Here is a 115,343-nt window from a genome sequence, read left to right as displayed (position 1 = left end):
CAAGAGAATAATTAACAGAAGTAATGCTAAGCCTCGCCGCCAAAACATATAGATAGCCAATTTGCTTTCCAATCGCTGCATTGTCAGCTTATCGCATTTGGCTATTAGCTTGAAGGCATCGTTTTAAATTACTACTAGCAGCCTTTCCCCGAAATCTGGGTAATCTATATTTTCTACTGCTTAATATTTTGTAATGTCATGCATCGCACTCAAAATACAGAAAGTTATTACCTATTACAGATGTAAATGATTTTTAAATGGTTAAGTATTGGTAATACGCCTCTATTAATAATGAGATAAGCTCAGCCTAAAAATTTATGATTTTAAAAGGATTGAATAAAAAATAGAAAGCGATCATATTTACACTTCTTAACTTTGAAGGTAGATGACATAGCTATATATCAGCGAGTCCTAACGTAGGTCTTTACATCTCTTGATGTTCTCTTTTTCAGGTAAAGTTTATTGTCTTTTGATTTAAACAGGTGCGATCGCCTGTTAGTCTTTTAATTAAGGAAAGCAATGTTTGAGCGGAATTTAAAATGCGTCTCAAAGGCTGAACCAAAGCGTAAAAATTGCATGACTTAACGTTAATTTTATAAGGTTCAGTTGGCTTGTCAGGAATCTCCAAAATATTTATATTCAATAACTACACAAATTCAACCAACGTAATTCACAATACCCATGATGAATCATTACTCACTTCAATGGATCGAGACATGGTGTCATGAAAATGGCTGGACAGATTTATTTGTTGAGCGCCGTAATAACTTCTGGGCTTTCCCTCCCGGATGCGTAATGCCTGAACCAATTCCGGTTGAAGTTCTCAGAACGATTAAAGCCCAAAAAGGATTAACTGTTGAAGAAAGGATGTGGTCAACCTCAGCAATAATTGGAACAATCCTAGCTGTAGCTTCTACATTTTTGCTTCAGTCTCCAATGCCGTTAGTTTTGGCTTTCGCCTTTAACGCTGTTACTGTTGCTCAACTTGAACTTGAGGATGCCTAAATTTTTGCTCTGGGCATTTCTATTAAAAACTGCTCTTGTCTGTTATTCTCAGCAAGAGCAGTTTTTAGTTTTAAATATACAAAACAAGTTATTAGTTACTGGTTATCAATTTATTCAGGCGTTTCAGTTAAAGGTTACTTAGAGGTTATTTAAAAAGTCGCAAAGTATACTATAAACCCCTCTCCAAACCTCTCCCCTAAACGGAGATAGGCTTTGAAACCCCCATTCCCTCGTAGGGAAGGGGGGCTAGGGGGGTTAGGTTTAGGAGATTTTGATGTTACCAAAAATACTTTTCAAACATCCTCTTAACTCGACTTTATCCAAAATTAAAAACTCGGTTTTATTATCCGGCAAAAACCCTGGCTTTTTGGCAAATACTTTTTATATGTCACAGTTCATCGATGAAGTCAAAAAAGTAAAAAGACTGTCCCACAGTGGTTTCAGCGATAGCGATCGCGTTGTCAAAAAAATGGATAAAGTCGAGCTTAAGGCTTATCATCAAGCTGCGCGTGGATATCCATAGGAAATAGCACTCTATTTTTACTCTGCCATAACCTTTAGAATTTTTTGCAGATAACCATTCCCAGCAGTCATCAGAATCTTCTGTTATGCTTACTTTCTGCCAAAAACTTTTGATAAACTCTGGCTTAATAACATCTGCTGATCAGACTTTATACACTACCCTAATTTTTGTTCGCTGAGACAATTATTAATGGGCGATACTGGATTTGAACCAGTGACCCCATCCGTGTGAAGGATGTGCGCTACCACTGTGCTAATCGCCCAAGGCTCTTTATACTATCATGGCTAATACAGAATAACAATCAATAATAGAGGAGATAGGGCAAGGGGAATATTTGTTAATCCCCACCTGAAATTGTATTAATCACCTTGGGGATACTCATCCCATAATGTTGTTATTTCTCGCAAACTTTGGTGATTACCATTGCCCAAAATCAGATGATCTAGCAGCGGGACATCTAAAAATTGCGCTCCTGCTAATAACTGGCGTGTTAATTCGATATCTTGCTGGCTCGGTTCTAGATTACTGGAGGGATGATTGTGAGCAACTATTACTCGCGTTGCTCCTTGTCGAATAACTTCTCGAAAAATTTCACGGGGAGAGGCTAGGGTTTCGGTTGCTGTGCCAATGGTAATTATTTGTGTACCCAGTAAGCGATTCTTGACATCTAACATTAGAACTGCAAAACGTTCTTGTGTTTGCCACATTAAATCTTGACTCAGTGCAGCCGCAGCAACAACTGGACTATCAATTACTGTACGGTCTAAAGGACGGGATTGAAAGGCGCGTTTACCTAATTCAATTGCTGCCATGATGGTCGTCGCTTTGGCTGGGCCTACACCAGGAATTTGCATCAATTCAGCGGGGGTAACTTCTCGAAGAACTGCCAGGGGATCTCGCTGATGCTTACTCAATTCAGTCAAGATATATTGTCCTAAACCAACTGCTGAGAGTTTTCCTGGCCCTTGACCAGTGCCTAAGAGAATTGCAATTAACTCGGCTGTAGCTAAAATTTTGGGGCCATGCGTCATTAAACGCTCACGTGGACGCTCATTTGTGGGTATATCGGCAATTCTGAGGCAATAGGTCATAGAAGCACTAAATAGTTACCTGAAATGGAACTATCTTTAGTTATCCCTTGTTTGCGATCGCAATCATCCTAATTGACAGAATCTTTAATTTAAGCAAGTTTTATCTTGTCTACACATCTTGCGCTCATATACGGCTATTTAGCAAGAGTTGCTAAATCCTAACTATAATTGTTATTCTGTATAAACATTGTATCTACACTGTTGGCAGATACGATGTTTGGAAAGTTATTTCTTTGAATTAATTAATGCCTTATGGTTGCAACTGTTGCTAAGTGGGGAAATAGTCTTGCTGTACGCATCCCACAAAATTTAGCGAAAGAGATCAATTTAGCTGAAGGCTCCGAAGTGGATATTAGCGTTGTAGATGGAAATCTGGTAGTGAAACCTAGAGAGAGGCGCAAGCGATATTCACTTGATGAGCTTGTAAAGGGAATAACCTCTGAAAATCTCCATGCTGAAGTTGATAGTGGGCTGGCTGTGGGGAAAGAGGTTTGGTGACACAGGCAAATTCTTATATTCCTAGTCGGGGAGATATTGTTTTTTTAGATTTTGATCCTATTAAAGGGTATGAACAGAAGGGACATCGACCTGCTTTTGTGATTTCGCCCTATGCATATAACGAGAAAAGCTCCCTGGCTTTATTTATGCCGATTACAAAGCATCAGAAGGGATATCCTTTTGAAGTAGTTTTACCTTCTGGGCTAAAAACCTACGGAGTTATTCTCACAGATCAGATTAAGTGTTTAGGCTGGAAAGCTCGTATTCTTCAGTTTGTTGAGTCTGTACCAGTAGAGGTAACTGAAGAAGTACAGGCAAAGATTGAGGCATTACTTTTATAAACTGCGATCGCATTTATTTCTGAAAGTAGAGATAACCTATTCGTAAGATATGTCTTATTCAGAGAAAAGTGTGAACAAATCATCACTTCGAGGTGAACTGCGAGTGAGCAACTACGCCAACAAGTTAAATCCCTTCATTTTGATTGAAGGGATAATGTGTAATTTGCAATTGTTATTGATATGTTTGCGTCGCCTTGAGCATATGGTAAGTAATAATTAGCTGAGTGAGAGCCAGCGGGTAACTTTGGAGTGTTTCTCCTGTTGTACCAGCAATTTTGCCTAGTTCTGGGTTACTTTCGCGATCGCATATATTCTTTAAATGAGGCATATCGGAACATATAATATGCTCTAGGTTATTCACCTGTTCTAAAGTGGCATGACCATCAACTTCTAAAACATCTACTGGCTTAGTCATATCTCTATCTAATCCCAAGCGGATAGCTGATTCAGAATCATCATTGCTTAAGTTGAGAATCTGCGTAAAATCAGGATGTGGAATTGTCGGCCGGAGTACTAGGCGCACATTCAGGTGGCCATTGCTTTCATCAGCTTCCTTACTGGGTGGATAGAAACTTACAACGATATCTGACCATTGTCGCTGCGGACGAATATATTGCTCTGAGTCTGGTTCACGTTTCTCTAGTTCCGCTAACACCTGTTCAGGCGTGTAGCCCCGCTTTTGGGTATCCCGCTTAATTTTCCAATTGGCACGTAATTGTTCGGGAGGCGCAAGGTAAACTTTAACGTCGTATGCATCGCGGGCTGCACGGGTAGAATAACCGAGTAATCCTTCAATAATTACGAATTTACTGGGCTTGATATATTGGGGTGGCTCGAATGTCCCAGTTTTATGGCTATAAACTGGCTTGAGAATTGGCTGTCCTGTGCGTAGTAGCGAAAGGTGCTGCTGCATCACATCTAAATAATTGCAGTCAGGGTGAAGAGCAGTGATTCCGATTTCCGCACGTTGTTTGCGATCGTAACGGTGGTAATCATCTGTGCAGATAATCGTCACATTCTCTGGGCCGAGTACCTGAGCGATACCCCGTGTTAGTGTTGTTTTTCCGGCGGCGCTGTCGCCGACAATACCAAGAATTATTGGACGGCTCATCATTTTCCCCCCTGACCTGAGCAAGTCTAGTAATAAATTTTTCACAAAATCAATTTATGTTTAATTCTAGAAGGGATTAGGCGAGTAACTCAAGCAAAGTCTTTATACGCAATATCTCTACACATAGCTAATATCTTTACACTCACGTTTTTCAGAATTAGCAGCTTTTAGAACTATTTGTTACGTATGAGAATACATAAATGAGATATGCATATTTTTGCTTGCTCGTGCTTCCCCGTTTACTATTAATAACGTCTAAAATAGCGTTATTTTTTTGATGATATTCTTTACAAGGAAGTAATCAGTCCCTGACTCAGTTGTTATGCATGAGTCGTATTTTTCTTAATATTCTTGAATCAGCGCGAATGAACTGAGTATGGTTTCAAATTAAAGCATTAGAAGTCTGGCAGAGTAAATCATCCTCAAGATATATTAGAAATTGATACATCTATGATTAACTGGGTGAACTTGCTTAAATAGCAATACTAAAGCATTCGTAATAAATAAAATATCTGTCTTTTTAGAGGAAATAAGTGGCTTGTAATTCGGTTCAGTATGATTAATTGTATTTAAATCACCCTCAACCGCTGATATTCTATTTTGATACAAGCATCCATCACTACATTCAATCTTGCATCTAAAGCTTTTTGTGCTGCTGCTTCATCCCAGATACCTAATTGCGCCCAAACAGTTTTGGCTTTGATAGAAATTGCTTCGTCTACAATTTCTGACAAATACTCAGAACGGCGAAACACATTAACAATATCTACGGGTTCTGGTAATTCTTTGAGTGAAAGATAACTAGGCTGACCATCGATTTCTTTAACTAGGGGATTGACGGGATAGACGGTGTAACCAACGTGTCGCAAGAATTGAGCAATTTGATAACTGGTACGTTTGCGTTTATCAGAGTGACCAACTACGGCGATTGTTTTAGCTTGAGACAACACCTCTCGCAGAGCGTTATCATCTTCTTTGAGGTTTGGCATTATCTAAATATCCTTAGCGATCGCTTTGATCATCATACCGAGTTGAAGTTAAAGATAGTACTTGCCTTAGGGAGAAAGCAGACAAATCAATTCAAAATTCCAAACCCAAAAGTATTTTTTGACTTACAAAGACTCATCCACGAGTATCAAAGACTCATTTCCCAGTTCCCAATCCCCAGCCCTCAATCTCATGACAACCCAAACATTAGGACTCGAACAAAACTTGTACAACTACTTACTGTCAGTCTCGCTGCGGGAACCGGAAATCTTAACTCAACTGAGACAAGAAACAGCTCAGTATCCGATAGGCAGGATGCAGATTGCTCCTGAACAAGGGCAATTGCTGGCGTTGCTGGTGCAGTTATTAGGAGCTAAGAAAACTCTGGATATTGGTGTATTTACAGGTTACAGTTCTCTGGTAGTGGCATTAGCGTTACCCAGCGATGGTAAAGTGATAGCCTGTGACATTAGTGAAGAGTTTACAGCGATCGCATGTCGCTATTGGCAGCAAGCAGGGGTGGCGGATAAAATTCAGTTGCAGATTGCCCCAGCAATCGAGACTTTAGATCAGTTGCTAGTGGCAGGAGAGGCGGAAAGTTTTGATTTTGCTTTTATTGATGCCGATAAGAGCAATTATGAGGGTTATTATGAGCGATCGCTGCAACTAGTGCGATCGGGTGGATTGATTGCGATCGATAATGTTCTATGGTCGGGAAGAGTTGCAGATCCCCAAGTACAAGACAACAGAACTAAAAAAATTCGCGCCTTTAATCAAAAGCTGCATCAAGATCAGCGAGTGAGTCTCAGCTTAATACCGATTGGTGATGGTTTAACCCTAGCGCTGAAGAATTAATCAAAGGGACTGGGTACTGGGTACTAGGGACTGGGAAATATTATTTTTTCCTTCTCCCTACTCTTCCACTCTCCCAATGCCCAATGCCCTACTCCCTACTCCCCTTTAACTGAATCTGTCGCCATTTCTCTTGCTGACGCACTCTTTTCTCCTCAGTCAAGCTATCAAAACAATACTCACAAGAAATGCCTTCCTCATACTTAGGAGACGCCTTATCTTCTTCCGAAATTGGATGCCCGCAACAGAGGCATAACTCATAACTCCCTTCCTCTAAGCCATGACTGACAGCTACTCGTTCATCAAAGACAAAACATTCCCCTTGCCACAAACTTTCCGCTGCTGGCACTTCTTCTAAATATTTGAGAATGCCGCCTTTGAGGTGATAAACTTCTGCAAATCCTTGAGCAAGCATATAGGATGAAGCTTTTTCACAGCGAATGCCACCAGTACAAAACAGTGCTACCTTTTTGTGTTTATTGGCGTCGAGGTTGTGACGAACATAATCTGGGAATTCTCTAAATGAGTCAGTTTGCGGATTTTCCGCCCCTTTGAAAGTGCCGATATTCACTTCATAATCATTGCGAGTATCAATCACAGTTACTTCTGGATCATTAATCAAATCATTCCATTCCTGTGGACTGACATAAGTGCCAACTTGCTCATTTGGGTCAATTTCCGGTAACCCCAGAGTGACAATTTCTTGCTTCAACCGCACCTTCATGCGTTCAAACGGGGGTGTGTCAGCATATGACTCTTTGTGTTCTAAGTCTGCTAACCGGGGATCAGAACGTAAAAAAGAGAGAACAGAGTCAACCGCTTGACGTGAACCTGCGATCGTTCCATTAATACCTTCTGCTGCTAGCAGAATTGTCCCCTTAACACCTTGCATTTGGCAGTAAGACAGCAGAGAATCTCGTTTTTCGGCAAAATCCGGCAGCTTGACAAATTTATATAGTGCTGCGACAACTTGAATATTTTCTGAATTCATCCCTTTAGCAATGGAATAATATGAGTTACAATAACGAGAGCAAACAAAATTACCTACATTTCTAATTTTACGGGGGTTTAGCTCAGTTGGTAGAGCGCCTGCTTTGCAAGCAGGATGTCAGCGGTTCGAGTCCGCTAACCTCCATCGATGTAATTTACCGTATTATGTGGTGTAAATTCGTGCAGAATACCTATTCTGTAGAGACGTTGTAATGCAACGTCTCTATTTGGTGTTTCAATGCCAAAATATTCTCACATCTCATTTAGCATTGCCATATAAAACTAAACATTAGAGCCAAGTTTCTTCTACTTTACTAAGCTGCTGAACACTTAATTTGCATATTTTTTTAAATAAAACTCTTGTAGGATAGGCATCTTGCCCACCCCAATTATACAAATTAAAAATACGTTGGCTTAATTTCAATTTGCTACAAGATAGACATATCAATGAAATACTACTGACAAATAGAGAGCTTAGATTAACAGAGTATCTCTCTAAGAGGATTACAACAATGTCTATCAAATTTATTGGTGAAACTTTTGAATATCTTGCTGAAGCTATAGCAGAAGTATTCAGCCCTGATCATGATAATTATCCGTCAATTGGCATTCAACCTTTTGAAGATGAACCATACCGAGAAAAGTCTCGTTATTAAGGAATTAAGGAGAAATGAATCAATAAATGATGATGTCAGATAACCCATATTCTGAAGAACAAAACTGATAAAAATGAGTACATCTACACTGAATTATTGAGCTTAAACTCGTTCACGACTCATAACCTCAACGTTCCCTTTACTTATAAAAAGTGAAACCCAATGCGCTAATTTAGTTAGTTTTATTGGGTTTCCTTCCTTAACTCTTAACAGCAGCCACGTGTAAGTCTACAAAACCTGACAAATTCATAAATTGCCAAATATAGAGGGATGTGCTAAGGGTTACAATCTGAGAATTTACTGATAAATAAAAATTACTAGCGAACAATTGTTACAATACAAGAATATTACTTCAGCAATGCATTCAGGTAAAATAACTCACTTTCTGGTTTACCGTTGTATCTCCCATAACGAAGTAAAAAAAGTATCGAAAAACCCTGGAAATCTTCTCGATAAAAAACCAACAGATGCGTGTTAAGGTTTTAGTCTCATCTTCTGCCCTTAGCATCTCACCCTATGCATCTGCACTATTTACACCCACAGCACCTTGAAGAATTAGTCAAGAACAGTGGCATAAATTTACACCTAGTGCAACTAAATTTCAGGTCTCTCCAAGGTGTAAGCGCCTATGAGTACCTCTTAATTTCTGAGCTACTCCCTCGCACCAATACTGGAATGGTAAAAAATGCGTGGTTACAGCGTTATACTCATATCGCTGAAGGTGGTTGGTGGTGTTCTGGACTAGACCCCTTGAATAATTGGCAAATCATGGAGTGGGGATGTTTTAAGCCAGATAAACCACGACAGAACACCAATGGCAAATCTATTAAATACGAGCATCCGCCTAGTACACCAACGCGGGTATTTTGTTTGCGTACACCGTTACAAGTATGGCAGCAAGTCGCTCAACGTTACAATCTAGCCATACCTAACGATATCAGCATTACCCCGGATGGTGAAGCTGAAGGCTTTTGGCAATGGGTGATAGAACAAAATATTCCCCTTATTATCTGTGAGGGAGTGAAAAAAGCAGCCACGCTGCTGACACAAGGATATGCAGCTCTTGCCATTCCTGGAATTACTAGTGGTTATCGGGTTGTCAAAGATGAATTTGGTAAAGTTACCCGTCGTCAGTTAATTCCTGACTTAGCAGTATTTACTCATACGAAACGTAGCTTTTATATTTGCTTTGATTTTGAAACTCAACCTAAAAAAATTGGTGCTATAAATAATGCCATTTCTCAACTTGGTTGTTTATTCCAGCAAAAAAATTGCCCCGTAAAAGTCATAGAACTTCCAGGGGTTGAAAAAGGCGTTGATGAATTTATTGTTGCCAAAGGTACAAATGTTTTTGAAAAAGTTTATCGGCAAAGCATTAACTTAGAAGTTTACCTTGCTCAAACGAAGCCTCACACCGAGCTAACCATTCCTCCTGCACTTATAGTCAACCGTCCTTATTTAGGTGAAATACCTTTCCCTGCATCTGGAATAGTAGGAGTCAAATCAGCCAAGGGAACGGGTAAAACTACAGGGCTGCAAACTATTGTTAATCAAGCAAAAAGTAGAAATCAACCTGTTTTACTAATTACTCATCGAATTTTACTAGGACGGTTTCTGTGTGAAAAAATTGGTATTCAATGGGGAATAGATAATAATTCCAAATTACTCTCCCACTCCACGCAACCCCAGAGAAGACCCCTTGCCCCTACTCTCCCACTTCTTCGCTCTCCCACTCCCAATTCTGTGGGATTGTGCATTGATTCCATTTGGAAACTTCAGCCAGAAGATTGGCATGGGGCAATAGTAATTTTGGATGAAGTAGAGCAATCTTTATGGCATTTGCTCAACAGCAATACTTGTAAACATAAGCGCGTCAAAATTTTAAAATTATTTCAACAATTAATTTCTACTATTTTGGCAAGTGGGGGGTTAGTAATTGCCCAAGATGCCGATTTGTCAGATGTTTCTCTGGAATATTTACAAGCATTATCAGGAATTAAATCAATGCCTTGGGTAGTGGTGAATCAATGGAAACCTCAACAAGGTTGGGACGTTACTTTTTATGATTCTCCTAATCCAACTCCGTTAATTCATCAACTGGAATTAGATTTATTAGCAGGGCGTAAATGTTATGTTACTACTGATAGTCGTTCTGGTCGCTACAGCTGTGAAACTATTGAACGTTACTTAAAAGAGCGTTTACAAAGATTGCGGCAACAATTTCCGAAGACATTGCTAGTTAGTAGCCACACGACAAATACACCTGGTCATGCTGCGGTTGATTTTATAGCAGCTATTAATGAAAAAATTCCTGAGTATGACAGTGTTTTTGTAACTCCTAGCCTGGGTACAGGGATTAGTATTGATGTCCAACATTTCGACCGAGTTTATGGGATTTTTCAAGGCGTAATTCCTGATTCAGAGGCACGGCAAGCTTTAGCCAGAGTAAGGGATAATGTACCACGTATTGTCTGGTGTGCGAAGCGAGGTATTGGTTTAATTGGTAGTGGTAGTACAAATTATCGCTCGCTATCAGATTGGTATCAGGAAAATCAAAAAGAAAATTTAGCTTTGCTCAGTCCACTACATAAAATAGATGTGGATCTACCTTTAGTTTATGACCCTATTCATTTGCGAACTTGGGCAAAGTTTTCTGCGAGAGTCAATGCTTCGATTTGCCTCTACCGTCAGTCAATGCAAGATGGTTTAATTGCAGATGGTCATCAAGTTCAAATACGGAGTAATGCTGTTCATAATAATATTATTCGAGATTTACGCCTTGCCTTTTTAGCTACTGACTCTAATGATTTAGCTACTCGTAGAAGGTTAGTTTTAGAAATTGTTAAAGTTCAAAAGGATTGGGCGCAAAGCCGCCAAAAAGCTAAAGAAATTAAACGCAAAATTAAAGAGATTAAACAGCAAAATCAATTAGCGGCAGCGAATGCTGTAGCCAAGGCAACAGATATTGATTACGTAGAATATGAGCAGCTATTGATTAAATATTCCCTGACTGAAGAAGAACGTAACCAAATCAATAAATATATTCTCAGGCAAAGATATGGGGTAGAAGTTACTCCCATCCTGAAACTGCAAGATGACCAAGGATATTATAGTCAACTGTTGATTCACTATTATCTAACTCACCAAAGTGAATATTTTCAAATTAAAGATGAGCAAGAATGGTATCAGCAGTTGTCTTGGGGAGAGGGTAAAGTTTTTCTCCCAGATTTGAAGACTTACACTTTAAAAGTTGAGGCTCTAAGAGCTTTGGGAATGCAACAGTTTCTTGAGCCAAAACGTGAATTTGCCGAGAATGACCCAGATTTAATATTACTGAAGAATGTTGCTATTCAGCACAGTAAGCATATCAAAAGGACACTTTGTATTAATTTAGTTAGAGAGCAAGAGCAGGTTTCGGCGATAAAAATACTCAACCGACTGTTAAATTTGTTGGGTTTGAAGTTGAAGCGGGTAAATGAAGCTTATCAAATCGATGAAGAGACGTTGGGCGATGGTAGAGAAAAAGTATTTGCAGTTTGGTATCAACGGGATGAGTTGATGTTAGCTAATAGAAAGAGTGTTGGCTATAATATGGCTGATTTTTCTTTAGATTGGGAAGCTGAAAATATACAACAAGCAAAGTCTGTAGTTGCAAGTTCTGTATAAATTTAGATAAATTGCGGTTAGCTTTTGCCTGCACGACTTATACTAATTCAATTAATGGTTGCAACCCATCCTTGGATAAAGACGCGATGAATCGCGTCTCTACAGATGGACTATTTTTCGCATTCTTTTTTCTAATTGGTATTACCAAAAAGCACAGTCCTAGCCTGCATACTTCACCTTTTATCCCAAATAAAAAGACGCGATTAATCGCGTCTTTACGTATAAAATGTGAGTACTTCTAGGCAACACAAACTTTGTTTGAGTATGAGGATAGGTGAGATGATCATCCTAAATCAGGATAGGCGATCGCTCCTCAACAATTTTTTGCTGTGAACTCTAACCCTGGTTTCATAACCAGTTTGACAATTAGCAATTGCTTATGCCTTAACTACCCCTAATTTCTCTTGAATCCGAGTCTTAGCAGCTTTGAATTCTGTAGCAAGTTGTTCGCTTTGCTCAGTACTTAAGTTGTTACGAATAGAAGCAAACATTGTGCTTTCTTCTTGACGAATATGGTCGCCAACATCTTGCATCAGCTTTCTGACTTTATCCTTGAATTGGTCTGAAGATGGGCTGATACCCTTGATTTCCTCTAACACCCGCTTCATTTGAGCTTGTTCGTCATAGAGTTCTTGAGTGTCGCTCTCACCGTAGAAAGGACGTACTCTGGGGTAAACAACTTCTTCTTCAGCTTCGGCGTGGACAGTTAGATCCTTGTAAATCTGACCGAAGTACTCTTGGATCTTCTGAGAATTGTTGCTTTGTAGTAGTTCGGTGAACAGCGTATTTACCTTGTTGTGATCTAAACGGATAACATCCTGGATATTTAAATCCTTTTTGTCGCTGGTTTGGGTAACAGCACTACCTACCACACCACTAATTGCTGCTACAGCATCTTGAACTCGCGCCCAAATACCTTGATCTGCATCTTGTCCAGTCAGTTCACGAACACCCAAAACTTCCAGAATTCCTTTTAATTGCTCTTGATGAGCGCGGTTCTCAAAGTTAACAGTATTGAGAGGCCCAATCGCTAACAAAACGTCAGCGCCGACTTTTTGAGCAGCTTTATGAACTATTAAGCCACCCATTACTATTTTGTGCTTCAGCAATTCATGTTGAGCAACTTTTTCGTACAAGCTTAACTCTGAACCTTGGAACAATTTTTGAGCTGTTTCAATAAATTGTTTCACTGTTTGTTTCGGTTCAGCTTGAATACCATATTGACCGATTACAGTTTCGAGAACGCCAAGATTTTTTTCGTCATCTTTGAGGAAATCCCGGATGCGATCAGCGATTTCGGCATCCAGTCCTTCTCTCAAAACCAGTCGCTCATTTTCAATAGCCAACTGTTGGAGTGCTTTCAAATCTGCCAATTTCACAGCAATAGCATTGCGTTTTGCATCATCTAAAGTAGCTACCATCCGTAGTTCTCCTCGGTAATAATGTTTTTAATTATTTACTACTCTCAGACTGACACATTGATTAGGAATATTCCATCTTACTTTTGAGTGATCGCTTGGGTGACTCTGGATAGAAAAACAAGTAGTTTTATTACTTAGATATATGGTTCTGCTTTAAGGTATACAACTGTTTAATCTGGAGTCACTCCTCAGATAGATAAAATTTTAGTTTTAGTTTTATAAATTGACTCAAGGATATTTAAATATTTAGGAGATTAACTAATAATGCCAGATAGTCCTGGACTAGGAGAACAGGCGCTGAATAAAGCGGCAGAAATAGGATTATCTAATCAATTAGATGAAGTAGAAAATTTAGATGTAAATGTTAAAACTGATCCACTTAAATTGGTTCAGGGTGAGGTGGATACAGTCACTATAGAAGGTGAAGGTTTGGTTATGCAGAAAGACCTCCGCATGGAGGAATTGAAAATGCAGATGGATAGCGTTGCCATCAATCCTCTAAGTGTGGCTTTCGGCAAAATTGAACTTACCAAACCTACCCAAGCTAGTACGCGGGTTGTGCTAACTGAAGCTGATATCAATCGTGCCTTCAACTCAGAATATGTGCGATCGCAACTGCAAAGTCAGAAAATGCAAATCAATGGCCAACCAAGTACGATCGCACCTCAAAACGTAAACTTTCGCCTACTTGGTGAAGGCAAAGTTGCGCTCAATGCAACCATATTGCTCAAAGAAATAGGAGAAACTCAACAAGTTGCTTTTTATGCAGTGCCTCGTGTGAGTGCTAACGGACAAACAGTTTCTTTAGAAAATGTTGAGTATGGCGAAAGTGAAGAAATATCGCCAGAACTGACAAAAGCCCTGATAGATCAAACAAGTGAACTTTTGAATTTGAGTAACTTTGATCTAGAAGGAATGAGCTTACGAGTTAAGCAGATAGGGGTAGAAGCAGGCAAACTAACGCTGCAAGCCGAAGCTTACGTTGAACAAATTCCTTCCACTTAAAATTAGGATACTGAAACAATGGAAACCACAGAAACAACTTCTACACCTTTCCCAAATATTCCACCAGTTATTGAAAGTAACGACAGCGAGTATCTTGATACTGGCGTACCCAGCACAGTGGCGATCGCTGGGCATCCTCTACACCCTCTGAGTGTCATCTTTCCTATCGCTTTTTTAGCCGCCGCCTTGGGAAGCGACTTTGGATACTGGTTAACTCGTGATTACTTCTGGGCAAGGGCTTCGCTGTGGTTAATCGGACTCGGATTAGCTGGAGGTCTTTTAGCAGCTGCGATCGGCTTGAGCGACTTTTTGAAAATTGAACGAGTCCGCAAGCGTACTGCTGGTTGGGTGCACTTAATTCTAAATGTTTCTATCCTAGTTTTAACACTCGTAAACTTCTTACTACGTATAGGCGATCCTGAATCACGAATAATACCTTGGGGATTGTTGATCTCACTCATTGTCGGTACACTGACTAGTGCTTCCGGCTGGTTTGGTGCAGAACTTTCTTATCGGCATAAAATCGGTGTAGTAGGTGCTGGTAGCAGAAGATATCCATAATGGGGACTGGGGATTGGGGATTGGGAACTAGGGACTGGGGCTATAGACTTTAGAGAAGAGTTTTTCCAATAACAATACTCAGTCCCTCAAGTGCTAAGTAAAAAACACTATTTCCCAATCCCTAATTCCCAATTCCTAGTTTCCATAAACGGTGGTGCAAAGGCTAAAATTTTCCTTAGTCTTTGGCTTTCAAAAAATGCACCACAACCGTAAGCAAACAATATTCATCATCCTCTCCTTGCTCATCGTTGTCCCGATGGGCTTTTTATTTAAGTACTACACTGGGCCTGCTCATCAGTGGTTAAATAACTATGGTGCAGCGGTATTTTACGAAATATTTTGGTGTTTGTTCGCGTTCTTATTTGCCAGAAGTCGGGCAGCAATAATCCAAATTCCTTTATGGGTTTTTATCATCACCTGCATACTAGAATTTTTGCAACTTTGGCATCCACCATTATTAGAAGAGATTCGCGTTACGTTAATAGGTAAATGGTTACTTGGTACTACCTTTGCTTGGTGGGATTTTCCTCATTACATATTGGGTTCAGTTCTAGGTTGGTTTTGGATACAACAATTACAAAAAATCGGATATGCAAAAAAAAGTTAAAGTTAAGCCTAATTCAAAACAGCAAAAAATTGAGGAACAACCCGATGGCAGTTTAACCGTCTATTTAAAATCGCCCCCAGTCGATGGAAAGGCGAATGAAGAGTTAATTAAACTATTAGCAGAAAAATTTGATGTCTCTAAATCCGATATCAGAATTAAGGCTGGTTTATCTTCTCGACAAAAAATGATTGAAATTGACACGGATATTTAATATTGATCATTTTTTTGCTAGTACACAACAGCAGCAATAAATCTCCTAATGAAAATCACAGAAAAGGTTAAGTGATAAGCTTTTTAAACTTTAAATTGCTTATGTTGCTCTTTGTCTGCTTAAAAAATGTAATGTTTAGGCTCATCTGATGGATTTACTAGTACTATGAAGAAATAAATAACAAGGATATGTGAAGCACAAAAATTTTACTCTTGTGTAATACCAACATATCCTGAATGTTGTGTAATTCTGATGTATCTAGACTGATTTTTGACTCGTTCTATCCAAGCTTCAATCGCCGGAAATTGAGTCAAATTAAATCCACCTTCATCAGCTACATGAGTATAAGCAAACAGAGCAATATCAGCAATCGTGTAGCGATCGCCTACAAAAAAAGTGTGAGAAGTTAAATGATTCTCCATCAAGTTAAGTGCTGCATAACCCGATTTACGTTTTTGTTCTAACGCTTCCTTATATTCTTCGGCTTTATCTAAAATAGAAATCCAATATCTTGATGTAGCGATAAACGGTTCATGACTGTATTGTTCAAAAAATAACCATTGCAGCACTTGTGCGCGTAAAAAGCGGTCATATGGTAAAAATTCTGTACATTCGCTCAGATATACTAATATGGCATTTGATTCTGTCAAGTATTTACCAGGCTCAATTTCCAAAACTGGTATCTTACCGTGAGGATTTTTACTCAAAAAATCTGGTGTTTGAGTCTCACCTTTTAAGATGTTAACCTCTACCCTCTCAAAGGGCATACCTAGTTGTGTCAATAAAAGGCGTATCTTATAACCATTACCAGAAGGTAAAAAATCGTACAAACGTAAAGCTTCCATGTCAAAAACTATAGTAAGGAATAATTTGAGAAATTAGAGTTCAAAATACAATATCTTACCAAACCATTTTCCAAAAAACCGGATATTTTTTTATATTAAACTTTTGAGCGCTTTAAACAATTATCTGAACAAATAAAAAAATGTATGATTTATTTCTAGTATTTAGTAGCATTTAAATATTTAATTTTAGTAAGTGGTCGAGAATAAAAGTATGTGTGGGAGATTTACTTTAAACCAGTCATCAGAAGCATTAGCCGAGCTTTTTCATGTTCAGGAAGTGACGGATTTAGCAGCCGGATATAATATTGCACCTACGCAAATGGTGGCAACAGTGTTACATAATTCCGAAAGTGACAAGCGGAAATTTCAGCAGTTACGTTGGGGATTAATTCCTTCATGGGCGAAAGATCCGGGGATGGGAGCGAAACTCATTAATGCTAGGTCAGAAACCGTTGCTGAAAAACCTGCTTTCCGGTCAGCTTTTAAGCATCGACGCTGCTTAGTGCTAGCTGATGGCTTTTATGAATGGCAACGGCAACAAGGCAAAAAGCAGCCGTTTTATTTTCGTCTGCAAGATGGTAAACCCTTTGGCTTTGCAGGTTTGTGGGAAAGATGGCGTTCGCCTGCCAACGAGGAAATAGTCTCTTGTACAATATTGACAACAGCAGCTAACGAATTACTGCAATCTATTCATGATCGGATGCCAGTAATTTTAGAACCAGAAGATTACGATTTATGGCTAAATCCCGAAATACAAACGACTGAAACACTACAGCCGCTATTGCGTCCTTATCCAGCCTCAGTAATGACTGCTTACCCAGTCAGTACCTTGGTGAACAACTCCCGGCATAATAGTCCAGAATGCATCATACCCATCAATGGGGGCTAGGGACACTTCCCTGCGGGACGCTTTGCGTAGCTTGCTTCCCCAGAGGGGTACGACAAGCGGTAGTTGAGCGTAGTCGAAACTCAGTGCATCGCTGCGGACTGGGGACTGGAAGCTAGGACTATATACTATGGATTAGAGAAGGTTTTTCTAATACCCAATCCCCATTACCACTTATCCCCAATCCTTAAAACAGAACCAAATATGCCAAGAACACAAAAAAACGATAATTTTATTGACAAATCCTTTACAGTGATGGCAGATATTATCCTGAAGATATTGCCAGCCAATAAAAAAGCCAAAGAAGCGTTTGTTTATTACCGAGATGGTATGTCAGCGCAGGCAGAAGGAGAATATGCTGAAGCATTAGACTACTATGAAGAAGCTCTAACACTAGAGGAAGATACTAACGATCGCAGCTATATTCTCTACAACATGGGGCTGATTTATGCGAGTAACGGCGACCATAACAAGGCTTTAGAGTTCTATCACGATGCGATCGAGTTAAACCCACGCTTACCTCAAGCCTTGAATAACATTGCCGTAATTTATCATCACCAAGGCGAAAAGGCAAAAGAAGCAGGGGATAACGATGCTGGGGAAGCGCTGTTTGACCAAGCCGCAGACTATTGGATTAGAGCGATTCGCATGGCTCCCAATAACTACATTGAAGCCCAAAACTGGCTAAAAACCACTGGGCGATCGCAAATTGACGTATTCTTCTAAAAGTGAGGAGTTAAGAGTGAAAAGTTATAAATTGTAACTTCTCACTTCTAACTCCTGTACAGACACGATTAATAGCGTCTCTACTCCTAACTCCTAAAAAAATATGATTGATCGTGAACAAGTTCGCAAAGTAGCTAATCTCGCTCGTTTAGAATTGACACCAGAAGAAGAGGAGCAATTCACCACTCAACTAGGAAGTATTTTGGATTATGTCCAACAGCTGAACGAACTTGATGTCAGTAATGTAGTTCCGACAACAAGGGCAATTGATGTCAGTAACGTAACGCGAGAGGATGAGTTACAACCCTATGCTGACAGGGAAGCCATTCTTGGCAGTGCGCCTGAACAAGAAGGCGAATTTTTTAAAGTACCAAAAATCCTGAATGCTGAATAGGTCAACAGTCCAAAGTCCAAATATTAACCCTTAACTCTTGACTTTTGACATAGGAGATAATTATGGGTTTAGGAATCCTTCAAGATGGTCAGTGGATATCTGAAAGGGAACAAGAAGACTCTAAAGGTAGATTTGTTCGGCCATCAACAACTTTTCGCAATCAGATTACAGCCGATGGTTCAAGTGGCTTTAAAGCTGAAGCTGGGCGCTATCATTTGTATATTTCCTGGGCTTGTCCTTGGGCGTGTCGCACTGTGATTCTTCGCCAGTTAAAAGGTTTAGAAGATGTTATTGGCTTATCTGTAGTTGCTGCGGAAATTGATCAAAACGGTTGGGAATTTACCGAGGAACCAGGGTGTATTCCTGATACAGTCAATGGTACTGAATATCTCTGGCAAATTTATCTGAAGGCTGATCCTAGCTATACTGGTCGGGTAACAGTTCCAGTTTTATGGGATAAGGAAAAAGGGACAATTGTCAATAATGAATCCCGTGAAATCATCCGGATGTTTGATACAGAATTCAATGCTTTTGCAAAACAAAATATCAATTTTTATCCAGAAGATTTGCAAAAAATAGTTGATGAGACAATTGACGCAATTTACCAACCCATTAATAACGGTGTGTACCGCGCAGGATTTGCTACTACTCAGTCAGCTTATGATGAAGCAGTTACAGAATTGTTTGCGGCTCTTGATTACTGGGAAAAAGTATTAGAAAACCAACGTTATCTCTGCGGGAATCAAATTACTGAAGCGGACTGGTGTTTATTCACTACTCTATTTCGCTTTGATGCAGTTTATTATGTGCATTTCAAATGCAACTTACGTCGTATTGTAGATTATCCCAATTTATGGAATTATCTTAAAGAACTTTACCAACTGCCAAATGTTAAGGAAACTTGTAACCTTGATCACATCAAACGGCATTATTATAGGAGCCATCCTCAAGTTAATCCAACCCGCATTGTGCCAAAAGGGCCACTAATTGATTTTGACGCACCCCATAATCGCAACAGAATGTTCTAATACAATATTTTTGCTGGTCTTTTTAAGCGTTTTGATAAGCAATATATAACAATCCTTAATTATTTGTGAATAATAAAATTACTGACTTCTATGAAAAGTCGGTAATCTAAGCCTTAAACTAAAAGATTTTTATTATAAATTCACTAACATTCAAATAAGTTTGTTGCATAGCTAACGCATAACTAGCATCAAAATGTTTGTTGGTTTTCATTTCAGAAGTTAAATCAAATCCGCTAACTATCTTAAGAGTCTTACACCAGATTTGACGTGCGTAATAAGCTGTGTAGTTATACAAGTTGTTAGATTCATATCAAGTCTAATACCAATTCTTTGTAAAGATGCACTAAATTTCCCATAGGCAGAAGGCTAGGCTATATAAACAAAGCGTCCTCACCCTGCGAGAACGACAAAGCCGAACGCAGGCTGAATTATGCTCATCTTTATACAAAAATGGTATTATTGCCAAAACTTACACAATAATCACTAAGCCGCATCCCGAATGATTGCCGTCCCTTGTTGCAAAGGTTTAACAATACGAGATATGGGAAGCGATCGCAAAGAACCATCACCCGTTACAGTTAGGGCTTACACATAAAGTATTTTTACTATATTGAGGCTGTATCCAGATAAAATTCACAAAAATATTTACAAGCTTTAGTTTCGATTAGCTTTCCCTATAAAAAGCTTTGTTTTTGCTTTTTAAACTTAAATAGCACCTGTTTACACGCTGATTTGGCAAGCTTAAAAAATGAGCAGATTCAGTTAATATGAAGCATGTTTTACTATTTAGTTATTTGCCCTGACTTGCTAGACCTTTAGTGTTCATTTCATTGTGTTCAATAGCTTTTAGCCCTTATCGCTCCCATGCTGACCCATCACCGCAAGCCCGTGTGCTTATCACTTATTTCCACTGACCTACCAGTTTGGTCTATTGTTGAAACTGCTGGCACATTGTATCAGAAAGATACTAATCGGTTCCATTTATTACTGACTGCACCGCCCTTAATTAGCTGCGAAGTAGCGAGTTATCCAAGTCCAGAGGAGACACTTCCTCAAAAGAAAAGCAACGCCTATGCCCCTAGTAGTCCCAGGATTTTGTGGCTAGAGATTTCCCCTTATCGGGTAATTATGACCATGCAAGGTAACGCTCAAGTGAGTTATCGTCACTTCTGGGAACAGGGCGTTCACGGTATTAGCCGTTATTGGTTGCCAGCAGAGTCACTGCAACCTAATTATCCCATTCGCTTACGTAATTTTACTAGTAGCCTAACTCTTACAGGACACCCCTTACCAGAGCATTTGCGAGTAGAATACGAATTGTGGGCAGAAAAAGTCCAACTCGGACATTACATCCTTAATCTGGAAATTAAACATTAATATCTCGGAATTAAGGATTGGGGACTGGGGAATAACTTTTGCAATACCCAGTACCCAATACCTAATATCCAATCCTCAATTTCTGATGCCTATTAACCAAAATAATTAGGTTGATTACCTGGTTTCCATTTAATATTGCAACCGACACTCGGCTTTTGGTCAGTTGTAACAGGTTTATCCGCTAACACGGCTTCAATGGCTGCACGTAAATCTGCACCCGTTACAGGTTTACCATTACTAGGGCGACTATCATCTAATTGTCCCCGATAAACAAGTTTGCGTTCTTGATCAAATACAAAAAAATCAGGTGTACAAGCTGCTGTATATGCCTTTGCTGTCTCCTGAGTTTCGTCGTAGCACAAAGGAAACGTCAACCCAAGTTCTGCGACCATTGCCTGTAACGATTCTGGTGCATCATCTGGGTAGTTTTTGGCATCATTCGCGCTAATGGCAACAATGCCCAAATCACCTGTAAAGTAATCTTTTCCTAACTGCGCCAATTCTTTTTGGACGTGCTTTACAAACGGGCAATGTCGACAAATAAACATTACCAATAACGCTTTTTTATCTGCAAATCTAGAAAGTGAAGTTGCCTTTCCTGATACAACTTCCGGTAGCTCAAAATCTGGTGCTTTAGTGCCAAGCGGCAACATTGTTGAAGCAGTTAAAGCCATAGTTTATCCAATACTTTTACCTAAGAACGGCTTTTGCTATCAGTATATTTTCAACATACCACTAAATTTTCCATAAATTAAAAGACGGGAACTTTCCCGTCTCTAAGTTTTGCTAAGAGTTTCACTATATAAACTCAAATCAGTTGTTACAGACTTGCCAAAAGACCAATAATGCCGTGTCCTGTCAAAACTTCTAATGCTATTAGAGAAACAAAACCAATCATTGCTAGACGACCGTTGAGTAGTTCTGCGTAGGGCGTGAACCCAGTGCGATCGCCTTGCTCATCTACATAAATCTTTGGCTCGATCGCAAAGTTGTTCAGTTTGCCCTGATCGTCAACAATAGCAGTACTTGTACGCATATCATTATCCCCCTGTTGTTTCTTATGTAAACAACTGTAACAAAATTATTAAATTTTGTAAAGTATCTTAATCTATCTAAACCGAAGTGCAAGGCAGAGATATGATGGTGGATCGAGTTTATAGCTGTGTCTAACAAATAGGCTTTGCTCCTTACTGGTAAGCACTTTCAGTTAAAAATAGAGTTTCTAGGAAGTAATGGATCGATTTAGAGTAGAGGTTATTGCCAAAACACCAAACCCGCAGCAAGTGATATATGCTGCGATGCACCAGGACTATACTGATGGGTTCGTGTTTGATGAGCGCGACTCATGGCCCTCAGAGTCACAAAGCGGCGAAATTATTGTTAAACGACTTTTAGCCGGTGAGAGGGGACATTACGGCCCTTTAGAGCATCCCCAGATTGTTTTTAACTGTGGCTACTTTCCCCATAGTGTGATGCAGCAGGCTCGTACTCATCGGGTAGGTGTATCATTTGATGTTCAGTCATTTAGATATACTGGTAACCAATTCAATGATGTAATCGCGGGTAAAAAAGATATAGAAGAAGTTTTTTACCTGCGTCCCGTTGGTTATTACACTGATAGACAAGGCAAAAAGTATCACTATTCACCAGAACAACGAGCAGCAGATTTGCAGTGGTGTTTAGAAGCAGCTAAACGCTACAAAGCTGATTTTGAAGCGGGAATGTCTGAAGAACACGCCAGAGGTAAAGTTCCCTTTGATTATCGTCAGCATTTTGTAGTTAGTTTTAATTTAAGGTCTTTTTTACATTTTTGCGACTTGAGAAATAAGAAAGATGCTCAACTAGAAATTCAAAAGTTGTGTGAAATGATGTGGCCGCATTTTGAAGATTGGGCCCCAGCAATCGCACAATGGTATGAAAAACAGCGTTTAGGTAGAGCAAGATTAGCGCCTTAACTTCTAACTCAGCAGGATACTGGCTTATCGGCCTCCTAAAGGGCGATCGCTGTTGGATGTATTAATTATTTGATTACGATTTTTCACCCAATCAGTCATATCAATTAATTCATCATCAGCATCTTCTAAAGGTGAACCAAACTCGGCCTCAAGTTTGCTTTGCTCATCATCGCTTATGTAAGGTATAAGAATTTGGCAGAGGCGGAGTCTTTCTTCTTGTAAGACTTCACGCATAGTTTCTTTAATCAATTGCTTTTAATTATTGAATTTCCATACTCGTGCCTCTTATTCAGAGTTAAATAAATATATTTTACCTAGCTAGATTGCCCGACAACGACAAACAATCATTGAAAACTCATCGAGCTTGAACCTGCGATCGCCATGCCAAGTTAATTATCTAAACTGGATATTGTAGGCGTTGGGAGCGATACCTACACTAAATTACTCTAACGCATTCTTATTGTTGGGTTTGATTTTAGGCGATCGCACAATAGTATGAAAAGTACCATTTAGTAAAGCAAGATTAGCTCCCTAGCTTATTCGAAGTTTTTATCTTGAATTACTTAGATTTTAGCTAAAGTTACAATCTCTAGCTGGTCTTGATATTTACCCTGACGAGCTGCATAACTGATAGCGCAAGGTTCCCCTTCTAGAAATAGCAATTGCACCACGCCTTCGTTAGCGTAGATGCGACAATCAGCGCTGGAAGAATTGGAAAATTCTAAAGTTAAATGACCCCGCCATGCAGCTTCAGCAGGCGTTAGATTGGCTATTATTCCACAACGTGCATACGTAGATTTACCTATGCAAATCACTGTGATATTCTCTGGAACCTGCAATTTCTCTAGGGCAACTCCTAAACCATAAGAGTGAGCAGGTAATATAAAGTAACTGCCACTGTCATCAGTATGCAGTGATGTCGGCTCTAGATTATGGGGATTAAAGTTTTTGGGGTCTACAACGGTTCCGGGAATGTGGCGAAAAATGCGGAACTCAGCCGAGGAAAGGCGTATATCGTAGCCATAAGAAGACAAACCGTAGCTGATTACAGGTTGAACTGCTACAGATTCATTTTTTTGCACTTTGCGGATTAGGCTTGGCTCAAAAGGCGAAATCATACCTTTTTGAGCCATTTCAGTAATCCAGATATCGTTCTTAATCACAAGTTCACAGCTAATTCAAACAGAACTACTAGGATATCGTGAACTGAGCATTTTGTTTAGGGTTGATGACTGCGACGGATTTCTGTAATTTGGTCAGCCACATCTAAAAGAGACTTGGGCATCTCTGGCCCTGTGAGAATGATATCGACGTGGGGAGGGCGTTTTGCCAGAAACGCTAAAACTTCTGTTTCGGGAATTAAACCAAAGTTAATCGCTAAACTTAACTCATCTAAAACAACTAGAGAATACTTACCTTCGTACACTACCTGCTGTGTATACTGCCATAGCTTTTGTAAAGCTTGATGCTCCGTATCATCTAAGTGCGGCGTATCAATGCATCGAGGTAAATCACAGCGAATCCAATCTAAATTTTGTCCCAGCTGCATGGGCCGTTCTTGTCCTTGACGAATACCCCCTTTGAGGAACTGCACTATTAACACTGGCGTGCCTTGACCAGCAATTCTCAATCCTTGAGCCATAACACTGGTAAAAAAGTTCCGATGAGAGCTAGTGAAAACTTGCACTAGACCTTCAACTGGATATGGTAAGGTAAGAGCCGAATTTACACTTTGAGTTTCTAACTGGGCAACCATAGGACGAAGTTCAAAAAATCACAACGAATTAAAAGCTTTTGCTGAAAGTAGCCATTGCTGATCTGCCTCTATAATCAATCTGTTTTTTACAGGCGTATTGTATTTGGCAAATTGCACTTTTAGTCAAACACTACGTTTGTTATAAAGTCAAGAGTTATTTAGGGCAGTAGCTAGATTAAGCAATTTATCTACAAGTACCCGAAGCTGTCATAGTTAGCTGTTTCTTGAGGCTTTCTTTACCAGATGACCAATCTGAAATCGTGCAGCACCGTAGAGAAATATTCTACGATCGCACTATCCCTATCCTGGAATATTATAAGACTCTGCTCTCGATTCCTTAGCTAAATGCTAACTCTCCGACACAACACTCAGATGATTTGCAACACTGAGGTAACCTTAAGGCAGTATTCTATTTGAGGCAACTCCAATGGCTTGGCAGCGTCCAGACGGTCGTCTTCCCTACGAACTACGTCCGCTCAGTTTTTACCCTAGTTTCACCCGTTTTGCTCCCGGTTCCGTTCTGATCAAATGTGGAGAAACTCAGGTACTCTGTACTGTCAGCATTACTCAAGGCGTTCCCAGGTTTCTTGAAGGAACTGGTAAAGGCTGGTTAACAGCAGAGTATCGAATGCTACCATCTGCTACACACAGACGCCAAGAAAGAGAATTATTAAAATTATCTGGTCGGACGCAAGAAATTCAACGTTTAATTGGGCGTAGTTTAAGGGCAGCATTAGATTTTGAGGCACTAGGAGAACTAACGCTGACTGTGGATACCGATGTATTGCAAGCAGATGCAGGAACGAGGACAGCAGCGATAACAGGCTCATTCGTGGCCTTGGCTCATGCAATTTCTCAATTATTGCAGCAGGGAGTATTAAAGCGATCGCCTCTATCTGGACAGGTAGCAGCAGTTTCCGTAGGGTTATTGCAGGGCGAGTCATTTTTGGATCTGAATTATCTCGAAGACGTAGCTGCAACAGTAGATTTCAATGTAGTGATGAATCAGCACTTGGGAATCATTGAAGTCCAAGGCACAGCAGAAGAAGGCAGCTTTAGCCGCACTCAGTTGAATCAGCTACTAGATTTTGCAGAGAAAGGAATTCAGCAATTATTAATCGCCCAACGGGAAGCCATCCCTAACTGGGAAGCGCTGTTTGTAGGGGACTGAGGGGATGAGGTGAAGGGCAGGGAGCAGGGAGCAGGGGGAGAAATAACTTACTCAGCACTCAGCACTCAGCACTCCTAATCCTTGATGTTAAAAGTTTCAAAAGTTAAAAAGGAGGATTGTGATAAGTTCGGTATTGTATTGCTGGAAGCAGGCAATAAGAATGATAAAGTCATGAACAAAACGGTTGAAGTTCTACCGGATCAGCCAGCACTGGTTGCGCGATCGCTGGAATTAATCCTGTCTGAGTTGGAAACTGCCATTGGGCAACGGGGACAATTTACGATTGCCTTATCTGGCGGCAGTACACCTAAGCCGTTGTACGAAGCGATCGCTAATCAAAAACTGCCTTGGGATAAAATTCATGTGTTTTGGGGGGATGAACGTTTTGTCCCGCCAGATCATCCCGATAGCAATGAACTGATGGCGCGTCGGGCATGGTTAGATCGAGTTGATATCCCAGCAGCTAACATTCACGCTGTACCGACTTTGGAATCTGAGCCAGCTTTAGCTGCTGCTAAGTATGAAAAGCATCTCCAAGAATTTTTTAATTCTTCACCCGGAGAGTTTCCTGCAATAGATGTAATATTACTAGGAATGGGTGATGATGCACATACCGCATCTTTGTTTCCCCACACAGAGGCTCTCAAAGTCAGCGATCGCCTGATTACTGTGGGTAATAAAGACGGAAACCCCCGCATAACCTTCACTTACCCCTTTATTAACTCTGGCCGCAGCGTGATTTTTCTGGTTGCTGGTGCTAATAAAAGACCAGCTTTAGCTGAAGTCTTCGCACCCGTAGCTGATGATTTCACTTACCCATCCCGGTTGATTCAGCCCCAAGGAAAACTTTGGTGGCTACTGGATGCAGCAGCAGGTTTGGAACTCAAATCTTGACTTTCCCATCAAGAGTAATTGTTAGAATTTATAGCTAGGGTCGCCCTCTGCCAAACTTCTAATGTTTTACGCCAAGCCGTATGAGGTCGGACACTGCGTTGCTGGGTCTCTCCCCCAAAAAACGAGTGTCCGTGGCGTCTAGATTGGAAGTTGCTGCTGGAAGTTCTCTCTGCTTGCCAGTACTATTTTACGATGAGCTTGAACAAAGGCCAAAATCGATGATCGTCTGCCCTAATTGCAATCATCCCAACCCTGACGGCGCTGTCCAGTGTGAAGCTTGCTATACACCGTTACCAGCGACTACAAACTGTCCCAGTTGTGGGGCAACTGTGCAAGCAGATGCCGCTTTTTGTGGTCAGTGTGGACATAACCTGCACTCGACAGCAGCACACGCACACGTTGCACCATCAGTAGCACCAACAATTGCTCCCGACACCCCCGTGGAAGTGCCACAGTTAATTGTCCCTGATCCACTGTTAGAACTTTTGCAACCAGATGCTTTAGGAATTGGCGGTGAAAGCTCTCATCCCGCTGAAACTTCACCTTTACCAGCAACAGCAGTAGCAAATCCACCACAAGCAAATACTCCAGATAGCGGCATCTCAGGAACGCCAACCATTGCTGCTCCACCAATGGTTTCTGGGCAAGGAAATCCGACTTCACCCCCTGAACCCGCACCAATGGAAACAGTTCAAGCAACACCAGCCCCTGAACCGACACCACCGCCAGCGCCAGTAGCAACAACACCAATTGTCAGTCCTGCGAGAACGCAGTTGCAGCAGGTGAGTGCGCGGCTTGTCCATGTACAAAGCGATCGCTTGATTGAATTGCCGCAAAGTCTCTCTGTAATTCATATTGGCAAGTCCAATGACCGGATTCCGCCAGATGTCGATGTCTCAGGATTTGCTAATTCTGAGATTGTCTCGCGAATTCATGCAGATATTCGTGTTGAGGGAGACGCTCACTATATAGAAGATGTGGGCAGTTCTAATGGCACTTATATTAATAATTTGCCTTTACTACCAGGGAATCGTCACCGCTTGCGACCAGGCGATCGCATCAGTCTGGGTAAAGGAGATTTGATGACGTTCCTCTTTCAACTGTCTTAGCCGATTGCGTGATAATTCGTAATTCATAATGAAAAATAGGTAATTATAAATTACGAATTACGAATTACGAATTAATTATTATGACGAAACCAGGCAAAGATTTTGAAACCTTGTTGACAAGAGAAGCCCCGCCAGTTGTAGAACGCATGGGGCTAACTTGGCTAATTGCCGCAGCAGTTGCTACCGCTTTGCTGTGGCAAGTGCCAGGAGGGGATTATATTTTATACCCGTTTACTATCCTGGCGACTTGGTTTCATGAAATGGGTCACGGTTTAATGGCACTGCTATTAGGGGGACAGTTTCAGAAATTAGAGATTTTTGAAACTGGTTCTGGTGTAGCAACTTATGGCATCCAGTCGTCATTAGGGCCAATTGGCCCGGCTTTGGTTGCCGCCGCCGGGCCGATGGGGCCACCAGTTGCTGGCGCGGCTTTGATTCTGGCTTCCCGCAGTTTTAAAGTAGCTTCCCTAAGTTTGAAAATTTTAGGGGGTTTTTTGCTACTTTCTACATTAATTTGGGTACGCTCTTGGTTCGGATTGGTGGCAATTCCCCTACTAGGTTTAATTATCTTGGGTATCGCCCTGAAAGCTCCACGTTGGGCGCAGGGGTTTGCAATTCAATTTCTGGGTGTACAAGCTTGTGTGAGTACCTATCACCAACTTGATTATCTTTTTAGCAGTTCAGCTGGCTATTTGGGACTTTCTGATACAGCCCAAATGCAGCGGTATTTACTCTTACCTTACTGGTTTTGGGGTGGATTGATGGCGATCGCATCTTTGGTGATTTTAGTCCAAAGTCTCCGTATTGCTTATCGTTCTGAGTAAGGGGTAAAAAGCAATACAGCAAGCGCGTAAAAGATTGGGACAATGAATATGCAGATTAGCGATCGCCCTCTTTCGATTACTAACTCAACTCTCAGTAACTTGATTACGGAATAAAGAGTTGAAACCATTGCAGCCTATACTTGTGTGTACACGGTAGGCTTATTCTTATGCTGCAATCATCTCCATTTGCTGAACAGTTTTCTTCAACATCTGAGTAATTGTATCAGCGGGAGCAGGGCGACTGAAGTAGAACCCCTGACCTTCATCACATCCCCGCCTTTGTAGATAGTCAAGCTGCTCTTGGGTTTCCACACCCTCCGCCGTAATTTCCAACTTTAGGCTCTTTGCTAGAGCAATAATGGCATCGGTCACAGCTGCACTATCAGGATTGGATATTATATCTTGTATGAATGACCGATCAATCTTGAGCATATTGACGGGAAAACGATTTAAGTAGTTTAGAGAAGAATAGCCAGTGCCGAAGTCATCCAGAGCTAGCAATATCCCCAATTCTCTTAATTGCTGTAGCGTTTTAACAGATTGTTGAATATCAGCCATTAAGAAGCTTTCAGTTACTTCTAGTTCCAGATAAGACGCTTTGAGTCCGGTTTCGTTAAGAATTTGGCTGACAAGTTCTACTAAATTGCGTTGTTCAAACTGTCGATCTGACAGATTTACCGACATCCGAATTGGGGCAAGTCCGGCTACCTGCCAGGCTAGGTTTTGGGCGCAAGCAGTTCGCAAAACCCATTCACCAATTTCTACAATCAAACCATTAGCTTCGGCAATCGGAATAAACTGTGCTGGAGAAACCATACCCCTAGTGGGATGTTGCCAGCGCACCAACGCTTCAACTGCTTTTATTTCTCTACTCTCTAAATCAATCAAAGGTTGATAATAAACCAGCATTTCGTTACGCTCTAGCGCTCCATGTAACTCATTTTCTAACGCCAATCGCTCTTGTAACTGAGTATTAATTTCCGGCGAATAGAACTGGTATTTGCTACGGCCTTGCTGTTTTGCTTGATACAGGCCGATATTTGCCTGCTGTAGAAGTTGGTCTAGACTATTAATATCATCTAGAACATTAATTGTGATACCAATGCTGGCTGTTAGATGAATCAAATTACCTTGTATAGAGAAGGGTTTTGCCAATGTACTCATCAACAACTGGCATAGCTTGACCACACTCTCAAATGAGGGAATTTCTAAGCGGGCGATCGCAAATTCATCTGCACTCAAATGAGCCAAGATATCTGATTGAGCTAAACAGGTTTGTAACCGCAAGGCAACTGCTCTTAAGAGCAAATTTAGTGTTTCATGCTCTAATGCATGACTCATGGCTGTGAAATCATCAATACCTAATAACAAAACAGCTACAACCCGCTGGTTATTTTGAGGTTGGGATAGTGTCTGATTAACTCGCTCTCGCAACAAATCCCGATTAGGCAATCCAGTCACATTGTCGTAGTTGCTAATGTAGTGAATTAATTCATCTAACTTGTGGAGAGTTTGTGAGGTATCTGCCATCAATGAGCCGGCTTCATCTAAAAATTGCGTGGGCAGTTCTGGTAATGTTTTAGTGCTGACATAGTTTTGCAACGCACCAGATGTCAAAATCACTGGGGCAAGAAGATGGTTTAGTGCATAGAGGGTAGCTGCTGTACCTGCTAAGGTCGCTAATAAAGCAATGAATAGAACTCTTAGTGTCATCTCTAATGAATAAGAGTTGGATACAAGAAAACTCAAGAGCAAGCTCAGAAGTGGTACATGAGTACCTAAAAATGCCACCAACATGATTTTGGCGGTGTAACTTTTCTTGAGCAATCTAAAATGAGCTAGAAGTGAATACAGGTAAAGTTTATTATTGATTTGCATAAAGTCAAAGTCTCAGTAAGATTTTAGGACTGGTGAATAGTTGAGCTAAAGCGTAGCGATGATTCACAATTTTTCGACAAAAATTCTCTTTTAAGAGGGAAACAGAAAACAAGAATTCAGAACTATGAAAAAATTTTTGACGAATAATGTCCTTATTATTTATTAATAAATAGCCCAATACAAGGTTATATTTATGCTTCCCAAACTGTCTATCTATTTGATATAAATTTCATTATTTTTTCAATAAAGCTAAGAATGCAAGCAGTTTTAGGTGAAAAATCCTCTATCGTATAATTGCTGATTTTTTATATAAATTTTATAAAAACTTAGGCTGAACCAATGTTTGTACTTATGTAAAATCATCAGACTTGACAAGAAGAAATTCCCCTGCCAGATTGCCTAGCAGAGGAAAAAGATTAACAAAATTAATGAATATGGAGTTTAGCGATCGCCCCAAACAAAAAGCAATGTAAGCTTACGTAATTACGGAAGTTTAAACTAGTTTTGCCACTTCAAGTTTTGTTAGCTAATCAATGCCTTAGCTTCAACTTCCGGTTGAGCGCGGATTTCATTCTTACAAGAACGACCCTGTTCAATATCCGTAATATTAGCAAAAGTTGTTTCTGCAATATTGTGAAGAGCTTCTTCTGTAAAAAAAGCTTGGTGTCCAGTAATGAGTACGTTCGGGAACGTTGTCAGGCGCTGGAAAATGTCATCCTGAATGATTTCACCTGACAAATCTTCAAAGAACAATTCTGATTCCTGTTCGTAGACATCCACACCGAGAGAGCCTATTTTACCCGACTTCAATCCTTCGATTACGGCTTGGGTATCTATTAACGCTCCTCGGCTAGTATTAATTAGCATTACCCTTGGCTTTATCTGTTCTATAGCTTCGGCATTAATCAAATGATGAGTTTCGGGAGTTAGAGGACAATGTAGAGAGATGATATCGCAGTTGGTAAATAACTCAGGTAGTTCTACATACTTCCCGCCTAGCATCTCTAATTCTGGATTGCGATACACATCATAGGCGAGTAGGTGACAGCCAAACCCTTTCATAATCTGTCCCAAAATCAGACCGATTTTACCAGTACCGATAATTCCTACTGTGCGATCATTCAAATTAAATCCCAACAGTCCTTCTAGAGAAAAATTACCTTCTCTGACGCGGTTATAAGCACGATGAATTTTACGGTTTAGGCTTAAAATCAATCCAACAGCGTGTTCTGCCACCCCATAAGGTGAATAGGCAGGAACACGCACAATAGTAATCTCCAAGTCTGCTGCGGCTTGTAAGTCTACATTATTAAACCCTGCACAACGCAGAGCTACCAAGCGAGTTCCCTGTGAAGCGAGAATTTCTAAAGTTGGGGCATCAACTTGGTCATGCACAAATACGCAAACCGCAGGAAATCCGGCGGCTAAGATAGCGGTATCCCGATTTAGCCGGGGTTCAAAAAAAGCTAACTCGTGTTCTTTGGGAGAATTTGCAGCTGACAAAAACTGCCGATCATAGGCTTTTGTACTGAAGACTGCGATTTTCATGCAAAATCTTGGGCTGTATGCTGCATATTTTTCCCATACATAATAGCTCGGTGCTTGGAGATGCGATCGCACCTCCAATAACCTCCAGCCATAGGCGTTGGCGTTTCTCTGAATAGTCCCGCTAAAGCAAAACTTTAGAATTCAAAGTGGGATGTAGACCTTAAAGAACATAGATGATTGCAAATAACAGATGGTCGAGAAACAAGAACCTCTCTTAAGGTCACTGATTCCTAGCTGGCGTTTCAGTATCAAAATATTCACGCCATCGGCTAATACGACCATCTTTGAAATCAATAATAATCACATCGTCTGCTTGATTGCGACGACCTGTTGCTTTCTCTATGTCTTCATAATACCACTCGACAGAGGCTTGATTATTTTCAATAATAATCCGCCGAATGTCAATTTTTACATTTGAATATTGGTGACTAAAATTAGTTAGTTCTTCTCTAATTCTTGCCTGCCCTTGCCACTTTTGCCCTGGCACAATAAATTCACCATCTGGTGTAAACATCTCTATCAGAGCATCGACATCTTGAGTAATCCAAGCAGTTCTGGCTTGTTCAATTAATGATACTATATTTTCTTTATTCATATTATACTGATTGGCAAATGTACTTCTACTAAAAAAAGCTACGTTACAGAATATCAATACTAATAATAGTAAATATTTTAAGAGGTTTTGATTCCAATTATTCATAATAATTATATTTATTTTATAAGATAACCGACTTTTTGAATAAGTCTGAATCTGGGGCTTTCACTTCTTACAAATCAATAGTATTGCTATGTTATTTCCCCAGTATGACTGCAATTACTCCCTAAGATGGAATGGTTCACAGGGTTGAGATTGTTATGGTTATGGTGTGGCAGTCAGTTTAGTACTGGATGGGTGTTATGCCGCTGTGACCCATTGTCGTGTGTCGAAGGAGAGCGATATCAGATACACGAACAGTAACAAGACCTACCAATAAAAAAGGTGTGGAGTTTTTGTCGCTTCCTCCACTTTGTTAGCACCAAGGGAAGGTTAAACCCTTCATCAGAGCGGTCTGAGGTGGTAGACTTACGGTGTGTATTCTATCAAGTTTCGATAATTTTTTATCATTGAAAATTTATTGATAGCGGAGTGACGCAATCTTAAAACCTTGGATTGCATCACTTCATTTTGCTTATGCTATTTCCAAAAATCTTGCTAACAAATGAATAGGCTACAAAAGCAGGAAGTATACATCTGTATATACAGAGCTTTTCATTTGCATAAATTACAAAGTAAATAGTAAGGACACAGCATTGTTGTGTCCCTAAAGCTAACCCATGTTATATTCAATTGAAAACAGTTGTAATATTTATAACAGATGGTATTTAATTTACCAAACAAAGGAACTGTCAAGCGAAATATTTATTGCTGAATTTGTGTGATTAGCTCCATTATTTGGTAATAATACTGTGCATTTCCTGCTTGTAAATAGAGGTCAGCTGACTTCTGAAAATCAGCAATTGCGCCTTGATAATCTCTCAGATTCTGGTAGACATCTGCTCGAACTATGTAGACTTCAGCCCAGTTAGGCTGATGCTGCAAAGCTTGGTTTAAATCAGTAAGCGCTCCCTGCCAGTCTCCCAATAGAGAACGGCTACGACCCCGGTTAAACCAGTCTTCAGCAAAGCTAGAGTCAATGGCAATTGCCTGATTGTAATCCTCTATTGCTCCTTGATAATCTTCCAAGGCATAACGAGCATTAGCACGATCGCTATAAAATGCAGCAGATTGGGGATTTATCTGCAAAGCTTGGGTGTAATCCTCTATTGCCCCTTCATAGTCTTCTAGAGCATAGCGGGTAGAAGCTCGGTTGTAATAAGCTTCAATCAGATCCGGGTTCAATTCTAATGCTTGATTGTAATCTGCAAGTGCTGCTTGTTCGTCTCCAAGAAGACGACGCGCATTACCCCGATTACAGTACGCTTGGGAAAAATCAGGAGCAATCTGTATTGCTTGGGTGTTATCTTCAATTGCTCCTTTTAAGTCTTGCAAGGCTTCGCGGGCAATACCTCGACCGTAGTAGGCTGCGGCTAAATTATCATTTAACTGCAATGCCTGATCGTAATCGTCAATTGCTCCTTTATGGTCTCCCAGAGAACGACGAGCAGCCGCGCGATCGCAATATCCTTCAGCTAAATTGGGGTTAAGTTGTAATAGTCGATTGCTATCTGCAATTGCTCCTTCATAGTCTCCCAAGCGACGACGCGCATTCGCCCGAAAGCCGTAAACTAAAGCCAAAGTCGGATTTTCTTGCAATGCTTGGTTATAATCCGCGATCGCTCCTTGAAAATCCCCAATAGTGCTACGAACAAGACCCCGCTCATAATAAGCTTGAACATCATCAGGATTCAGTTTCAGGGCTTGGTTAAAGTCTTCTATTGCTTGGTGATAGTCTTTGAGACGAGAAAGCACCAGACCCCGATTGTAGTAAGCGCCCGCAAAACTGGGATTGATTTCCAAAGCTTGATTATAATCGGCGATCGCCTCTTCATAATCTGCTAAAGCGTAACGGGCATTACCTCGGTTATGGTAAGCTTCCGCTAAGTTTGGATCTAACTTTAATGCCAAATCGTGATCAGCGATCGCATCTTGGTAATTTCCTAAAATATGGTGAATATTACCGCGATTGCTGTAAGCTGCGGCAAAATTGGGATACCATTGCAAAGCTTCGTGGAAATCTGCTATCGCACCTTGATGATCACCCTGATCAAAACGGGTTACACCCCTGTTATGGAAAGCTTTGGCAATATCAAAATTTATATAACTAGTTAACTGAGTACTATTCTCTATCGCTTGCTGATAATCTGCGATCGCTTTGTCATAGTCCTCCAAAGCAAAATAGGCATTTCCGCGGCTGTGATAAGATTCAGCCAAATTGGGATTGATTTGCAAGGCTTGATGATGATCGGCTAATGCTCCCTCATAATCTGTGAGACAATAACGAACATTCGCGCGGTTGCAGTAGGCTAAGGCAAAATAAGGATTAATTTGTACCGCCTGATCAAAGTCTGCGATCGCTTGCCGATAGTCTTTGAGTTGATTGCTAAAAATAATGCCTCGATTATAGTAAGCTTCTGCATAATCGGGGTTTAATTCGATTGCTTGAGTATAAGCGGCGATCGCTGCTTCATAGTCCCCTTGCAAATTGTAGTTTAACCCCTGGTTTAAAAAATCTTCTGCATTCATATAAAAACCTGTTCTTCCCATCCCCAATGTTCAGGATAAACGCTTATACCAATTTTGCAATTTGGATTTTAGATTTTAGATTAAAAACCTTTACCAAAAGGCTGTTCCAGGAATCTCAAATCATCCAACCCATCTCAAGTTGGGATCACAGGCGATCGCCCAAAACGAAAGCATGAAACCTCTTTCTTTCCTGATGCTCCATGACGCCAGTTCTCTCAAGTCGGACATTGCCCGCCCACGAAACTGGCTCCCCCATGCCCAACCTCACTGCCAATATTTATAAGCTGCGTATGCCATTGTCACTACCCCGGTGATAATAGCAGATTCATCGGCTTCAAATTGGGGATGGTGTAATGGGTGATTAATAATTCTATCTTTGTAACCTACACCCAAACGAAACATAGAACCGGGGGCGTGTTCTAAGTAAATAGAAAAATCTTCAGCGCCAAGGGAAGGTTCGGGTAAGACTTGAACGCGATCGCTACTCCAAGCTTCTTCGGCACATGATTGTAACAATTGTGTCAGAGCATAATCATTTTGGACGCTGGGTACACCTTGGCGATAATTAACTTGATAAGTTGCTCCGTGGGCATGGCAGACAGTAGCGACGATGTTTTCAATCCAGTTGGGAAGGTGGGCACGAGTTTCAGGATGTAGCGATCGTACAGTTCCTAACAACTGTACTTTATCGGCAATTACATTTGGCGCTCTGCCGCCACTGATCTTGCCGATACTCAACACCACAGGACGTAGGGGATTCTGTGTCCTGCTAATGGCTTGTTGCAGCATGGTAATTACTTGCGAAGCAATCCAAATTGCATCAATTGCTTCATGGGGACGCGCCCCATGTCCAGATTCTCCGATAATAATAATCTCTAAATCATCAGCTGCGGCTGTCAATGCTCCGTAACGCACACCAATAGATCCTGCGGGTATAGAAGGAAAAACGTGAATCCCCAGAATAGCCGAGACATCTGCCATCGCCCCATCTTTCACCATCCAGCTAGCCCCTTGGGCAATTTCCTCTGCTGGCTGAAATAAAAACCGCACCTTACCACCCAACTCCTCTGCCATTTGGGACAGTACCATAGCTGTTCCCAATCCGACTGTCGTGTGCATATCATGACCACAAGCGTGCATCACGCCTTCTGCACGAGAAGCGTATTCTAACCCTGTGCGTTCTTGAATTGGCAACGCATCCATATCAGTACGAATTGCCAATAAGCGGTTATCTTGGTTAGGGCTTTGTATTTCTCCAATCACGCCCGTTTTGCCAACTCCCTCTTGCACATGGACACCACTGGAAGACAACACACCAGCAACAAAAGCCGCTGTTTGGTACTCCTGACCACTGAGTTCTGGGTGGGAGTGGATGTGGCGGCGAATTTCAATTAGGCGGGGCGCAAGTTTTACTGCTAAGTCTTTAATATGGGTAAGCATGGATCAATTTATCTACAGGCTTGTTCCCATGATAAAGAACTGTTTAATAAATAAAATGCTCTTACCATACAGGAATAGGGGTTTAGGGGAACCTTATCAATAAATTGAAGTGGGTTAAAACAAGGAAATAATCAATGTTGTACTACAGATCAGAGTTTATATATTTAATTATTTTTCCTTGATAAATTAAGTTGTTCTGTACTTTCGTCGGGGCTTATTCTCCTATTCCCCTACACCCCTACACCCTTTATCTTGTGTAGCAGGTTGTGCCTGGAGTATTTTCAGCTTTAAACTTGTTACATACTCTAGAAGTTACACGCTCTAACGACCAGCCATAGTCCTTTTCAGAGGTGACGACACCGTTATCTAGCGTTGTCAGTCGAAAGTTTGCCGCCCGAAAATTAGTGAGTTGCAACTTCGCACCCTTGAGGTTAGCTGCTTCCAAATTGGCGCTGATAAAGCCAGCATAAGATAGATCCGCATTTTCTAAGGATGCTGATTTCAAATTAGCACCTGTTAAGGATGCACCGGTAAGATTGGCCGAATTCAAAACCGCAGTTTCCAAATTTGCACCAGTCAGATCGGCATTAGTAAGATTAACTTTAGATAATGTAGCACCGCTCAAATTAGTCCCGCGCAGATTTGCTCCAGTCAAATTCAGATTCAGTTGAGTTAGGTCAGCACCGCTCAAATCGCATCGGGGACAGCTTCCTGCTGTTTTCAACTGCTCCAAGTCTTGCTGATTGAATGCCAAACCTTGCTCTGCAAATCCAAAACAAGCCAACAAAGTAAGGACAGTAACAATTTTGAGTTTCATGTTTTTCCAGATATTTACAGGGATGCCAGTTACGCATATTGCCTATTGTCATCCTTACATATACCAGTTCCCTAGAAAACAACCGGAATAAAGCATTGATTAAGAAGCTATAAATATAGTGTAAATTCTGGGGATAAGCCTATTCAAAATTAGATCCAGGATTTAAAATCGAATAGTAATCAGATATACTGAACCCTTTATAGTATACCACATATGTGATCCCCCTAGTTCGAAAATAAAACGACTAGGGGGATCTTGTTTTTGGGTATTCGTTTAACGCCAGCCCAAAAGGCGTAATCCAGGAACAATTAGGTAGTAGCTGACTCCCAACCAGAAGCTAAGGAAGATGCCGACAAAACCGAAAAAAGCTAGAGGTAACCATAACTCTGCCCAGCTTGGTTGACTAGAAAATTGCCAGATAGCCGGGGTAAAACCCAAAAGAATGAAAACGGCAAAGGCGATCGCACTGCCAAATGAAGCAATCACAGCATAAACTATGTGATGGCTGCGAAGACCTAAACTCAAGGTGAGCAAGCAAACGGACACTAAAATAACTGCTACTAAGCCCTCACCGCTGTCTTTTGGTGTGATTAATTGCAAAACCAGCCAGCCGAAGGCATAACTAATCATCCCCATCAGCGACGCTACCAAAAACCGCCGCCGTTGCCCAAAACAGCCTGATACAGTCAGTCCCCAAGCAGTACCCCAACCCGCAGCCACGAAAACCAAAATATCTGCTCCCAAGACAGGTTGAGCATATGGTACTAATACAGTAAGCTGCTGTACCATAAATTCCACAACGCGATCGCCTAAACTTGTGCGATAGGCCAAAATAAAACCCAAAAGCGTACCTGAACAAGCGCCAAGGCTAGTTAGGATCATTGCCCAAAGCGTTGCAAAACAGGCTTTTATAACTTTGAAAATTACTTGAACGATGAAACGAGCCGTTTGACCTAAAGCTTGGCTAAAGTCATTTAAACCTTTATCAACAGCTTGTACTGCTAGTGCAAATTTTTGGGAGGTTTGCGTCGAAGTTTGCTTAACAGTGTGTCCCAGTTGGTAAAACAAACTTAGTTGTGGCGGCGATATTCTGGAAATCTTTGCTAAACGTTTTTGAATAATTGCGGCATTTGCCGGACGCGATCGCACATCTTCCTGTACCATCTCATCAAGTAAATCTGCCAGTTGCGGTTTCACCTTCACCCCAGTACGCCACTGCAATTTCCCAGTTTGCGGATCTTCCAACTCCGGCGGATACTTGCCCGTTAGTAATTCAATCATCGTGCGACCGAGGGCATAAAAATCAACACTAGGCCCCACATTACCCCCAGTCACTTGTTCTGGTGGACTGTATCCAGAAGAAAATAACCGAGTAGAACTAGACTCTCGACCAAGCATAGCCGCAGTAAATTGTTTTGCGCCACCAAAATCAATCAGCACCAGCCGATCCCCCATTCCCCCTGGAAGTAGCGGTATATTTTGCGATGGGGAATCTAACATTAAATTAGAAGGTTTAATATCTCGGTGAATAATTTGGCGTTTGTGCAACTCTTGTAAAATTTTTACAGCCTGGGTAAACCAGTTTAATACCAAATCTTCTGGACACCCTTGCGGATAGTTTTTGAGTATCTCCTCTAGAGTCTGTCCATTGATTTTTTCCATTACCAGACAAGCCAGTTGGCGAGGTTTTGGATTGAACAAATTGATTTGAAAAGACCCATCAGCATCAACTTGGGGAACACCAGGATGTTGCAAACTGCTTAAAACCGCTGCCTCTTGGGTAAATAATTCTAGTGCCTTTGGTGACTCTTCCACCAGCACCTTCAGGACTTTCTCTGTTTGAGTTTTTTCATCCCAAACCGTGTAAATTTGAGCAAATCCCCCCGAACCCAAGGGTTGAATAGGGATATAGCGGTCTAACAGATGTAGCGGTGCGCCACAACTGTTGCAAAATTTGTTTCCCCAAGGCTGAGGATAAGGACGTTGACAATCGGGATTTATGCAGTGAACCGCCCTCTGAGTGATGTGGGACACAACCGCTACAATACAAAGGCTGACTTGATTTTAGCGTTTCTTGAGGTTTCTGAAATTAAAAGGTTCAGAGCTACCAACTCTTTGAGGGCTAGTAACGCCGATTAAAGCGTACACGCGCAGCATCTCACTTTGGCAGAAGCAAGTGGCATCTAAACGAAATGAAACCCAACAAACCCCGAACAATGTTGAGTTTTGTTCCTCAATACAACTTATAAGGAATTGCGATCGCACCATTCAACACAAAATTATCTCATTTTTTACCATAAGAGGATAAGCGATCGCCTTTCACTCACGATCATTCACCCTTGAATCTCGGATGTTGCAGTTCAAAGCATGAAGTTTCGAGTTCAAAAGGGTTTGTCGTTAGGCATCGCTCTTCACTTACCATAATTTAATACGCACGCTCCCTACTTACTTGCATAAGTTTGTAGATAAACTAAAGTAAAGTTATCGTGAGCTAAAAAAGCATGATGTCTTCACTTCCCGTCAACGACGCTCAAAATAATTTACAAGAACTGATAGACAAAGTTGCAGAGCAGGGTAAACCTGTGATCATTCAGGGTGAACGTGGTAATGCGATTCTGCTTGCGGAAAAAGACTGGTCTGCAATTCAGGAGACTCTTCACTTGTTATCTATACCTGGAATGGGAGAATCTATAAAAGAAGGGCTAGTAACTCCGATCCAAGAATGCGATGAGGAGTTGGATTGGTGAGTCAGGGCGATAATGAAGAGCCAATTCCGAATTCTGAAGAAGTGATTTGGAAATTAGTTTACACAAAACAAGCACAGAAAGATGCCAAGAAGTTAGCTTCTAGTAATTTAAAGGAAAAAGCTGAGGAGTTGCTTGCAGTTCTTAAACAAAATCCCTTTCAAAATCCTCCACCTTATGAAAAGCTGGTTGGTGATTTATCAGGTGCGTATTCTCGCAGGATAAACATACAGCATCGGTTGGTATATGAAGTCATCGAATCCGAACAAGTAGTCAAGATAATTCGGATGTGGACGCATTACGAGTAAGTTTTAGGTAGTTTATGACAAAATTTAATTTTAGGGTTGACCCGAAGTTGATATTAATTGTGGTTGACTCTTAAATAATCGCCTTTCACTCACCATTATTGAGCCTTGGATCTCGGATATTACTGTTTCAAGAACGAAGTTCCAAGTTAAAAGGTCGAAATTCTAAGTTAAAAGGTCGAAATTCCAAGTTCAAAGGTCAAAGTTTCCAGTTCAAAGGTCGAAATTCCGAGTTCAGAGGTCGATGTTCCGAGTTCAGAGGTCGAAGTTCCGAGTTCTACAGGTGAAAAGTCGAATTCTGAGCCTCAACTTTGGAGATTAGAGTTTTTTTCTCCTGTTTTCCTCTTATCAATCTCCAGTTTTACATTCTTCTTTGCTCCAAACATATTTGCGACAGACTTCGCAGGCGGCTTTTGCTTCTTCGGTTTGCGGATTTGTGAAGACAGGGTGGTAACGCAACCTGTTGCAACAGACTTGTAACCATGCACGCCAACCACCGCGCCACAAACGCACTGTACCGTCATTGCCGCCACTAACAATTGTCTGCCCATCGGCACTGATGGCGACAGAATTGACAACTCCCTCATGACCACGCAATGGTTCAGCTAAGGGAAGACCTTGGCGATTCCATAACCTCACTGTGCCACCATCACCGTCACTGACAATCGTCTGCCCATCGGCGCTGATAGCGACAGAATTGACAACTCTCTCATGACCACGCAATGGTTCAGCTAAAGGAAGACCTTGGTGGTTCCATAACCTCACCGTGCCGTCTTCACCGCCACTGACAATTGTCTGCCCATCAGCGCTAATGGCGACAGAAGAAACAATACGCTCATGTCCACGCAATGGTTCAGCTAAGGGAAGACCTTGGTGATTCCATAACCTCACCGTACCACCATCATCACCACTAACAATTGTCTGCCCATCGGCACTGATGGCGACAGACCAAACAATACTCTCATGACCATGTAATGGTTCAGTTAAGGGAAGACCTTGGTGATTCCATAACCTCACTGTGCCGTCACGACCGCCACTAACAATCGTATGCCCATCAGCGCTAATGGCGACAGAATCGACAAGATCCTTATGATCACGCAATGGTTCAGCTAAAGGAAGACCTTGGTGGTTCCATAACCTCACCGTACCGTCTTCACCGCCACTAACAATCGTCTGCCCATCGGCACTGATGGCGACAGAATCGACAACACCCTCATGTCCACACAACGGTTCAGCTAAAGGAAGACCTTGGTGGTTCCATAACCTCACCGTGCCACCATCATCACCACTAACAATTGTCTGCCCATCGGCACTGATGGCAACACATGAAACAATACTTTCATGACCACACAATAGTTCAGCTAAAGAAAGACCTTGCTGATTCCATAACCTCACCATGCCACCATCGTCACCGCTAACAATTGTCTGCCCATCGGCGCTAATGGCAACAGACCAAACAATATTCTTATGATCACGTAATGGTTCAGCTAAGGGAAGGCCTTGGTGATTCCATAACCTCACCGTGCCGTCACGACCGCCATTAACAATCGTCTGCCCATCAGCGCTAATGGCGATAGAAGAAACAATACGCTCATATCCACGCAATGGTTCAGCTGAAGGAAGACCTTGGTGGTTCCATAACCTCACCGTGCCGTCTTCACCGCCACTAACAATCGTCTGCCCATCGGCGCTGATGGCGACAGAATCGACAACACCCTTATGACCACGCAATGGTTCAGCTAAAGGAAGACCTTGGTGGTTCCATAACCTCACCGTGCCGTCTTCACCGCCACTGACAATTGTCTGCCCATCAGCGCTAATGGCGACAGACCAAACAATATTCTTATGATCACGTAATGGTTCAGCTAAGGGAAGGCCTTGGCGATTCCATAACCTCACTGTGCCACCATCATCACCACTAACAATTGTCTGCCCATCGGCGCTAATAGCGACAGACCAAACAACATTTTCATGATCACGTAATAGTTCAGCTAAGGGAAGACCTTGGTTGTTCCACAACCTCACTGTGCCATCATGACCGCCACTGACAATCATTTGCCCATCGGCACTGATAGCGACACAATAAACATCACCTTTATGGCCACGTAATGGTTCAGCTAAGGGAAGACTCTGGCTGTTCCACAATCGCACCGTGCCGTCAATACCACCACTAACAATCGTCTGTCCATCGGCGCTGACGGCGACAGAATTGACACCACTTTCATGACCAAAGAAAGGAATGGAGACTCTTGCTTTATTAACCACCTGATTCAAACTGCTCTGAACTGGTGCAAGAATGTGCTGAGGTAATTTCTCCAGATTCTCACCCATAGCTTGAATTGCTAAAACTAGACTATCTAGGGGTTGGAAGGGCAATAAATTTTCTACCCTAGCGGCTTTCTCTCGCAATTGTGATTCAGTGAGTGCCTTTTCTAATGTGGCAATCTGTTGCTGTTCATAAGCATCACTGCGTTGATAAAAATTTTTGGCTTGAGGTGATGATAAAAACTCTAGCTGTTCCCAATTTTCCCGCACCTCTGCCAGCAATCCCCCCTGCATTAAATATTTTTCATTCTCCCCTTTGTTCAACCACTCGCGTAAAGCATCGGCTAATTTATCATTTAACCGCCGCAAATCTCGGTCTTGTTGTCGCCATTGGGCAAACCTCTGCCAACCCTCAATTAAGGCTTCATGGGCTAAATCAATCCACGCTTTTCCTTGTTCATCTTTCCCAGCTACCAGCAAACGTCCTTTCACCAATCCTTCATCTAGCAATTCACTTAATGCTTGCTGCTGTTCTTGGTCATTTCCTGCAATGGCTAACAGTTCAGCTTTTGGTTGGCGCTGTCGCGTATCCTTTTCTCCCTCTCCCGTCCGCACTAATCGCAGGAAAATTTGCTTAATCCAGTCTTTCTCTTGTTCATTTCGTTCTTGAGTTGGGGAATCCTGCTGATAATCTTCGTAAAAATAAACATTTTCTGCATGAAGATTTAGCGCCCCTGTCAATCCTTGGAAGTTTTCATACTGTTCTAGGGTGAGTTGATGCTTTTGTTGGTCGCGTTTTTCCCAGAGTCTAGTTAAAGCAAACTCCATCAACGGTAAGTATCCCGGTTCTTCACCAACATCTTCTAAAATTTTCAGTACTAGTCTTTCTTCAATACTATGACCTTGAAGTTTAGCTGGTTCGGTTATTGTCTCTTTTAAATCAAATCCAGTGATACGCGGCATCAAAACAAGCTGATTTTCAATCAATTTATTTAAAGACGGATAGTCTAAACATGGTTCGAGAAAATCCGATCGCATGGTAATCACAACTTTCAACCGCGAATCGGTCATCTCTACTACCTGAGTCAGCAATTCAATAAATCTCTGCTTGTCTTCAGCAACAGAGACAGTAAATAGTTCCTCAAACTGATCTACTACCAATAAAAATTTCTCTGCACCTGTAAGATGCTCCAGAATTACAGGTAAAGGATTCGCTTCTTTAGTAATCAACTCCCAAAGCAATTTTTCTTTTCTCGCTCCCTGAAAAAATGCTTTCAGAACTCCTCGCAATTCCTGCAAAGGTTGAAATCCTGGCTTGATTGGCGGTAAAATTTGCCAGACATTACCATCTAATTCTGGAATCAAACCTGCCTGAACTACAGAAGATTTACCACTCCCGGAAGCACCAATAATTGCCACAAAGGGCTTTTGTGCCAGTTTTCCCAAAATGTTCCTCACAACCTGCTGGCGTCCAAAGAAAAACTGTTTTTGTTCCGCTTCAAACGCTTTTAACCCTTGGTAAGGACATTCATCTTTGACTTCAAAGGTTTCAGCTTGTGTTTGATGATTGTAAGTAACTAAAGTAATCGAACCTCCCCAACTACTTTGAATCGCTTGTTGACCACTACCTTTAAGTTCGGCGCTAATACTACCGAAGAGATCAGCACTTGTTACCTGCCCATGTTGATTAGCCTTCTCTGCTGACAACCCAGCTAGTAAAGCAGTTGTAAAAATGCTGTGTTGTGCGCTTTTTTTGGCATAAGCTTTCTGAAAACCTCTGCAAGCAGCAATAAAGTAGTAATCGCGCTGTGAACTAAAAGCGGTAAGACTTTTTTCGATGAGATTGCGTTCTAAAAATTCACCGCTATGACAGCAATCTAACAGCACGACTAAACTACTCAAGTCGGATTCTTTAATTAGTTCGTTCAGTTCAGCAAGACTAATCCCGCCTTTTTGCCCAACAATTTTTGTGTCTTCTGAAAAAATTGTCAAATCAGAAGTTGCCAGATATGCTTGTGGTCTTCCCAAGGAGCTAGATACGGTGATGCCATGACCTGTAAAGTAAATTAGGGCTTCGTTTTTAACTGCTTGTTGTTGCAAAAGTGTTTTTAAAGCTTCAGCCAACTTAGTTGTACTCACTTTCCCTTTGAGAACAGCGATATCCTCAAAATCACCATGCGCTTTTAGTACCTGCGCGATTGCTTCTGCATCCGTAGCTGGTTTTGTGAGGTTATTAATCGGACTTTTATAATCTGTAATGCCAACAACCAGCGCGTAACGAGCCATCTATACATATTTAAGTTGTCTGTTACAGAATAAGATAACGTAAATACACCTAAAATCTGAGAGCTTGATGTCGAACATAGAACGTTTAGTCTTTGAAGAAGACGGGGAAAAATATACAATTCTGTTCGAGTCAAAGGAAACGCCAAGTATTCCAGAAATAGTCACACCGGAGGTTGATGAAGATAAAGAATCCTACGGTTGGCGGGAAGAAGCATTTGTCAAGATTGAGGAAGTTCACCATCAAATTCGAGCTTATACCAAATATGCTATTGGCGCTTTTAAAAATTTAGGTGCAGCCGAAGTCGAAGAGGTGACTTTAAAGTTTGGCTTGAAGATAGGCGGGAAAACTGGTATCCCTTTTGTAACTGAAGGTTCGGCTGAGAGTAATTTTGAAATTGAGGTGAAGTGTAAGTTTCCTGAAAATAAGCAAAATTCCAGTAGTTAAGGTTTTGCTTTGGCAGAGATAAACTTTATACTTTCAGCTATGCTAAACATTACGGAAGCGATATCTCCGACGGGCTTTGCCTACGCCTTCCAATCACCATCATTGACCTTTGGATCTCGGATGTTGCAGTTCTGAGCATGAAAGTTTGAGTTCCAATCTCGGAGTTCCAAGTTCTGATCTCGGAGTTTCAAGTTCTGATCTCGGAGTTTTAAGTTTTGATCTCGGAGTTTCAAGTTTTGATCTCGGAGTATCAAGTTCTGATCTCGGAGTATCAAGTTCTGATCTCGGAGTATCAAGTTCTGATCTCGGAGTATCAAGTTCTGATCTCGGAGTTCTCAGTTTTCAGGGTGGGCGATCGCCACGCTTTGAACAATCAACATTCTTCTTCCTCGTCTACTTCCTCGCCTCTGAGCGGAGCTTGGGAACTATGACGTACATGAAGCACAAAAACAGTATCTTCTCGAATAGCGAACAAAATTCAGTACTTATTTCTTGACTTACCGTAAACAAGTTGACGAATTTCTTCAGCAAGTGCATCATTTTCTGGAGCTAAAGCGCAACGTAGAGGCTTTTCTTGCAGAGTAGCAATAGTATCCATCAACTCCCGAAACCATTTATCTGCATAAACTGGTTTGTGCTGTCTCAACCAAGAGTAAGCAGCATCAATTTCAGCTTTTGCAGTCTGAGTCACCCTAACTTGAAATGCCATACTTTTGCTGCATTTCTTGCTCAAATTCGTTAAGGGTACTTATTCTACCAGCCTCTACATCTTCAAGCCCCTGCTTAATTGAGGCGTAGGCGTAGCCCGTCGAAGACATCGCTTCCAATCTTTCCAAAGCATCCAGCAGTTTTTGGTAAGACTCTGCATCCTGAACTACAAGTTCGGCTTTGCCATTAACTGTCAGCACTACAGGCTTTCCTGTTTGCTTCATCTGCTGTAGGAATTCCAAAGTATTGCGTTTAAAGCTAGAGAGTGAATGAATGTCTCGATTAATGTTTAGCATAGAGTTGATTATGCATTAAACTTGCACTTAATTTAATGCTATCTGAAAGCTTCTGTCTAGTACAAATTTGTATTGGAAGCTAAAAACATTGTTTTACTTGAGAAAAATCGCACATCGCGCTAGTCTTCATTGACGTAACTGCACGCTGTGACATCAGGTGATGACAAATCAACCCTCTCCGAAAATCCCCGCTTACACTTGGAATCGTCCCATTGGTTTAGGTTGGGAAAAACCCTATACTGTCCGCTACGCTAGCAATATTGATGATGGGCCTTGGCATGGTATGCCTTTAGGTGGCTTTGGTGCAGGTTGCATCGGTCGTTCTTCGCGGGGAGACTTTAACCTCTGGCACATCGACGGCGGTGAACATATCTTCAAAAATATTCCGGCTTGTCAATTCAGTGTGTTTGAATCTAATGGCACATCTTCCCAGGCATATGCTTTGTCTACTCAATCAGCGGAAGATGATACTTTGCAAGCATGGAAATGGTATCCAAGGAGTAGAGGAGGGGGAGAGGGGGAGAGTGGGGGAGAACTTTCTTCTATCCATCAACAGAGGCTAACGGGAATTTATCACGCTTTGTATCCCCGTAGCTGGTTTGTGTATGAAAATGTATTTGAAGCAGAGTTAACTTGTGAGCAGTTTTCTCCGGTTTGGGCAGATAATTATCAAGAAACTAGCTACCCTGTAGCAGTGTTTCTCTGGAATGCTCATAACCCAACTGATGCACCTATTACTCTCAGCATCATGCTGACTTGGCAAAATACTGCGGGTTGGTTTACTAACGCCCTGAAATCTCCCCAAGTGCGGGTGCGTGATGATGGAAGTCCGGTTTACGAATATCAACCGCGCTGGGGTGAAAGTCAAGGCAACTATAACCAGATAGTTGAAGATACACAACATTTTGGTTGTGTTTTAGGACGGGTTGGTAGTGATGAACCTTTACAAGAAGGGGACGGACAGTGGTGTATTGCGACGCCGAAACATCCGCAAGTGGAGGTGTTTCACCACAGCTGCTGGAATCCTGAAGGTACGGGTGATGATGTGTGGCAAAGCTTTGCCGAAGATGGTTCTTTGCCTAATTATATAGATGCAAATCCAGCAGCAGCAGGCGAACAGTTAGGGGCTGCGATTGCAATTCGTTTCACTCTCCAACCAGGGGAGACTCTAGAAGTCCCCTTTGTTCTCGCTTGGGATTTCCCCATCACCGAATTTGCCGCCGGGGTTAATTATTACCGCAGATATACAGACTTTTTTGGTAAAGATGGTAACAATGCTTGGGCGATCGCGTCCACTGCACTACAAGAGTATCAAAGTTGGCGATCGCAGATTCAAAGTTGGCAAAAACCAATTCTCGACCGGGAAGATTTACCGTCTTGGTTCAAAATGGCTCTATTCAATGAGCTTTATGATTTGACTAGCGGCGGTACTCTCTGGAGTGCGGCATCAGAATTAGATCCCATCGGTCAGTTTGCGGTGTTAGAGTGCTTAGATTACCGCTGGTACGAAAGTTTAGATGTGCGGTTATACGGTTCTTTTGGGCTGCTGATGCTGTTTCCTGAATTGGAAAAGTCGGTGATGCGGGCATTTGCACGGGCAATTCCCCAAAGTGACGATACTCGCCGGGTAATTGGTTATTATTTAACAATTAAAGCCGAAAGTCCCCTTGCTGTTCGTAAAGTTGCAGGTGCAACACCCCACGATTTAGGCGCACCCAATGAACACGTCTGGCAGAAAACCAACTACACCAGTTATCAAGACTGCAATTTATGGAAGGATCTCGGTAGTGATTTTGTCTTGCAAGTATACCGAGATTTTCTGCTCACGGGTGCTGATGATGTAGAATTCCTCGCAGACTGCTGGGGTGCAATTGTCCAAACCCTAGATTATCTTAAAACCTTTGACAAAGATGGCGATGGTATTCCCGAAAACTCTGGTGCGCCTGATCAAACTTTTGATGATTGGCGGTTACAAGGTGTCAGTGCCTATTGTGGTGGTTTGTGGTTAGCAGCACTGGAGGCTGCGATCGCAATTAGCGAAGTTTTATTAATGAACCGCAGAGGCGCAGAGAATACAGAGGAGTTAAGAGTTCAAAAATCCACCTATGAAGCTTGGTTAAAACAATCTCGCCCAATCTATGACGAGAAACTCTGGAATGGACAATATTACAAACTTGATAGCGAGAGTGGTTCTGATGTGGTGATGGCAGATCAATTGTGTGGACAATTCTACGCCCGGCTACTGGACTTACCGGATATTGTACCAAGCGATCGCGCCCTCTCTGCTCTGAAAACTGTTTATGATGCTTGCTTCCTGAAATTCTGCAATGGTGAATTTGGTGCGGCTAATGGTGTTCGTCCTGACGGTTCACCCGAAAACCCCAAAGCTACCCATCCCTTAGAAGTCTGGACTGGGATTAACTTTGGACTGGCGGCTTTTCTTGTACAAATGGAAATGAAAGATGAAGCATTTAGATTGACACAATCTGTGGTAGAGCAAATTTACAACAATGGGTTGCAATTTCGCACACCTGAAGCTATCACCGCAGCTGGTACATTCCGTGCTAGCACTTACCTCCGGGCAATGGCAATTTGGGCAATTTACTTAGTCATTAATTGATTGATTGCCAATCTAAATAATCATAATCATCGTCAGTGGTTAGTTGCATTCGCTACTAACCACTATTAATAAATCTTTTGCACAGAAAGCAATATTAGCCTTAATAGTAATAGGTTTCAGCCATTTTTCAACAACAGATGTAAGAGAAAATGCTATGTGATTGGTGTGCTTAGTTATCAAATAGCTTGATATTAAATGTGCAACTTTAGCTACATACAGATATACATAGATAGTTTATGATACAAGTTTTTAAATATACTTCTTTTTGATAAGAAAGAGCAGAGTCTACATCTGTGATTTTATTTTCCGGGTGTTTCCGGAAACGGCAGAAAATTTAAGTAATCGTAAGAGTTGAAAGATTTAAAACTCAAAACTAATGTTTGAAAAAATGCAAATATTGGCAGGTTTAGCGATAAAGTTTCCTAATATACCCAAGAATATGTTCATATTTGACAAGTTCCAAGCCAAAAGAATCGATTCGTCGACTGTATTGATGTAAAAGTACAGTTATAAGTCGCCTCTTGCTAAAAACAGGTGTGACAAAAATAACTGCATTTAGCGATGTTTGCAGTTAGTAATTTGTAGTTTTGAGTACTAACTTAGGCTAAGTAAAAAGATGGATACTGGATAAACAGTAAATAAAAGTTTCATAAAGTATGAGATATTTATTGACGACGCGAATCAAAATTCTATCAGGACACAATAAATATTCCAGTGTAAACTGAGGCTGAGATTTCCTGGTAAAATGCTGTTTACCAAACTTTTACTCAAGAAAAGCCACTGGAAAATGATACCTAAGCAATGGGTGAGTCAAAACACAATTAATTGCGTTTTGCAGAGGCTGTTGGAATGATACAAAACCCAAACAGTGAAACAATTATCAACTTTTTCACGCTGTAACCGCCTAAACGGCAAAAGTTAATAAGCTAACTCAAAAAACCGGAATTTAACCAGGACTTACGTAAAATACCTCTCAAACTCTCATTCCTCTGTGGTCTCTGTGCCTCTGCGGTTCGATTCTTCCGTCACTTGTGCGTAAGTCTTATTAACTTTGAACTCCTTTTAGTCAATAAGAGTTAAAGGAACTGCATTTGATGCAGAACTTATCAATGAGATAAAACTGAGACACTTTAAATGTCACACTCTTAGAAGTGAAGCGATCGCACACTGATTATAAACCGCCAAATTCTGATTTTGGTTAAAACAACTAGCGCCCTAGATGTCAAACGAGAATGCCAGTTTCAGTAATAACCTAATTTAGATTAATCCGGGCTGCACAACTTTAATCATATTTCATCATATTTGTGGGGTTCATCACCTAGAATGTATCCTCGTTTTACACCGAGTATCTTTATTTGAGCAAGTCATTAATATCCTGGCTAATTGTTACTGAATCTACTTAGCAGCATTTAAATAAATTAGTTTTTATTATTTAATAACTCATCTAAAGCTATAAGCATAGCTTGCTATATTCTTATTGTTTAAAAAATCACATTATAGCTGTTTTGTGATATTTTAGTGTGCTTATAAAAATGTTTATTCAACATATCATAAATCTGTATTTTTAACAAGTTGTTGCATAGATTTATTAAACAATAATCATGAAAAATTTACGATAAACTTACATAAACTTATCAGAAAATTTTAGCTTTAACCTATAGCTGGTAAGCTTTTTTGTTCTAATAGATAACATTTTTAATCTATAAGAAATATGGAAATCATTTTCAACCACTACGGCTGAGAACACTTTTTTGTCACTATATATATTGTTTAATTTGTGGGGTCTAACACCCCATAGTTGATCATAAACATTTCGAGTATATTGAGAATAATCAAAGTTCCAAATTAATAGTCTGTGAGGGGTAACACCCCTCTCTAATTATTAAACAGGGACAAAATTCAAAGTTGCACATTACATAAGCAAAGCTTGAAATATGTTCAGTAAATTTAAGTTATTACCCTGTGAAATTAGCAAATGACGTTATAGCAGCAATATAGTATAAATACGAATATTGTTCTTAATGTTCAAAGATGAGATTTTTCCAAAAATAGCCTAATGAATATGCAAATTTACAGGACATCTCCTAATTATTTATCCAGCTTTTATATAATTAAATAGCTAGGAAAGAACAATTGAATTAGGAGTTATAAGACTTTAACTATGGGTAAAGTTATATCTACCAAGAGCTACACTTTAGCTTTTTCGAGTTTTTCCTTCTTAAGCATCTGCTAACGCCTCATTCCTAGCGTTTTTATAGAAGCAGTTAAGCATCTGTATAAAGGCTGAGCAGTTTGTAAATATCAACTGAAATACCAACAATCGCAGAAACTAGACTGGTTTACTTTATTCAAGAGAACTAAACACTATGAATCAAGACATTGCTAGCATTAGTAGTACCTTAGATCAAACAATGAAGTCTCAGCAATTTGACAAAGTAGTTGAAGCTATTCTTGCCGGAAAGTATTCTTGGGCTTGTGTTTTAATGCTGCGATTTGCTGGCTACAATCCTCTACATTACATTCCATACCGCACTTATAATCGATTACTCAAAGAAAACTCTAAGTCTAACCGAGTTAACCAACAGCAAAATGAAAATCTAAAAATAGTTAAACAGTCTAATGATACAAGGTCTGATAGCAATCTTTCAGCGACTTGTTTAACTAAAATAAAAGACATAGCTTATCTGGAAGTAGTTGGAAAACAAAAAACAGAAATTCGTAGTAACAATCTGGGTCAGAGGTTGGCAAAGCAAGCAAATTAATAAATACCAACCAAATGCCATTAAAGCCAGAAACTACTCAATATAGCAATCCTAAATAAATTGTAAAAAAATTCACCCCCCGGCTAACGCCGTCCCCCCTTACCAAGGGGGGACTACAGGGGGGTCGTAACAACCTCAAATTTTCACGAATGATTTAGGACTGCTATAAATTTCCTGAACATTCTGTCAATTTGATAAATAAATAGATTAAATCCATAGAATTTAGTCTCAAGTTGATAGATTGCTTGATAACCTACCATGCTAATTACAAATTTGTAGCATGGCAGGTTCTTTATATTAGAATGTTACTTTGCTGATTTTTAATTTATTATTTTGGATAAATAATAAATAGTACCCCGGAATGATTCAGGTATGGGTATCATCTATATTTGGTATTTATGCAAATCTTGTAGTTAATAATACTAAAGAATAGATGCTTACTTAATATCCAACAGCGGAATACATCTAGATATAGGCATTAATTAAGCTCCTGGCAAAAATATGCCAAAATGGCAAATATACAACGGTAAAATAGTATAAATTACATATAACAACTTAAATAAGACATAGAGGTAGTTGGCAAACAAATTCATTTTCAAAAATAAAATGAATAATTAGTTACGACCATGAAATATATCAAGCTGATTACTAAAGCAGTTAGTATTTCGTGGAGTAAATAACTCCTACACCAAGACTGACGATTCAACTGTTGCTGCTGGTGGTTTTATTTCCAAATAAGTTTGAGTAAAGAAAATTTGGAGCGGTGGATTCCCCCAATCTAAAATTTTTATGTCATCCGCTGATTCTGCAGACGGTGGAAGCATTACTCGTAAAGCTTTATGTACTGCGATTGGTGTTGCTTGATTTTCTCAAAATCGCGTTTAACACTAATGTCAGGAACGGAAATAGAAAGGCTACAGGAAAATCGTTGTCATGGCTGGTAGAACTTACAGCTAATACGCTTCTCTGACAACTAAACATAATTCTAGTCCTCCCAACCAGGATTATGTCTGTTTTGTAAATTTGTAATTTATATCGTAATTACTGGAAGCTCAAAAACTTGAATAGCTTCCAGTTTTTTATGTGTCAATAAAAAACATAAGCTAGTTTAAAAATATATCTGCGGGAAGAAGCGATCGCTCCACGAAGCACATCGCTGTATACTTGTTACCTTATAACATCAAAATTATCAAAAATTTGTAGTAAGATACCACAGGTATTAATTATCCTCAGCTAGTTCTGGTTGTTAGCGCTTCTCAATTTAAAATCGATGAGAATATATATACTGTGAGTCTAACTCTTTACTTCCTCCGTCACGGGCAGACAGAATGCAGTCGTAATAATTCCTTTTGCGGTTCTATAAATTCAGAACTTACCCCGGAAGGATTGGAAATGGCAAAGGCTTTTGCATCTGCATACAGTTCTAAGCCTTGGAATGCAATCTTTTGTAGCCCAATGCAGCGAACTGTGGAAACAGCGAAACCTCTGTATACAGCCATCGGGATGGAACCACAACTACGGGATGGTTTGAAAGAAATTAACTATGGTAAGTGGGAAGGTAAAACACCAGAAATAGTTAGCCGCGAATATCATGATGATTATATACGTTGGTCAGCCGATCCGGCTTGGTACGCCCCAACTGGTGGGGAAATGGCAGTTACAATTGCTGCTCGTGCTATACAGGTAATTGAAGAAATTAAGCAGCTTTATAGTAGTGGGAATGTTTTAATTGTTTCCCACAAGGCAACTATTAGAATTATGCTGTGTAGCTTTTTAGGTATTGATGTGGGACGCTTTCGGTTTCGTTTAGGATGCCCTGTGGGGTCAGTCAGTATTGTAGAATTTACTTCACATGGCACACTTTTGCAAGCTTTGGCAGACCGTACTCATTTGGATGAGCGTTTGCGAAATTTACCAGGGACATGAGGGGAGACGCGATTATACTCTTACGAGAAGCCGCTCTTCGAGCGTCTACGCTTCTGTACAAGAGTTAAGAGTTATTATTTTTGTCTCCCTTGTTTCCTTTGTATCTTTGCTCTCACTCACTATCTGGCTCAGTATACTTGCAGAAGACGTTTATCCCAATTTTCAAAATATATAACACCACAATTGTAGCGATCGCAGCATCCATCGGTATTCCATTTACTGCTGCAACTGCCACCAGTGAACCAATAATACTATTAAGCAGAGAAGCACTACCAGGGTTCTTGGTGTATTCTTTGATTTTGCCCTGTAAACCATCATCACCACAGATTTCCGCGCGGATTTCATTGAGGGTGAGTTGTAAAAGAGATTTTTTGCCCTTACCATAATCTGTTTTGCCGACTTTCTCTTGCCAAAGTGCATCAAAACTTGCTTCTAGATTGCCATTGTGTTGTTGCAGAGTAGTAAGTGCATATTGCGCTGGGGTGTCGTTTGGCAAAAGTTGCTGAAGTTCTTGGATTTCGACAGGGGTTAATTGGGCATTCATATATATTTAACTTAATTATTTATGGAGTAGTTGTTAGTTCCTGAATCAACTCTTCAGGTGTGATAATTCTGGGAGTAGCAACTGGAAAATCTCTAGGGTTGCGAGTAATAATAGCATCTAAGTGATTGAGTACCGCAGCGCTGTATTGAATAGCGTCTTCAAAATCTCTAAAGTTAAGGTTTAGTGCCATGTTGATTGCAGTACTGTCTACGGTAGCTATACGGCAGAAGTTGACCAACTGCCTTAAATAAGTAAGTGTCCACTCTCGACCTCTTGCTCTACGGATGATGTAATACAAATCACTAAAAGTTGAGGCGGAAATATAACCTTCTACCTGTCCTTGCTCAACTAGCACCAGCACTTGTTCGCTTACCTCTAGAAAAGGTTCACGCTCAAGGGCATCATCTACAATGATGTTGGTGTCTAACAAGATTTTCACAGATTATGTTTCTCCTTTAAAGCTTCCCATCGGGCTTGGTCTGGGTCAAAGTCTGGTGGTGTTGGTGGGGCATTTTCAAATAAACCTTCAAATGCTTTTACTTTAGACTTTCTTCTCGGCTTTTCTGGCTGTGACTCAGTAGAATTTTCCAAGGATGGAACTGGCTGCAAAATAATCACTTCCACTTTTCCAGGAGCAATATTTAGAGGTTCGTCAATAATTAAATGACCTGATTCATCAATTGTGGCGTTGAGCTTGTAGGCTTGCATACTTTTGCCCTTTTTGTTTCTAGGATAAAACACTGCTGCTGTAAATGTTGCGTAGGGGTACATCGTAGACATCGCAGTTCTGAATAACTAGCTTGTCGTCACCAACATTACGATATTGGTCACCAACATTACGATATTGGTCACCAACATTACGATATTGGTCATCAACATTACGATATTGGTCATTAACATTACGATGTTGGCCACTAACATTACGATATTGGTCACCAACATTACGATATTGGTCATCAATATTACGATGTTGGTGGCAAATGCTCATGCATCGCTCTTTAGGGTAGTGCGCTCTGTGCGTAGGCGTAGCCCGTCGTAGACATCGCAAGCAATGCTTAAATAAAACTTATGAATGATTTGACGTTGGCAATAAATCTTGCACTGCAACCTACGACTCTGTTTCTAGCCTATCTCGCGCTGTCCAAATTGCCTTGCGATACTCTCCAGCACACTCTTCACCCGTCGCCTCGCGCCAAATGGTTTGAAACTGGCTTTCTCCTAACTGCTTGAGCATACGGGCTAAAGCATGGATATAATAACCAATCCCATCTTGATTATTATGCTTTAGTTCAATAGCCAAAGCACGAATGTAAATTTGCAAAGCCTCAGCGTAATTTTCTTGAGCTTCTAAAACCCTTCCCCACTTACCCAATGTTTGTGAAGCCCAATACCAATCGCGGAATTGCTCAAAAACTTTATAGGTTTTTTGATAATAATCAACAGCCACATCAAACTGCCGTTGCTCTTCGGCTACCATGCCCAGTTGGTGATATTCACTAGCAGCACTGTACAAATCCCCGGCATCTTCTCTTATCTTCAGCGCCTTGTTGTAGTAATCAACAGCCACATCAAACTGCCGTTGCTCTTCGGCTACCATGCCCAGTTGATGATAGTCACTAGCAGCCCTGTAGAAATCCCCGGCATCTTCATATATCTTCAGCGCTTTGTTGTAGTAATCAACAGCCACATCAAACTGCCGTTGCTCTTCGGCTACCCTGCCCAGTTGGTGATATTCATCAGCAGCATTGTACAAATCCCCGGCATCTTCATATATCTTCAGCGCCTTGTTGTAGTAATCAACAGCCACATCAAACTGCCGTTGCTCTTGGGCTACTATGCCCAGGTGATGATATTCTCTAGCAGCACTGTACAAATCCCCGACATCTTCTAATATCTTCAGCGCCTTGTTGTAGTAATCAACAGCCACATCAAACTGCCGTTGCTCTTCGGCTATCCTGCCCAGTTGATGATAGTCACTAGCAGCACTGTACAAATCCCCGGCATCTTCTCTTATCTTCAGCGCCTTGTTGTAGTAATCAACAGCCACATCAAACTGCCGTTGCTCTTGGGCTACCATGCCCAGTTGGTGATATTCTTTAGCAGCATTGTACAAATCCCCGGCATCTTCATATATCTTCAGCGCCTTGTTGTAGTAATCAACAACCACATCAAACTGCCGTTGCTCTTCGGCTACCCTGCCCAGGTGGTGATATTCTCTAGCAGCACTGTACAAATCCCCGGCATCTTCAAATATCTTCAGCGCCTTATTGTAGTAATCAACAGCCACATCAAACTGCCGTTGCTCTTGGGCTACTATGCCCAGGTGGTGATATTCTCTAGCAGCACTGTACAAATCCCCGGCATCTTCATATATCTTCAGCGCCTTGTTGTAGTAATTAACAGCCACATCAAACTGCCGTTGCTCTTGGGCTACTATGCCCAGTTGGTGATAGTCACTAGCAGCACTGTACAAATCCCCGGCATCTTCTTTTATCTTCAGCGCCTTGTTGTAGTAATCAACAGCCACATCAAACTGCCGTTGCTCTTGGGCAATATTGCCTAGATTATGATTAGCAGTGGCAATTTTGTTATTCACTGAGGAGTCATTTACAGCTATCAGTTCATCCAGAATTTCTTGATAGACTTTCCTTGCCCCTTCCAAGTCAGCACTTTGAGCGGCTTCATTGGCATCTTCAATCCGTAGATATATCCAGAAATTCAAAGCATCTTCACCCTTTGCTTTGGCATCTGTCAAATGAATACCAATATGCCTCAGCGTCCGTTGTCGCAGTGACTTAAATTCGGGTTTGCGCCCTATGCGCTTATACACTTCTCCCAAGGCTTGCAGAATCCATTGTGCATAAGCCCATTCCTGCTGATGTTCAGCAAGGCGCAGATTTTGCAACAGATTTGGTTCTTCCACCCGCAGCACAAAAGTTGCTAGTTCTGCGTTGCTGATGAGTTTCTCACGGTAGCTATCCGCCAAATAAGCGTAGAAAATCAGCAACTTTTTTTCGAGTTCGTTAATCACCTCCTGGGAAGTAATTGTGTTTAACTGCTGGCGCAAATACCAAGGTAGTGCTGGGTGAATTTTATAGATACTCTCACCCAAATACTCCAAAATACCTGCGGCGGCGGCTTCGTTGAGAATTCTCATCCAATCTGGTTTTTGCAAGTTCTCCCCAAACACCGCTTGATAAGCTTGTCCATAGCTATCATCAGGATTTTTTGAAAAACTATGCAGCCAATGTGCATTAACCCGTTCCGAAAACAGCGCCAAAAATGGTAAATGCTGACGTGTTCGTTCTGACAACTTGGCAAAGGAATAATCCAACGACACAGTAAGAGATTTTTCTCTCCCTTCTTCCTCTTGTCCCCTAAAAGTATCTAACCCCCGCCGCAGCGCCTCAATTAACTGCACAGGTGTCTGTGTCTTTAAATGCGGCAACACCACCCGCAAAGACAACGGATGTCCCCCCAACAATTTCAACAATTCTAAATACTCTGCTGGTAGGTTCTTTCTCTCCACACCCACGGTTTGCAAAATCTTCGCGGCTAACTCTTGGGCATCCGCTTGAGACAACCCCCGCAAGTTGATTAAACTATACCCACAATCTAGCCAAAGTTCTTCGCGGCGACTGGTAATTAATACCCAAGATTTCCCACCCCGCAATTCTTTAAGAAACCGCTTCAGCTTGTTTCTCTCTTCCCCACTCAATAATGGTTCATTCCCCGTAGGGAAACCGTTGACAGGTTCAAAGTTATCCCAAATCAACAAGCAAGGATTAGTTTGCAGATATTCCCGCACCACATCCTCTTGCTGTTTTGGCATCATTTGGGAAAATCTCTCACCTCCTAACGCCCTCCCAATTTGGTTAATTACCTGACTCAACCCCGCACCCTGTTCAAAGGAGGTGAAGAACATACCACCTGTACGTCCTTGAGTGTCATCTAACCATCGGGCGAAACCTGCGGCTAACTCAGTTTTACCAACGCCGCCCATTCCCTGCACCAAAACCAGATGATTTTGCCGAAATGCTCTCTCTAAACGCAAAATCTCATAATCCCGCCCAATAAAACCATAAGCACTTTCATCAGGTAAACCTACAGCCTTGCTATTTTCTGGAGTGTTGTCTGCTTGCGCCATCAAATCGGCAAAACTGGGTGCTGTCTTTTTAGGAACAAAAGGCGTATAGGGTTCCTGCTGATACAACACCGGCACAAGCCAATCTTGTAAAGGTAAATTTCCTTTGGGGCTGGGGCGCATTTTGTCAATAGACATGGACTTCCGCCCAGCTGCAACGGCTGTAGCGATACACTCTCCCCTGACTAATTCCCCATACAACCGCCCAATAAAGTGTTCTGCACCTTTGGCGTAAACTGAATACGCCATCGCTACCACACCCTTAGCCCCCAATTTCACCAACTGTCCCGCCACAGAAGAAAAAGCTTCTTCGCCTACTTGTCCAGACTTGCAAGCATTCAGTACAAAAATAGGCACACGGCAATCTGTTAAATATTGGGCGATTTCTCTAGCGCTGACAGCTTGCTCATTTCCCTGTTCATCCTCAAAGACTAAAACTCCCTGTGTCTCGCTGTCAAAATTCCCATGTCCATCAAAATGGACGATATGATAAAAACCCTTATGCGCTTGCAGTTCCGCTTCAAATGCTTTCAAGCTAGGGGGACGCAATACCTTAAGATTGACTCGCTGACGTATCGGTTGCAGCGCCGCCAGCAGGGGACGGGCAATGGTTTTAAACCCAACATCTTGCTCACCTTCAGGACGGGCAATAACTAGTAAAATATTCAGTTGGTCATTGGGCATTGCTGGCAATGGCGCTTTTACGCCCTGACTGCTGAGACTGCGATACATCCCCGCCAGTGAAGGTGCAAGAAATTGATAATCGGGGGAATATAGCAACTCCCAAGGCAAATTCAGCACTTCGGCGTTATCAGAAATGATACCCAGTTCACATTTATCTAGCCCTTCACGTGTCGCTTCTTGAAAAAACTCTCTTCCTTTCTCTGTACTGCGAAATACTAGCTCAAATAGCTTTTGTCCCCAACGCTGTAATTTTTGTTCAATTTTTACAGCGTTATCTGGAAAAATACCGTAAGGAAACTTTAGATAATCTTCTAAATACCAGCGTAACTCAGCTGCGTTTTCTTCATCGAAGGGTTGCTGGAAGGCGACTTCTGACGCAAAACGAGGACTTTCATATCCGCGTTGCCAAGAAAGTTGGATTTTGTCGTCTTGATGCGTAATCCGCAACCAATTCTGCGCCATAGCTACTGCCAACACTAGTTAATGTGATGCTAACTTATCCTAGTAATTCACGCAGAGGTTATGTGATTACTTGTTAAACCTGAAGAGTTTCTTCTCCCCGCAAGCCGTGTGTCGAATTACCCTCCTTAATCCCACGCCACTTGCTTCAACGGAGGGAACCTCCGCAACGCAGTGGCTCCCCTTATAAAGGGGGGAAACCGGAAAATCTAGTTCCCTCCCCTTTCCAAGCGATGCCCTGAGCTTGTCGAAGGGGGGAGGGTTAGGGTGGGGTAAAACTCTGGTAAATCAGCAAATTCTATTGGGCTAGGGTTTGAATTCAGTATAGATACAGCGATAATTTACTCAAATCATTACTGAATTGTTTTATGCTTCCTATTATTGAAACTATTGCTTTACGTCAAATGGCTTCGGGCGATCGCCTATACTTACAAGTATACAAATTCATTGGCGCTCAACCCGGTAAAAAGGTTTACATTCAATCAAATCTGCACGGTGCAGAAATTGTTGGTAATGCTGTCATTCACCAATTAATTGAATTTTTATTAACACTAAATGCTACAAGTTTAGTGGGAGAAATTTGGCTGGTTCCTGTTTGTAATCCAATGGGGACGAATGAACGCGCTCATCATTTCTCCCCTGGAAGATACTGCGTTTATGAAGCCAAAGACTGGAACCGCATTTTTTGGGACTATGAGAAAGAAGCTGATGATTTAGTAGCCTTTACTAAATCTCAACTTCACATTGATCTAGAGGTCGTTCGACAAAGTTATCTAACTACAATTAAGCAACAATTCGCCAAAATTTTAGAAAAAATTAATTCTTCTGTGGGTGTACCTTATACTGAGCTATTTCGTTACAAACTACAAAGTCTCAGTTTAGATGCAGACTATTTGATTGATTTACATAGTTCTACAAATCAAGCGTTAAACTACCTTTTTTACTTCCGAAATCGAGAAGACAGTGCAAAATACTTCTTGTTCAATGACGGAATTTTATTAGATAAATATGATGGCGATGCTTTTGACGAAGCGTTTATCAAACCTTGGTTAGCATTAGAAGCTTGTTTTCAAGAGTTGGGTAGAGATATCAGATTTGATGTCGAAGCTTGGACACTAGAACTTGGTGCAGGAATGCAGATTAATCCTGATTCAGTTGCTAAAGGTGTCTGGGGTGTGAAAAACTATTTAGCACAAAAGGGTGTATTGCAGATTTCTGGTTTTCCTGTAGAGGAGACTAAATCTCATAAAATGAAGTTTAGCTCCAGAAGTAAGATTACAAAATATTATGCGATCGCTGGGGGTATGATTCAATCTCGAATTGAATTAGGTAGTTCAGTCAAAGCTGGAGACAGAATCTATCAAATTCTCAGTTTTAATAAAGAAAGTCAATTACCGAGTGTAATTGATGTCTGCGCTCAACAGCATGGATTGGTTTATGATGTTTCAACCAATCATGCTGTCAATGAAGGTGAGTTTGTGTTGGGGATTGTGAGTTAGGGGATGGGGCATTGGGCATAGATATTCATGTAATTGTCATCACATACTAAACATGAAAATTTTTTTCCCTAAATCATCACAAAGACGCGATAAATCGCCGTCTCTACAAAAGACTAATTATTGTAGAGACGGCGATTCATCGCGTCTCTTGCCTTAACCGAACAGTATTGAGTTTAGTCTCCTAAATAAATACCCATGCCACGAGCGGTTTTTACTAAAGTGCCATTCGGATCGACGGCGCTATAGTGAGCGATCGCTTCGGCAATTGGTACACTTAATACTTGACGATTTTGCCATGTGACCATGCGATCGTATTTACCCTCGGCAATGAGATTAACCGCCGCAACGCCAAAAGCAGTTGCAACTAATCTATCTAGTGGTGAAGCAGTTCCACCGCGTTGAATGTGTCCTAAAACAGTAACTCGCGTTTCTACACCAATGTGCTGAATAATTTTATCGGCTAAATATTCACCAATTCCACCGTATCGAGATTGACCTAAACGATTTGTAATCGTGACATTTTCGCCATCATGGGTGCGAACAGCTTCAGAAACAATAATCAAACAATAGTTTTTGCCTTTCTCTTGGCGTTCTTTGATTTTGTGACAAATATGCTCAACTGTGTAAGGAATTTCTGGAATTAAAATTACATTTGCTCCCCCAGCAATTCCCGCAGCTATAGCTATGTGTCCAGCATCACGCCCCATGACTTCTAAAATCATGACTCGGCTATGACTGGCAGCGGTAAAATGTAACCGATCTAATGCTTCTGTGGCGATATTCACAGCCGTATCAAAACCTATCGCGTGTTCAGTAACACCAATATCGTTATCAATCGTTTTGGGAATTCCAACTAGGTTAATTCCGCCTTGTTGTGCAAGACGGCGGAGAATTGCCAAACTACCATCGCCGCCAATACCAATCAAAGCGTCTAAACCTAGCTCATGGTAACCTGCAATAATTTCTTCGGAGCGATCGCATACACTTCCATCCGGCATCGGAAAAGCAAAGGGATCGCCTTTATTCGTTGTTCCCAACATTGTGCCACCAGCAGTCAGGAGCGAATCCACTTGATCAATTTCCAACTTTGTAAATTGTGGTGGACGCGCCATCAATCCTACAGTAGCTTGACGAATTCCCAAAACATCCCAGCCGTAAGTACTCACAGCACAATTTACTACAGCCCTGATCACAGCATTTAAGCCAGAACAATCTCCTCCACTGGTAAGAATTCCAATGCGCTTACGTTCTCCCATGTCTTTTTTTGACATTTTGATCCAAATATATTGAGTAGTGGATTAAACTTAAGCCGGGGTTAAGAGATTAAACTTCAGCAAAAGCGATACCCACAAATGCCAAAGCTAATTTTATGTTGGTTTTGTATCTAAAAACCAAACCAAGTTATCCCAGGTGTAAAATATGAGTGTAAAGACAGTAGTAGATTAAACCTCAGCAGAAGCAATACTCAAAAATGCCAGCCAGGGTAATTCTATGTTTGTTTTGCGTCTCAGAGAAAATCAACTTATCCCAACTGTAAAATATGAGGGTGGAGCCAAAGGTGACTAGTATTGATGATTACATCTTCTCTTTTTCAGGAGAAGTAACAATCCCCCAGGCTCCTCCTGAGTTTAAGTCAGGTTTTATCGGCATTATTGGTCGCCCGAATGTCGGTAAATCTACTTTGATGAATCAATTGGTAGGACAAAAAGTTGCGATTACATCACCAGTAGCACAAACGACACGTAACCGATTGCGGGGTATTTTAACGACGCCAGAGGCACAGTTAATTTTTGTAGACACCCCAGGAATTCATAAACCTCATCATCAATTGGGGGAAGTGTTGGTGCAAAATGCCAAAATTGCCATTGAATCAGTTGATGTGGTGCTGTTTGTGGTAGATGGAACGGTAGCTTGTGGTGCAGGCGATCGCTATATTGCTGATTTGCTCAGTCACAGCAACACACCGTTGATAGTCGGTGTGAATAAAACCGATCAACAGCCGTCAGATTCTCAGCTTTTAGATGATAGTTACAATTGGATGGCCGAGTCCCATGAATGGGAAATCGTGAAATTTTCTGCCAAGACTGGTACAGGGTTACCAGAACTTCAACAATTATTAATTAAACATTTAGAAACTGGGCCATTCTACTATCCCCCAGACTTGGTAACAGACCAGCCAGAGCGCTTTATTATGGGCGAACTAATCCGAGAACAAATTTTACTATTAACTCGTGAAGAAGTACCCCATTCAGTTGCGATCGCTATTGACCAAGTAGAAGAAACTCCCAATATTACCCGTGTACTGGCTACCATTAACGTCGAGCGCGATTCCCAAAAAGGCATACTCATAGGTAAAGGTGGCTCAATGCTCAAAGCCATTGGTAGTGCAGCTCGTGAACAAATTCAAAAGCTAATCGCAGGCAAAGTTTACCTAGAACTATTTGTGAAAGTCCAGCCAAAATGGCGACAGTCGCGCATCAGGTTAGCAGAGTTAGGCTATCGCGTGGAAGAATAGAAAATTAGTCAAGAGACGCGATGAATCGCGTCTGTACAAGATTCATAGAGTAGAAACGCGATTCATCGCGTCTCTACAAGAGTCAGGAGTCAGAATAAATTTTCCCTAAGTGAATTTTGAATTTTGAATTGATTTATCTCCTCCTCCACTTCCCACTTTCCCACTCCCGACTCCTAAAAAATGTCTCCAGATACCAGCTACTCCTTAAATCTGCCAAACGATACTCCTCCGTTGCGGGTGTTGATTGTCGAAGACGATCCGATGATGCAACTGGGACTAGAACAGTCATTAATGGCTCACCCACACTTAGAGATTGTTGGGCAAGCGGAAGATGGTTATTTGGGAGTTCAAGCAGCACTACAACTTAAACCTGATGTAGTAGTGATGGATATTGGCTTACCGCGACTCGATGGGATTGCCGCCACACAACAGATTAAGGCAGCTTTGCCAGACACTCATGTAGTGATGCTGACATCTCATCAAACGGAAACAGAAATTATTGCTGCCCTGTCTAGCGGTGCGGATGCATATTGTATTAAAGGTGCAAGTGTAGAACGACTGTTAAATGCGATCGCGGCCGCAGTTGATGGTGCAGCTTATCTCGATCCTCAAATTGCTCGGCGAGTCATTGATAATCTAAAACCCCCCTCACCCGCTGGCAATACTGCTAACCTATCTGGGCGCGAATTAGAAGTTTTGAAATTAATGGTGGATGGGTTAAGCAACCCAGAGATTGCCGAAAAGCTCTATCTTAGTCCGAATACTGTCAAAACTCATGTCCGGGGAATTATGAATAAACTCGCCGTTGATGATCGCGTACAAGCAGCAGTTGTGGCATTGCGATCGGGTTTAGTTTGATTAAAAGACGTTGCAATTATATAAATCATGACTTAGAAAAAATTTAACAACCTAAGAAGCGAACAATACGTTTTAGTTCAAGATGCATTAGAAATTGTTGGGGTCTAAATCAGTGGGAAATAACAAAATTTCTTTACCCACTAGCTTTGCCTGCTCGTAGAGCAAAATAGCCTTTCCCAATGAACAGTATTTAATAGGAACCCATCTACTGTCGCTGTAATAGTAGACAGTTACTCGACTAGTTGCATACTCGTTTAATGGTAATGGAGTATACCAGCACGAGTTGACAGTTTGAGATTCACTTGTCGCTTCCATGCATTGAACCTCACCCTTTAAACTTCCTTCGCCGACATGAGTATATTTACTCTCACCCATCTAAAGCAGTGATGAGAACTATCGTAAGTGATAACTTCTATTCATCATCAGAGGTAAATTAAATTTTGAAATGTGCAGTCTTTCCTTTGTCCTAGAAATTCTAATACTTGCTCACGAGCTATAAAGCTCATCGGTCAGTATCAAAGACTCGTTCACAAGTTTTATTCACTAAGTGCAATACTCTGATGCTAATTAGGGTAGAACAAGCATGAAAATCTTTTTACCCACACTTTAGCTTCCATTTTATTTTGCAAAATAGGTTCTAATTCAAGCAACTTAAGCTTCATTTAAAAACCTTATTTTTTAGCTTTTACTTAACTTTTATAGAGAATATTGTATCCATTTTTAATGATTTTCTATACCTTTAGAAAGAAAAAGTAGATATTCCATTAGAATGAAGCAACTCTACTTTCTTCTTTCTAAAGTAATCTCAGGAAGAATAAGTATGAAATCAATCTCTGAGCAAAGTTAGTTAGATTTATGTCTCCTGCTGGTTTGGTTTAATCAATTTGTTACTAAGTAGATAGACATGAATAAATTAAAGTTTGTAGTTGCGCTTGAGCGCTAAAGCACAAACTACGATTTATAAAGTATTTTCAGTTTTGTGATGTCAACTTACTTAATAACAAACATAAAATAAATAATTTTTGCTTTGAAATTCTGAATATTAACATGAGTTCGATGAACCTCTCCCTCCCAACCTCCCTCTCCGAAGCGGAAAGGTAGGAGCAACGAAAAAATCATGATTTTACTCCCCTCTCCTCGTAGGAGAGGGGCTAGGGGAGAGGTCAACATAGCACTCGTCGAATTCACGTAATATTAGCAAATTCTTCCACAAAAATAGCAAAGATAGCCAAAACAAGAGTGATTTTACAAAACATTAGCCAACCATCATAAATACCCTTAGTTTTATTTAGGAAAACAACTATGACCACACAAGAGCAACTGCAACGATGGCAAGAATTGGCACAACAGTTGCGTGTAGATAGTATTCGCGCTACAACCGTCGCAGGTTCGGGTCATCCTACTTCGTCGATGTCAGCGGCTGATTTAATGGCGGTTTTACTGTCTAAATATCTCCGCTATGACTTTGACAATCCAGATAATCCCAATAATGATCGCCTGATTTTCTCTAAAGGACACGCTGCACCATTGCTATATTCGATGTACAAAGCAGCGGGGGTAATTACTGATGAGGAGCTGCTTTCATTGCGGAAATTGGGTAGCCGTCTAGAAGGTCATCCCACACCAGTTTTACCTTGGGTTGATGTAGCTACTGGCTCCTTGGGACAAGGATTACCCATCGGTGTGGGTGTGGCTTTGGCAGGTAAATATTTAGATCAACTCCCCTACCATACCTGGGTACTACTAGGTGATAGTGAAACTGCTGAAGGGTCAGTCTGGGAAGCTTTTGATCATGCAGCACATTATACTTTAGACAATTTAATTGCCATCATTGATGTGAATCGATTAGGCCAGCGTGGTCAAACTGAACTCGGTTGGAACATACAAGCCTACGCAAATCGTGCTAGAGCTTTTGGCTGGCAAGCGATTGAGATTGATGGTCACAATTTGCAAGAAATTGATCAAGCTTATAGCGCTGCTTTGAGTATCAATAATCGCCCCACAGTAATTATTGCTCGGACAAAGAAAGGCAAGGGTGTGGCTGCTCTAGAAGATTTAGGTGGTTGGCATGGTAAAGCGTTAAAACCCGACGACGAAAAACAAGCGATCGCAGAGTTAGGCGGTGAACGCCACATTACCATCGAAGTAGATAAACCCGAAGAACAAAGCCAACCCCTTCGGGGTTCGGCAGTCGCTCCTGGGGGAAACCCCCAAGACCACGCTGCCTCATCAGCTGCAACAGGCAATGTTCAACCTTTGCAACTACCTACTTACGAGATAGGTGCAAAAGTTGCAACCCGTCGAGCATATGGTGATGCCATCAAAGCATTGGGTGCTGCTCAACCTGATGTCATTGTCCTCGATGCAGAAGTGAGCAATTCTACTTACGCCGAAGACTTTGCCGAAGCCTTTCCTGAGCGCTACTTTGAAATGTACATTGCTGAACAGCAGATGGTAGCAGCTGCGGTAGGCTTGCAGGTGCGACAATACAAACCCTTTGCTTCCACTTTCGCCGCCTTCTTAACTAGAGCTTACGACTTTGTACGCATGGCTGCCATCTCTCGCGCCAATATTAAATTAGTAGGTTCTCATGCTGGGGTTTCGATTGGTCAGGATGGCCCCTCACAGATGGCACTGGAAGATTTAGCTGCCTTCCAGGCGGTGTGGAATAGTACAGTATTATATCCCAGTGACGCCAATCAGACCGCTAAACTAGTAGAGCAGATGAGCGATCGCGATGGCGTTGTCTACCTCCGCACCACACGAGAAAGCACACCAGTAATTTATGGCTCTAATGAAGAGTTTCCCATTGGTGGGAGTAAAGTAGTTCGCAATTCCGAGAGAGATCAAGCCACTGTAATTGCTGCTGGTATTACCCTGCATGAAGCTCTTAAAGCTTATGAGCAACTGAAAAACGAAGGCTTCACGGTGCGCGTCATAGATGCTTACTCAGTCAAACCCATTGATATGCAGACACTCCATCAAGCTGCACGCGATACCGGGGGTAACTTAGTAGTCGTGGAAGACCACTGGTTTGAAGGCGGATTAGGCGCAGCTGTACTTGATGCCTTTGTTGGTACAAGCAGTATTCCCATCTACAATGGGCCACAACTACAGCTTATTAAACTTGCAGTCCACGAAATGCCGGGTTCAGGTACGCCAGAAGAACTACTCCATGTAGCCAAAATAGACGCCAATGCCATTGTTGAAGCAGTGAAATCGCAAGTTAGACAGCCTGCGGGGGCATCTGTATAGAGAGAGTAGGCAAGCAAAGGGACAAGGGGATAAGAGGAGAATAACTACTGACCAATGACAATAATGGCAAACCTAGCTGTACTACTCACGACTCAAAACCCAGTACTCAGGACTCAGCACTACTGAAGTTAATTCAGTCGCCAGCAGGAGGGAAACCAGCATAATAATTTTTACCCTATTAGATAGATATTCTAATTAACCTGGGAAAGTTTATGCCTCTTCACAGACTCGAAGAATTTGACCCAAACTATCGAGAAACATTTGGCGGAGATGATGTTAAAGCGTTAGATGTCTATACTGAAGGTGATATTAAGATAGGCTCAGTTGCTGATGCTTTAGTTGACCAAGACGGTAAATTTCGTTACCTAGTTATTGATACAAGCCTAGATTCTGTTAGTAAAAAAATATTACTACCAATTGGCCTTTCTCATATCAATTATCAGGCGAGACGCGTCTATGTCGATGGATTGAGCAAAGAGCAAATAGAACGTTTACCTGATCATCAAGAAAACACGATCGTAGATAATGATTACGAAGAAAATATACGTAGTGTATTTCGCTCTCCAACCAGCAATGTGAAATATGATCGCGAGACGTACAATTATCAGCAAGAGCCAGCTTTATACGATTTGAATGAGCAATATCATCAAACTTTCAGATTGTATGAAGAAAGATTAATCGCCAACAAACACCGCATTAAAACTGGAGAAGTAGCAGTTGGTAAACATATTGAAACAGAAACTGCACGGGTTGCAGTACCTATCCAAAAAGAACGTGTTGTGATTGAGCGTGTTTCCCCAACAGAAGCAGGAACATTTGTAGATCCTAACGATCTTAAGTTTCAAGAAGGAGAAGTAGCACGCATAGAAGTGTACGAAGAAACACCAGAAATTCGTAAAGAAGCTTTTGTACGCGAAGAAGTGCGAGTCAAGAAAGTTGTAGAACAAGATACGGTAGAAGCACAAGACACAATTCGTCGAGAAGAGTTAGATGTAGGAACAGTCGGCGATTTACGTGTACGAGAAACTGGTACAACTACACATGAAGCTATTTAATTAGCTAGTCTAGAAAATTGTTGGATATGCTCCTCTGAGGAACTAATGCAGGCAGGAAAAATTGTTATCCCTGCCTGTGCTTTTTATGTGAGCAGTAGTATTGTACTAATGCATTGTATTTCAAAAATCTATCTTAAATAGATTATGAAGTTATAAAAATAAAATACCTATAACTCTATAACTTTTGATGCTTTATTTCTGAGTCAATTCATTCCCTAGAAAGAGGTGAAAAAGTGGATAAAAAGTCTAATTTAAATAATAGGAGATAGAAGAAAAAACCTTTGAGGACGAATATAATGGCTCTTTACAAACTTGGCGATTTTGAACCTAATTACAAAGATACTTTTGAAGGTCACGATATCAAAGGGCTTGGAGTATATACAGAAGGCTCTGACGAAAAAATTGGCAGCGTCAGTGATGTTTTAGTTGATGATGAAGGTCATTTCCGCTATCTAGTTGTTGACTTAGGCTTCTGGATTTTTGGCAAGAAAGTCTTGCTACCAATTGGTCGTTCACGCGTTGACTATAACGTCGATCGCGTTTATGTTGTAGGCTTGACCAGAGAGCAAGCTGAAGATTTACCTGAGTTCAATGAACGCCTAGCGCTAGACTATGACTACGAAGAACGGGTGCGTGGAGTATATCGTCAACCCAGAGACTACAGAACTACAGATGCATCATTACCGTTAGATACCGCAACACCTGTGGATAGTCCAGCAATAGGTACAGCCTATCAGCCCACCCCTGCACCTACCTACAATCGTGATAGCTACAGATACGACCATGAGCCTTCTTTGTTCGGGTTAAATGAACAAAATCATCAAACCCTGAGATTATATGAAGAACGGCTAGTAGCTAATAAAAGACGTCAAAAAACTGGAGAAGTCGCAGTTGGCAAGCACGTTGAAACTGAAACTGCGCGGGTTACAGTACCTGTAGAAAGAGAGCGAGTTGTAATTGAGCGTACAACACCAGTAGATGCTGGTACTGCTGTTACTCCAGGCGAAGCTAACTTTCGTGAAGGCGAAGTTGCTCGTATAGAAATTCATGAAGAAACAGCTGATATTCGCAAAGAAGCATTTGTGCGTGAAGAAGTAAATGTGAGAAAAGTCGTAGACCAAGACACAGTTGAGGCTAAAGAAACAATACGTCGCGAAGAGTTAGACATAAATGCTCCTGGTCTTCCTATTGAAGAGCGCTAATCAGCATAAACATTAGTAATTAGTTAATAACTAATTACTAATTCGTGGTAAAGTGCAGGTGAAGCTGTTTCATGAGCTTTGCCTGTACTTAATAGTGAGTTTTATTAAGAACAAATTAATTAAGCTATCTATAAAGTTAGCGCTTTAAGTTCGATTCTAATAAGTAAAAATTAATCAAGTTTTTTAGTTACTTTAGTTACTTTTATAAATACTCTTAGTTGAGTAGAAAACAGTTCAGAAATAATTTTTTAGCATTATGAATAGCCAAGTGATGGCAAAAAACATTAAACAGACAAACTCCACGGAGCGCACTAGAGCTTTACTAGAAAACTTGCGGACAAAAGTAAAGTATTTTGTTGTATTCGATAGGCAAGGCCGATTAGTAGGCGAAGTTCAAGATTTAATTGTGGATGCTAGTGGTCAGCTAAACTTAGTTATATCTAAAAAAGCAAACCTGCAAGTTGCAGAGCAGAGAAATTTCACAGGCAAATCTCCTTTACTCCTATTACAAAGCCAGAAAATAAAAAAAATTGACAAGTCGGCTAAATCTGTTTTCATAGAAATAGACCAATCAGAAATAGAGTATATGCCTGAATATTCAGAAACAGCAACACCAGGCGACCAAAACCTATCAATGAACTCAACTGAGCTACCAACTAATGGTCAAATTACAAATAGCTCAGTTGAGCTTTCAGAAGATGTAGGTGAAGAAAAGATTATTCGTTTATTAGAAGAACGACTACTAATTGATAATAAAAAGCGAAGAGTTGGTGAAGTTATTGTTCGCAAAGAAATCGAAACCCGGATGGTAGAAGTTCCTGTCCGGCGTGAAAAACTGATTGTGGAACAAGTCAGCCCAGAACACAAGCAACTTGCAGAAATTGATTTAGGACAAGGCGAAATTTCTGGGATTGAGTTGACTGAATCGGAAAGGCTTCAATTGACAAATTTTGCTGGTAGTTTAACAGTGAACGGTGAATTTAGTTCACCTAAAATAGCTAGCTTATTATTGAATGCGATCGCCCTAGAACGTAATCATGGATGCAAGCAGGTGCGAGTGACGATTACTGTTGAGGATGAATCACAGCAGAAAAGATACCAGGAGTGGTTTGACCGCTGTTCTAAAGGTCAAACCCCTAAGCCAGAGAAATAAGCTTCTAGCAAATGAATTAGTAATAGGGTGGGCATTTGTCCACCCTATATTTTTTGATTACTACTGATAAGCTTACATAGGTAGGCTAAGTTTGCTTGCAATTATGAACCGTGAATACCATTCGCTAGGGCTGTGTTACCCTACTCATGTATTTAATGCAGGTACAATTCCCTATACTATTAAGTTATGACCCCTGCTTAGCCTCAAGAACGATTCGAGGGCAATTTACTATAAAAACCTGATCTGTCAGATTTAAAATACTAAACAGTTGCCGTTCTTTTGGCCACTCCCGATGAAATTTCGACTGAAGAGACTTTTACAGAAGCAACGAGAGTTTTTGATCCCGCTAGTTCATATTAAGTTACAGAATGGACAATTTGAAATTCTGGGTCTGGGTGTGTGGTATTCCTACTGGCGTGATCCTTACCATCTGCTGCTAACGCTTCCTTGGGCTGGCTTTCTGGCACTCATAGCTCTTTTGTATGTAGCAACTAATGCTCTGTTTGCCTTAGCTTACTTAGCAGGAGGAGACTGCATCGAAAATGCTCGACCAGGCGATTTTTTAGATGCCTTTTTCTTCAGTGTGCAAACTTTGGCATCCATTGGCTATGGTGCAATGTATCCTAAAACAACCTATGCCAATACTATTGTCACGGTTGAAGCGATGGCAGGTTTGGTGGGAATTGCAGTAATGACAGGATTAGCATTTGCTAGGTTCTCCCGACCGACCGCCCGTGTGATGTTTAGCCGTGTAGCAGTAATTACACCTCATGAGGGAGTGCCAACCCTGATGTTTCGTGCAGCTAACCAACGTCGCAACCAAGTATTAGAAGCACAGATGCGCGTGTACTTGATGCGTGACGAAGTGAGCTTAGAAGGACTGTTCCTGCGTCGCTTCCATGACCTGAGACTTTTGAGGAGTCAAACACCTAGCTTTGTATTAACCTGGGTAGCCATGCATCCCATTGATGAATATAGTCCTTTGTATGGGATGACACCTGAATCGTTAACCCAGACAAATACCACTATTGTGATCTCGCTAAGTGGCATTGATGAAACAGTTGCACAGGTTGTTCATGCTCGTCATAGCTATAGTGCTGATGAAATTCTATGGAACTATCGGTTTGTTGATATTATGCACTACACAAATGAAGGGCATCGCTACATTGACTACAGCCACTTCCACGATATTTTGCCCTTAGATTAGGCAATGGATAATTTTACAGCCGATATTACCGATACCTCAAAATTAGAGTTAAAACTACTCTGGGGTATTAGAAGTCTCATTAGACACTTCTGGTTCTAGCGGTTTAACGACCACCCGGCCATTCTTAACCACAGTGCAACTTTTAGCCGCACTCTTGCTATGGTTTACTGAGATGTCTTGGCACTGGTTTTGGTGAGAAATGTTTTGCTCCTGTTGTTGATTAAGAACAACAGCACAACAGGCACAGGAAGCGAAGGACATATAAAGTACTTTGATCTCTACTTTAATTATCGCGCTCCTAAGATAATTTTGCTAAAAAATTTGCTACTGGTGCAAGGAGACAGAAGCGAGTAATTTCTATAATCTCCTTCCACTTCTAGCGCGATTTATTACGTAAATGCTAGATTATGAGTGCAAGTACTTGCTTTATTGTGCTTATAGCCGATTTTATAGATATAACCAAAGTAAATAGGAAAGTAGTGTAAATCCCGCTCCGCTTTCCTCCTCGCCTAAAGTTGAAGGGTAGGGTTAAATAGCGGGAGCAGGTGTGCTAATGAAAAGATTTCTGAAATACCTGAGTTTAGGTCTGCTATCTACTGTTTTGACTGCAACTCCCGGACTAGGGGCCGATCGCATCAGCTTTTATTACCCTCCCTTTGGAGAATTTTCTTTATCAGTTAACTCGCTGGAAAAGTTTGCCAAAGAAGGCAAAATCGATGAAGACTTTTCCTTTTATGCTAGCCGTGCTACTCCCGAACAACTCGCTCAACTACGGGATTTACTCCAGCAGCGGTTCAATGTCACTCCTACCTTGGTGTCTCAGGTTACCTACTCACCTGTAGGCGAACAGGTGATGCAACGTCTAGGAACATTACTCCTCACTGGCTCGCGAAAAAACGGTTTCTATGCCATACGTGCTGCTTTGATTTTGGCTGCTGCCGATAAAGATGGCTTAACAGTTGTGAATTTACTGCGTAAGTTTCCCACCGATACTGTGCGGGTGAATTTCACAGAGGGTTTAAAGATAGTTGATGATTTGTCGCAATTGCTCAAAAAAAGAGATGAGGTTGTGGCTTTTATTCAAAAAAAATCGACTGCCCAAGCAGCTAATTACAACGTTAACTTTGCCAAACAGCTAGATTTGCGATCGCCTGGGAAATTCCGTTGGCAGAAAAAAAGCCTAGAGTTAAACGACATTTCTCGCAATCGTCGTCTACCAATAGATATATATTTACCTGAAGCAGCTCCTCAAAGCCAGGAAAATACCTCTTCGCCGCCTTTTCCCCTAGTTGTGATTTCTCATGGCATCGGCTCAGACCGTTATAGCTTTGTCTACTTAGCTAAACATCTAGCATCCTATGGTTTTGCTGTTGTTGTACTAGAACACCCTGGTAGCAATGCCGAACGCTTTCAGCAATATTTTGCAGGTTTAGCAGAACCGCCAGAACCTAGGGAATTTATCAACCGACCTTTAGATATTAAGTTTCTCCTCAATGAACTTCAGCGTCTAGACAACATTGATCCTACCCTCAAAGGTAAACTCAATTTCCAGCAAGTCGGTGCGATCGGTCAGTCGTTCGGTGGTTATACCGTTTTGGCTTTAGCAGGAGCAAAGATTAACTTTAGCCAACTTTTCCGGGACTGTTATCCCAACAATTCACTTAATTTATCACTGCTTTTACAGTGTCAAGCAACCGAGTTAACCCAAGAAAATTACGGACTCAAAGACGATCGCATTAAAAGTGTCATAGCGATTAATCCTGTTGACAGTTCTGTTTTTGGCGAAAGTGGCATTAGTCAAATTAAACTTCCTGTAATGTTAGTTTCAGGTAGTCAAGATATTGTCGCTCCAACCGTACCGGAACAAATTCGCCCCTTTACTTGGCTTTCAAATTCCAACAAGTATTTAGTCTTGATTGAAAACGCTACCCACTTTACTGCTATTGAGGAATCTCCATCAGACAATGGTGCTTTACCTGTACCACCCGCTTTACTTGGCCCCAATGCTACTCCTGCATATTCCTATCTCAATGCCCTAAGCGTGGCATTCTTAGAAACCCATCTTCTCAACCGTTCCGAATACCGCTCTTATTTGCAGCCATCCTACGCTCAATATATTAGTAAAGCTCCGCTCAACCTGAGTATTTTACAGTCGTTGACAACAGCTCAGTTCAATCAAGTCTGGGATGAGCCAATACCACAAGCAGCTAAATAGGGGGCAGGTGGTCGCCGAGCGTACTTGTGCTGAGCGCAGCCGAAGTAGCCGAGGTGGAGCAGGGGGCAGGAGGCAAGGGGAAACTAATCTTTCCTCCTGTTTTTTGCCTTCTGCCTTCTGCTTGAAATAAAAACTACCTAAAAATTCTGGGGCGGTAGGGGTTTGCCTTGACTCTTAGGAATATTTTCCACTTTTAGTACTTTGATAATTGCAAGAACATCCTTATCTAGGCGCTGAGTTTTAGCATTGCCAGGGCAGCTAATATCAGGCGATCGCTGATCACCTAAACTCACTGTAGTAGTAGTACCAAAAGAAGTAGATTTTACGCAAGATTGCTGTACTGGTAAACTTGATAATGGTTCAGAAGCTTTCAGGTCACGGAAAAACTTTTTAGTTATTCTTTCTGAAAGTTTACCTTTTCCAGACCCTTTTCCATCTACATAATTAGCTTCTCCCGTTGGCGATATATAGATGCGGTAACCAATAGTGTTCGTTGAGCCACTGTTGAGGATAACAGCGACGTTATTCGGCACAAGTGCCATTGTTGATTGCGAGGAACAAACTAAAAATGAGATACTTGCAAAGCCTAATAAACTTTTAGAAAAAAGCTGATTCATTTTAGAAAACTCCTCATTTGACAAAACTTCGTTACTAAATTGGATTCTTAAGAATTAATATAAGCAGACTTTATTTAATGAATCTACTTATATAAACTCTTTAGCCAAAATATTAACTTAGGTATATGTCAACGCTGTGTACTAAGTATGTCAATCAATTTATATTTTGAATTTAATATTTTGGATTGACCTTATACTATTTCATTTTATGAATGATACAAATACCTTTGTAGAGACAAGGCATTGCGGCATTTTTATAATTGATCTATATCTATTAAGATTTTTGTGAATTGATATTAGAGGATACCTAAGAAGTAACTGCGAATATAATTAGCTTTAAGAGACATCCTTTTGAGGCACTTTTTGAATTAGAGATTTTAGAAACTTTTAATAAGATTTATTTCTCATTTACCTCAAGTTTGCCGATTGAGTTAATTAGATACAGCTAATGGGAATAATAATCCTGCAATCAGAAAACAAGGGTGCAGGTGTTAGTGGTTATGGTGAAACTGACTGGTTATCAAATCCTTGGACAAATCTATTATGGTCGCAGAACTCTTGTGTATCGCGGAATAAGAGAAAAAGACCAAAAACCCGTTGTGATTAAACTGCTGCGGAGTGAGTTCCCTAGTTTTAATGAACTAGTCCAGTTCCGCAATCAGTACACCATTGCTAAAAATCTTCACCTTCCTGGGATCATTGAAACCTACAGTCTAGAAAATTATCAGAATAGTTATGCCTTAGTGATGGAAGATTTTGGCGGTATCTCCCTTAAAGAAAAGATGGAAACAAAAAGGGATACTGTCAATGGATTTCGGGAATTTCTTTTGATTGCCATTCAAGTTGTCACCACCCTAGAAGGATTATATCGCCACCGCGTAATTCACAAAGACATTAAACCTGCAAACATCCTGATTAACCCGACTACCAGAGAAGTTAAACTTATCGACTTTAGCATTGCCTCTTTGTTACCAAAAGAAACACAGGTAATTACTAGTCCCAATGTCTTAGAAGGAACTCTTGCTTATCTCTCCCCAGAACAAACTGGACGGATGAACCGTTTAGTTGACTATCGCACTGATTTTTATTCTTTGGGTGTCACATTTTACGAACTACTAACTGGAAAACTTCCCTTCACTAGTACTGACTCAATGGAGTTAGTGCATTGTCATATTGCTAAACAACCCCAGAAAATTCACAGTTTAAATCCTTTCGTTCCGCCAGTTATCTGTGAAATTATTGATAAACTGATGGCGAAAAATGCTGAAGACCGCTATCAGAGTGCTAACGGCTTGAAGTACGACCTAGAAACGTGCTTGCGTCAGTGGGAAGAAACAGGAAAAATTGACACCTTCAAAATTGGACAACGGGATAGTTGCGATCGCTTACTGATTCCCGAAAAACTTTATGGTCGTGAAAAAGACGTAGAAACATTACTCACTTCCTTTGAACGAGTTAGTGCTGGAGCAAAAGAATTAATCCTAGTGGCAGGGTTTTCGGGGATTGGCAAAACTGCTGTAGTCAATGAAGTTCACAAACCCATCGTCCGACAACGCGGTTATTTTATCAAAGGAAAATTTGACCAGTTTCAACGCAACATTCCGTTCTCGGCATTTGTAGAAGCCTTTCGAGACTTGATGAAGCAACTTTTAAGCGAAACAAATGCTCAGTTAGAGGTGTGGAAAAGCAAAATTCTATCTGTGTTGGGAGAGAATGCTCAGGTAATTGTTGAAGTGATCCCCGAATTAGAGTGGATTATTGGTAAACAGCCTCCTGCAACTGAACTGTCGGGAAATGCTGCCCAAAATCGCTTCAACCTATTATTGCAGAAGTTTATCCAAGCTTTCACGATCAAAAAGCATCCCTTAGTAATCTTTCTCGATGACTTGCAATGGGCAGACTTGGCTTCACTCAAGTTAATGCAATTGCTAATGAGTGAAGCTGATACAAGCTATCTATTAATGATTGGTGCATATCGAGATAATGAGGTTTCAACAGCACATCCATTGATGTTGACCTTATCAGAAATCTGTAAGGCTGAAATCACAGTAAATACTATTAATCTGACTCCCCTCAATCAATCTGATTTAAATCAGCTGATTATCGATACTTTGAGTTATCCCATAGAGCTAGCACTGCCATTAACCCAACTAATCCATCAAAAAACTCAAGGTAATCCTTTCTTCACGACTCAATTTATCAAGTCTCTATATGAAGAAGGTCTAATAACCTTTGATTTAAATAATGCCTATTGGCAATGTGATATTTCTCAAGTCAAAGCTTTAGCCATCACCAATGATGTAGTAGAGTTCATAGCGCTACAACTACAAAAGTTCTCAGAAGCAACTAAGTTAGTGTTGAAGTTGGCTGCTTGTATTGGTAACCAATTTGATTTGGCAACATTGGCAATCATTTATCACAAGTCTGAAGCAGAGATAGCAGCAGATTTGTGGGAGCCACTCCAAGAAGGACTGGTCATTCCCACAAGTGAAGTTTACAAATTATTTCAAGATGATTCAAATGTTAGTAATTATGAGCAACTAGCAACTGGGAAAGAATTAACATTTACATACAGATTTTTACATGACCGAGTTCAGCAAGCAGCTTATCTACTGATTCCCGAAAATGAAAAACAATCAACACATCTCAAAATTGGTCAGTCGCTTTTGAGCAATGCTTCAGAATCAGAGTTAAAAGAGAATATTTTCAAGATTGTCAATCATTTGAATATTGGCAAATATTTAATTAGCTCTAAAATAGAACGGGAGCAACTCGCGCAATTAAATTTAATTGCTGGACGTAAAGCAAAATCTGCAACTGCTTATGTTGCTGCTACCAAATATATAACAACAGCAATAAAACTTTTGGCAGTAGATAGTTGGCAGAATCAGTATGAGTTGGCATTAACACTGCATTCAGAAATGGCCGAGTTAGCCTACCTCAATGGTGATTTTGAGGAAATGGAGCAATGGTTACAGGTATTACTGCAACATGGTAAACAGCTTCGAGATAAAGTCAAGGCTTATGAAGTCAGAATCTTGTCTCAGGTAGCCCAAAATAGAATGAGTGAAGCTGTACAAATGGGAATAGAAATTCTAAATTTATTAGGAGAAGAACTGCCCACACAGCCAACACCAGTAGATATTAATCATGCACTACAAGAAACACATTTAGCTTTAACAAAACAACCTATTGAAGATTTACTAGATTTACAATTAATGGTTGAACCGGACAAACTGGCTGCTATGAATATCATGACAACAATAGCCGCCCCTGTTTATATGGTAATGCCTGAACTTTATCCCTTAATATTAGCCAAGCAGATTAATTTATCCCTAAAATACGGCAATACTGCTACTTCTTTGTTTGGATATTTTGGTTATGGAGTAATTCTTTGTGGCGTTCTTGGAGATATTGAATTCGGCTATCAGTTAGGTCAACTAAGTCTAAAACTATTTGAGAAGTTGAATGCTAAAGAATTCACAGCTAAAGTATGTGTGGCGATTTACAGCACTCTATATCATTGTAAGCAGCATATTAGAGAAACTTTGTCTCCTTTGCAAACAGGCTACTCTAGTGGACTAGAAATAGGAGATTTAGAATACGCATCTTATAATGCACACGTTTATTTGTCTTATTCATATTTTAGTGGTCAAGAACTGTCTGCTTTAGCAGAGGAAATGGCAACTTATAGTCAGGGAGTCGCGCAACTTCAGCAAGAACCATCTTTACATAGAATTCAACTCTTTCAGCAGGTAGTACTTAACCTACTCTCAAAAACTCAAAATCCTTGTAGTTTAATTGGTGATGCTTACAATGAAGAAATCATGCTGCCACTTCATCAAGAGCGGAATGATCATAGCATGATTTATTACTTCTATATCAATAAACAGATTCTATATTATCTGTTTGCAGATTACATACAAGCTTTTGATCATGCAGAGAAAGCACATAACTTTTTACAAAATGCTGTAGGAAATTTTGCTGTTCCTATATTCTATTTTTATGATTCTTTAATTCAACTAATATTATATGCTAATGTCTCCCATAACGAACAAATAGATATCTTGAAACGGGTGGAAGCCAATCAGGAAAAAATGCAGAATTGGTCGCATCATGCTCCGATGAATTTCTTACATAAGTTTCAATTGGTTGAGGCAGAACGTTGTCGTGTTATTGGTGAATATGTTGAAGCAATAGAATTTTACGATCGCGCGATTTCAGGAGCTAAAAAAAATGAATATATCCAAGAAGAAGCCCTTGCTAATGAACTTGCTGCTAAATTCTATCTAGGATGGGGCAAAGAAAAGATTGCCCAAGTCTACCTAACTGAAGCTTATTACTGTTATGTCCGTTGGGGAGCATTAGCTAAACTGGATGATTTAGAAACACGCTACCCAGAATTACTGGCTCCGATAATTAAATCAAAAAATATTGTTTCTAATCCTGTTTTTAACTACAGCACAACCCTCACAACTCATATTTCTACTAGTAGCAGCGTTTCAGCAGCTTTAGATTTAGTGACAGTTATGAAAGCTTCGCAAGCTTTTACTAGTGAAATTAAATTAGATAAGCTACTTTCCATATTGATGCAAGTTGTAATGGAAAATGCAGGCTCTGAAAAATGTAAGCTCATTTTACTTAAAAATGACGCTTTGTTTATAGAAGCAATGGCCGTATTTGGGGAAGAAACTATTTTAGAGTCTATACCTGTTGAGCAAAGTCAGGATATTCCAATCACCTTGATCAACTATGTATATCGCACGCGCACAACTTTAGTATTTGACGATGGAAAATTACAGCCTGCTTTTGCTGCTGATTCTTATATTATCCGTCACCAACCTAAAAGTATTTTATGTACTCCCATCCTTAACCAAGGAAAACTGATTGGTCTACTGTATCTAGAAAATAATTTAACGGTAGGAGCATTTACAAGCGATCGCGTGGAAGTTTTGCGTTTATTATGTGTCCAAGCTGCTATCTCTTTAGAAAATGCCCAGCTTTATCAAAACTTACTGCAATCTGAAGCTAGAGAGCGAGAAAAAGCCTCTGAGTTAGAAAGATATCTGCAACAACTCCAACAAGCACAATTACAACTTGTACAAAATGAAAAAATGGCTACTTTGGGTAACTTAGTCGCCGGGGTTGCTCATGAAATTAACAATCCCCTTGGCTTCATTTCTGGAAGCCTTAATAATGCTGAAGATTTTGTAAAAGATTTGATTCATCACCTAAAAATCTATCAACAACACTACCCCAATCCTGTACCAGCTATTCAAGAAAACGCCGAAGAAATTGACTTAGAGTTTCTCACACAAGACTTACCAAAGCTAATTAGCTCAATGAAATTGGGAACCGGACGCATTCGTAATATTAGTACTAGCTTACGTACTTTTTCACGGGCTGATACTCTAGAAAAAGTTGCCTGTAATATCCATGAAGGTATTGAAAGTACGCTATTAATCCTCAAATATCGTTTGAAAGCTAACGAGCAACGTCCTGCAATTGAAGTCATTCAAAAATATAGTAAGCTACCACCTGTTAAATGTTTCCTTGGGCAACTCAACCAAGTATTTATGAATATTATCGCCAATGCTATTGACATATTAGATGAGGTAAGTCTCAAGCATTCTTTTGATGAACTCAAAGCTAACCCCAATCAAATCACCATTCGAACTGAAGTTTTAGCAGATGAAAAGGCTGTAATCATTGGTATTAAAGATAATGGTTCAGGAATGTCACAAGCGGTTAAAGCACAAATATTTGACCATTTGTTCACGACAAAAGATGTGGGAAGAGGTACAGGTTTGGGTTTATCTATTGCTCGCCAAATTGTTGAGGAAACCCACGGAGGTAAGTTAACCTGCATTTCAGCGCCAGGAGAAGGAACGGAGTTTATAATTCAGATTCCAATGTAGACATAATATTAGTTTTTACCTCTGTCAACTTGCACCTTGTTGATTAACAATAAACCAATTGAGAATAGCATCACTGGGAACGTTTGTTAAATGAATTCAGTGACTCTAGACGAAAATTTAGTCAGAATGTTTCCTGAAGAAGCATATGTCTTTTTTGTGTATCAGCTATGACTTGAGAGTTACAACTTTACTATTTGTCAGGAAATTGAGATATTTATCCTCAAGTGTTTATAAAAACTTATTTAACAAAATTTTTATTATATATATACTAGTCGTTAAGAAGTATTAAGCAATGCTGATTAAAGAAACATTGCAATAGCTTGATTTAATTGTTAGGGTATGTATTAGTAGCGACACTGGTGAACGCTCGGATTTAGGAGAAATAAAATCTATGAGCTATATCCATTGCTCCAATTGTGTTAGGTCTCAATTTTGAGATTAAAAGTGAGAGATTTCTGCCAAGCATAGAAAATTGATGAAAAATTGCAGATTCACCCAGAAATATCTCTTTAGTAAAGGCTTTGTTCCGTTCTAATTTGAATTGCGATTAATTATTTGTCTTACCTAGTGTTGACAAGCGAGTAGCTGTGATTGTGTCTGTCAGCAATAACAAAGAGTGCGGTAAGACTCAAATTATGGAGGTTAAAACCCATGAATATTCGAGGTAAAGTCGCCCTAATTACAGGGGCTTCGCGTGGTATTGGCAAAGCGATCGCCCTGCAACTTGCACAACAAGGAGCCAAGCGGTTGATATTAGTAGCACGCGATCGCGAAAAGTTAGCCGAAGTAGCCCAGGAAATCGAGGCGATGGGGACAGAAACTGCGATCGTGGCATTAGATTTAACTCAGTCAACAGTTGTAAGTATTGCTGTTGCTCAAATTTGGCGCAGTTATGGCCCAATTAATCTTCTAGTAAATTGTGCAGGAGTCGCATACCAAAATTCGTTTTTGCACTTTAAACTGCCCCAAGTTCAAGAAGAACTCTCTGTGAATCTATTGGGAATGTACAACTTGACTAGTTTGGTAGCTCGGCGCATGGCTAGCCAAAGACAAGGAACAATTGTCAATGTGTCCAGTTTGATGGGGAAAGTAGCTGCACCAACGATGGCGACTTACTCAGCTACTAAGTTTGCAATTTTAGGATTTACCCAAGCCTTGCGGCGAGAGCTAGCTGAGTACAATATCCGAGTCATAGCATTACTGCCTTCTCTAACAGACACAGACATGATACGCAACTTAAAATTATTTCGCTGGGTGATCCCGATGACTTCTCAGCAAGTAGCTAAAGTACTCGTTGCTGGATTGCAAACGGATGCACCAGAAATCTTAGTCGGATGGCAATGTCATTTAGCAGTGTGGTGTCAACACCTTGCCCCGTGGTTGTTAGATCCGATTTTACGAATGGCAACACCGCCAGCGCCAAGCTTACAGCAGCTTGATGAAAAACCCAATTTATTAAATAGAATCTATCGTTTCAATGATTTTTGGCTATCCAGAAATATAGATTCATTCATGTCTGCACGTAAGTCCTGAGAAATGTCGGAAAGCGATCGCCTACTTAATTATCAAAGAGGCGATCGCCTTGTAAATACCTGGGATCTCAAAACTGAATTGTTAAAATAACGAAATTAAAGAACAATTTTAGTTTGTTATTGTCTAATAAGTTCATCACGCTGAACTTGGTTTTCAGACTAAAAATAGCACAAATAAACTTTGTGCTTGGTTTTTCTCTATCAAATCTCTTTAATTTATCATTCACTCGTTTCTGCTGAGGATAAAGAGATAAAGTATAAAGATAAAATTTCAACTTTTATCCTCTATGCTTTCCTTACATACCACCGATTTACCAGAAATTATTGATGACTTGCCAAATATTTCTGGATGGGAGAAAGAAGTTCTCGCTGTCGTCAATCATGATGCACCTATATTTTTACCAACAACCAATATTAAGTTAGAAGACGTAAATGCAGTATTTGCGATCGCCTTACATATGCATCAGCCAACTATACCCGCTGGATATGGTGGTACACTCATCAGCAATCTGCAATATATGTTTGAACATCCCAATGAAGGGGATAACCATAACGCTGCCCCTTTTGCCTATTGTTACAGCCGCATCGGAGACTTCATTCCTGAACTCGTAAATCAAGGCTGCAACCCGCGTGTGATGTTGGATTACTCTGGTAATTTGTTGTGGGGACTCAGGCAAATGGGACGCAATGATATTATTGATAACTTAAAACGCATTACTTGCGATCGCACCTATCAACCTTATGTTGAATGGCTCGGTACAATGTGGAGCCATGCAGTTATTCCTTCCACTCCCATACCAGATATTAAATTGCACATCATAGCTTGGCAACAGTATTTTGCTGCAATTTTTGGTTGGGAAGCATTAGCACGAGTCAAAGGATTTTCACCTCCAGAAATGCATCTGCCAAATCATCCTGATACTCTATTTGAATTTGTCAAAGCATTAAAAGAATGTGGATATCGTTGGTTACTTGTTCAAGAACATTCTGTAGAAACAACTACTGGTGAATCTCTTCGCTACAAACATTTACCACATCGTTTAGTTGCTCGCAATTCTCAGGGTGAAACTATTAGTATTACAGCTTTAATTAAAACTCAAGGTTCCGATACTAAATTAGTTGCACAAATGCAGCCTTACTATGAAGCCAAAACTTTATCTAAACAACAAGTAGGAAACGTATCTATCCCACCAATAGTCAGCCAAATTGGTGATGGTGAAAATGGTGGTGTGATGATGAATGAATTTCCTAGCGCTTTCAAACAAGCTTGGCAAGACATGGTAAATCAAGGCGGAGGAAAATCAGGCGTTGTCGGGATTTGCGGTACAGAATATTTGGAATTAATCGAAGCTGCTGGTTGTAAACCTGAAGATTATCCAACTTGTCAGCCAGTCGGACAACATTATATTTGGGAGCGAGTTTCACCAGATAATTGCCAACCTGAAGCTGTAGAAAGTGCCATTCAAGAGTTAAAGCAAATTAACCCTAATTTTCACATGGATGGAGCTTCTTGGACGAATCATATAAGTTGGGTGAAAGGATACGAAAATGTTTTGGCTCCTATGTATCAATTAAGTAGTTTGTTTCATCAAAAAATTGATCCATTACTGCAAACTAACTCAGCAGAAACCCTAACCCAACAATCTCACTACCGTAAAGCTTTGCTGCATAACCTTTTGTTGCAAACAAGCTGTTTTCGTTATTGGGGACAAGGCGCTTGGACTGATTACGCACGCGAAATTTACCAGCGTGGCGAAAACTTATTGCAAACCATGTAGCAACCTTATTTTTGAGAGTTGAAAGCTACAGATACCCAACTTATTAAATCAGGTGGGTATCTTAATTACTCACAAATAATTTACGGTCAATATTTAAAAGATTCTAATAAAAAATGAAGAGTTTTGAACCCACGCAGGTGGGTAAAGCCTCGTGTAGCCGAGACTTCCAGCAGCCAAGGCAAGTAATAAATTAGACTTTTCAAACAACCTCTTAAACCAAAGGTAACAAAATTTGAAATTCAGTACCTGCACCAAGTTGCGATCGCAAATTTAATTTACCACCATGTCTTGCTATGATAATTCGATAACTTACAGCTAAACTAGTTTCTTTATCAGCTCTTTTTTCTAAAGAGAAACACTCCATAATTTGCTGTTGTACCTCTTGAGACATTCCAGGGCCATTGTCGGCAATACGAATTGAAACCCACCGCGAATCTGGTGTATTAGGCTTGCTTGCTTCCTGTGAAATAACTTCTGTAGTAATTTCAATTCGAGCTTTATGAGTAATGTTTGTAGCTTCTAAATGCAACAATTGCTGCTTTACTGCTTCATTAAGTAAGGTATCCACAGCTTCGCTTAAAATATTCATCAATACCTGATTCAACTGCCCCATAAAGCAATACACTGGTGGCAGATGACCATAGTTTTTGCGAATTTCAATTTCTCCTTGTAGGCGACTATTAATTAATAAAACAATATTATCTAGAGATGCGTGTAAATCTACTGGCTTGGGATAAATCTCATCGATATGGCAAAAGTTCTGTAAGCTAGTGACGAGTTTTTTTAATCTTTCTGCCCCGGTACGAATACTAGCAAGTGATTGTGACAAGTCTTTTTCTAAAAAATCAAATTCAATTTCTTCTTTAAGATTAGTAATACTCTTGGGTGCATCGGCTAGTTCTTGATCATAAGCTGCTATGAGCTTGAGCAAGTCTTGACTATAGTTTGAGACATAAGTTAAGTTACCCCAAATAAATCCCACAGGGTCTAAGATTTCGTGCGCTATCCCATCTACCAAACGCCCCAAGCTCGCCATTTTATCATTTTGAATCATTTGAGCTTGGCTGCGTTCGTACCGCACTAGATTTTCAATTCCCTGGATTTGCCAAGCAATAATATTCAATTCCTGTACATCTAATAATCTGTAGCTACCAGATGCAGTTTGGACTACAACTGGTTCTGCCAAAAGTTCTGGCGATCGCTTTAAGCTCAGTTGCATCGCCGTCAAAATCGATGTTGTATCAGGAAGCAACAAAATCGTTGTCCGTGCATAGCTGTAGAGAATTTCTAAAGATTCTTGAACAAACAACTCTTGTCCATAGGGGCGGATCAAAAATTCTAGCAGTCGCCGCCGCGAAATCATTCCAATGAAATTTCCCTGTTCTACTAAAATTGCTCCTGGGAGCAGGGGGTATTTTTCCAAAAAATGAGCAACGTCTTTGCCAGTACAGTCAATTTCCACCTGGAAGTTGTACATTGGCAATTCTTCAAGGGTTGATTCTAAACCAAGTTCGCGATCGCAACCCTTTGATACAAATGGTGGTGAAATTTTACAACTGAATTCTTCTAGCATTAGACACCCTGATTTTTACAAAAAAAGACGGGAACCATGAAAACCCATCAGTCACTAACTAAATTTTCAACACAAGTCAATTTGTAACGTCTTTTAAGAGTGGGATAAAATGCGACATAGTAAATGGGTGTTTCCATGAATGATATGATAGTCCATCAGTACCGCGGAACGCTCTAAAATTAACGCTTTGAGAGAACATCTTAATCATAATTAAACGGTATATTAGCAAGTATAAAAATTTTGTACAATTTGGGGTTGTCCAAGCGCTTGATAAAGTGAACTCATCTTTTGAGTAAGCGTTTCTACTCCCAACGACAGAAGTTAATTTATCATTTTATACCGATTTTTTTTAGTTGTTAGCATAAAAAGCGCATTTTTGAGCTACAGAGTAGAACAATCTCATAGCTATAAACATATACTCAGCACTTTGCAGTGTCTGCATAGATAAAAAGCTGCAAAAGTAATATCTATTAATTCCGCATAGCTAATGAGTGTTGTAGAACCTTGCTAGAGAAGGTAAAAACATCTTATCTAGACATCTGCTGGGCGATTTTTGGATAACAGACCGCTCAATAGCTACATATGTGAAATTCTGGTCTTGCGGTTTTAAAGTTTTTGTAGTACAAAATCAACACAAAGCTCAAATCAGATTTTGCTAGAGATAGCCTAAATCTTAGGTAGTAGTAACCAACAGCGATCCCCAAATGTTGCACAACTGTAAATCCTTGATGAAAATACACTTGGCTAACACACCATAGAAACAATTTAAGGTAAGTATAAACATAGGTGATTGAAGATTATATAAGCAGCTACTAACCCTCTAGACTCGGAACAATTTCGGAAGTTACACAATCTTAAGAATAGTCCTCGTCAGTAAATGCACTCAGTAAAATTCACCAAATACCAAGACAAGGAAAGGGTTTGCAGCGTTTAAGCGCTAATTAAAAACACAGATTAACTTGCTGTTCAAATGATGTTTAATTGTACGTACGTGTTTTTGATCCCCGTTTCGATAGAATGACAAGGCAGAATCCAAAAACTCAAAACCGCTTTTGACTGCGACGCCCATGAATCAACTGAACAATGGTTTTACGCTATTTTTAAGTCTGCTAGTCGAGGCGATGCCTTTTTTGCTTCTTGGGGTTTTATTCTCCAGTTTGCTGCTATTTTTTGTTGATGAGCGCAAATTAGTGGAAAAAATGCCCAAAAATCCGCTGCTAGGTGCTTTATTCGGCAGCATGATTGGTATTTTCTTTCCGGTGTGTGAGTGCGGCAATGTGCCAGTAGCGCGGCGATTGCTGATGCAAGGAGTACCCACACCAGTAGCGATTGGCTTTTTGCTAGCAGCCCCGACAATTAATCCAATTGTGATTTGGGCAACTTGGACGGCGTTTCGAGATCAGCCTGAAATTGTGGTGTTAAGAGTAGTCTTTTCTTTATTAATCGCCACAATTGTCGGTTGTGTTTTCAGTTTTCAAAAAGACTTGAATCCAATAGTTCAACCTGCGATCGCTCGTTATCTAAAGTACAATCCACCTGCTAAACCAGAACCGAAACGCCGCAAGGGACGTTATCAAGTACAACAGGAAGTAACAGCACCCGATTTGTTAGAAGCCGGGACTTATTTTTTAGGAGGAAAAACTGGTACACCGATACGGATAGATAGTAGTTCAATCCAGACAGCTGCCCTATCCGCCAGCCCCAGCAAACCCCTACCAGTTAAACTACAACTATTGCTGGATAACATTATCCAAGAACTGCGGGAATTGGGGGCGGTGATGGTTATAGGAAGCGCGATCGCTGCTGCCATTCAAGTGCTAGCCCCTCGTGAACTGATCCTCGGCTTGGGTGCTGGGCCTATTAGCTCAATCATTGCCATGCTGGTATTAGCAGCAGTAGTGTCAATTTGTTCTACAGTCGATTCATTCTTCGCCCTATCTTTTGCCTCGACCTTTAGCAGTGGTTCCTTGTTAGCATTTCTAGTATTTGGGCCAATGGTTGACATCAAAGGCATTGGTTTGATGTTATCTATTTTTAAGCCCAGGGCTATATTTTACTTATTTGCTTTAGCAGGACTATTAACATTTTTGTTTACCCTTTTCATTAACTTACACGTCATTTAAAAAATGAGTCAAGAGTCAAAAGTCAAAAGTAATTCACTCTGACCCTTGACCCTTGACCCTTGACCCTTGACCCTTGACTATTCCCTAATGACCACCCAAAATCCCAAATCTAAAATCATCAATTTATTACTTCCTTGGCTGGACGTGCTAGCAATTACAGCTTGGGGAATTTTAATCCTAAAATATTGGTTAACTGGCAAGCTGAACTTGTTGATTCACCCGGATTACTTTTGGTTAGCGATTTTAGGTGCTATCGGCTTTTTAATTGTCGGTTTTTTTAAAGCCGGGCAACTTTGGCAGCGGCGTCGCTATCGTGATGTTACTAGCGCCCAGCACATAACTTTTTTTCCCCCTGGTTGGGGTAGTACCTTGCTTTTAACAGCGGCGGTTTTAGGGTTCATCATTACACCCCGCGTCTTTGCCAGCCAAACAGCACTTGATCGCGGTGTGACTGAGTTACTGGGAGCGACACGCGCTCAACCGCAAGCATTTCGTGCAACTGTTCGCCCAGAAGAGCGATCGCTCGTAGATTGGGTACGCACTCTCAACGTTTATCCTGAGCCAGACGCATATACAGGGCAGAAAGTCAAAGTACAGGGATTTGTCATTCACCCACCAGAGTTAGGAAAAGAATATTTGTTCTTAGCGCGATTTGTGATCACTTGCTGTGCCGCAGATGCTTATCCAGCCGGATTACCTGTAAAACTACAAGGCAGTCGCGATCAGTACTCTCCAGATACTTGGCTAGAAGTAGAAGGACAAATGATCACAGAAAATCTTTCAGGTAAACGCCAACTCACAATTTCAGCTAACTCCCTGAAAAATATTCCTCAACCGAAGAATCCTTATAGTTATTAGTCATTTGTCATTTGTCATTTGTCCTTTGTTAATGACCCATGCCCTATGACCTATGCCCTATGCCCCATGCCCTATGCCCTATGACTAAATCCAAAGCACTTGTCCAACCACTAGATCGCGTGGCGATCGCATTGATGCTACTGCTGAGTTTTCTGATTGGGGTGATGATATTGCAAGGCGATGCAGTCTCAGCTCGTGTTCGCAATTTTACTTGGCAGAATCAAAAAATTGGGGCAGAAGATACATCCTTTACCCTCACCTTTAGCCGCCCAATGGAGACGAAAAGCGTAGAGGATAATTTGAAAATTGATCCACCTCTAGCAGGTAAAGTCAGTTGGGCAGGGAGGCGGATGGTGTACACACTTGTAACGCCAGCACCCTATGGCACAAATTATCAGGTGAAGTTGCAGGGAGCAAGAGATAAGTTTGCTACTCAAGAAAATAATAGTAAGAGGGTGATACAGCCCTTTACAGGTAACTTCCGCACACGCGATCGCGTCATCCTCTATATAGGAACCAATGTAGAAGACCAGGGGCAGTTAGTTCTCTACAACTTGACGCAAGAGCAAAAAAGAGTAATTACCCCCAAAGACCTCATTGTCATGGACTTTGAGGCATTCCCAAATGGGGAGAAAATTTTATTTTCTGCTCGCACTACAAAAAATCCAGACTTGCTGTCAGCGAAGTTATACACAGTAACAACCGGTATTCCTGGAAAATCTGGAGAACAAGCAGAACCAGCAGCTAAAGTTGACTTGATATTAGATAGTAAAGACTATCAAATTTTAAAATTTGACTTATCGCCCGATGGGCAAACTATTGTCGTTCAGCGTGGGAACAAAGCTAATCCTGGGGACTTTGGGCTATGGTTTATGCCAGCCACGAAGGATAGTTCAGAAGAAAAATCCACCCCTAAACGCTTGCAAAGCCAACCAGGGGGAGACTTTATGATCACGCCAGATAGTAAAGCCGTGGCAGTTGCTCAAGGACAGGGAGCCGCAATTTTACCGCTACAAGGTGATGCGAGTAAACCCTTAGATTTTCTACCGCAATTTGGCTTAGTACAAGCTTTCTCTAAAGATGGCTCTCAAGCAGCGATGGTAAAGTTCAATACAGATTACACACGTGATTTGTTTTTGGTGACAAACCAAGGCGTGCAAAAACCTTTATTAAAAACATCAGGCTCAATTATCAGCTGTCAGTTTGATACTGCCTCACCTAGCCTCTACTGCTTGCTGACACAGCTAGTATCAAAGGAACAATACATAGAACAGCCTTATGTAGTTGCAATTGACTTAAAAAGCGGACAACAAAAACCACTGCTAGTATTGCCCCCCGATCAACGGAATGTGCAAATGAGCCTATCTCCCGACGGTTTGGGCTTATTATTTGACCAAATCGTACCACAGGCAGATACGACACCACCACCTGCAAACAGCTTGAAAACCGATGATGGTGAAGCGATCGCTACTAGTAGTTTGTGGTTAATGCCCCTATTACCTATCACTGATGCTGCAACTGTAGAAATTAGACCAGAAAAACTCCCCCTAGTGGGATTTCATCCTCGTTGGCTGCCTTGACAAAGTGTTTTGAAAGCCATTACCACATACAGCGGATTTCAAGTTGATGAAGTACACAATATAGGTCTCAAAGTTAGGTAGTAAGCCTGTTTTCCTTCTGAATCCTGAATTGTGACTACTGAATTCTGCTGGATCTAGGGTATTGGCTCTCAAAATGTAATGAGGTAAAATTTTCTTGGGAATTACTGCTTGTGGCTCAACTTGTTTATAACCCGATGTTGCAGAAAGATTTACCAATTTTAAAGCAGTTAATGAAGCTCTGCATTTTTTTATTAAAATTATGAAATAAAAGACGTTGTTGAAACTTTAATCTGATTCCAATTTATGTCTACGTAAGAATTAGGTTTATAACCTATACAATTATTACTAATAAAATAAAGCAGGTGGTTTTCATAAAAGCAGCAACTTAATTGAACTTTGAAAAAAAAGAGATATTTACTAAAGCCCAAAAGTTAAGTTTATCTAAAGAAATTGTAACAATGCGATCGCTATTTTATATACAAGCTTTTCTTACTATAGATTTAATACATCCAGATTATCTAAGTGTATAAAGGTATTCCACGCCAAATGCATCCCTCATGTAGTACGTAGAGAATTCTGACATTATTTACAACACAAAAGTGGTTTCTAACTTACCAATAGCACAAAAGTTTATCTAGCGTATCAATTTTTATTAGTTAATTTTTTATACATAACTATTAGTCAAAGTCAAGCAGTATCAGACCCCTCAGCAGCTTTTAAATTGAAACATGACATCATACCGAAGCTTGACGTACAAGAGGATCATAATGTTATAACGGCATCAGTTCTAGATGCAAAATGAGGAAAGCTAATTTAATGAATTACTCATGCTTAAAGAGAGTTAAATTTAGCATCTAGAGTCAACCCTGATCTCAAACAGTTGATCAGCAATGCTAACGCCAGTACTGCTGAATATTTTTAAGCGGGTGGGTCAAGAGTAATGAATGAAGCTGACACCTCAAACAACCGAGCTGTGATGGAATCTCTAAATTCTGCTAATTTGCCGCAATTGGAGCAAGCGAGTTGTCCTTTTTACTCAGTTGTGCCTAATGAAAGTATGGCAATTACAAAATTGCCACTCCTCAAGCCAGCTCAAGATACGCATTACGAAACTGAAGTTTTGCAGTCGGAAGATACCCCTCAACAGGACTGGGTTGCAGAGCCTGAAAGTGAAAAACAAGCAGTGGTTGACTCAGAATTTCAGCAACTGCTGGCGTTAAATGAAGAATTACGGGCAGCTAACAGCGACTTATATAAGCAAGTAGAGCAGCTAAAAGATGACTTATCTGAGTCCCAAAAGGTCTTGCAATGGCAGAAAACTCGCTCTAGCGTCAGTGAGTCGATGCTTAACCAACATACTCAAGAACTAGCCGCAGCCCAAGGGCAAATAAAGTCGCTTTTCCAACAGTTAGAAACTGCTACACAAACTGTTCAACACCAAGAAATTTTTATTGAAACTTATAAAGCACAACTACAAATTAGCCAACAGCGCCTTGCCCAGTTAGAACGAGAATGTTCATTACTACAAACTAACTATAGCGATCAGTCTCAGCAGCTATTACAATCAGAAACTACTTGTCGGGAGTTACGTACTAGACTGATGCGACAACAACGCCAGACCCTGCAATTTAAAGCAGCTCTGGAAAAATGTCTAGACACATCTGTCCCCAGCTATGACTCGCTAGACGATACTGCAAAACATCCCAAAGACATTACCAGCGGGCAGACAAGATTCTCCAGAAAAGCTCGGTCTTTGTTTCCCAACGTACAACCAATCAAACCTTGGTCAGCAGAACCAGAATCTTTGACTAGTAATTTAGATAATCTATGGGGGGAATCGTCAGCACCGCCGCCATACCAAGTAAATCAACCTACTCCGACTTCTCCCTCGTCTCCTTGGAACTGGTCAATTAAGGAAGAAACGCCAACACCAGCGCAACCAGACCCCTCGCCAGCCTTTGAAGATTCTCCAAAAACACCAGAACCAGAAGTTGTTTCTCCTTCCGAGTCGTCAAACCTAGATCAGCAATTAGATAGTCTGATTCAAATGTTTTTCACCTCCCAATCTCCATCTGTATCATCACCACTGCCTACTACGAAAACTAATGTAGACAACAATCCGGCTAATGAGCAGATTTGGAATACTTTGGCAACAATCTTGGAGGATGAGGAGGAATTAGAAACTACACCAAAACAGCAGTTTGAGGAGCCAGTTGAGGAAGAAATTAATCACCCTGCAACTATTTCTCCTTCCCGCACAGTAGATTCTCCAATCTCAACAAGCAATAACGACGTGCCGATTTCCCCTACTTCGCCTCACGTTGAGACTACTGCTGAAGAAACAGACGACTATTGGTCAGAAATCTCACGATTGGCACAGGTAGATTTTTCAGCAGATTTGTCTCAAGAGTCATCAGGAGACAACACCAACGACGCGAATTCGCCCTCACCAGTGGTTTATCCCCAGAGACCACCCAAGGGGCGCAAGTCGTTGGCATCTGTAGAACTGCCGAATTTTCGCCCAAATAGTCAGTAGAGACGCGATTAATCGCGTCTGTACAAAACGCCTGTACAAAAGTCTAATTAAGAATTCTCGCTTGTGATTTTTGAATTAAGGCTTCTGAGTTGACTTTTGCTATTTGATGGCGCGATCGCGGTTTGCCAGCGGCGATCGCGTAATTAATTGTCAACAACCGCAACCATAATGCTGGATATCGAGGTTCTAGCCAAGGGCCTATCCGGGACAAGAAGCGTCCAAACCAGGGACTTAGTAAAGCACTCACCAAGGCATGACGACCGAAGTTGAAATAATTGCCCAGCCATCGCACTAAGTCTCTAAAACCAGCAAGTTGCCAAATCCATAAAAGCAAGGCAGGATTTTTCCTAGCTGCTTTGAGTGCTAGGCGATTAAAGGTTAACCAATCGCACCTGTCTTTGATAAAGTTATCTGCTACTTCTGGTGGTTCGTCTGCTAACAGCCCAAAAAAGGTATTGAGCATGGAGTTAATCCGCTGGGGAGGTAAAAATCTCCCTGTGGGAACCATCATGCCTTTAGAAAATAGCCAAGTCACTGAAACGTTGCTTTGGTAGGCGCGAATTCGGTTCAAGTGCCGGAAACTTAGTAAGTCGTGCTTGAGGGCTGTATCCAATAGCGTTGTTAAACGGTCTAAATTCCGTACCAGAGAACCAAAACCGGTGAAAACGAGAGGAGACTGGAGTGATGCAGCATCACCGATCGCAATCAATCTATCAAAGGCAACTGTGCGATCGCTACTCCCGACACTAAAATGCCCCGGTATATAGCCAAATGTTGGCTTTTTCCACACCAACTTGTCTACATCACACCTGCGATACTCCGGCAAAATTGTGAAAAAATCTTCGTACATTTCCAGCAAGGAACCAGGATTTTCGGCATTGACCTCGTGGTAATGAAATAAATAAATCGTCAGTTCTTCGCCAACGCCGGGAAACAATTCCCAAATCAACTGCCTGCCGCGTGAAATATCACCGTGGCTATAAAGAACGTCGCCATATTGGGAATCCCACACTCCAGGCTCAAAGCCGCTCTCGATTACTGCTCCCACCGTCGGGCATACACTATCAAAGGCGCGACCACCATTTAATTGCCAAGCTATAGGAGAAGCAGTTCCCATTGCATCAATTAACAATCGCCCACTCACTTGCTTCTGGGTTTCGCTGGGCAAATGCTTGACTGTCAGAACAACTTGTGAGTCATCAATATTTGCTCGGATAAACTCTGTTTCATCCCAGATTTCGCCACCTGCTGCTTGCAGTTTTTGTCCGCACATTTGCAGCCATTTATCAGAGTCTAAGGCTATATTCAGCACTGTGGGTGTATGTAAGACAGGCGATCGCAATTTGGATGGATTATTACCATCAAAAAATTTATTGAATCCATCTTTATATTCCCTAGCAATGACGGTTTCTAACTCGGCAGTTGTTACCAAACCCAAATTAATTAGACTTTGAATCTCATCGCGAGAAATATTCCATTCCCGATTCATCCGTCCAAAAGGCATTCGCTCCAGCAGCAATACTTTATACCCCAGTTTGGCCATCACTGCCGCATGAATTGCACCTAATGCGCCGCCGATATATATAAGGTCATAGGTAGGTGGGGAGGAAGGGGAAAGAGGGAGAGGAGCAGAGGAGGAGACAGAAGTATTATTTTCTTCCCCATTACCCAGTCCCCAGCGATGCACTGAGCCTGTCGTTGGCGCAGCCTCTCGTAGAGAAGTGTCCCTAGTCCCCAATCCCCAGTCCCCTTTACTAGAAAACACAACTTGACGTGGCTGCTGCGGATTACGTACCCCTTCGCGCCAGCGTTGTTCCCACCAGTAGGCACGTTTCAGGTCATATTCCCCGTTGGGCATTTTCTGAAAATACTTGACGGTAAGGGGATAATACGGGGCTAGTGCTGCAAAAATCGATTCTTGGGACAAATCAATCGCTGGTGGTTCCGGGTAGTGATGCCCAAAACGTTCTCTAATTTCGGTTTTCAGGCTTTGCAGAATTTGCCCCTCTCCGGGGAAGGGTTGCTCTGCCCAACGGAATACTTTTAGATAAGTAGTTCGCTGCACTGACCAGACAAATACTGAAAGTTCAGTAGGCAATGTTTCCGAAATAGCTGCACTAGAATTTGTAGTTGCAGCAGGAATTTTGAGGCGAAAGCCTTCTGAGGTGAGTACCTTTTCACCATTTCCTGGTTTAAAATCTACTTGCAACCAACTACGTACAGCTGCTGTATCTGGGGTTGGAACTTCTAAATAAAGGATTTCTCTCATCTTTCCCTGACATCTCCGATCAATCTACTCACTTAGACAGATTTCATAAAAGCAGAAAGTACGCTAAACTCCGCCCTAATAGTTGCATAAAGATTCAGTAAAGAAATTTTAAGAGTTTGTCAAATTTATTGTTCATTTTGTATTTGTGTAAACCCACACCATGAATTATCCCATTCCAGACAGTCCCCAAGACATTGTTGCTTTACGACAAAAGCCTATTGATGAAGAATTAGTTGCCGCTGCGATCGCTGGAGTAATTAAAGTTGTCCGCGCTCAGGGTTGTTCTTTGGAAGAATTGACTGCTCAGGTGCTAGCGGATGACCCAATGCTGGATCAGCAACAGCGGCGTTGGTTGAGCCAATTGGTAGCCCAAGCTTGGGAAAACTTTTCCTAGAACATTCGGTAGAACGAAGTTTTTCTCGCAAGCATCACTCATGACTTCGTAGAATTAACTGTCTAGGTTTGTCAGCATATTGGCGATCGCTTTTCCGGTGTGGTAATAATAACGATTATTTGTCCGGGATGGACAATTGGGCTACTATTTTTGAATTTACGGTAAAGAAGCCACTCATTTAACCATATCAGCATTAAGTACTAGTTAGAAAAAAGGTAAAAAGCCGAAGAAATTACTTTTACCTTTTTTAAAGCGAGTTCGATGGGTTGAAAATGGCATAAAAAAGCTAAGGCTAACATCATAGCGTTTTTAGGTTACCTGCAATACCCTCTATTTTTTCTACTACTGAATAATGTCAGAACAGATGCTTCCTAACGACTGAATTAGATCGGCAAAGGTTTAGTGTATTACCGATATCTACTAGCTTGCTACGCCAGTAAAATCTGGCTGGAGTTTTCTTTCTCTCTTGAGGTTTGTTGCTATATATTAATTCACATAGCTGATTATAAAAGTATTAGCTCTTTCACAGAAAAAATTAGCACCCACAAACAGAAAATTAACGTCAAACTAGAATGGGAACATCGAGATCCAGTAGAGAGAGTAGTCGTAGCAGTTGCCAAAATAAATCAAGCTTCTCTCATTACAGCAGATCAAAAAATAGCTAGTTTTTACTCTTCAGTAATTTGGTTAATTAAATTGCTTCTTCTCTCTTCACTTTTTTGTATTTAGCTTCTTCTATATCAACTACTTGATGTAAGGGGCGAGGAGAGAAAATTGTTATCTACACCCCTACATCCCTATCGCTTTCTAAACTCAACTCAAGCTTTCAATGCCGTTTCTGCTTGGGAGTGCAACAAGAGGCCATATTCCAAACCCTCCACCACAGCTTGATAAGAAGCCTCCAGAATATTGGTCGAAACCCCTACAGTTGCCCAGCGTTGATAACCATTACCCGATTCCACCAAGACGCGGGTTTTTGCTGCTGTGCCTGTATGTCCGTTGAGAATCCGCACTTTGTAATCTGTCAGTTCAAAAGTGCCTATTTGCGGATAAAAGTTCACCAAAGCCTTGCGTAAAGCTGCATCCAAAGCTGCCACGGGGCCATTACCTTCTGCCGCTTCTAGAATATTTTTCCCCTCAACAGCTACTTTAACTGTGGCTAGGGCGTTACTAGTTTCCTTCCCCTCAATCAAGTCACAGTGGACTTGAAAACCTTTGATTTCAAAGAACTGCTGGCGACTTCCCAAAGCTTCGTACATTAACAGTACAAAACTTGCTTCTGCTGCCTCAAATTGAAAGCCTTCACTCTCCAAATCTTTGATGCGTTGCAGAATTTCTCTAGCTTCTGCCTTTTGTTGATCTAGTTCAATGCCAAAAGTGCGAGCTTTAGCTAAAACATTGCTCAATCCAGACTGTTCTGAAATTACGATGCGGCGACGGTTCCCCACTTGTTCCGGCTGAATGTGTTCGTAAGTTAGGGGATTACGTTCTACGGCTGATACATGAATACCGCCTTTGTGTGCAAAAGCAGAACGTCCTATAAAGGGGGCGTGTTCATCTGGGGCGAGGTTGACAACTTCACTCACAAATCGACTAGCTTCTGTAAGTTGTGTGAGCTGGTCTTCTCTGATACAACTGTAACCTAGCTTCAGTTGTAAATTGGGAATTAACGAACACAGGTTAGCATTACCGCAGCGTTCCCCGTAACCGTTGATTGTCCCTTGTACCATCTTCGCCCCAGCCATCACAGCTGCTAAGGCATTGGCAACCGCCATCTCCGAATCGTTATGAGTATGAATTCCGATTTGGGGCATTGGGAATTGTCCATTATCATTTGTTACTGGTTGTTGACAAATGACTAATGACAAATGACTAATGACATTTTCCACAATTTGGCTGATTTCGTGAGGCAAAGTGCCGCCATTGGTATCACAGAGGACTAGCCATTCAGCACCAGATGAACAGGCTGCCTCTAATGTCTGTAAAGCATAATCTTTATTTTGCTTGTAGCCATCAAACCAATGTTCGGCATCGTAGATCACCCGGCGTCCTTGAGAACGGAGATACTCAATCGTGTCGCGAATCATCGCCAAATTTTCTTCTAATGTCGTCTTGAGGCTTGCTGTGACGTGTAAATCCCAAGATTTGCCAAAAATTGTCACCCAGCGAGTACCCGCAGCCAGAATGGCTTGTAACATCGGTTCATCTGCGGCAGAAGTGTTGGGACGGCGAGTTGAACAAAATGCAACAATTTCTGCCTGTTTGAGCGGATCTTCTTGGAGTTGCCAGAAAAACTGTACATCCTTGGGATTAGCACCAGGCCAACCACCTTCAATGAAGGGAATTCCTAGTTGGTCGAGTCTACGGGCAATGCGTAACTTATCTTCTATAGATACTGACAGCCCCTCGCGCTGAGTGCCATCCCGTAATGTAGTGTCATATAGCCAAAGTTGAGGTGAGGGATTTGGGGTCATAATACTGAGACCGTGGAGACAACTTTTCGGGCAATGTGTCAATATACAACAAAAAGCCGGTTTGCTAATCTAAAACAATGCCCAAGGTACAAGCTCAAGGTAAAACAATTGAGTGCAATCGCGGAGCTAATTTACGCACAATTTTGCTGCAAAACGGTATTGACCTCTACAACAGCGGTGCTAAAGTCATCAACTGTCGGGGCATTGGCAGTTGTGGTACTTGTGCGGTTAAGGTAGAGGGCGAAGTATCGGCAGCGAATTGGCGTGACAAAGCGCGGCGTTCGCTTCCTCCCCATTCTCCTACAACAGACCTACGTTTGGCTTGTCAAACTCAGGTTTTAGGCGATATAAAAATAACAAAATTTGATGGATTTTGGGGTCAAGGTTCTCAGACAGTGTGGACACAAGAAGGTTAAAAAGGAGCAAAACAAGATGGGTAGATGGACACCCTTAATTCTGATGGCTGGCGGTTTAGCGATTCTGCTAGGTACGTTGCTGGGTATCAACTTTCCAATGGGCGGGCAGCAACAAACCGCTAACAATCCCCCTACCGACAAAAAAGCCAAAGTCTTGCCAGCTAATATCAATGTTAATAGTACTGCTGGCAGCCGGGGTAATGAAGCAGCATCTGAACAAACTGAAAACAGACCCAGTGTTGCATCACAGAACACTGAAAGCCAAAGAAGCGTTGCCCAAAACGTTCCTAGTGATGACTCAACATCATCTGACAGTACCTCTAATACAGATAGTCAAGTTACAGAGGCTCAATCAAATGATGCAAACCAAAGCGCCGAACCAATTCGAGCTTTGTGGTAAGGTTTGCTAGTCATTGGTTACAAGTTATGAGTTATTAGTTATTAGTTATGATTTATTAGTTATGTACTAATGATCAATGGCTAATGATAAATGACTAATAAATAATGGCTAGTGACATTGTAATTATTGGTGGCGGCGTTATTGGCTTAGCGATCGCCATTGAACTAAAACTGCGCGGGGCAAATGTCACCGTGCTTTGTCGTGATTTCCAGGCTGCCGCTACTCACGCCGCCGCTGGGATGTTAGCACCAGATGCGGAAAAAATTTCTCATGAGGCAATGCGTTCTCTGTGTTGGCGATCGCGTTCTTTATATCCTGACTGGACACGCAAACTAGAAGAATTAACAGGCTTAAATACTGGCTACTGGCCCTGTGGTATCCTCGCACCCGTCTTTGAAGAAGAGGGGGGGATAAGGGGAGAAAGGGACAAGGAGACAAAAGGAGAGAAAAATGTTTTTTTCCCCCCCTCTCCCCCTCTCCCCCTCTCCCCATCCTCTTCATCCCCTGCTTACTGGTTAGATAAACAGGCAATTCATCAATATCAACCAGGGTTGGGAGCAGAAGTAGTTGGGGGCTGGTGGTATCCTGAAGATGCACAAGTTAATAGTCGGGTCTTAGCTGGTGTGCTGTGGACGGCGGCTGAGTCTTTAGGTGTTGAATTACAACAAGGTATTACAGTAGAAGCATTTTTACAACACCAAGGACAAGTTGTTGGAATTCAAACCAATGTCGGGATAATTCGCGCTGCACACTATGTTTTAGCCACAGGTGCTTGGTCTAATGAATTGTTACCGCTACCTGTGCGTCCCAGAAAAGGACAAATGTTGAGTGTACAGATACCAGAATTTGCTCCAGATTTGCCCTTGAAGCGAGTTTTGTTTGGGCAAGATATTTATATAGTACCGAAACGGGTTTGCGTTCGTGAAACAGTAGCGACCTCAGAAGTGTCAGCGTCTGCCAAAGAGATGCGATCGCCAAAGGCGGGTTTTCAACCATCGCTGATTATTGGGGCAACTAGTGAAGATGTTGGCTTCACCCCCCACAATACTCCAGACGGCATTCAAAAATTACTCCAAGCAGCCATCCGGCTATATCCGCAATTACAGCATTATCCCATCCAGGAATTTTGGTGGGGATTTCGCCCAGCTACCCCTGATGAATTACCCATCCTTGGTACTAGCCATTGTCAAAATTTAACTCTTGCCACTGGCCATTTCCGCAATGGAATTCTACTTGCACCCGTAACAGCGGCATTGATTGCCGACTTAATTTGGGAACAAAAGTCTGACCCCCTACTCTCTGATTTTCACTATTCGCGCTTCCACACAAAGCCATCTACCTCCACTTCCATGCTCACTCACTCCGCCAATTTCGCTAACGGGCATCGTTCTGTCCTGTCTCCACAGCAACATTCGCTCCCTACTCTCTACTCAGGACTCAGCACTCAGGACTCAGCATTGATCATCGCTGGTAAAACTTTCCAGTCACGCTTGATGACGGGAACTGGTAAGTATCGCAGCATTGAGGAAATGCAGCAAAGTATCGTCGCCAGTGATTGCCAGATTGTGACAGTGGCTGTACGGCGAGTCCAAACCAAAGCCCCAGGACATGAAGGTTTAGCCGAAGCCTTAGATTGGACAAAAATTTGGATGTTACCTAATACAGCAGGTTGCCAAACAGCAGAAGAGGCGATTCGCGTAGCGCGTTTGGGGCGAGAAATGGCGAAACTGTTAGGGCAGGAAGATAATAATTTTGTCAAGTTAGAAGTAATACCTGATCCTAAATATTTACTTCCTGATCCGATTGGCACACTGCAAGCAGCAGAACAACTGGTAAAAGAAGGCTTTGCAGTATTGCCCTATATCAACGCTGACCCTATGTTAGCCAAGCGCTTAGAAGATGTCGGCTGTGCTACAGTCATGCCTTTAGCGTCGCCAATTGGTTCTGGACAAGGGCTAAAAACAACCGCCAACATCCAGATTATCATTGAGAATTCGAGAGTACCTGTGGTAGTGGATGCCGGGATTGGTTCACCCTCAGAAGCGGCACAGGCAATGGAATTGGGGGCAGATGCCTTATTGATTAATAGTGCGATCGCCCTAGCAAAAAACCCAGCAGCAATGGCTCGTGCCATGAATCTGGCAACAGTTGCCGGACGCTTAGCATATCTTGCAGGCAGAATGCCGATGAAGGACTACGCCAGCGCTAGTTCACCCCTAACTGGGACGATTACTAGTTAGGGAGGGCATAGGGGATAGGGCATGGGAAGAAGACTAATACGAGATAGGAAATGGTAAATGAGTAATAGTAACTGACAATGCCCAATGCCCCATGCCCAATAATGTAACGATTTATCTCTTAGCTAAAGAGTGTAATATAAAGTTTATGTAACATTAAATCAACAATTTCTCAAGGAATTAATTCATGCCCTATACAAATGAAGAAGGCGGACTTCTGAATAATTTTGCCCGCGAACCAAAGGTTTATCAAGCAGAACCACCTACTGAAGGTCAAAAGCGAACCTATATTTTCTTGGGAATCGCTGCTATAGTTTTGGTCGGCGGCTTAATTGGAGTTGCCTTCTTTGTTTCTAGTATCAGTTAAGCGTAATAGATTTTAATAAAAATTGATCATTTTAATGTTTCAGGTTCCGATTTAAGAAGGAGCCTGCTTTTTTATTTTTTGTTAAAATTGAATTAGAAATAAGTATAATTAAATACTTATTTTTGCTTACATTATACTACTTTTCAGTTGCTTAAACTAACGTGAGTTCGACGAGTGCTATGTTGACCTCTCCCCCAGCCCCTCTCCTACGAGGAAAGGGGAGTAAAACGATGATTTTTTTGTTGCTCCTCCCTTTCCGCTTCGGAGAGGGAGGTTGGGAGGGAGAGGTTCATCGAACTCACGTTAAACTACACAATTTCCTTTCCCAAACGTGTGTTTTGGCTATTTAGCCACCATGAGCGTGAATGATACTGCACACAGCGATAATTCTGCTTGGAATCGGCAAGTTTATCACCGCTTGAAACTTGCGTTAAGTCTCGGTTTACGTCGACAATTATTTTTGGCAGTATGTGATGATTTACACTTGAGAAATCAAGTAGCGGCTCGTTTGCATTCTACATTGGCTTATCCTATTGGGCAAGTGCTATACCAGCCATCAGATGCACAAGAAAACAGCACATCAGCTTATCCACGATTAGTCACGTTGCGGTTGAATCTCAACGATCCAAATCCTATAGTTCAGATAAATCAATGGTTGTCGAATTATCCACCACCAGTTGTTGGTGCATCCAAAGATACCCCAGGCAGACCCTTGCCAACACCAGGATTTCAGATTGTCGGTGTAGAACAGCTAACCAAGCAACCAGTAGCGACACAGCGTTTATTTTTACACTATCTTCGCTTAAGTGAACAATATTTTTCTACCCAAGAATCCAGCCGCTTTCTAGAATCTAGTTTGCTGCTATGGCTACCGCGTCCTTGGTTATCTGCTATTCAGCAATCGGCGCCACATTTTTGGCGTTGTCGTACTGGCGTGTTTGTGTTTGCTGGTGAACCCACGCCAACGACACACAATTCAGGCTATCCAGAACGTTTTTCTAGTTCAAGAGGTTTAGATTTAGGGAATTCTCAGGAATCAATTGTAGATGAATCAGTTAAGCAAGCAGAAGTTAGAGCAGCAGTCACCGAGTTGAAGTTTGAAGAGAATTACGATTTACAGAAACAGACACAAACGAATCACATCCGTAAAACTGAGAAAACTACACTGTCAATGGTGGATTTATTGAAGGCTTCGCCACAACAGCAAGAATCGATTACTAGGTCTAGCAATGGGAATAAAGACCAATCATTGTCGTCTTTGTCTCATATTAGCAGCGAGTTAACAGAGCTAGTAGTAGCCACAATTAACACAAAGACTCCTGAAGATACCGAAGATTACTGGCAACCGCAGCAAATATTGTTTGAAATTGAAGAATTACATATCCAGGATGCTGCCGGAGAAGTACTTGCAGAAGCTTATCATCGGTTGGGTAGTTTATATCGCTTTCGCATTGAACAAGGACAGTCAACCTTAGAAAACTTGATGGTAGCAATTATTGCTTATCAGGAGGCAATTAGTTATGACGAAGAGTCACCACAACTACCAGATATCTTGAATGACTTGGGTACACTCTACTGGATGCTATACCGCACACCACCCAATTCTGAAGAGGGACAAACTTATATAGAACAGGCAATAGAATTTTATGAGTTGGCGTTAAAGCTGATTTCACCGGAAACTCATAGAGAAACTTATGCTCGCGTGCAAAATAATTTGGGAACAGCTCATGGTGATTTAGCTCGTTTTGCCAACTCATCTCAAAACTGGCAGCAAGCAGTTAAAGCGTACAGTGAAGCACTACGCTACCGCACAGCTGAAATGGACTCATTAAAGTATGCTGCTTGCCAAAATAATTTGGGTACTGCCTATTGGCATTTAGGGCAATATAATCAACCTGTTGAGTATTTAAAGAAGGCGATCGCAGTTTATAACTTAGCACTAATACACTATAGCCCTGAACAAGAACCCCTCAAATATGGGATGATTCAAAATAACATCGGCACAGCCTGCTGGAATCTAGCACAATACGAACAACCAGCAGAAAATCTTCAGCTAGCTATTGATGTTTATCGTGAAGCACTCAAGTATCGCACTCCCGCTAATGTTCCTAGTGCCTGCGCCGCTACACAAAATAATTTAGGCACTGCTTACTGGCATTTAGCAAATTTATCTCAAACAACTAAAGAAGCGCGGCAAAAGTTTCTGCAACTATGTATTAGCGCTTATGAAGAAGCTATTGCTCTAGCTCATTCACTTAAAGGTATTTCTTTAAGTTTTGATTTGCTGGCTACTTACAATAACCTGGGGCTAGCCCACTATCAGCTAGTAACAGATAACTCTTTCAATGGTGACAAAGCTACACGTTCTCAGCACCTAGAAGCATCATTAGAAAATCATTTGCAGGCTTTAAATGGATTAAACAAACAACCAGAAGCTTATCAAACAACTTTCGCTTATGTGGTGAAAACTATTCGGGCTTTTCATAATGAATTAGGGATACAAGGACAAAATTTGGCTTTATCTAAAGTTCCAAGTCAGCTGTTACCAGAAATTTTGTCAAAATTATAAATAGCCTTTATTAGCTGGGTACACCAGGACGCCTAAAATACAGGCAGGAAGAATAAATGTTTCATTATCTGCTTTATGCTAACGTTCCATCTGCGGATGTTTAAGCAAAATCGGCGTTTGGTGATCAGTCGGGCATATCGATAATATGTAAGCAGAGCAAATCTCGACTATTATGAATTCTTTTTCCCTCCCCCTTCCACAAACCGATCCGCCGCTCCCTGCTTCGCAAACCCTCCCTACCATGTATGATCTTCCAAGTGAAGATCCAGAGGAACCTGGTTTGCCGGATGAATTTCATGACCTCCAACCCCAACTTTTGTCTCGGACTCTGCGTCTAAGTAACTACACAGCAGACCAATTCTTCACAGGTACGGATCTAAATCTCTACTATGATTTAGAGCATCCGTTGTGGCACAAACGCCCTGATTGGTTTTTAGCTACTGGTGTGTCACGCTTATATGCAGGGCAAGATTTGAGACGTAGCTATGTGACATGGCAAGAGCGAAGAAACCCCTTTGTCGTCGTTGAACTACTTTCTCCTGGTACTGAAAAAGAAGACCTTGGTATCTACGCTGAACCTGACACAGAAGTATCAATTCAATCTCAGGTAAGCCGAGATTTAGCTGACGCAGAAATTCATAATGGTCAAGCAACCAAAGACACACCGCCTTCTAAATGGGAAGTGTACGAACAAATTCTGCGCGTGCCTTATTACATTGTCTTTAGTCGCTATACAGATCGTCTCTGGTTCTTTAAACTAGTGGGTGGGCAATACCAAGAACAATCTCTGGAATTAGAAAATCCGCGCATCTGGATTCCAGAACTAGAAATTGCTTTAGGTTTATGGCAAGGAGAATTTGAAGGGATTTCTCGCATCTGGCTGCGCTGGTGTGACGCTGAAGGGAACTGGATACCAACTGATACAGAACAAGAACGAATCAGGGCTGAACAAGCCTTGCAGCAGGTAGAACAAGCTTTACAACAAGTAGAACAAGAACGAATCAGAACTGAACAAGCTTTACAGCAAGCCGAACAAGAACGAATTAAGGCAGAACAAGCATCACAGCAATTGCTACAGATAGCACAGAATTTACTACAATCCGGGATGGCGATCGCACAAGTCAGTCAAATTACCGGATTACCTGAAACCGAAGTACAAAAGTTGCAACAATTATAAGTTACAAGTGGCGATCGCTTTTAAATTGCTTACACCAAATTGTCCACAATAGTATTCTTTGTAGAACAGAGTCAAGTCAAGGAAAGACCTATATCAAGCCTTGTTGAGTGAGTCTTAATTACGAATTACGAATTACGAATTACGAATTACGAATTACGAATTATTCTCCCCATTCCTTAACAACAGAAAATAGTGATGAATAATCATCATCAGCAAGTGACATTTTTACTGCTGTTTGTAAGATTTGTCGCACACCTTTAATACTGCTCAAATCCAAACCACGGGATTTCGCTTCAGAAATAAACAATTCTGTATCTTTTAGCAAGTGTTTTGTGGGGAAATTGGGATTAGCATAATTGCCATCCAACATCCGTTGTAATTTTTTGTCAAATGTGGGCGCATAAAGTGAACTGTCGCGCAGAATTTGCATGAAAGTATCCACATCAACACCTTGGCGCTGAACAAAAGCTAGACTTAAGGCAAAGCTAGTTGTCAGGGAAGCAATTAGTTGATTTAGCGCTAATTTTAAGGCAGCAGCAGTTCCCACTGGTCCTATATGTAAAGGTTCTGAACCGAAATTTTGTAGTAACTTCAAATGGCGTTGATATTGTTCTGCCTCAGCGCCAACCATTACAATCAGCTTACCAGCTTGTGCTTCTGGAATACTCCCTAGTACAGGTGCTTCTAAATACTCACCACCACCTGAAACCACTGCATCTCTGATTTCTTGGCTTTCTGTGGGAGTAATTGTTCCCATTTGAATGATGGTGCGTCCTTCTAAAGTTCGCCAAGCAGTATCTGAAAGCAAGACATTGTAGATTGCAGAAGCATTGGTGAGCATCAAAACTACGCATTCAGCCGCACTAATTGCATGGCGGGGGTGTGTGACAATTTCCGCGCCACTGGCTTGTAGTGGAGCTAATTTTTCTGGGGTGCGGTTGTAGGCAACTAGCTCTATGTCTGCGGCTAACAATCTTTGCGCCATTGGTAGTCCCATCAGTCCAGTTCCCAGAAATGCCACCTTCATTTTTTACGTTCCTTGTGTACAGCGTAGACGTTCGCGTAGCGTTCCGTAGGAAAGCCTATCGTAGACATCGCGTTTCCATCGTTTAATTTTAATTTAACGGAGTGGGGAGAAGACTGGGGACTGGGGACTGGGGACTGGGGACTAGGGGGTGAATAATTATTCGTATTTCCCTCCTGCTCCTCTGCCCCTCATCCCCCATCCCAAAAACTCAGCCACCAGCTGCAAAAGTTAGCATAATCACAACTGAAAGTAGGAGACCAGGAGTAAGTAGTGTCGCTAGCATTATCAAATCATGAGTAGACATAATTATTACTTTCCTAGTGTTTTTAAATTAATAGTAATTACAGTTATCCTAGTCTAAAAAAGACTGATACTGCATTCTTAAATAGAGTTTTAACTTTTCAGATTTACATTTGTTCTGGCAATATCAATCCTTTAAGTGGTTGAGAACTTTCTATTTCTCGTAGACCTTTACTCTGAACTAAGACTCCAAAACCACCTAGTTCTGTGGGGTCTATAAGTTGGTGTAGTGCGTCCCGCCGTTGTAGTAATTCCGAGAGGGGTTGCTGTTGAGAGGAGAGGGTAGCCATACGTTCGCCTAACCCCAACGCCATTAAAAATAAGCCCTGCTGTATAAAACCAATTTTATCTAAACCGCATCGCTCACCCCAGCGTTCCAAAGCTGTAAAGTCAACATGAGCAGTAATGTCTTGTTGCCCAATATTAATATAAGGATTGTCATGGTAACGGTGGTGATAATAGCACTGTAGTGTACCTTGCGATCGCCTGGGATTATAGTAACGACTAGCAGGGTAGCCATAATCAATTGTTAACACATACCCCCTCTGCAAGCGGTCTGCTACTATACTCAACCAATCTAAAGCAGCTAAATTAATTTCACTCCGGTAGCCATCTGCATAAACATTTGCAGCGATATCAATTCCCACTAAATCGAAATATTCCCTCAATTGAGGTGTAGAAAGTTCCCCTGTTACTTCCACAAAGGATGACTGGGGAACAGAGGGGGACAAAATCCCCCCTTCCCCCTCATCTGTCTGCGTCGTCACATAAATTTCTCGTAGTTTCCCAGCCTCTAGAGTAAATTGATGCACAGGAAACGCATCCACTAATTCATTAGAAAAAAAGCAGCCAGTAATTGAGTTAGCTGGTATTTCCTCTAAATTGCACCAACGCACAGAAAAATTCTGCAAACGTTGCTGCTGTTCTTGCCTTAAAGTTGGGGACTTTTCAACAATGAGGTATTGCAGCGCGTTAAAAAAATCTGGATGGTGCAGCTGATGATAGTTGAGGATATGCAAAGCTAGCAATCCTTGCCCCGCACCCATTTCTACTAGAGAAAATTGTACAGGTCGTCCTAAAATCTCCCACATCTGGAAAAATTGTTCTGCTAGCAACTCGCCAAAATCAGTGCTGAGGTTTGGTGAGGTAAAAAAATCAGCACCTTTAAAGCCAATTTTGACTGCATCACTGGAATAATAGCCATATTTAGGGTGATATAGTGCCATCTCCATAAATTCAGCAAAAGTAATCTGCTGTTGAGGACTGGCAGCAATGTGATGGGCTATAGCTGCATACAAAGCAAAATTGGAATCCATAGGGGAGTTAGGATTTATGAGTTATGAATCAATTAAATTACGAATTAGTAGATATGTATGGGGCTGTAGCTAGAGTTTGCGCTCCCGTTTGCATGATTTCTATATCTGATTGCGACCAATGACGCGGTTCTTGACAGTGATGTGCCGCTAGTAATCCCCATAATCCATTAGGTGTCAAAATGGGTACTACTAAGTTGGCACGAACCTGCATATTACGAAGAAAATCTCGGTGACAAGCCTCAATTGGTTCTAATTCTATATCAGCGATCGCTCTTACTCTTCCTGCTAAATACAAAGCAGCATACTCATCATTAAAACAATTATCCGGCCCAGTGGAACCAAGTATTGAAAATTCATTATCACTTAATGATTCAAAAGTTACTTGTCCGTGCCACTGCTCATAAAAGTAATACAAAACCACGCGATTAACTTGAAGTGATTCTCTGAGTTGATTTGTCGTTTGCCGGACTAATGCATCCCGCTGCATTGTTCTGACAAGGCGGTCAAGCAATGTTTGTAAACCCTCTTCACTACGGCGATTTGGGTTATGGTCAAATTCTGAGTGAGGATGAATTTGCACGATTCTAAAATTACGACTAAGTAAATGCTGCCGGATTTATATAGTAATTTATTAGACCTTATTTAAATACGTCCTTGCATTTATAGTAGCAACTCAATTTTAACAGAACATAATACTAGTCAACCTCTTCGATGAATTTAAAAAAATTATTAAGAAATTCAAATTTTTCATTTATACCAGAGAAAGTTGAAGATTATAAATTTTAAATTAAGAATTTTGGAAATTTTAAAACATATGTTTAGTTTTTCTCTAGTTTGAGGCGATAAATATACTTCAAACTGTAATGTAACAAGTCTATTTGTATTCATAGTTACAGATATTCGTAATACTGTTAGTATCCCTCGTTTCCATGTAATGGGAACGAGAGATTAACGAGAGAGTATTTTTGATGCTTCAAACATTGGGACAAAGTTACAGTAAGCTTCTAATGCTGCCTCTTTAACAGTTTCATTCACAATCGGAAAGGTAGTGAGGATGTAGCTAAATTCATCTTCGGTTAAGCCGTAAAGGTGTGCTACCATTCCATCGAGTTCAGCGCGGAGTTTGGCACGTTCTGTTTCGTCGGTAACGCCTTTTTGATGGGAACTTAGACCGACTTCTTGCGCGAGTTCGTCAAATTCTGGTATCGTGCAGATGAGTTTGGCGGCGCGTTGTACAATATCCTTGAAGTAGCGATCGCTTTTTGTTAAACGTGGAATTGGTAACTGGTAGACATAAAGCATAAATCCTTTATCCTTAATTAATTTCAAGGAACATACCGAAAGTATTGACTGTTTTAAGCGGCATCTTTGTTCGTACTGCCGTAATTTTTAATCATCAGGTATATTTGCTGATTATTTTATCAAAATGTTTGTATTACTTTATCAAAATGTCTGTTTGCTTGTTGAAAATACCTAATTGCTTTCTCAATATCTGTGGTTGCTTTCTTAATATCTATGATTGCTTACTCATTTCAGTAGATTCAGCAAGCAATTAGAGGTATTACTTTCTCAATATCTGTGATTGCTTACTCATTTCAGTAGATTCAGCAAGCAATTAAAGGTATTGCTTTCTCAATATCTGTGATTGCTTACTCATTTCGGTATATTCAGCAAGAAATTAGAAGTATTGCTTACTCATTTCGGTATATTCAGCAAGCAAAAAGAGATACTGCTTTCTCAATATATTTGATTTGAAATAGCCAACGCAAAAATCTGCCCGATAAGAGACTTTGAGGGTTTCTTGTAGAATCGGTAGCAGTTGTAAATCAATATTGTCAAAAATGCAGGGCATTACTCAAAACTCTTAAAAAGAGATTATTTATAAATATTTCGTACCTATGTTATGTGAGTAAAAAATTTTTATAGCCAGAAAAGGGGTAGCTGTAATGAACCGTGGTTGATTACTGTATGGAACAAGTGGCGTCAGGCGACTGCTGTTAGCGACGTTATACCATTTAACTTTAAAGAATGATACAAATACTTTGGTAGGGACACGGCAATGCCGTGTCCCTACGAGAAATTTATATGTATCAGGATTTTCGTGAATTGGTATTAGAAGCGTCAATGCTAAAAAAATAGAGCAGTTGCACTATATACAACTGCTCTAAAAAAGTACTTGGACAGATATTTTCTACCTATCTACAGAACCCATGATCACATCAATACTGCCAAGAATGACCACAATATCTGCAACCTTAACCCCTCGCAGTAAATGAGGCAAAATCTGGAGGTTGTTGAAATCCGCAGCGCGAATCTTCCACCGTGCAGGAAAGACGTTATCCTCGCCAACCAGATAAATCCCCAGTTCCCCTTTACCGCTTTCTACGCGGGCATAAATTTCACCCTTGGGAATCTTGAAAGAGGGAGAAACTTTCTTACCAATAAATTGATAATCAAACGCGTCCCACTCTGATTTTTTCCCTGCGGCTAGGCGCTTGGCTTCCAGATTTTCGTAAGGGCCGCCAGGAAGTCCTTTGATTGCTTGGCGAATAATCTTTACAGATTCGCGCATTTCCCGCATCCGCACGACGTAACGGGCAAAGCAATCACCAGCAGTTTCCCACTGCACGTCCCAGTCGAAATCGTCGTAACATTCGTAATGGTCAACCTTCCGCAAATCCCATTTCACACCAGAAGCACGCAACATCGGGCCAGAAAGCCCCCAGTTCAGTGCTTCTTCACGGGTGACTGTACCAATACCCTCAACACGTCGCCGGAAGATGGGGTTATCTGTTACTAGGCGTTCGTATTCATCAACTTTGGGTATTAAATAGTCACAAAATTCCACACACTTGTCTACCCAACCATAAGGCAAATCAGCAGCTACCCCACCAACACGGAAGTAGTTGTTGTTCACCATCCGGTAACCTGTGGCAGCTTCCCACAAATCATAAATCATCTCCCGTTCCCGAAACTGATAGAAGAAGGGAGTTTGAGCGCCTACGTCTGCTAGGAAGGGGCCAAACCACAGCAAATGGTTAGCGATGCGGTTCAACTCCAGCATGATGACGCGAATATAACTAGCGCGTTTGGGGACAGTTACACCAGCCAGCTTTTCAGGGGCGTTAACAGTGACGGCTTCATTGAACATTCCCGCAGCGTAGTCCCAACGACTAACGTAGGGAACGTACATAATAGTAGTGCGGTTCTCAGCAATTTTTTCCATTCCCCGGTGCAAGTAGCCAATGACCGGTTCACAGTCAATGACATCCTCGCCATCCAGGGTGACGATTAGCCGCAGAACCCCGTGCATTGAGGGGTGGTGTGGCCCCATATTTAGCACCATCGGTTCAGTGCGGGTTTCTAGTCTAGCCATAGATTTAGTGTTCTCCGTTCGTGAAAATTTTGAATTGAACCGCCCTTCGGGTTCACCAGCGCTGTAAGCGACTGGTGAACCAAGATGCCAACCAGATTGAATCGGGTCTGCAAAGTCAAAATGAGGTGTGTACGGGCAATAATTTTAGAAGGAACCACCTTTAAGGCGTCTTACATCTATTGCCCATACAGGGGTATGTTGGAGAGAGGGTGACAGCAGAGGGTTTTACTTGATGTTTTATTTTGTTGCACTTCTTCAACTATTATATGGAAGCTGGTTATGCAGGTAATTGAGGCACAGGAATTTTTTCATGTGCCAGTGTTGAGTCAGGAAGTAGTTGCGGGTTTGGCGGTACGTCCGGGCGGGCATTATTTAGATGCGACGGTAGGTGGTGGCGGTCATAGTCGCCTCATCTTAGAAGCTGCTGCGGATGTGCGGATAACCGCACTTGACCAAGATGAGGATGCTTTAACAGCAGCACAAAAAGCTTTAGCTGAGTATGGAGAACGGGTAACATTTATTCTGAGCAACTTTGCTGCCTATGAGTATACTTCTACCACGTTTGACGGTATTCTCGCAGATTTGGGGGTAAGTTCTTATCATTTAGATAGCCCAGAACGGGGTTTTAGTTTTCGCCACGCTGCCAGTCTCGATATGCGAATGGATCGACGACAACCGCTTACCGCAGGTGATGTAATTAATGAATGGGATGAGGCAGAATTAGCGGAAATTTTCTTTAAATATGGTGAAGAACGGCTGTCGCGGCGGATTGCTAGACGTATTGTCGAACGCCGCCCATTTCACACGACTACAGAATTAGCCGAAGCGATCGCATCTTCTGTTCCCCCGAAATACCGTTATGGTAGAATTCATCCCGCTACCCGCGTTTTTCAAGCTTTGCGAATTGTCGTCAATGATGAGTTAAAATCCCTAGAAACTTTCTTAGATAAAGCACCAAACGCGCTGGTTCCTGGTGGCAGAATTGCGATTATTAGTTTTCATAGCCTAGAAGATCGTTTAGTAAAGCATGGTTTAAGAAATTTACCTTTGTTAAAAGTATTGACAAAAAAGCCAATTATTGCGTCAGAAGCAGAGATTGCTCAGAATGCGCGATCGCGATCGGCCAAATTGAGAATAGCAGAGAAGAAGGAGTGATATTAATTCGTAATTAAGATTTATCAGATTTTATCTGGGTAACATTCTTTTTATGTCAATGGCTGTAAATTTACCATTGCAAACTGAACGATTAATTATCCGAGACATTGTGGCATCTGATTTAGAAGCGGTGCATAGCTACGCTTGTGAATCAGAAGTTGTTCGTTTTATGCCGTGGAGGCCTAATAGCCTTGAGGATACTAAGAATTTTATCGACAGAGCGATCGCTTTACAAAAAGATGAACCCCGACACCATTTTGAGTTGGCAGTAATCTTAAAGTCAAAACAGCAACTTATCGGTGCTTGTGGTCTTCACCTATCAAATGCAGATAACAGAGAAGGATTAATTGGATACTGCTATAACCAAAACTTCTGGGGACAAGGATACGCTACAGAAGCAGCACGAGCATTATTATCTTTGGGTTTTGAACAGTTAGGTTTGCATCGAATTATTGCTACCTGCGACCCAGCAAACATTGGCTCAGCTAGAGTTATGGAAAAAGCCGGAATGCGTCGCGAAGGGCATTTCCGAGAGAATATTTGGATAAAGGGCAAATGGCGTGATACATTACTCTACGCCATTCTTGAGAGTGAGCAGAAGTAGAGATTGCTAAAAAATGCGTAATCGCGATCGGCTAAGCTGAGGATAGCAGAAAGGTTGCTGTAACTAGAATACAGATTTAAACTGCTCCATCTCGTGGCTCAGAACTGCTGCGAATACGCTCAATGAACTCAGGATAATTTTCTAAATCCTGTTCTGATTGTAAAGGTGGCATTTCAATCCAATTACCTTCAATATGCAGTTTATCCACATAAGCGTAGAAGGCTTCTTGATCTTCCCGATGAGCAAGAACGTAATCATGTAACTCTCTCTGACTCATTGCATGAAAATTAGGCTTGCTCATCTTATGTATCTCCATTTACCGTTAGGGTATATCTCGATAATATTTTCCTCACCAGCCAAGAAGAATATATTTTTTGTCCGTTCATCCATACGAACGATATTAATAGGTAAGTAAAGCTTAGTAAACCAGCAGCACAAATATAGCACCGTGTTTTAACTTTCATTATGACTGCTCATTTTCCTGCTAATTATTGATGGTTCATCCTTTCAAGCTAGGTGTAATCATTCGGATAGGCGTTCTCGAAAATAAAGGCGATATAAATTACAAAGGCATTGAACTTCATTTCCTTTAAATTTAATTAACCCCAGACTGCGTAATTTAAAACTTTGTGCAGAGTCTAACTTCACAGGAATATCACTCTCAATCACTTTTTTCATCGCTGCTTTTAACAATTTGTCTTCTTCCAGCAATGAAAGATAGGGATGTAAAAAGCCTCTAAATAATCCCTCGTCAGTGGGAGCAACTTTTAAGAACTGTTCTAAAGTTAAATTACCTGTGGCAATTTGATAAAGAGCAGTTCTTAATAAATAAGGATGACCATCAATCATTCCCCTTAATTGTCCGATTTGTGTATCTGACCAATTTAATTGATGCCGTTGGACTAATTCTTTTATTTGTGTGGCGTTGAATTCTCCTATCTCCACAGATAAACCCACATTAAAGGGGGATTGATGGACATTTAGAGAAACATATACTTCTTGAGAATGTGCAATTACTAAACGTAATTTTTGCCAGATTTCTTCGTTTTTACCGTTTTCATGCCAAGCTCGGAGTAGAGCAAAAAATTCTTGAGCAATTTCGGTATAAGGAAAAATTTTATCAATATCATCTAAACCTAATACTAGAGGAGTATTAATATTTTTTAATAAATAGTCTTTTAAATAATTAGTGCAGTTAACTTGACTGCTTAATCGTTTTTTCCAATATTTATCTATTTGTTCTTCTAGCCCTAATTCATAACTCAGAGTTGCACAAAATTCCTCTAAAAACTTATTGAGATCGGTAAGATTTTCTTTACTCCATAAATTAAGAGAAACTGTGCGATAACCTTTTTGTTTACTATGGTCAAGAATACGGCTCATTAAAGAAGTTTTACCCATCTTTTGCGGCGCTTTGATGCGGATTAACGCCCCTGGTTGCAATATGGATTCATAACATTTAATTTCTACCTCTGGACGCTCGATATAAAAGGGGGAGTTAAGAGGAACTTGACCATCAGTATTTTCAAAAATCACTGAGGAGTTGTTCTGTTTTACTTTTGGTGTTGATTGTTCAACAATGCCTACATTAATCAGCAATTGTTGCTTAATAAACTGACTCACTCCCTTGTAGACTAAATTCTCTGTTGATTTTGGCTTGGTGATAGAAAGATGGTCGTCATCTGTAGCGGTAGGTTGGACATCTTTGATGCCTGGGTTAGCGCTATCTGGGTCTACAACTAAAAAACTTTGAGTGTGCTTAGTTTCATAATAAACTTTTGTAGTAATATCCATTGAGTCAACATTTTGCCGATACCACTCATTAAGTTGACGCAGTTGGGGAATATGTACTTTCAGTTCATCAACACTGACAGAGCTTCGTGCCAAAATCCCAATTTTATCGACTAAGTTAGCAAGATGAGAACCAGTGTGAGGGGTGGATAGAAATACGATACCTTTTGTCTGTTGAATAACTGCTTTTTTTTGAAATGTCTGAGCATTCCGCAGCATTTCTTTGACTAATAATCCACCCATGCTATGAGCTATAAAAATTATTGGGTGTTCTCCAATATTATTAACTTCTAAATATGCTTGTAAATTACTAGCACGGTCAAAGAGTGGCATTGTTGAACCTCTCCACTCAAAAGGTTCAGCTTTGTAGCCAAAAGACCAAATACCTAAAT

At 41.1% G+C, this 115,343-nt stretch carries 93 protein-coding genes, 2 tRNA genes and 1 pseudogene (2 of these 96 cut by a window edge); 54 read left to right on the top strand and 42 right to left on the bottom strand.

Annotation, left to right across the window (positions count from 1 at the left end; translation table 11 throughout):
• A protein-coding gene (locus WKK05_RS26230) for a pentapeptide repeat-containing protein (protein WP_341531198.1) crosses the window boundary here: on the bottom strand, positions 1-48 show its 5' end (the start). The gene continues 441 nt to the left of window position 1, outside the view; 48 of the gene's 489 nt are visible here — the first part of the coding sequence; its start codon is at positions 46-48; its stop codon lies off the left edge, out of view.
• A gap of 633 nt (positions 49-681) precedes the next feature.
• On the opposite strand from WKK05_RS26230, the gene WKK05_RS26225 reads away from it, so the two are divergent.
• On the top strand, positions 682-1,005 hold the full coding sequence (locus WKK05_RS26225; RefSeq protein WP_341525972.1) for a hypothetical protein: 324 nt from the start codon (positions 682-684) through the stop codon (positions 1,003-1,005).
• A 274-nt stretch (positions 1,006-1,279) separates the two neighbouring features.
• Positions 1,280-1,528 (top strand): hypothetical protein, encoded by a 249-nt coding sequence (locus WKK05_RS26220; protein WP_341525971.1) that lies wholly within the window; start codon positions 1,280-1,282, stop codon positions 1,526-1,528.
• A gap of 190 nt (positions 1,529-1,718) precedes the next feature.
• Here WKK05_RS26220 and WKK05_RS26215 read toward each other — a convergent pair.
• Both WKK05_RS26215 and radC read right to left on the bottom strand, forming a co-directional pair.
• Positions 1,719-1,790: transfer RNA gene (locus WKK05_RS26215), tRNA-Val, on the bottom strand.
• A 97-nt stretch (positions 1,791-1,887) separates the two neighbouring features.
• Complete coding sequence (gene radC / locus WKK05_RS26210; RefSeq protein ID WP_341525970.1) at positions 1,888-2,619, bottom strand: DNA repair protein RadC; 732 nt, start codon at positions 2,617-2,619, stop codon at positions 1,888-1,890.
• A gap of 252 nt (positions 2,620-2,871) precedes the next feature.
• On the opposite strand from radC, the gene WKK05_RS26205 reads away from it, so the two are divergent.
• Positions 2,872-3,117: an AbrB/MazE/SpoVT family DNA-binding domain-containing protein gene (locus tag WKK05_RS26205; protein ID WP_341525969.1), complete on the top strand. Its 246-nt coding sequence runs from the start codon at positions 2,872-2,874 to the stop codon at positions 3,115-3,117.
• Positions 3,114-3,458, top strand: a complete 345-nt coding sequence (gene mazF / locus WKK05_RS26200) for an endoribonuclease MazF (protein ID WP_341525968.1) — start codon at positions 3,114-3,116, stop codon at positions 3,456-3,458. Before WKK05_RS26205 ends, mazF begins: the two co-directional genes overlap by 4 nt.
• Before the next feature lie 172 nt (positions 3,459-3,630).
• Here mazF and WKK05_RS26195 read toward each other — a convergent pair whose 3' ends face one another.
• A complete protein-coding gene (locus tag WKK05_RS26195; RefSeq protein WP_341531197.1) occupies positions 3,631-4,569 on the bottom strand; it encodes a phosphoribulokinase in 939 nt (312 codons plus the stop codon).
• Positions 4,570-5,138: 569 nt separating this feature from the next.
• Positions 5,139-5,558 carry a CoA-binding protein gene (locus WKK05_RS26190; RefSeq protein WP_341525967.1) on the bottom strand — a complete coding sequence of 140 codons (420 nt, stop codon included), beginning with the start codon at positions 5,556-5,558 and terminating at the stop codon, positions 5,139-5,141.
• 190 nt (positions 5,559-5,748) lie between these two features.
• Between WKK05_RS26190 and WKK05_RS26185 the strand changes: the two genes are divergently transcribed.
• Positions 5,749-6,411 (top strand): class I SAM-dependent methyltransferase, encoded by a 663-nt coding sequence (locus WKK05_RS26185; protein ID WP_341525966.1) that lies wholly within the window; start codon positions 5,749-5,751, stop codon positions 6,409-6,411.
• Between the two features lie 88 nt (positions 6,412-6,499).
• On the opposite strand, the gene WKK05_RS26180 is transcribed toward WKK05_RS26185, so the two are convergent.
• Entirely contained in the window at positions 6,500-7,399 is a 900-nt protein-coding gene (locus tag WKK05_RS26180; RefSeq protein ID WP_341525965.1) for a rhodanese-related sulfurtransferase, read from the bottom strand.
• A gap of 71 nt (positions 7,400-7,470) precedes the next feature.
• Between WKK05_RS26180 and WKK05_RS26175 the strand changes: the two genes are divergently transcribed.
• The 3 genes from WKK05_RS26175 to WKK05_RS26165 all read left to right on the top strand — a co-directional run bounded on the left by WKK05_RS26175 (position 7,471) and on the right by WKK05_RS26165 (position 11,720).
• A tRNA-Ala gene (locus WKK05_RS26175) sits at positions 7,471-7,543 on the top strand.
• A 367-nt stretch (positions 7,544-7,910) separates the two neighbouring features.
• A complete protein-coding gene (locus WKK05_RS26170) occupies positions 7,911-8,054 on the top strand; it encodes a hypothetical protein (protein ID WP_341525964.1) in 144 nt (47 codons plus the stop codon).
• A 516-nt stretch (positions 8,055-8,570) separates the two neighbouring features.
• Positions 8,571-11,720: a plasmid replication protein, CyRepA1 family gene (locus WKK05_RS26165; protein WP_341525963.1), complete on the top strand. Its 3,150-nt coding sequence runs from the start codon at positions 8,571-8,573 to the stop codon at positions 11,718-11,720.
• Between the two features lie 377 nt (positions 11,721-12,097).
• Here WKK05_RS26165 and WKK05_RS26160 read toward each other — a convergent pair whose 3' ends face one another.
• A complete protein-coding gene (locus WKK05_RS26160; RefSeq protein WP_341525962.1) occupies positions 12,098-13,141 on the bottom strand; it encodes a hemerythrin domain-containing protein in 1,044 nt (347 codons plus the stop codon).
• Between the two features lie 264 nt (positions 13,142-13,405).
• On the opposite strand from WKK05_RS26160, the gene WKK05_RS26155 reads away from it, so the two are divergent.
• From WKK05_RS26155 to WKK05_RS26140, 4 genes are all read left to right on the top strand, one after another.
• A complete protein-coding gene (locus WKK05_RS26155; protein ID WP_341525961.1) occupies positions 13,406-14,146 on the top strand; it encodes a DUF2993 domain-containing protein in 741 nt (246 codons plus the stop codon).
• Positions 14,147-14,164: 18 nt separating this feature from the next.
• Positions 14,165-14,707 (top strand): DUF2231 domain-containing protein, encoded by a 543-nt coding sequence (locus tag WKK05_RS26150; protein WP_341525960.1) that lies wholly within the window; start codon positions 14,165-14,167, stop codon positions 14,705-14,707.
• A 196-nt stretch (positions 14,708-14,903) separates the two neighbouring features.
• Entirely contained in the window at positions 14,904-15,314 is a 411-nt protein-coding gene (locus WKK05_RS26145; protein WP_341531196.1) for a DUF2809 domain-containing protein, read from the top strand.
• Positions 15,298-15,525, top strand: a complete 228-nt coding sequence (locus WKK05_RS26140) for a DUF167 domain-containing protein (protein WP_341525959.1) — start codon at positions 15,298-15,300, stop codon at positions 15,523-15,525. The genes WKK05_RS26145 and WKK05_RS26140 overlap by 17 nt, the downstream gene beginning before the upstream one ends.
• Before the next feature lie 206 nt (positions 15,526-15,731).
• Here WKK05_RS26140 and WKK05_RS26135 read toward each other — a convergent pair whose 3' ends face one another.
• On the bottom strand, positions 15,732-16,370 hold the full coding sequence (locus WKK05_RS26135; RefSeq protein ID WP_341525958.1) for a glutathione S-transferase family protein: 639 nt from the start codon (positions 16,368-16,370) through the stop codon (positions 15,732-15,734).
• A 211-nt stretch (positions 16,371-16,581) separates the two neighbouring features.
• On the opposite strand from WKK05_RS26135, the gene WKK05_RS26130 reads away from it, so the two are divergent.
• From WKK05_RS26130 to WKK05_RS26110, 5 genes are all read left to right on the top strand, one after another.
• Entirely contained in the window at positions 16,582-17,259 is a 678-nt protein-coding gene (locus WKK05_RS26130; protein ID WP_341525957.1) for an SOS response-associated peptidase, read from the top strand.
• A gap of 201 nt (positions 17,260-17,460) precedes the next feature.
• A complete protein-coding gene (locus WKK05_RS26125) occupies positions 17,461-17,982 on the top strand; it encodes a photosystem I assembly protein Ycf3 (protein ID WP_341525956.1) in 522 nt (173 codons plus the stop codon).
• Between the two features lie 103 nt (positions 17,983-18,085).
• A complete protein-coding gene (gene gatC, locus WKK05_RS26120) occupies positions 18,086-18,376 on the top strand; it encodes an Asp-tRNA(Asn)/Glu-tRNA(Gln) amidotransferase subunit GatC (RefSeq protein ID WP_341525955.1) in 291 nt (96 codons plus the stop codon).
• A 62-nt stretch (positions 18,377-18,438) separates the two neighbouring features.
• The gene (locus tag WKK05_RS26115) at positions 18,439-19,404 is read left to right on the top strand and encodes a glutathione S-transferase family protein (RefSeq protein ID WP_341525954.1); all 966 of its coding nucleotides are present in this window, start codon (positions 18,439-18,441) and stop codon (positions 19,402-19,404) included.
• An 864-nt stretch (positions 19,405-20,268) separates the two neighbouring features.
• Positions 20,269-20,781 (top strand): hypothetical protein, encoded by a 513-nt coding sequence (locus WKK05_RS26110; RefSeq protein WP_341525953.1) that lies wholly within the window; start codon positions 20,269-20,271, stop codon positions 20,779-20,781.
• A 92-nt stretch (positions 20,782-20,873) separates the two neighbouring features.
• Here WKK05_RS26110 and WKK05_RS26105 read toward each other — a convergent pair whose 3' ends face one another.
• Entirely contained in the window at positions 20,874-21,455 is a 582-nt protein-coding gene (locus WKK05_RS26105; RefSeq protein WP_341525952.1) for a thioredoxin family protein, read from the bottom strand.
• 146 nt (positions 21,456-21,601) lie between these two features.
• Entirely contained in the window at positions 21,602-21,817 is a 216-nt protein-coding gene (locus WKK05_RS26100) for a chlorophyll a/b-binding protein (protein WP_341525951.1), read from the bottom strand.
• Between the two features lie 196 nt (positions 21,818-22,013).
• Between WKK05_RS26100 and thyX the strand changes: the two genes are divergently transcribed.
• Positions 22,014-22,736: an FAD-dependent thymidylate synthase gene (gene thyX, locus WKK05_RS26095; protein WP_341525950.1), complete on the top strand. Its 723-nt coding sequence runs from the start codon at positions 22,014-22,016 to the stop codon at positions 22,734-22,736.
• Positions 22,737-22,760: 24 nt separating this feature from the next.
• Here the strand turns inward: thyX and WKK05_RS26090 are convergent, their stop codons facing one another.
• The 3 genes from WKK05_RS26090 to WKK05_RS26080 all read right to left on the bottom strand — a co-directional run bounded on the left by WKK05_RS26090 (position 22,761) and on the right by WKK05_RS26080 (position 24,492).
• Positions 22,761-22,970 carry a hypothetical protein gene (locus tag WKK05_RS26090; RefSeq protein ID WP_341525949.1) on the bottom strand — a complete coding sequence of 70 codons (210 nt, stop codon included), beginning with the start codon at positions 22,968-22,970 and terminating at the stop codon, positions 22,761-22,763.
• 329 nt (positions 22,971-23,299) lie between these two features.
• A complete protein-coding gene (dcd, locus tag WKK05_RS26085) occupies positions 23,300-23,869 on the bottom strand; it encodes a dCTP deaminase (protein ID WP_341531195.1) in 570 nt (189 codons plus the stop codon).
• Positions 23,870-23,955: 86 nt separating this feature from the next.
• Positions 23,956-24,492: a P-loop NTPase family protein gene (locus WKK05_RS26080; protein WP_341525948.1), complete on the bottom strand. Its 537-nt coding sequence runs from the start codon at positions 24,490-24,492 to the stop codon at positions 23,956-23,958.
• Positions 24,493-24,650: 158 nt separating this feature from the next.
• Here WKK05_RS26080 and WKK05_RS26075 point away from each other — a divergent pair.
• The 5 genes and pseudogenes from WKK05_RS26075 to WKK05_RS26055 form a co-directional block, all read left to right on the top strand.
• Positions 24,651-24,809: pseudogene (locus WKK05_RS26075) on the top strand (adenylate kinase); the annotation flags it as partial.
• Positions 24,810-24,919: 110 nt separating this feature from the next.
• Positions 24,920-25,663, top strand: coding sequence for a ribonuclease PH (gene rph / locus WKK05_RS26070; protein ID WP_341525947.1), 744 nt, complete (start codon positions 24,920-24,922; stop codon positions 25,661-25,663).
• Between the two features lie 171 nt (positions 25,664-25,834).
• Entirely contained in the window at positions 25,835-26,557 is a 723-nt protein-coding gene (gene pgl, locus WKK05_RS26065) for a 6-phosphogluconolactonase (RefSeq protein ID WP_341525946.1), read from the top strand.
• Between the two features lie 218 nt (positions 26,558-26,775).
• Positions 26,776-27,666: an FHA domain-containing protein gene (locus tag WKK05_RS26060; RefSeq protein ID WP_341531194.1), complete on the top strand. Its 891-nt coding sequence runs from the start codon at positions 26,776-26,778 to the stop codon at positions 27,664-27,666.
• 80 nt (positions 27,667-27,746) lie between these two features.
• Positions 27,747-28,490 (top strand): M50 family metallopeptidase, encoded by a 744-nt coding sequence (locus WKK05_RS26055; protein ID WP_341525945.1) that lies wholly within the window; start codon positions 27,747-27,749, stop codon positions 28,488-28,490.
• 165 nt (positions 28,491-28,655) lie between these two features.
• On the opposite strand, the gene WKK05_RS26050 is transcribed toward WKK05_RS26055, so the two are convergent.
• The 7 genes from WKK05_RS26050 to WKK05_RS26020 all read right to left on the bottom strand — a co-directional run bounded on the left by WKK05_RS26050 (position 28,656) and on the right by WKK05_RS26020 (position 39,430).
• Positions 28,656-30,368, bottom strand: coding sequence for an EAL domain-containing protein (locus tag WKK05_RS26050; RefSeq protein WP_341525944.1), 1,713 nt, complete (start codon positions 30,366-30,368; stop codon positions 28,656-28,658).
• A gap of 522 nt (positions 30,369-30,890) precedes the next feature.
• On the bottom strand, positions 30,891-31,916 hold the full coding sequence (locus WKK05_RS26045; protein WP_341525943.1) for a 2-hydroxyacid dehydrogenase: 1,026 nt from the start codon (positions 31,914-31,916) through the stop codon (positions 30,891-30,893).
• Between the two features lie 220 nt (positions 31,917-32,136).
• Positions 32,137-32,511, bottom strand: a complete 375-nt coding sequence (locus tag WKK05_RS26040) for a nuclear transport factor 2 family protein (protein ID WP_341525942.1) — start codon at positions 32,509-32,511, stop codon at positions 32,137-32,139.
• Between the two features lie 804 nt (positions 32,512-33,315).
• Positions 33,316-35,139: a tetratricopeptide repeat protein gene (locus WKK05_RS26035; protein WP_341525941.1), complete on the bottom strand. Its 1,824-nt coding sequence runs from the start codon at positions 35,137-35,139 to the stop codon at positions 33,316-33,318.
• 264 nt (positions 35,140-35,403) lie between these two features.
• A complete protein-coding gene (locus WKK05_RS26030; protein ID WP_341525940.1) occupies positions 35,404-36,579 on the bottom strand; it encodes a M20 family metallopeptidase in 1,176 nt (391 codons plus the stop codon).
• A 247-nt stretch (positions 36,580-36,826) separates the two neighbouring features.
• Complete coding sequence (locus WKK05_RS26025; RefSeq protein ID WP_341525939.1) at positions 36,827-37,396, bottom strand: pentapeptide repeat-containing protein; 570 nt, start codon at positions 37,394-37,396, stop codon at positions 36,827-36,829.
• Between the two features lie 273 nt (positions 37,397-37,669).
• Positions 37,670-39,430: a serine/threonine-protein kinase gene (locus WKK05_RS26020; protein WP_341525938.1), complete on the bottom strand. Its 1,761-nt coding sequence runs from the start codon at positions 39,428-39,430 to the stop codon at positions 37,670-37,672.
• Positions 39,431-39,900: 470 nt separating this feature from the next.
• Here WKK05_RS26020 and WKK05_RS26015 point away from each other — a divergent pair, with 470 nt between their 5' ends.
• The gene (locus WKK05_RS26015; RefSeq protein WP_343224893.1) at positions 39,901-40,143 is read left to right on the top strand and encodes a type II toxin-antitoxin system Phd/YefM family antitoxin; all 243 of its coding nucleotides are present in this window, start codon (positions 39,901-39,903) and stop codon (positions 40,141-40,143) included.
• Positions 40,140-40,448, top strand: a complete 309-nt coding sequence (locus WKK05_RS26010; protein ID WP_341525936.1) for a Txe/YoeB family addiction module toxin — start codon at positions 40,140-40,142, stop codon at positions 40,446-40,448. The genes WKK05_RS26015 and WKK05_RS26010 overlap by 4 nt, the downstream gene beginning before the upstream one ends.
• 345 nt (positions 40,449-40,793) lie before the next feature.
• On the opposite strand, the gene WKK05_RS26005 is transcribed toward WKK05_RS26010, so the two are convergent.
• Positions 40,794-44,996 (bottom strand): caspase family protein, encoded by a 4,203-nt coding sequence (locus WKK05_RS26005; RefSeq protein WP_341525935.1) that lies wholly within the window; start codon positions 44,994-44,996, stop codon positions 40,794-40,796.
• Positions 44,997-45,063: 67 nt separating this feature from the next.
• Here WKK05_RS26005 and WKK05_RS26000 point away from each other — a divergent pair, with 67 nt between their 5' ends.
• Complete coding sequence (locus WKK05_RS26000) at positions 45,064-45,441, top strand: CU044_2847 family protein (protein ID WP_341525934.1); 378 nt, start codon at positions 45,064-45,066, stop codon at positions 45,439-45,441.
• 478 nt (positions 45,442-45,919) lie between these two features.
• Here the strand turns inward: WKK05_RS26000 and WKK05_RS25995 are convergent, their stop codons facing one another.
• Together WKK05_RS25995 and WKK05_RS25990 are read right to left on the bottom strand one after the other, a co-directional pair.
• Positions 45,920-46,150: a type II toxin-antitoxin system RelE/ParE family toxin gene (locus WKK05_RS25995; RefSeq protein WP_341525933.1), complete on the bottom strand. Its 231-nt coding sequence runs from the start codon at positions 46,148-46,150 to the stop codon at positions 45,920-45,922.
• Entirely contained in the window at positions 46,134-46,445 is a 312-nt protein-coding gene (locus tag WKK05_RS25990; protein WP_341525932.1) for a type II toxin-antitoxin system Phd/YefM family antitoxin, read from the bottom strand. Before WKK05_RS25990 ends, WKK05_RS25995 begins: the two co-directional genes overlap by 17 nt.
• 160 nt (positions 46,446-46,605) lie before the next feature.
• Between WKK05_RS25990 and WKK05_RS25985 the strand changes: the two genes are divergently transcribed.
• The 3 genes from WKK05_RS25985 (at position 46,606) to WKK05_RS25975 (ending at position 53,753) form a co-directional block, all read left to right on the top strand.
• On the top strand, positions 46,606-49,065 hold the full coding sequence (locus WKK05_RS25985; protein ID WP_341525930.1) for a GH116 family glycosyl hydrolase: 2,460 nt from the start codon (positions 46,606-46,608) through the stop codon (positions 49,063-49,065).
• Positions 49,066-51,431: 2,366 nt separating this feature from the next.
• Positions 51,432-51,827 carry a HetP family heterocyst commitment protein gene (locus WKK05_RS25980; RefSeq protein ID WP_341525929.1) on the top strand — a complete coding sequence of 132 codons (396 nt, stop codon included), beginning with the start codon at positions 51,432-51,434 and terminating at the stop codon, positions 51,825-51,827.
• A gap of 1,287 nt (positions 51,828-53,114) precedes the next feature.
• On the top strand, positions 53,115-53,753 hold the full coding sequence (locus WKK05_RS25975; RefSeq protein ID WP_341525928.1) for a histidine phosphatase family protein: 639 nt from the start codon (positions 53,115-53,117) through the stop codon (positions 53,751-53,753).
• 112 nt (positions 53,754-53,865) lie between these two features.
• Here the strand turns inward: WKK05_RS25975 and WKK05_RS25970 are convergent, their stop codons facing one another.
• From WKK05_RS25970 to WKK05_RS25950, 5 genes are all read right to left on the bottom strand, one after another.
• Positions 53,866-54,297: a hypothetical protein gene (locus WKK05_RS25970; RefSeq protein ID WP_341525927.1), complete on the bottom strand. Its 432-nt coding sequence runs from the start codon at positions 54,295-54,297 to the stop codon at positions 53,866-53,868.
• Between the two features lie 19 nt (positions 54,298-54,316).
• A complete protein-coding gene (locus WKK05_RS25965; RefSeq protein WP_341525926.1) occupies positions 54,317-54,736 on the bottom strand; it encodes a PIN domain-containing protein in 420 nt (139 codons plus the stop codon).
• Complete coding sequence (locus tag WKK05_RS25960; RefSeq protein WP_341525925.1) at positions 54,733-55,005, bottom strand: hypothetical protein; 273 nt, start codon at positions 55,003-55,005, stop codon at positions 54,733-54,735. Before WKK05_RS25960 ends, WKK05_RS25965 begins: the two co-directional genes overlap by 4 nt.
• Positions 55,006-55,024: 19 nt before the next feature.
• Positions 55,025-55,285, bottom strand: a complete 261-nt coding sequence (locus WKK05_RS25955; RefSeq protein WP_341525924.1) for a hypothetical protein — start codon at positions 55,283-55,285, stop codon at positions 55,025-55,027.
• A 120-nt stretch (positions 55,286-55,405) separates the two neighbouring features.
• The gene (locus WKK05_RS25950; RefSeq protein WP_341525923.1) at positions 55,406-59,587 is read right to left on the bottom strand and encodes a tetratricopeptide repeat protein; all 4,182 of its coding nucleotides are present in this window, start codon (positions 59,585-59,587) and stop codon (positions 55,406-55,408) included.
• 365 nt (positions 59,588-59,952) lie between these two features.
• Here WKK05_RS25950 and WKK05_RS25945 point away from each other — a divergent pair, with 365 nt between their 5' ends.
• Positions 59,953-61,083 carry a succinylglutamate desuccinylase/aspartoacylase family protein gene (locus tag WKK05_RS25945; protein ID WP_341525922.1) on the top strand — a complete coding sequence of 377 codons (1,131 nt, stop codon included), beginning with the start codon at positions 59,953-59,955 and terminating at the stop codon, positions 61,081-61,083.
• A 173-nt stretch (positions 61,084-61,256) separates the two neighbouring features.
• On the opposite strand, the gene WKK05_RS25940 is transcribed toward WKK05_RS25945, so the two are convergent.
• Entirely contained in the window at positions 61,257-62,339 is a 1,083-nt protein-coding gene (locus WKK05_RS25940; RefSeq protein WP_341531193.1) for an ATP-dependent 6-phosphofructokinase, read from the bottom strand.
• 284 nt (positions 62,340-62,623) lie between these two features.
• Between WKK05_RS25940 and era the strand changes: the two genes are divergently transcribed.
• Positions 62,624-63,598 (top strand): GTPase Era, encoded by a 975-nt coding sequence (gene era, locus WKK05_RS25935; protein ID WP_341525921.1) that lies wholly within the window; start codon positions 62,624-62,626, stop codon positions 63,596-63,598.
• 180 nt (positions 63,599-63,778) lie between these two features.
• Positions 63,779-64,456, top strand: a complete 678-nt coding sequence (locus WKK05_RS25930) for a response regulator transcription factor (protein WP_341525920.1) — start codon at positions 63,779-63,781, stop codon at positions 64,454-64,456.
• 87 nt (positions 64,457-64,543) lie between these two features.
• On the opposite strand, the gene WKK05_RS25925 is transcribed toward WKK05_RS25930, so the two are convergent.
• Positions 64,544-64,771, bottom strand: coding sequence for a hypothetical protein (locus WKK05_RS25925; RefSeq protein WP_341525919.1), 228 nt, complete (start codon positions 64,769-64,771; stop codon positions 64,544-64,546).
• A gap of 987 nt (positions 64,772-65,758) precedes the next feature.
• On the opposite strand from WKK05_RS25925, the gene WKK05_RS25920 reads away from it, so the two are divergent.
• The 5 genes from WKK05_RS25920 to WKK05_RS25900 all read left to right on the top strand — a co-directional run bounded on the left by WKK05_RS25920 (position 65,759) and on the right by WKK05_RS25900 (position 72,328).
• On the top strand, positions 65,759-67,711 hold the full coding sequence (locus WKK05_RS25920) for a transketolase (RefSeq protein ID WP_341525918.1): 1,953 nt from the start codon (positions 65,759-65,761) through the stop codon (positions 67,709-67,711).
• A 212-nt stretch (positions 67,712-67,923) separates the two neighbouring features.
• Positions 67,924-68,766, top strand: a complete 843-nt coding sequence (locus WKK05_RS25915) for a DUF2382 domain-containing protein (protein ID WP_341525917.1) — start codon at positions 67,924-67,926, stop codon at positions 68,764-68,766.
• A 296-nt stretch (positions 68,767-69,062) separates the two neighbouring features.
• Positions 69,063-69,968: a DUF2382 domain-containing protein gene (locus tag WKK05_RS25910; protein ID WP_341525916.1), complete on the top strand. Its 906-nt coding sequence runs from the start codon at positions 69,063-69,065 to the stop codon at positions 69,966-69,968.
• A gap of 256 nt (positions 69,969-70,224) precedes the next feature.
• Complete coding sequence (locus WKK05_RS25905) at positions 70,225-71,121, top strand: DUF2382 domain-containing protein (protein ID WP_341525915.1); 897 nt, start codon at positions 70,225-70,227, stop codon at positions 71,119-71,121.
• Positions 71,122-71,413: 292 nt separating this feature from the next.
• A complete protein-coding gene (locus tag WKK05_RS25900) occupies positions 71,414-72,328 on the top strand; it encodes an ion channel (protein WP_341525914.1) in 915 nt (304 codons plus the stop codon).
• Between the two features lie 54 nt (positions 72,329-72,382).
• Here WKK05_RS25900 and WKK05_RS25895 read toward each other — a convergent pair whose 3' ends face one another.
• Complete coding sequence (locus WKK05_RS25895; protein WP_341525913.1) at positions 72,383-72,589, bottom strand: hypothetical protein; 207 nt, start codon at positions 72,587-72,589, stop codon at positions 72,383-72,385.
• Positions 72,590-72,881: 292 nt separating this feature from the next.
• Here WKK05_RS25895 and WKK05_RS25890 point away from each other — a divergent pair, with 292 nt between their 5' ends.
• On the top strand, positions 72,882-74,543 hold the full coding sequence (locus tag WKK05_RS25890; protein ID WP_341525912.1) for an alpha/beta hydrolase: 1,662 nt from the start codon (positions 72,882-72,884) through the stop codon (positions 74,541-74,543).
• 137 nt (positions 74,544-74,680) lie between these two features.
• On the opposite strand, the gene WKK05_RS25885 is transcribed toward WKK05_RS25890, so the two are convergent.
• Positions 74,681-75,160 carry a hypothetical protein gene (locus WKK05_RS25885; RefSeq protein ID WP_341525911.1) on the bottom strand — a complete coding sequence of 160 codons (480 nt, stop codon included), beginning with the start codon at positions 75,158-75,160 and terminating at the stop codon, positions 74,681-74,683.
• A 500-nt stretch (positions 75,161-75,660) separates the two neighbouring features.
• Between WKK05_RS25885 and WKK05_RS25880 the strand changes: the two genes are divergently transcribed.
• The 3 genes from WKK05_RS25880 (at position 75,661) to WKK05_RS25870 (ending at position 84,388) form a co-directional block, all read left to right on the top strand.
• Positions 75,661-81,078 (top strand): AAA family ATPase, encoded by a 5,418-nt coding sequence (locus WKK05_RS25880; protein ID WP_341525910.1) that lies wholly within the window; start codon positions 75,661-75,663, stop codon positions 81,076-81,078.
• A gap of 651 nt (positions 81,079-81,729) precedes the next feature.
• Positions 81,730-82,611 (top strand): SDR family NAD(P)-dependent oxidoreductase, encoded by an 882-nt coding sequence (locus tag WKK05_RS25875; RefSeq protein ID WP_341525909.1) that lies wholly within the window; start codon positions 81,730-81,732, stop codon positions 82,609-82,611.
• A 286-nt stretch (positions 82,612-82,897) separates the two neighbouring features.
• Entirely contained in the window at positions 82,898-84,388 is a 1,491-nt protein-coding gene (locus WKK05_RS25870) for a glycosyl hydrolase family 57 (protein WP_341525908.1), read from the top strand.
• Positions 84,389-84,599: 211 nt separating this feature from the next.
• Here WKK05_RS25870 and WKK05_RS25865 read toward each other — a convergent pair whose 3' ends face one another.
• Complete coding sequence (locus tag WKK05_RS25865) at positions 84,600-85,961, bottom strand: ATP-binding protein (protein WP_341525907.1); 1,362 nt, start codon at positions 85,959-85,961, stop codon at positions 84,600-84,602.
• Positions 85,962-87,028: 1,067 nt separating this feature from the next.
• Between WKK05_RS25865 and WKK05_RS25860 the strand changes: the two genes are divergently transcribed.
• The 4 genes from WKK05_RS25860 (at position 87,029) to WKK05_RS25845 (ending at position 93,079) form a co-directional block, all read left to right on the top strand.
• Complete coding sequence (locus WKK05_RS25860) at positions 87,029-88,084, top strand: permease (RefSeq protein ID WP_341525906.1); 1,056 nt, start codon at positions 87,029-87,031, stop codon at positions 88,082-88,084.
• A gap of 87 nt (positions 88,085-88,171) precedes the next feature.
• Positions 88,172-88,942, top strand: coding sequence for a TIGR03943 family protein (locus tag WKK05_RS25855; protein WP_341531192.1), 771 nt, complete (start codon positions 88,172-88,174; stop codon positions 88,940-88,942).
• An 80-nt stretch (positions 88,943-89,022) separates the two neighbouring features.
• Entirely contained in the window at positions 89,023-90,522 is a 1,500-nt protein-coding gene (locus WKK05_RS25850; RefSeq protein ID WP_341525905.1) for an Ig-like domain-containing protein, read from the top strand.
• Between the two features lie 961 nt (positions 90,523-91,483).
• Positions 91,484-93,079, top strand: coding sequence for a hypothetical protein (locus WKK05_RS25845; RefSeq protein ID WP_341525904.1), 1,596 nt, complete (start codon positions 91,484-91,486; stop codon positions 93,077-93,079).
• 43 nt (positions 93,080-93,122) lie between these two features.
• Here the strand turns inward: WKK05_RS25845 and WKK05_RS25840 are convergent, their stop codons facing one another.
• Positions 93,123-95,348 carry a flavin-dependent dehydrogenase gene (locus tag WKK05_RS25840; protein ID WP_341525903.1) on the bottom strand — a complete coding sequence of 742 codons (2,226 nt, stop codon included), beginning with the start codon at positions 95,346-95,348 and terminating at the stop codon, positions 93,123-93,125.
• Between the two features lie 160 nt (positions 95,349-95,508).
• Between WKK05_RS25840 and WKK05_RS25835 the strand changes: the two genes are divergently transcribed.
• Positions 95,509-95,742 carry a hypothetical protein gene (locus tag WKK05_RS25835; RefSeq protein ID WP_341525902.1) on the top strand — a complete coding sequence of 78 codons (234 nt, stop codon included), beginning with the start codon at positions 95,509-95,511 and terminating at the stop codon, positions 95,740-95,742.
• Between the two features lie 818 nt (positions 95,743-96,560).
• Here the strand turns inward: WKK05_RS25835 and cimA are convergent.
• Positions 96,561-98,216 carry a citramalate synthase gene (cimA, locus tag WKK05_RS25830; protein WP_341525901.1) on the bottom strand — a complete coding sequence of 552 codons (1,656 nt, stop codon included), beginning with the start codon at positions 98,214-98,216 and terminating at the stop codon, positions 96,561-96,563.
• Positions 98,217-98,293: 77 nt separating this feature from the next.
• On the opposite strand from cimA, the gene WKK05_RS25825 reads away from it, so the two are divergent.
• The 6 genes from WKK05_RS25825 to WKK05_RS25800 all read left to right on the top strand — a co-directional run bounded on the left by WKK05_RS25825 (position 98,294) and on the right by WKK05_RS25800 (position 105,382).
• Positions 98,294-98,632: a 2Fe-2S iron-sulfur cluster-binding protein gene (locus WKK05_RS25825; RefSeq protein ID WP_341525900.1), complete on the top strand. Its 339-nt coding sequence runs from the start codon at positions 98,294-98,296 to the stop codon at positions 98,630-98,632.
• A gap of 16 nt (positions 98,633-98,648) precedes the next feature.
• Complete coding sequence (locus tag WKK05_RS25820) at positions 98,649-99,032, top strand: hypothetical protein (RefSeq protein ID WP_341525899.1); 384 nt, start codon at positions 98,649-98,651, stop codon at positions 99,030-99,032.
• 104 nt (positions 99,033-99,136) lie between these two features.
• Positions 99,137-101,272 carry an FAD-dependent oxidoreductase gene (locus WKK05_RS25815; protein ID WP_341525898.1) on the top strand — a complete coding sequence of 712 codons (2,136 nt, stop codon included), beginning with the start codon at positions 99,137-99,139 and terminating at the stop codon, positions 101,270-101,272.
• Positions 101,273-101,456: 184 nt separating this feature from the next.
• Positions 101,457-101,636 (top strand): ssl1498 family light-harvesting-like protein, encoded by a 180-nt coding sequence (locus tag WKK05_RS25810; protein WP_341525897.1) that lies wholly within the window; start codon positions 101,457-101,459, stop codon positions 101,634-101,636.
• Positions 101,637-101,991: 355 nt separating this feature from the next.
• Positions 101,992-104,205, top strand: a complete 2,214-nt coding sequence (locus WKK05_RS25805) for a tetratricopeptide repeat protein (RefSeq protein ID WP_341525896.1) — start codon at positions 101,992-101,994, stop codon at positions 104,203-104,205.
• A gap of 241 nt (positions 104,206-104,446) precedes the next feature.
• Positions 104,447-105,382 carry a Uma2 family endonuclease gene (locus tag WKK05_RS25800; protein WP_341525895.1) on the top strand — a complete coding sequence of 312 codons (936 nt, stop codon included), beginning with the start codon at positions 104,447-104,449 and terminating at the stop codon, positions 105,380-105,382.
• Positions 105,383-105,542: 160 nt separating this feature from the next.
• Here the strand turns inward: WKK05_RS25800 and WKK05_RS25795 are convergent, their stop codons facing one another.
• From WKK05_RS25795 to WKK05_RS25775, 5 genes are all read right to left on the bottom strand, one after another.
• Complete coding sequence (locus tag WKK05_RS25795) at positions 105,543-106,409, bottom strand: NAD(P)-dependent oxidoreductase (RefSeq protein WP_341525894.1); 867 nt, start codon at positions 106,407-106,409, stop codon at positions 105,543-105,545.
• 407 nt (positions 106,410-106,816) lie between these two features.
• Positions 106,817-108,025: a class I SAM-dependent methyltransferase gene (locus WKK05_RS25790; RefSeq protein ID WP_341525893.1), complete on the bottom strand. Its 1,209-nt coding sequence runs from the start codon at positions 108,023-108,025 to the stop codon at positions 106,817-106,819.
• A gap of 37 nt (positions 108,026-108,062) precedes the next feature.
• On the bottom strand, positions 108,063-108,605 hold the full coding sequence (locus tag WKK05_RS25785) for a GAF domain-containing protein (protein WP_341525892.1): 543 nt from the start codon (positions 108,603-108,605) through the stop codon (positions 108,063-108,065).
• 368 nt (positions 108,606-108,973) lie between these two features.
• Positions 108,974-109,327 (bottom strand): hypothetical protein, encoded by a 354-nt coding sequence (locus WKK05_RS25780; RefSeq protein WP_341525891.1) that lies wholly within the window; start codon positions 109,325-109,327, stop codon positions 108,974-108,976.
• Between the two features lie 889 nt (positions 109,328-110,216).
• Positions 110,217-111,401: an NAD(P)H-quinone oxidoreductase subunit H gene (locus tag WKK05_RS25775; RefSeq protein WP_341525890.1), complete on the bottom strand. Its 1,185-nt coding sequence runs from the start codon at positions 111,399-111,401 to the stop codon at positions 110,217-110,219.
• Between the two features lie 279 nt (positions 111,402-111,680).
• Between WKK05_RS25775 and rsmH the strand changes: the two genes are divergently transcribed.
• Together rsmH and WKK05_RS25765 are read left to right on the top strand one after the other, a co-directional pair.
• A complete protein-coding gene (rsmH, locus tag WKK05_RS25770; protein WP_341525889.1) occupies positions 111,681-112,556 on the top strand; it encodes a 16S rRNA (cytosine(1402)-N(4))-methyltransferase RsmH in 876 nt (291 codons plus the stop codon).
• A gap of 52 nt (positions 112,557-112,608) precedes the next feature.
• Positions 112,609-113,160: a GNAT family protein gene (locus tag WKK05_RS25765; RefSeq protein ID WP_341525888.1), complete on the top strand. Its 552-nt coding sequence runs from the start codon at positions 112,609-112,611 to the stop codon at positions 113,158-113,160.
• A gap of 76 nt (positions 113,161-113,236) precedes the next feature.
• Here the strand turns inward: WKK05_RS25765 and WKK05_RS25760 are convergent, their stop codons facing one another.
• Both WKK05_RS25760 and WKK05_RS25755 read right to left on the bottom strand, forming a co-directional pair.
• Positions 113,237-113,461 (bottom strand): hypothetical protein, encoded by a 225-nt coding sequence (locus WKK05_RS25760; protein ID WP_341525887.1) that lies wholly within the window; start codon positions 113,459-113,461, stop codon positions 113,237-113,239.
• 221 nt (positions 113,462-113,682) lie between these two features.
• On the bottom strand, positions 113,683-115,343 hold the 3' portion of the coding sequence (locus WKK05_RS25755) for an AAA-like domain-containing protein (protein ID WP_341525886.1). The gene runs 211 nt beyond the window's last position; the window shows 1,661 of its 1,872 coding nt (coding positions 212-1,872); its start codon lies beyond the right edge, outside the window; it ends in the stop codon at positions 113,683-113,685.

The organism is Nostoc sp. UHCC 0302 (assembly GCF_038096175.1).
GTDB lineage: Bacteria > Cyanobacteriota > Cyanobacteriia > Cyanobacteriales > Nostocaceae > UHCC-0302.
Note: the sequence above shows the minus strand (reverse complement) of the source record. Positions and strands in the feature narration are given on the sequence as shown.

What these genes read in the sequence shown, in the direction of transcription:
- WKK05_RS26225 (WP_341525972.1), top strand. Translation starts at nt 682, where the DNA reads ATGATGAATCATTACTCACTTCAATGGATCGAGACATGGTGTCATGAA.
- WKK05_RS26220 (WP_341525971.1), top strand. Translation starts at nt 1,280, where the DNA reads ATGTTACCAAAAATACTTTTCAAACATCCTCTTAACTCGACTTTATCC.
- radC (WP_341525970.1), bottom strand. Translation starts at nt 2,619, where the DNA reads ATGACCTATTGCCTCAGAATTGCCGATATACCCACAAATGAGCGTCCA.
- WKK05_RS26205 (WP_341525969.1), top strand. Translation starts at nt 2,872, where the DNA reads ATGGTTGCAACTGTTGCTAAGTGGGGAAATAGTCTTGCTGTACGCATC.
- WKK05_RS26195 (WP_341531197.1), bottom strand. Translation starts at nt 4,569, where the DNA reads ATGAGCCGTCCAATAATTCTTGGTATTGTCGGCGACAGCGCCGCCGGA.
- WKK05_RS26190 (WP_341525967.1), bottom strand. Translation starts at nt 5,558, where the DNA reads ATGCCAAACCTCAAAGAAGATGATAACGCTCTGCGAGAGGTGTTGTCT.
- WKK05_RS26185 (WP_341525966.1), top strand. Translation starts at nt 5,749, where the DNA reads ATGACAACCCAAACATTAGGACTCGAACAAAACTTGTACAACTACTTA.
- WKK05_RS26180 (WP_341525965.1), bottom strand. Translation starts at nt 7,399, where the DNA reads ATGAATTCAGAAAATATTCAAGTTGTCGCAGCACTATATAAATTTGTC.
- WKK05_RS26170 (WP_341525964.1), top strand. Translation starts at nt 7,911, where the DNA reads ATGTCTATCAAATTTATTGGTGAAACTTTTGAATATCTTGCTGAAGCT.
- WKK05_RS26165 (WP_341525963.1), top strand. Translation starts at nt 8,571, where the DNA reads ATGCATCTGCACTATTTACACCCACAGCACCTTGAAGAATTAGTCAAG.
- WKK05_RS26160 (WP_341525962.1), bottom strand. Translation starts at nt 13,141, where the DNA reads ATGGTAGCTACTTTAGATGATGCAAAACGCAATGCTATTGCTGTGAAA.
- WKK05_RS26155 (WP_341525961.1), top strand. Translation starts at nt 13,406, where the DNA reads ATGCCAGATAGTCCTGGACTAGGAGAACAGGCGCTGAATAAAGCGGCA.
- WKK05_RS26150 (WP_341525960.1), top strand. Translation starts at nt 14,165, where the DNA reads ATGGAAACCACAGAAACAACTTCTACACCTTTCCCAAATATTCCACCA.
- WKK05_RS26145 (WP_341531196.1), top strand. Translation starts at nt 14,904, where the DNA reads ATGCACCACAACCGTAAGCAAACAATATTCATCATCCTCTCCTTGCTC.
- WKK05_RS26140 (WP_341525959.1), top strand. Translation starts at nt 15,298, where the DNA reads ATGCAAAAAAAAGTTAAAGTTAAGCCTAATTCAAAACAGCAAAAAATT.
- WKK05_RS26135 (WP_341525958.1), bottom strand. Translation starts at nt 16,370, where the DNA reads ATGGAAGCTTTACGTTTGTACGATTTTTTACCTTCTGGTAATGGTTAT.
- WKK05_RS26130 (WP_341525957.1), top strand. Translation starts at nt 16,582, where the DNA reads ATGTGTGGGAGATTTACTTTAAACCAGTCATCAGAAGCATTAGCCGAG.
- WKK05_RS26125 (WP_341525956.1), top strand. Translation starts at nt 17,461, where the DNA reads ATGCCAAGAACACAAAAAAACGATAATTTTATTGACAAATCCTTTACA.
- gatC (WP_341525955.1), top strand. Translation starts at nt 18,086, where the DNA reads ATGATTGATCGTGAACAAGTTCGCAAAGTAGCTAATCTCGCTCGTTTA.
- WKK05_RS26115 (WP_341525954.1), top strand. Translation starts at nt 18,439, where the DNA reads ATGGGTTTAGGAATCCTTCAAGATGGTCAGTGGATATCTGAAAGGGAA.
- WKK05_RS26110 (WP_341525953.1), top strand. Translation starts at nt 20,269, where the DNA reads ATGCTGACCCATCACCGCAAGCCCGTGTGCTTATCACTTATTTCCACT.
- WKK05_RS26105 (WP_341525952.1), bottom strand. Translation starts at nt 21,455, where the DNA reads ATGGCTTTAACTGCTTCAACAATGTTGCCGCTTGGCACTAAAGCACCA.
- WKK05_RS26100 (WP_341525951.1), bottom strand. Translation starts at nt 21,817, where the DNA reads ATGCGTACAAGTACTGCTATTGTTGACGATCAGGGCAAACTGAACAAC.
- thyX (WP_341525950.1), top strand. Translation starts at nt 22,014, where the DNA reads ATGGATCGATTTAGAGTAGAGGTTATTGCCAAAACACCAAACCCGCAG.
- WKK05_RS26090 (WP_341525949.1), bottom strand. Translation starts at nt 22,970, where the DNA reads ATGCGTGAAGTCTTACAAGAAGAAAGACTCCGCCTCTGCCAAATTCTT.
- dcd (WP_341531195.1), bottom strand. Translation starts at nt 23,869, where the DNA reads ATGGCTCAAAAAGGTATGATTTCGCCTTTTGAGCCAAGCCTAATCCGC.
- WKK05_RS26080 (WP_341525948.1), bottom strand. Translation starts at nt 24,492, where the DNA reads ATGGTTGCCCAGTTAGAAACTCAAAGTGTAAATTCGGCTCTTACCTTA.
- rph (WP_341525947.1), top strand. Translation starts at nt 24,920, where the DNA reads ATGGCTTGGCAGCGTCCAGACGGTCGTCTTCCCTACGAACTACGTCCG.
- pgl (WP_341525946.1), top strand. Translation starts at nt 25,835, where the DNA reads ATGAACAAAACGGTTGAAGTTCTACCGGATCAGCCAGCACTGGTTGCG.
- WKK05_RS26060 (WP_341531194.1), top strand. Translation starts at nt 26,776, where the DNA reads ATGATCGTCTGCCCTAATTGCAATCATCCCAACCCTGACGGCGCTGTC.
- WKK05_RS26055 (WP_341525945.1), top strand. Translation starts at nt 27,747, where the DNA reads ATGACGAAACCAGGCAAAGATTTTGAAACCTTGTTGACAAGAGAAGCC.
- WKK05_RS26050 (WP_341525944.1), bottom strand. Translation starts at nt 30,368, where the DNA reads ATGCAAATCAATAATAAACTTTACCTGTATTCACTTCTAGCTCATTTT.
- WKK05_RS26045 (WP_341525943.1), bottom strand. Translation starts at nt 31,916, where the DNA reads ATGAAAATCGCAGTCTTCAGTACAAAAGCCTATGATCGGCAGTTTTTG.
- WKK05_RS26040 (WP_341525942.1), bottom strand. Translation starts at nt 32,511, where the DNA reads ATGAATAAAGAAAATATAGTATCATTAATTGAACAAGCCAGAACTGCT.
- WKK05_RS26035 (WP_341525941.1), bottom strand. Translation starts at nt 35,139, where the DNA reads ATGAATGCAGAAGATTTTTTAAACCAGGGGTTAAACTACAATTTGCAA.
- WKK05_RS26030 (WP_341525940.1), bottom strand. Translation starts at nt 36,579, where the DNA reads ATGCTTACCCATATTAAAGACTTAGCAGTAAAACTTGCGCCCCGCCTA.
- WKK05_RS26025 (WP_341525939.1), bottom strand. Translation starts at nt 37,396, where the DNA reads ATGAAACTCAAAATTGTTACTGTCCTTACTTTGTTGGCTTGTTTTGGA.
- WKK05_RS26015 (WP_343224893.1), top strand. Translation starts at nt 39,901, where the DNA reads ATGTCTTCACTTCCCGTCAACGACGCTCAAAATAATTTACAAGAACTG.
- WKK05_RS26005 (WP_341525935.1), bottom strand. Translation starts at nt 44,996, where the DNA reads ATGGCTCGTTACGCGCTGGTTGTTGGCATTACAGATTATAAAAGTCCG.
- WKK05_RS26000 (WP_341525934.1), top strand. Translation starts at nt 45,064, where the DNA reads ATGTCGAACATAGAACGTTTAGTCTTTGAAGAAGACGGGGAAAAATAT.
- WKK05_RS25995 (WP_341525933.1), bottom strand. Translation starts at nt 46,150, where the DNA reads ATGGCATTTCAAGTTAGGGTGACTCAGACTGCAAAAGCTGAAATTGAT.
- WKK05_RS25990 (WP_341525932.1), bottom strand. Translation starts at nt 46,445, where the DNA reads ATGCTAAACATTAATCGAGACATTCATTCACTCTCTAGCTTTAAACGC.
- WKK05_RS25985 (WP_341525930.1), top strand. Translation starts at nt 46,606, where the DNA reads ATGACAAATCAACCCTCTCCGAAAATCCCCGCTTACACTTGGAATCGT.
- WKK05_RS25980 (WP_341525929.1), top strand. Translation starts at nt 51,432, where the DNA reads ATGAATCAAGACATTGCTAGCATTAGTAGTACCTTAGATCAAACAATG.
- WKK05_RS25970 (WP_341525927.1), bottom strand. Translation starts at nt 54,297, where the DNA reads ATGAATGCCCAATTAACCCCTGTCGAAATCCAAGAACTTCAGCAACTT.
- WKK05_RS25960 (WP_341525925.1), bottom strand. Translation starts at nt 55,005, where the DNA reads ATGCAAGCCTACAAGCTCAACGCCACAATTGATGAATCAGGTCATTTA.
- WKK05_RS25955 (WP_341525924.1), bottom strand. Translation starts at nt 55,285, where the DNA reads ATGAGCATTTGCCACCAACATCGTAATATTGATGACCAATATCGTAAT.
- WKK05_RS25950 (WP_341525923.1), bottom strand. Translation starts at nt 59,587, where the DNA reads ATGGCGCAGAATTGGTTGCGGATTACGCATCAAGACGACAAAATCCAA.
- WKK05_RS25945 (WP_341525922.1), top strand. Translation starts at nt 59,953, where the DNA reads ATGCTTCCTATTATTGAAACTATTGCTTTACGTCAAATGGCTTCGGGC.
- WKK05_RS25940 (WP_341531193.1), bottom strand. Translation starts at nt 62,339, where the DNA reads ATGGGAGAACGTAAGCGCATTGGAATTCTTACCAGTGGAGGAGATTGT.
- era (WP_341525921.1), top strand. Translation starts at nt 62,624, where the DNA reads ATGAGGGTGGAGCCAAAGGTGACTAGTATTGATGATTACATCTTCTCT.
- WKK05_RS25930 (WP_341525920.1), top strand. Translation starts at nt 63,779, where the DNA reads ATGTCTCCAGATACCAGCTACTCCTTAAATCTGCCAAACGATACTCCT.
- WKK05_RS25925 (WP_341525919.1), bottom strand. Translation starts at nt 64,771, where the DNA reads ATGGAAGCGACAAGTGAATCTCAAACTGTCAACTCGTGCTGGTATACT.
- WKK05_RS25920 (WP_341525918.1), top strand. Translation starts at nt 65,759, where the DNA reads ATGACCACACAAGAGCAACTGCAACGATGGCAAGAATTGGCACAACAG.
- WKK05_RS25915 (WP_341525917.1), top strand. Translation starts at nt 67,924, where the DNA reads ATGCCTCTTCACAGACTCGAAGAATTTGACCCAAACTATCGAGAAACA.
- WKK05_RS25910 (WP_341525916.1), top strand. Translation starts at nt 69,063, where the DNA reads ATGGCTCTTTACAAACTTGGCGATTTTGAACCTAATTACAAAGATACT.
- WKK05_RS25905 (WP_341525915.1), top strand. Translation starts at nt 70,225, where the DNA reads ATGAATAGCCAAGTGATGGCAAAAAACATTAAACAGACAAACTCCACG.
- WKK05_RS25900 (WP_341525914.1), top strand. Translation starts at nt 71,414, where the DNA reads ATGAAATTTCGACTGAAGAGACTTTTACAGAAGCAACGAGAGTTTTTG.
- WKK05_RS25895 (WP_341525913.1), bottom strand. Translation starts at nt 72,589, where the DNA reads ATGTCCTTCGCTTCCTGTGCCTGTTGTGCTGTTGTTCTTAATCAACAA.
- WKK05_RS25890 (WP_341525912.1), top strand. Translation starts at nt 72,882, where the DNA reads ATGAAAAGATTTCTGAAATACCTGAGTTTAGGTCTGCTATCTACTGTT.
- WKK05_RS25885 (WP_341525911.1), bottom strand. Translation starts at nt 75,160, where the DNA reads ATGAATCAGCTTTTTTCTAAAAGTTTATTAGGCTTTGCAAGTATCTCA.
- WKK05_RS25880 (WP_341525910.1), top strand. Translation starts at nt 75,661, where the DNA reads ATGGTGAAACTGACTGGTTATCAAATCCTTGGACAAATCTATTATGGT.
- WKK05_RS25875 (WP_341525909.1), top strand. Translation starts at nt 81,730, where the DNA reads ATGAATATTCGAGGTAAAGTCGCCCTAATTACAGGGGCTTCGCGTGGT.
- WKK05_RS25870 (WP_341525908.1), top strand. Translation starts at nt 82,898, where the DNA reads ATGCTTTCCTTACATACCACCGATTTACCAGAAATTATTGATGACTTG.
- WKK05_RS25865 (WP_341525907.1), bottom strand. Translation starts at nt 85,961, where the DNA reads ATGCTAGAAGAATTCAGTTGTAAAATTTCACCACCATTTGTATCAAAG.
- WKK05_RS25860 (WP_341525906.1), top strand. Translation starts at nt 87,029, where the DNA reads ATGAATCAACTGAACAATGGTTTTACGCTATTTTTAAGTCTGCTAGTC.
- WKK05_RS25855 (WP_341531192.1), top strand. Translation starts at nt 88,172, where the DNA reads ATGACCACCCAAAATCCCAAATCTAAAATCATCAATTTATTACTTCCT.
- WKK05_RS25850 (WP_341525905.1), top strand. Translation starts at nt 89,023, where the DNA reads ATGACTAAATCCAAAGCACTTGTCCAACCACTAGATCGCGTGGCGATC.
- WKK05_RS25845 (WP_341525904.1), top strand. Translation starts at nt 91,484, where the DNA reads ATGAATGAAGCTGACACCTCAAACAACCGAGCTGTGATGGAATCTCTA.
- WKK05_RS25840 (WP_341525903.1), bottom strand. Translation starts at nt 95,348, where the DNA reads ATGAGAGAAATCCTTTATTTAGAAGTTCCAACCCCAGATACAGCAGCT.
- WKK05_RS25835 (WP_341525902.1), top strand. Translation starts at nt 95,509, where the DNA reads ATGAATTATCCCATTCCAGACAGTCCCCAAGACATTGTTGCTTTACGA.
- cimA (WP_341525901.1), bottom strand. Translation starts at nt 98,216, where the DNA reads ATGACCCCAAATCCCTCACCTCAACTTTGGCTATATGACACTACATTA.
- WKK05_RS25825 (WP_341525900.1), top strand. Translation starts at nt 98,294, where the DNA reads ATGCCCAAGGTACAAGCTCAAGGTAAAACAATTGAGTGCAATCGCGGA.
- WKK05_RS25820 (WP_341525899.1), top strand. Translation starts at nt 98,649, where the DNA reads ATGGGTAGATGGACACCCTTAATTCTGATGGCTGGCGGTTTAGCGATT.
- WKK05_RS25815 (WP_341525898.1), top strand. Translation starts at nt 99,137, where the DNA reads ATGGCTAGTGACATTGTAATTATTGGTGGCGGCGTTATTGGCTTAGCG.
- WKK05_RS25810 (WP_341525897.1), top strand. Translation starts at nt 101,457, where the DNA reads ATGCCCTATACAAATGAAGAAGGCGGACTTCTGAATAATTTTGCCCGC.
- WKK05_RS25805 (WP_341525896.1), top strand. Translation starts at nt 101,992, where the DNA reads ATGAGCGTGAATGATACTGCACACAGCGATAATTCTGCTTGGAATCGG.
- WKK05_RS25800 (WP_341525895.1), top strand. Translation starts at nt 104,447, where the DNA reads ATGTATGATCTTCCAAGTGAAGATCCAGAGGAACCTGGTTTGCCGGAT.
- WKK05_RS25795 (WP_341525894.1), bottom strand. Translation starts at nt 106,409, where the DNA reads ATGAAGGTGGCATTTCTGGGAACTGGACTGATGGGACTACCAATGGCG.
- WKK05_RS25790 (WP_341525893.1), bottom strand. Translation starts at nt 108,025, where the DNA reads ATGGATTCCAATTTTGCTTTGTATGCAGCTATAGCCCATCACATTGCT.
- WKK05_RS25780 (WP_341525891.1), bottom strand. Translation starts at nt 109,327, where the DNA reads ATGCTTTATGTCTACCAGTTACCAATTCCACGTTTAACAAAAAGCGAT.
- WKK05_RS25775 (WP_341525890.1), bottom strand. Translation starts at nt 111,401, where the DNA reads ATGGCTAGACTAGAAACCCGCACTGAACCGATGGTGCTAAATATGGGG.
- rsmH (WP_341525889.1), top strand. Translation starts at nt 111,681, where the DNA reads ATGCAGGTAATTGAGGCACAGGAATTTTTTCATGTGCCAGTGTTGAGT.
- WKK05_RS25765 (WP_341525888.1), top strand. Translation starts at nt 112,609, where the DNA reads ATGTCAATGGCTGTAAATTTACCATTGCAAACTGAACGATTAATTATC.
- WKK05_RS25760 (WP_341525887.1), bottom strand. Translation starts at nt 113,461, where the DNA reads ATGAGCAAGCCTAATTTTCATGCAATGAGTCAGAGAGAGTTACATGAT.